Raw genomic sequence first — 115,343 nt, 5'->3', positions numbered from 1 at the left:
CCGTCGAGGCGCTGGAGATCGAAGACAAGGGCTCCGGGGTCGTTTCGACGAACGATGTCAACACTGCTACCACCATAGGCAATGAAGCCGTAGGGAATACTGTCGATGGCGGTTCGACTGCGATCGGCTACAAGGCCTCGGCAACCGGCCGTGACTCCACCGTTGTGGGAAATGAATCCGTGGCTGAGGGACTGGATTCCGTGGCCATCGGCTTCAAGGCATCTGCCTTGAGCACCGACAGTATTGCGATTGGAACCGCCACTTCATCTGCTCAACGGAGCATCGCCATCGGCAATCAATCCTCGGCAACGGCCGAAGATGCAATCGCCCTTGGCTATGCGGCAACGGCTGAGGGTGAAAACGCAATCGCCCTTGGCGACAGCTCGCAGGTCACTGGCGCCAATGGCATCGCTCTCGGGGTGTACTCGGAGGTATCCGGTGACCATGCAATTGCACTGGGTACCGGGTCTCATGCCGAAGGGGAAGGCAGCCTTGCCATCGGCCACTCCGCATCCAGCTCGGCCGAAAATGCCCTGGCCTTCGGCGCTGACTCGGAGGCATCCGGTGTGGGGTCGGTCGCCCTTGGTGCTGGTTCGATCAGCGCACGCGACAACACCGTCTCGGTGGGCAGCGATGTTCTCCAGCGCCAGATCACCAGCGTGGCGGCCGGTACCGAAAACTCTGATGCGGTCAATGTTTCGCAGCTTGAAGGTTCGCTGGGCGGCGCCATCGACGGCAATGGTGACTGGACCGGCATCACACTGGGCAGCCTCTATACCAATGTGAGCGATGCTCTGACCGCTCTGTACGAGAAAGGCAGTAAATACTTCCAGGTCAATTCGACCCTGCCTGGTGCGTCGGCTACCGGCACTGACTCCGTGGCGATCGGTCCCGACGCGGTCTCGTCGGGTGAGGGCGCCATTGCTGCCGGCTATGGCGCGCAGGCATCGGACTGGGGCGCGGTAGCAGTAGGTCAGCTCTCGACGGCAGAGAAGATGTTCTCGACTGCCGTAGGGCATGGTTCTACGGCTTCCGGGATGGGCAGTTCGGCGGTTGGCGCAGTCGCCAGGGCAACCAGCGATTCGGCGACCGCCATCGGTCTCTACTCTACGGCAAGCGGAGCCGAGAGCACTGCCATCGGCAGCGTTGCATATGCGACTGGAAGCAAGTCCACGGCGCTGGGCTCCTTATCCAATGCCAGCGGTGAATTCGCACTCGCTGTCGGCTACAAGGCCGCAGCATCGGCAGACGCCAGCTTGGCTATAGGCAGCCGTTCCATCGCGAGCGGGAAAAACAGCACTGCGTTTGGTAACAAGGCCGTGGCGAGTGCAGAGAACAGCATCGCGCTGGGGTACGGTTCCATCGCGGATGCGCAGGACACCGTGTCCGTGGGCAATGCCAATCTGAAACGCCGGATCACCAACGTCGCCAATGGTGTCGATGACAATGATGCAGTGAACATGAGCCAGTTGAAGGCTACCAATGTCGCCATCGATAACATAAATACCGGCGGCACCCGGTACTTCAAGGCCAATCCGCCTGTTCCAACCGCAGATGCCGTTGCTTCTGGTTCCGGTGCTGTGGCGGCTGGCGGCGATGCCGTGGCCAGTGGCGCCGATTCGGTAGCCATGGGCGATCACGCCCAGGCATCGGCCGCTGGGGCTGCGGCTGTCGGTGCCGGTTCGGTGGCGAGTGCGGCAGGCGCTTCCGCCTTTGGCAATGGCGCCCAGGCAACCGGCAGCAATTCGGTTGCATTGGGCGCGGGCTCGATTGCCGATGAGGACAATACCGTCTCGGTCGGCAGCGCGGGCAACGAACGGCGGATCACCAATGTCGCCGAAGGCCAGAGCGGTACCGATGCGGTCAACGTCGACCAGTTGAACGCCGCGACCGGTGGTGCCAACACCCGGATCGACCAGGTCCAGGGCGATGTAAACACCCAGGCGACGCACATCAACAATCTGCGCAACGGCACCGACGGCATGCATCAGGTGAACAACACCAGCGGGCACGCCAAGCCTGTGGCGAGCGGCAATGATGCTGTCGCCAGCGGGGCCGGCGCGACTGCCTCCGGCCACAACAGCGCGGCCATCGGTACCCGTGCCGCAGCCTCTGCCGAGAACTCGGTTGCAGTCGGTACCAATGCCAAGGCCGCGCACGCCAACAGCGTGGCGCTGGGCGCCAACTCGGCGACCGACCGGGCCAACAGCGTGGCGGTCGGCAGCGCGGGAGCGGAGCGGCAGATCACTCATGTGGCCGCCGGCACCAGCGCCACCGATGCGGTGAACCTCGGTCAGTTGCAGCGGGGCATGGCGGACACCACCCGCAGCGCCAACGCCTATACCGACATGCGCTACAACGACCTGAAGCATGATCTGAACGAACAGGACGAAACCCTCAGTGCCGGTATCGCCGGTGCGATGGCCCAGGCCGCTCTGCCGCAGGCGTACGTGCCGGGCGCGAGCATGACTACAGCGGGGCTCGGTCACTACCGTGGCCAGTCGGCGGTGGCAGTAGGTGTGTCGCACGTATCGGACGACGGCAAATGGGTCACCAAACTGCAAGGCAGCACCACCACCGAAGGCGACTCCGGGGTTTCGGTCGGTGTCGGTTATCAGTGGTAACTCTCGATTGAGCCTGGGCCCGGCGTAGCCCCGGGCCTTTCTGCAACCCGGCGGCCAGTTGCATGGCGGGGCGGTGTGACCGCTCCCTCATCTGCCGATGTTTTCGCCCTGATCGCCGAAGAGCTGCAACGCCGTCCCGGATTGACCATTCAGCAGTATCGCCAGCAAGCGCAGGAACCGTTCGTGTGCCTGGCGCCGATCTATCTGCAGCGTATCCGTGAACAACTGCCAGTGGCCGGTACAAAGTACGAACTGACCAGGCTCGACGGCGATGGGGTTGCGTTCCGCAGCGGCAGTGGGACTCGCTTCGAGTTCACCGCCGACGGCCTGACGCTACGGCAGGGCGGCATTTTCTGCTATGGCGAAGGCCAGCTCCTGGGGCAGGACCATTTCCTGCGCGGCAAGTACTTCCCCGATGCCGTGAGCGAGTTGATTCAGCCAATGCAGGGCGCGCACTGAGTCGACCTTCAGCCCTTTCCTTCATGAGCGGTGGATGGCCATGGGTCACTGATCTGTCATTTTGTGACCTTGTGGTCTTTATCTGACGATTTGGTGTTGGTTGTGGACGCGGGCGATCCTGGTGCTCATGAAATACGGTGATGAAGGCACCGAAAGTGCTCTCTTAGGAAAAGCCCTACAAAGCTATCAGGCGCAGCCTGATTTATCGTTTTTCTCGCAGTTTTGAGAATAGGACTACACAAACTCACTAGTTGTAGTTCTATGAACGTCGTCACATCCGCCCATCCCAGTACCCAAGGAACGGGGCGCGAATCCGAAATGGAATTGCTGGCCACAGCCATCCAGGCCGTGGTGCAAGTCCAGGAACTACCCACCCTTCCGAGCTTCTCCCAGCCTGATCGGGCGCTAGTGCCAGCCACTGGTTCACCGGGTCGTCATGCAATAGACGCGGTGTTCCTCCTCTCGGGCGGCCATGCGCAGTTCCGCCGTGAGAGCGAAGCGCGGCGCCTTGTTGCCAGGCGCGGCCTTCGTCCAACCGGCAACGCCCGGAACTAGCGCCAAGCACCCGCTGACCCGCCAAGACCGGCCAATCCCACTCAATACACCCAATTCGACAGGGCCATTCCAGCCCTGAATGGAGAAGTCATGAACAAAATTTATCGTCTGGTATGGAATGCCACCTTGAAAAGCTGGGTTGTAGGCTGCGAATACGCCTCCCCCCGGGGCAAAGGACAAGGTGTACGACGGTCGCTGATGCGCGTCATCGGCAATGGCGGTGCAGCATTCCTTGCCGTTGCGCTTGGTGCTGCAGGGCAGGCCCAGGCGGCAAGCGCGGAGGTCGATGCGCTGGGAGAGAGCATCGCTGCAGCCTTGGGTGGAGGCGCGACCTACGACGCGGCTTCCGGCAAGCTGGTATTGCCGGCCAACAGCGTCGGCGCCGTAAGTTTCGGTCCCCTCGCGAGTGTTGGCAGCAATGCGGACAGGGCTGTCGCGATTGGTAATGGCGCCAATGTCGGAAACAATTCCGCCGATAGTCTGGCCATCGGCACCAATGCATCCGTGACGGGTGGCCACACCAATGCGATCGCCATTGGCACCGGGGCGGTTACCAAGGGCTCCAGCAGTATCGTCATCGGCGAAGGGGCACTGCTCGACAACGCCGGAGCCGGTATCGTTATCGGGAAGGGCGCTCTCATAGACAACAACGGCGGCACGCCCAGTGCAAGGGGGGATGGCTCCATCGCGCTAGGCAATGGTTCCTATGTCTATGGCAACAATGCGATCAGCATCGGATCGTCGGCTTCCGTGAATCACAGTGGCGACATCGCCATCGGTGATACCGCCAAGGCCGCGGGCAATGGCGACACCGTCGCCATCGGTCGCCTGGCCAATGCCATGGGCGACTCATCATTGGCCATCGGTGGCGGCGCGAGCACGAGCGGAGCCAAGGGCCTGGCCGTCGGTAACGGTGCCTCGGCTGTGGCGAACTCGACGGCGATTGGTGGAAGCGCCAATGCAACCGGGAATAATAGTACTGCGCTCGGCAATATGGCGGCCGCGTCCAGCAATGCGACCGCTGCTGGCTACCAGGCGAATGCCACGGGCGACAAGTCGGTGGCGATCGGGTACTTGTCGAACGCCACTGAAACCAATGGCGTCGCGGTCGGCAACAAGGCGAATGCAAGTCAGAATGCCACCGCCATTGGGGTAAGTGCACAAGCTACCGCCTACGCCGCTGCCGCGTTCGGCAACAATGCCCAGGCCCAGGGTGAAAGGTCCGTTGCGCTCGGTGTCGATACCGTGGCCAGTGGCGATCGCGGTGTAGCTATCGGCTCTGGCGCCACGGCAACAGGCCAGTACGCACTGGCATTGGGCCGCGCTACCAATGCCAGCGCTGGCAACAGCGTCGCCTTGGGCAACGCGAGCACGACGACAGCGGATCTCACCCAGCCGGCATACAACCCGGGCAGCGCCACGTTGAAAGGCACGGCCTCGACCGCCAATGGTGAAGTTTCGATCGGACACTCGGGGGCGGAGCGCCGTCTGACCAACCTGGCAGCCGGATCGGCCGATACGGATGCGGTCAATGTCAGCCAGCTCAAGTCGGAAGATGCCAAGGTCAACCAACAGGGAGTCAAGACTGCTGCCGCACTGGGTGGAGGTGCCAGCTATAGCGCTACTACCGGGGCGATCAGCGCACCAAGCTATGCACTCGGGAATGCCAATATCCTGAACGGCACCACCGGCGCCGCGAGCGATATCGGCACGGCCTTCAGTAAGGTCGACGACGCCCTGGGCCACATCGATGGTCGCGTGACCAACGTCGAAGGCAGCATCACCACCATCGGTGACCAGGTGGGCAGCCTGAGCCAGGATGCGCTGCTGTGGAATGCCGCCGCTGGTGCTTTCAGCGCCAGCCACGGCGGTGTCGGTCCGCAGAAGATCACCAACGTAGCCGCCGGCGAGCTGAGCACAACCAGCACTGATGCGGTCAATGGAACGCAATTGCATGCGACCAACCAGAGCGTCACCAACCTCACCAACACGGTGAACAACATCAATAGCGGCGGCACCAAGTACGTGCACGTCAATTCGACTTCCGCGGACTCGTCAGCTACCGCGTCGCAGGCGATAGCGATTGGCGGCGAGGCGAAAGCGACGGCGGAACAATCCATCGCACTGGGTTACAAGTCCGAGGCCAGCGAGGTGGGCGCCGTTGTGTTTGGCAATTACGCCAAGGCCAATAGCTATCTCGCTACCACCATCGGCACCGCCGCCAGCGCGACTGATGACTATGCCTCCGCATTCGGCAGCTGGGCCGTGGCCAGCGGTTACGACTCGACGGCGTTGGGCAGCGGTGCCGAATCGCGCGCCGAGGCCAGCCTCGCGCTGGGCAATACCAGCGTGGCGTCGGCGGTCGACTCGGTCGCCCTCGGCTACGGCTCGGTGGCCGACCAGGCCCATACTGTGTCGGTAGGCACCGACAGCCAGCAGCGCCGCATCGTCAACATGGCAGCCGGCGTCGCTGGTACGGATGCGGTGAACGTCTCGCAACTCAAGGGCGTGACCGACGCGCTGGGCGGTGGAACCACGATCAACAGCGATGGCTCGATCACCGCGCCCACCTATGTCCTCAACAATGGCGGCGACACCTACAACAACGTGGGCGATGCACTCGCCAATATCGACGGTCGAGTGACCAATGTCGAAGGCAGCATCACCAACATCGGTGACCAGGTCACTGCCCTCGGCAACGACGCCCTGCTGTGGGATGCCACTGCCGGTGCGTTCAGCGCCAACCATGGCGGTGTCGGTCCGCAGAAGATCACCAACGTCGCCGCCGGCGAGTTGAGCGACACCAGCACCGACGCGGTCAACGGCAGCCAGTTGAAGGCGACCAACGACGCGGTGACCAATGTCGACAACCGGGTCAATACATTCGACGGCCGCATAACGAACGTCGAAGGGAGCGTAACCAACCTCGGCACGCAGGTAACCAACATCGATGGCCGGGTGACCACGCTGGACAACCGGGTCAACACGTTCGACAACCGCATTACCAATGTGGAGGGCAGCGTCACCACTATCGGCAACCAGGTCGACGCGCTCAGCAACGATGCGTTGCTGTGGGATAACAACCTCCAGGCCTTCAATGCCAGCCATGGCGGTGTGGGTCCGCAGAAGATCACCAATGTCGCGAAAGGCGAGGTGAGCGAAAACAGTACCGATGCGGTCAACGGTGCACAGTTGTTCGCCCTGGGGAACCAGGTCAGCGTCATCGACGGCCGGATCACCAACATCGAGGACAGCATCACCAACATCAACAACGGTGCAGGCATCAAGTACTTCCACGCCAACTCGAGCAAGCAGGATTCGACCGCCAGTGGAACGGATTCCGTGGCGGCCGGCCCGGCAGCGGTTGCCAGTGGCAACAACTCGGTAGCCATGGGCGATCAGGCCCAGGCCACTGGCGACAAGTCGACTGCGGTGGGCGCCGACGCCACCGCTTCCGGAACCGGGGCTTCGGCCTATGGCACCGGGGCGAAGGCGGAGGGCGCAAGTTCGGTGGCTATGGGCAATGGCGCCGAAGCAATGGGTGCGAAGAGCTCTGCAATCGGCAGCGGCTCCAAGGCAACGGCGGACGACTCCGTCGCTCTGGGCGCCGACTCCGTGGCTGATCGCGCCGGCAGCGTGTCGGTCGGGAGCGAAGGCCATGAGCGTCAGATCACCAACGTCAAGGCCGGTACGGAGGACACTGATGCGGTGAACGTCGCCCAGCTCAAGGAAGTGAGTGGCAGCGTGGCCAATATCGACAACCGTGTAGGTGACGTTGACAACCGCATCACCCAGGTCGAAGGGGATGTCACCAATATCCGCAACGGCGCCGATGGCATGTTCCAGGTCAACCAGACGAACCCGGTGGTCAAGCCCAAGGCATCCGGCGTGGACTCGGTAGCGGGTGGCTCCGGCGCCGAGGCGACCGGCAACAACAGCGTGGCCATCGGTACCAAGGCCAGGGCCACGGGTGAAAACTCGGTGGCCATGGGCAATGGTGCGACTGCTTCGGCGAAGGACTCCGCGGCCATTGGCGCCAACTCGGTGGCTGATCGCGATAACAGCGTGTCGGTCGGCAGCGCCGGCAACGAGCGGCAGATCACCCATGTGGCGGCTGGCACCAGCGACACCGATGCGGTCAACCTCGCTCAACTCAACAAGAGCGTGGGTGACGTGATCAACAATGCCAACCACTACACCGACCAGCGCTATGCCGAGTTGAAGAACGATCTGCACAAGCAGGACGACGTTCTCAGCGCCGGCATCGCCGGTGCCCTGGCCCAGGCCAGCCTGCCGCAACCGTACGTTCCGGGCGCGAGCATGGCCTCCGCCGGCGTGGGTAACTATCGCGGCCAGTCCGCGGTGGCGGTTGGCGTATCGCGGATCTCCGATAACGGCAAATGGGTGACCAAGCTGCAAGGCAGCACTGACACCCAGGGCGAGCTCGGCGTTTCCGTAGGCGTTGGCTATCAGTGGTAATCCGTTCCTGACGGGGCCCGGCGCAAGCCGGGCCTTTCATCCCGCCGGAATATTCGAGGCAATCATGTTGAAACTGAATCAATCCATCGGAATGGGTTTGCTGGCCTGTTCTTTCATCGTGCTGGCAGCGTGCGGCACCACCGTGAGCAAGGTCGATAGCCAGGGCGAAACCAATGAGCCGGTATTCCCGGCCGTGGAGCAGGCCAGTCGTCCCGAAGGGACTTATGTGAACCTGGAAAATCTGCAGAAGATCGCTTCTGGCGTGTCGAAGCGACAATTGATCGACCTGATCGGCGCACCGCACTTCTCGGAAGGATTGTTCGGTGTGCGTGAGTGGGACTACATCCTGAAATTCCGCGAGCCCGCTGGGCAGCCGGACAAGGTTTGCCAGTACAAGGTGCTGTTCGACGACCAGATGCTGGCCCGTTCGTTCTACTTCGAACCTGCCGATTGCATGGCTCCCGCGCCGGAAAAGGCACAGCATGCAGCCGCTCCCGCCAGGGTCGAAAACCTGACACTGGCGACCGATGCCACCTTTGCGTTCGGTAGCGCAGTGCTGCAGCCCGAGGGCAAGGCGAAGCTCAGTGAGTTTGCGGCTCATCTGGAATTGCAGGATGTCACGGGAATCGACATTGTCGGTTACACCGACCGCATCGGCCGGCCCGAGCAAAACATCCGGCTTTCGCTCAACCGAGCCAACGCGGTGCGCTCCTATCTGATCCAGTCGGGCGTTCCGGCGTCGATCATCTCGGTCGATGGCCGTGGGGCCGCTGACCCAGTGGTCGCTTGCCCGGGGCTGCAAAAAGCCGAGTTGGTCGATTGTCTCGCGCCCAATCGCCGGACGACCGTGACCATCCTTTCTCATTGAGACAACGAAGGCGGCGCGAGCACCGCGCCGCCTTCATGCCAATACTTCCGGTTCGGCAACTCGACCATTCGAGGGAAACCGGACCGGCGCGTCGATCCACTCCATGCTACTTCATGACTCGCAGCAGCCTTGATCGAGCCTGCAGGCATGAGTCACGAGCGGCGGTTCCTACCGCTTCGCGGAGATCCCACATGAATACGAAATCTCTCTTTGTTTCCGTGTTGCTTGGTATGACCGTTCTGGCTGGCTGCAACCAGGGACACGCGCCGGCCAGCGATGCCGCCACCGTCCAGCGCAACTGGCTGAGCATTCCGGCCTTGCCGATCATCGAGGATGCGGTGTTCTCGCTGTCGCCGAAGTTCAAGGGCCAGCGCAACCCGCAGGTCATGACGCAGGTATGCGGATTGGCACGAGGCGAGCTCACGCAGGAGCAGGTGAACACGTTCCTCGACCGGCAGAATGTCGATGCCGCCAAGCTGCCCAGGCAGGGGCATCCGTTGTCGCTGCTGGTGAGTGGCGACAAGTCGGCGCAAACCACCGCTTGCGCTGCGTACCTGGCGACCGCGGTTCTGTCGACGGTCGATATCGGTGAGTTCGCGCAAACCGTTGAAGCCCCCGCAACGGACAAGGCGGACAAGAAAGCAGCCGACAAGCCTGCACTGCAGCTCGATAGCGCGCGGTTGAATGCATCCCTGCCGATCAAGCTCGCCGAGGCGCGTGCCAATGCGGATGTCTTCGCGCTGATCGCCGCGGAGCTGCAGCGTCGCCCGGGATTGACGGCCCGCGAATATCGGGAAGAGGCTCGGCAGCTCTTCTCCAAACTGGCTCCGGCTTATCTGGAGCGTGTGAAGCTGCAATTGCCCAAAGATGCCAGCTACAAATTGGAGCGCATGAGCGCCGAGCACTTCACCTTCAGCAACTCCCACGGAGCCGTATTCGATTTCGGCGGCGAAGGTCTGACACTGCGCCAGAACAACGTCGTCTGGTACGGCCAGGGCAAATTGCTCGGGATGGATTACCCGCTGCAGGTGGCGTACTTCCCTGACACGGTCAACGAACTGCTGGCTCCTGCCGGGAAATGACCCCGGCCTTGATGGCTGAATGAGAAACGCCCGGCCGGATGGTCGGGCGTTTTTGCTCTGGCGGAAGGCTCAGGCCAGTTTCAGCCAGATTGGCGCGTGGTCGGAGGGTTTCTCCATCCCACGGATGTCATAGTCCACGCCGGCATCGACGATCCGCGGGCGGACACCTTCCGAGGCGAGGATCACGTCGATGCGCAGGCCGCGCTTGGGCTCATCCTCGAAGCCGCGGCTGCGATAGTCGAACCAGCTGAAACGGTCGTTCACCTCGGGATTGAGCAGGCGGAAGCTGTCCACCAGGCCCCAGCTCTTCAGGCGTTCCAGCCATTCGCGCTCCTCCGGCAGGAAGCTGCACTTGCCGGTCTTCAGCCAGCGCTTGCGGTTCTCCTCGCCGATGCCGATATCGCAGTCCTCGGGCGAAATATTGATATCGCCCATCACCACCAGCGGTTGGGAAGGCTGGAAACTGCTTTCCAGCAGCGTCTGCAGATCGGCGTAGAAACGCTGCTTGGCCGGGAATTTCACCGGATGGTCGCGGTTCTCGCCCTGCGGGAAATAGCCGTTCATCACGGTGATCGGCTGGCCCGCGGCATCGAGGAAGGTGCCCCAGATGAAGCGCCGCTGCGAGTCCTCGCCGTCGCCGGGGAAGCCGCGCTGCAGCTCGATGGGCTTCTCGCGGGAGAGCAGGGCGACGCCGTAATGGCCTTTCTGGCCGTGGTAATGGACGTGGTAACCCAGCGCCTCGACGTCTTCGCGGGGGAACTGGTCGTCGGCGACCTTGGTTTCCTGCAGGCCGATCACATCCGGCTGATGGCGCTCGATGATCGCCTGGAGTTGATGCGGTCTGGCACGCAAGCCATTGATATTGAAAGAAACGATTTTCATGCAAGGCATCCTTCGAAAAGCTTGATGCTAGCCCATGCCCGGCTTTCATGGCGACCCGCAGGACGCCTCATCGACTCCACCGGTACGCAACGATGGATGGCAGCCGCGGTCGCTGCTAGTGTTCGAGGCTGGTCACATAACCACAACAAGAGACGTGCCCATGCCTGAGACCATCGCCGAAGTTCGCATGCTGGACAGTTCCTACATCCGGGAAATCCGTTCGCTGCTGTACCACGCCTATCGCCACGAACCGACCTTCGCCTACCTGTTCGAAGCGGACCGCCCCGGCTTCGACCAGCGGGTCCGCGCCACGGTACGCGAACTCGTCAACCAGCATTTCGCCGAGGACCTGCCGGCAATCGGCCTGACCATCGACGACCGTCTGGTCGGCGTTGCCCTGGTTGCGCCACCGCAGCGTCGGCTGGACATCACTGAAAGCTGGGCCTGGCGCATGCGCATGCTGCTGACCACCGGTTTCCGCTGCACACGCCGCTACCTCGACTACCACGCGGCGGTACTCGGCTGCCTGCCGCCCGGCCCTTATCACCTGTTGCCGTTGCTGGGGGTGCATCCGGAGTTTCAGGGCAAGCATCTGGGGGAACAGTTGCTGAACGCCCTGCATGCCTGGTGCGAGGAAGACGGCGGTTCGAAGGGGCTGGTGCTGGATACGGGGAATACCCGCTACCTCGACTTCTACCAGCGGCACGGCTACGAGGAACTGGGCGAGATAGCCCTCGGGCCGATCCGCGAGCACGTGCTTTTCCACCCCAATCCAAAGCCGGAAAACCGGCTGGCTGGCTAGAAACCGGTAGGCCAGAACCCGCGTAGGTTGGTGCTGAACGCAGTGAAGCCCAACGCTGGCGATGTTGGGCTTCGCTTGCTCAGCGCCAACGGTGGGCATTGCAGCCCGTAGGAGCGGGCCATGCCCGCGATCCGTAGTCGGCCCCTGCGGACCTAGCTGGAATAAAGCACCACGGCCGCGCGAGCCTTGCTGCGGCCGAAGCAGCTCATCTGTTCGAACTCGGCATGACTCACGGGAATGTGCTGGCAGTCCAGCGGCTCGCGATATTTGCTGTGATCGACATCCGGGTCATGCAGATAGACGAAGTCCTCGTCGCAATCGGTGATCACTACCCAGTGTGGAATCTTGGTGCGGGTCAGCCGGTAGCTGCTGATCAATACCAGCGGCTGGCCGCCGACGCGCAACGTGCCGGCGATATCGAGCCGGTCGACCAGCAGTTGCTCGACACTGCTTTCGGCCAGCGCGGCGCTGAAATCCTCGTGGACCAGGCGCATCACGTCGCGCTTTTCCGCACTGCGTACGCCATCGAGGAACAGCGGTCCGTCCTCGGAGAGCTGCAGGCGCACGCGAAAGCCCCTGCGCCAGGCGGCCAGCGCCAACCCTTGCGGGCTGCAGCCGCCATGGCCGGCCGTCATATAGATGGTGGTGGCTTCGCGCCACAGGCGTAGTTCCTCGCGGCGTTCCAGCGCGCGTTGCGGCTCCAGCGCGCCCATGGCCATCAGCAGGCAGGCGGGGCCGCAGGTGAACTCGGTGGTTTGCCGATAGAACGGCACATGCCGCGGCAGGCGTTCGCTGACCTGGCGGATGCGCTTCTCGAAGCGCAGCGCTTCGCCGTGGTCCTCGTAATAGTCGGCCACCTTGGCGAACGGTCGATAGCCGTTGCGTTCGTACAGGGCGATTGCGCCGCGGCTGTCCGGACTCACTTCCAGGCGCATATAGGCGCAATCGTGAGCGAGGGCTTCGGTTTCGGCGGCCTCCAGCAGCTTCTGGCCAAGGCCGATGCCGCGCGCGCGTTCCTCCAGGGCGATCGAGTAGAGCCGTGCCAGCGAAGTGCCCTGATGAAACAGGACCAGCACATAACCCAGCAGAACTGCATCGGCTTCGGCGACGATCAGCGCGGACTTCCCGTGGCTGAGCAGCCATTGGAAGTTCCGCCGGGCGAGGCGGTCGTGCTCGAAACAACGGTTCTCCAGTTCGACCAGGGCGTCGAGGTCGTCGAGACTGGCGGCACGCAATTGAAGGTTCATGGCGGTCCGTTGATGGGTGCGAAAGGCGCTGCCTTCACATGCACTGGAGTGAGCCAGTGGGGCCACGACAGCAACTGCCCGAGCGTGGCCGAGGATCGAACGCAATGTCGGACGAGTATTGTCCCTGATCGGAGTAGGGGCAAGCTGGCTGCATTACCTATAGTCACCAGGGAATGGTGGCGGGATGCCATTTTTTATCGGCTGCAAACCCTTGATCTGAATCAAGCTTAAACGGTTCAGCAAGCACATTATTCGATGGACGGTACTGTCCGGTGTCAAAAAATTGCTACCGTTAACTGCAGGCGCGCCAAGCAGCTGTTTTTATAGTTATTTTTAATAAGGAGCGTCAAGGAATGAGCCATGCTCGACAATGTTGCGAATTTTCGCCGCCTGCTGGTAGTCGATCCCTGTGACGACTGCCGGAAGCTGCTGCCAGGACTACGCATAGCAGGTTGGGAAGTCGATAGCTGTGCTCTGGACTCTGCGTCCGATCGAAGTTGCGATGTCGGCATGCTGCGCCTGCATCACGGGCACCTGGAGCGTCCCGATCGGGTCAGGGAGCTGATCAGCCGCAGCGGCGCCGAATGGATCGCGGTGCTCAGCCAGGATGTGCTCAACACTCAGGATGTCGGTGATTTCGTCTGTGAGTGGTTCTTCGATTTCCATACCTTGCCTTTCGATGTCGCGCGGGTGCAGGTCACCCTCGGTCGTGCCTACGGCATGGCTCGTCTGCGTGATCGCCGCAGCCTCTATCGCGACGCGCAGCAGGACGAGCTGCTTGGCGAAAGCCGCGCGGTGCGGGAATTGCGCGGTTTGCTGGCGAAACTCGCACCCACCGAGTCGCCGATACTGATCCGTGGTGAAAGCGGCACCGGAAAGGAGCTGGTGGCGCGTACGCTGCACCGGCTGTCGCGCCGTGCCGGCAAGCCGTTCGTGGCGATCAACTGCGGAGCGATTCCCGAGCATCTCATCCAGTCCGAACTGTTCGGCCATGAGAAGGGCTCCTTCACCGGGGCGCACCAGCGCAAGATCGGCCGCTTCGAACAGGCCAACGGCGGCATGCTGTTCCTCGACGAGATCGGCGACCTGCCGCTGGAACTGCAGGCCAACCTGCTGCGCATCCTCCAGGAGAAACAGATCGAGCGGGTCGGCGGCAGCGAACCGATTCCCGTGGACGTGCGGGTGCTTGCCGCGACCCATGTCGACCTCGAGTCCGCCATTTCCTCGGGGCGTTTCCGCGAAGATCTCTACTACCGACTGAATGTCCTGCAGGTTTCGACTGCGCCGCTGCGCGAACGCGTCGGCGACCTGCCGGTGCTGGCGAACCATTTCGCCCATTTCTACAGCGTCGAGATCGGCCGGCGGGCACGCCGCTTCAGCCAGGATGCTCTGGCGGCGATGGCCGAACACGATTGGCCGGGCAACGTGCGCGAACTGGCCAACCGTGTGCGCCGCGGACTGGTGCTGGCGGAGGGCCGGGAGATCGAGGCGAGCGACCTGGGACTGGAGCGCGCCAAGGACAAGCCGGCGCAGCCGACTCTCGTTCCCCTGGAGGACTACAAGCTTGGCGCCGAACGCCAGGCCATGTGCGATGCGCTGGCCTTGTACGGCGACAACCTGAGCGTCGCGGCACGCATGCTCGGTATCTCCCGGCCAACGCTGTATCGTCTGCTGCACAAGCATCATCTGCGCTGAGCTTCTCTTCACATGCCGCGTGTTGGCCGCGGTATGACGGATTTCCCGCTCTCCGGGTGCCTCTTCCGTGCCCGCATCATCCGGCTTTAGCGACGTAGCATTGCGCCGTCGCCGGATGGGGCGGGACACGTAGTCTGAACGAAGGGATAACCGTCGCCTCTGCATGGGTGTCGCTTCGCTCAACCCATCCTGCTTTGCTGGCCGCACTTCTCCCGCCGGGGGAGAGGTGCGGCCATGCGCGGCTCAGAAGTAGTAGGGGAATTTGATGCTGAAGCTGAAGTCCGGGGCGTCCGGGGTGAGGCCGATGGAGAGGTTGGGCACCACGGTGAGTTTCGGGCTCAGCGCGTAGGTCAGGCCCCAGTTGAAGTAGCCGGCGTTGTAGTCGCTGCCGGTGATGCTCTGCCAGTCCTGGCCGTCGGGTTTTATCTTGCTCTTGCGGGCGATGAGGTCGGAGAAGGAGAACGACATGCTCATCCGCTCGTTGAGGGCGAAAGCCACGCCGGCGCCGATCTGGAACCAGTCGCCGAGATCGACCTTGCCGCCGAGCTTGGTGCCCTGCTGCGCGCTGATGTCGCTGAACGATTCCTCCAGGTTGTAGGTGTACGACAGGCTGCCGAACAGGACGGCCGGGTCGACGGTCTTGACCAGCGAGATGCCGGGCGTGATCGACCACACGCCATTGCCGGTGGGCAACTCCTCGGGAACGTTGAGATTGTCGTTGCCGGCCACGGGGACCAGCTTGATGCCGTACGGGTCCTTGCCGGTCGGCGCCTTGACCCGCAGGCTGAGCACGGCGTCCGGGCGTGTCTCGGTTTCGTTGAGGAACCGCCAGGCGACGCCGACGTTGACGTCTCCGATTTCCGGGTCGCGGGTAACTGTCTCGTCGGACGACTGCGACGTGGAGTTGCCGGCGCCGGCGGATTCGTAGGTGCTCTCGCGGTAGACCACCGGTACGTTGATATCGAACTGCCAGTTGTTCGCGTTGTAGCGACCGGTCAGGTCCAGGGTCCAGGTGTCGGCATTGATGTTGTCGACGCCGATATTGCCGAGAAAGATCGTATCCAGCGCCAGGAAGCCGTTGAGGATCAGCTGCCTCGAGTCGTAGTGGCTATAGGTGAGCCCGGTTTCGAAACTGAACCGGCCGGCGCCGAAGAAACCGCTGGCCTCGTCGTAGATGTTCTCCACGCTCTTCGGCGGCTCGGCGTCCTCCTGCAGGGACTGGCCGTAGGAGCTGGAAGTGCCGGGAGGCGTGGGTTTGCCGGTCGAAGTGACCAGGCGCTTGGGTTGCGGCGGGCCGGACGGCTGGTCCTCGACCTGGCGCACGCGCTGTTCGAGGACCATCAGCGCCTTCTGCTGGGTTTCGTAGCGTTGCTTCAGTTCGAGCAACTCGCGCTTGAGGGCCTCCACCTCGTCCGGCGTCGCCGCGGCGACGAAGGACGGAGGGAGGAGTGCGGCCACACAGATGGCCAGGCGTAGGGGAAGCGATCGATGCATGGCGAGACGTCCCATTCCCATTGTTATATTCGCAGTCGCCCGGGACTTATCCCGGGCTCACATACCCATGGCGCGCAATCCTCGTAGCTGCGCGATGTTCTGGTCCATGGCCGCCCCGCTGGCCGGTGCGTTGTCGCGCAGCACGACGCCGAGCTGGGTCAGGTTGCTGACCTGGTTGCCGGCGCCGATCAGGTTGGTCGCCTGGAACAGCCCCCCGGCCGCGAGTTTCTGTACGCTGCTGCCCTGGCCGTTGGCCTGGATGGCAAGCTGTACGCCGCCACCGGACGGGCTCACGGTGATGGTGCCGGCGCTGTTCGAACGGCTGACCGAATCGCCCAGCGGCTGGCCCGGATCGCTCGATGCGGGCGCCGTGCCGTTGCGGCTGATGTCGATGCTGACGTTATTGTAGGCGGTATTGTAGTCGCCGGCTGAGCGCACGCTCTGGGTCACGCCGCTGGTCTGGTTCAGCCCGGCGCCGCCACTGACGCTGCCAGTGCCGGCAGTCGGGGTCGGACCGTCGCCGGCCGCGTCGTAGGTAGTCACGTAGAACTGCGGCTTGATGGTGGTGTGCTGCATCTGCATCTGCACTTTGGCGCCGATGCTTTCTCCGGCGGAGTTCTTCCAGGTGCTACTCATGATGACGCCGAAGCTGACTATCCGCCCCGGCAGCACATAGCGGCCGCGCAATTGCGCCAGTTCCTGGTCCTTCAGTTCGATCGGCTTGAACAGGCTCTCCGCCTGGGCCGGAACGCCGACAGCCAGGCAGAGGGCGGTCAGCAGTGAGATGGTCTTCATGTTCGACTCCCTGGATTGTGTCCCTCCGGCCTAGAAGAAATCGCTCTGGATGAACCCGAACTCCATGAGTTCGGCGTCCTTCACCGGGTAGAAGGCGCTCCGGCGGTCCCTGGCCGTCAGTGGATCGGGGGGGGAGAGCAGGGCGTTGGCCTTGTCGTAGCCAGGCCCGATGATGGCGAAGATGATGCCGTTCCAGCCCTTGAGGAAATCCTCCTCGCGGTAACGCTTGTGTCCCAGCACCGGGTCGCCGATGTAGACGTAGCCGTTCTGCGTCCGTTGCAGCACGACGAAATGCTTGTAGCCGCGCACGTCCATCAGCACGATCACCGGGATGCTGACCTTGCGCAGCGAACTGGCGTTGACCCGGTAGCCGCGGGCACGCATGCCGATGCTTTCGACGTAGCGCTTCATGTCGAGCATGGAGAAACCCTTGACCCGCACCATGTCCGGATCGGCTTCCATGAGCATGCCCTTGATGACGAATTCCTCGTCGACATCCAGTTGGTAGCCCTGGCGCAGGATGGTCGCCAGCGAGGCGGCGCCGCAGCTGAAATCGGTTTTCTGTTCCACCAGGTTGGCGAAGCGCCGTTCGCGGATGCTTTCCACCTTCTTGAAGGCCATGGCCCCGCCCGGCAGGACGGCGAAGGGAAGCTGCGTGGCCTGGACCGCGACGGGCAGTGCGGCGAGCAGCAGAAGGGCGAGCGTACGCATGGTCGTGAGGCCCGTGTCGGCTCCTGGAAAGTAGGAGGCTCCGTTTCCGGAGCCTCCAGTTCGAGTTACAGGCAGGATTGGCAGGCAGCGATCGACAGCGAGTTCGCTTGCTGGTTGCCGACACCGGCTGCAACGTTGGCGCCGACGTTACCCGATGCGTTGTTCAGCGAACCGCTGACTGTTGCATCGTTGGTCACGACGTTGGTGAAGCCGGTCGGAACCAGTACCTGATAGGTAGCGGTGCCGCTCAGCTCGAAGGTGCCAGCTTCCTTGAAGTACAGCGGGTCCTTGTCGACTTTGTCCTTGCCGCGATGGCCGCGTTCTTTGTCGTCGATGACTACGCCCGAACCCCAACCCTTGTAGGTGCCTTCCGCCTCGAAGCGGGCGCGCAGGGTTTCCTTCTCGAAGGTTGCCACACCGAGGTTGCTGACGACGTTGCCGGTCGACTCCTGATTGACCGGGCCGCTGGCGATGGCATAACGACCGCCGGAGGAAGCGGCTGCCATCATGTTTTTCTGTTGGTTGAAGTCGCCGGCGGCAACGTTGACGCCCACGTTACCCGACGAATCGTTGGCCGAACCGTCCAGGGTGGCACTGTTGGTGGTGGAGATATTGACTGCGATGTTGTCGTGCTGGCTCTGATTGGCATCGGTGGACGCATAGGATCCGCCAAAGATCCATTCTGCATCGGAGCTGGCGATCGCGGCTTCGTTGTCCTGCTGGTTCATGTCGCCGGCAGCCACGTTCAACCCTGCGTTGCCTTCGGCGTCGTTGAGCGAGTCGCTGACATCTGCGGTGTTTTCGGTGCCCTGGTTGAGCACGAAGTTGTCGTAGTTGTCCTGCTGGTCATTCAGCGTGGCGGACGCAGTGGCGAAGAACCTTGGATCCTTGTGCGGGTCCTTCGGTTGTTGTTGATGATGGCCATTGTTGTGGTGGTGGTCATTTCCCCGCCGTTCATCCGCCTGTATAGCTACAGCCATGACCGCTGCTACGGCGAAAACCAGAGGCTTGATAGCCATTGATGGTTTCATGGTGTGTCTCCTTGCTTGCTAGCGTGTTTAGTGTTCCTGTTTGTTGGTTTGGGTCAGTCGACCCGGATGCTCAGGGTGTTGCCCATACGATTCCCCACCCCGGCACTCTGGTTCAGCTGGACCACGCCTCGGCTGCCGACGAATGCCTGGTCGCTGGTAACGACCTGCCGATTGCCTGTTGCGGAGCTCCCTGAACCGGAGTCTTGCGACAGCGTCACGTTCTGCTGCGAGAGCATGCTGTCGTCGATGCTTTGCACGACCGCGCCAATGCTGATGCGCATGACGTTGGCCTGCTGGTTGGCGGCCCCGGCAGACTGGTTCACGCCCAGTGCGCCGCTGCCATTGGTGAATGAACGGCCATCGATATTCACTGCAGCCGCCTGCCTCAGATCGGCAGAGGTCAGCACACGCTGGCGGACATCGGTACTCGCTTGTCCTGGTGCGCCGTTGGCGATGGCGCGGGCGTTGGCCTGTTGCTGCTGGTCGCCGGCGGCCTGGTTGAGGCTGAAGTTGCCGTTGTAGCTGGCGCCGGTGTTGTCGATGGTCGAGGTATTGATGCTGTCCGCGTGGGCCGCGCCGCAAAGAAGCAGGGCGAGCGGCAGAAGGCTGGCTTTCATCTCAACGGTCCCCTCCGGTCAGGATGCCCAGTGGCGCCAGTCCGCGCTGGATCGAGTTGTTGACCGTGTTGGCGATGCCTGAGCCAGCTCGTCCGGAGCTGCCTCCGCCGACGATGGTCTGCTGCAGGTTCTGGTTGTTGGTGTTGTTGTTCAGGCCGGGGATGTTGCCGCCGGGCAGCACATGGCGCTCGATGCCGGCGCCGCTGGTGATGCCGGCGAAGTCGTTGTCGGTGAGTTCGGTGCTGTTGGTCATCCTGATGACCATTTCCGACCGGTTCGGATTGACGGTGGTCGGATTCGGGTCGGGTACCATGACGGGGCTGGTGGCGACCCGTGGCTGGACCTGGCGATGCAGGACGATGGTGCCGTCGCCGGCCGCTTCGGCGGTCGAATAGAGTGGAGCACTGGCCACGCCGGCGAGGGCGATGCACAAGACGACAGTCCGTGAGTCGATGATCTCCATGATTCTCTGCTCCTGTGTTGCGGCACTGGGTCCTTTCCAGCGATACCGGGATAGAGCAGTTGTCGTGCCGGAATTGGTTTTTTCTTGTTAATCAGTCAGTTGGATTGGCTTCCTGCAATTCGTTGGTAAGTCCATGTACTCCGCCTGAAACAATCCTGGCAACTCGGTCAAATGGCTCGAAGCGGCATTGGCCGTGGTTCTGGGCAGGGCGGCCATCACCTGTATCACTGCTTTGACAGATTTCGACTATGTAACGGGGATTCCCCGAATTCCGTGGGCTGGAGCAGGGGGCAGGTGTTTCACCAGAGCAACACTCGGGGTGTAAATAGCGACATGATTGACCCGGGTGCCATTGCGTTGGCATCAGAATGCTGTCGCTTTGGGAGTAGTCCGGGCGGGAGAAAAATTTGGTTACACCTGCGCCGAGGGCCGGCCGATGCAGTAGGATTACCGGTCTTTGTCCCGCTTCGTGTGCCTTGGGGAAGGCGTGTCACGAAGGATGGGGCGTTCATTCGACTAGGCGGAACTGTCCGCGCGGGGGAGCTGTATGGAGTTGTGGAGTGCCTTCCAGGCATTCGTGCTGGGGGTGATAGAGGGACTTACCGAGTTTCTGCCGGTGTCCAGTACCGGGCACCAGATCATCGTCGCCGACTTGCTCGGCTTCGTCGGCGAACGCGCACAGGCGTTCAATATCATCATCCAGCTGGCTGCCATCCTGGCGGTGGTATGGGAGTTCCGCGGGAAGATCATCGAGATCGTGCGCGGCCTGCCCACCCAGCGGCCGGCGCAGCGTTTCACCGCCAACCTGCTGATCGCCTTCTTCCCGGCAGTGGTCCTTGGCGTGGCCTTCGCCGATGTGATCCACCACTACCTGTTCAACCCGATCACCGTGGCGGCTGCGCTGGTGGTGGGCGGTGTGGTGATGCTCTGGGCCGAGCGGCGCGAGCATGTGATCCGCGCCGAACATGTCGACGACATGACCTGGAAGGACGCCCTCAAGGTCGGCTGTGCGCAGTGCCTGGCGCTGGTTCCGGGCACCTCGCGCTCCGGTGCGACGATCATCGGCGGGCTGCTGTTCGGCCTGTCGCGCAAGGCGGCCACGGAGTTTTCCTTCTTCCTGGCGATGCCGACCATGGTCGGCGCGGCGGTGTACTCCGGCTACAAGTATCGCGAATTGTTCGAGCCCAGCGATTTGCCGGTGTTCGCCGTCGGCTTCGTCACTTCCTTCATCTTCGCCATGATCGCGGTGCGCGGGCTGCTCAAGTTCATCGCCAACCACAGCTACGCCGTCTTCGCCTGGTACCGCATCGCCTTCGGCGTGCTGATCCTGGCGACCTGGCAGTTCGGCCTGATCGACTGGAGCACGGCGCAGCATTGAGCGAGCGCAACGGAGTAGTCAGCCGCTGGGATGACGCCAAGGGCTTCGGCTTCATCCGCCCGCAATCCGGCGGCGAGGAAGTCTTCCTGCACATCTCGGCGTTTCGCGGTGATCGTCGGCCAGTGAGTGGCGATCAGGTCTGCTTCGTGCCGGGTACGGATCGCCAGGGTCGTCCGCGCGCCGAGCATGCGCGGCTGGCCGGGTTGGCGGTCGACTCCCCGGAAATTCGCCGCAAGCCGCAGGCGCCGGTGACGCGGGAAAAGGTCCGTGCCGGCCGCAAGCTGGCCGAGCAGCGCCCGCAACGGCATGTCGCCCGCGTGCTGCCGGTGCTGGCCGTCCTGCTGGCGCTGCCGCTGGCCGGCGCCGTGGTCTGGCTGGCGCAGGGGCGCGTCTGGTGGGTGCCGTTGCTCTATCCGCTGCTCAGCGTCGTCGCCTTCCTCGCCTACTGGCGCGACAAGAGCAGCGCCCGGCAGGGTGCCTGGCGCACGCCCGAGCAGACCCTGCACCTGCTCGAAGTGCTGGGCGGCTGGCCGGGCGCCTTGCTGGCCCAGCAGGTGTTCCGGCACAAGACGCGCAAGGCGTCTTACCAGATCGTGTTCTGGGCCATCGTCGTGCTGCACCAACTGTTCTGGGGCGACTGGCTCAGCGGCGGGCGGCTGCTGGCCATGCTCGGCATTCCCGCCTTCTCATAACGGGCGGTCGCTGCGGCCGAACTGCTCGGCGAGATAGTCGAGCAGCGCCCTGACCGCCGGCAGCACGCCGCGGCGATGCGGGTAGACCGCCTGCAGGAAGGCATCTGGCTGGTTCCATTCCGGCAGCACCTGTAGCAGCCGTCCATCGGCCAGTTCCGCTTCGCAGTAGTTCAGCGGCAGGGCCGTCACCCCGAGGCCGGCCAGCGCCACGTTCTTGCGCAGGTTGAAATCCTCCGCCGCCAGCCGCGCCTCCAGGGCTATCTCGCAGTGGGCGCCGTCCGGGCCGCAGAGGCTCAGGTGAACCTTGCGGTCGTTCCCGATGGCGCCGAGCATCGGCAGGCTGGCCAGCTCCGCCGGCTCTCTCAGCTGCACACCTCGCAGCAGCTCCGGCGTGGCCACCAGTATGGTCTTCGCCGGACGCAGGCGACGGCTGATCAGCGAAGGATCTTCGTCCCCGGGAGAACGCACGCGCAGCGCCACGTCGACGCCTTCGTTGACCAGGTCGACGCGGCGGTTGGTCAGCAGCAGCTCCAGGTTCACCTGTGGATAGCGGGCGAGGAATCCCGGCAGCATCTCGTTGAGCGAGGTTTCCGCCAGGGCTATCGGGCTGGACAGCTTGACCCTCCCGCGCGGTTCGGCGCTCAGTTGCGCGACCACCTCGTCGGCCATTTCCGCTTCCACCAGCATGGCCTGGCAGTGCCTGTAATAACGCTCGCCGATATCGGTAAGGGCCAGCTTGCGCGTGGTGCGCTGCAGCAGACGAGCGTTCAGGCGCGCCTCCAGCTCCGCCACCCGTCGCGACAGCCGCGACTTTGGCAGACCCAGCTCGCGCCCGGCTGCGGCGAACCCACCGGCTTCCACCACCTTGGCGAAGTAGTACAGGTCATTGAGATCCTGCATGGGATTGTCCTGCTGATGAGACGATGCATCGCATTTTTGCGGACTTATCGTCGATTGGCTACATCGGTAGCCTTGTCAGCAAGTCAGCAGTGACGACCAATTACCGGGAGACCAGCATGAAACTTCTGCACATCGATTCCAGCATCCTCGGCGACGCCTCCGCTTCGCGCCAACTCAGCCGCGAAGTCGTGGACGCCTGGCGCGCCGCCGAAGCGGGCCTGCAGGTGACCTACCGTGACCTGGCCGCCGACGCCATCAGCCACCTGTCCGCCGCCAGCCTGGTCGCCGCCGGCACCCCGGCCGAACTGCGCGACGCTGCGCAGAAGCACGAAGCGGCGCTGGGCGAAAACAGCATCGAGGAGTTCCTGGCTGCCGACGCCATCGTCATCGGCGCGCCGATGTACAACTTCACTATCCCCAGCCAGTTGAAGGCCTGGATCGACCGCATCGCCGTAGCCGGCAAGACCTTCCGCTACACCGAGAACGGCCCGGTCGGCCTGGCGGGCGGCAAGAAGGTGATCATCGTCTCCACCGCCGGCGGCCTGCACGCCGGTCAGCCCAGCGGCGCGGCCCACGAGGATTACCTGAAGCTGGTGCTTGGTTTCGTCGGCATCACCGACATCGAAGTAGTGCGTGCCGAAGGCCTGGCCTACGGTGAGGAGCCGCGTAAACAGGCGATCAGTGCCGCCCGGCAGCGCATCGCTGAAGAGTTCGTCGCTGCCTGATTGCGGTTGGTGCGAATGAAAAAACGCCGCCCCTGATGAAGGGGCGGCGTTTTTTGTTTTGGCTATGAGTTGCCTGGTTCCCTCACCCTAACCCTCTCCCAACGGGAGAGGGGACTGTCCGGGGGTATCGGTCGGCACGGCATGCATCCCAACGCCGTTGTACCCCCTCTCCCTCCGGGAGAGGGCAGGGGTGAGGGTTGCCTCAGGCAATCACCATTAGACGACCACACCCTGGCTGCGCAGGTAATCGTCGTAGCTGCCGCTGAAGTCGGTCACGCCGTTCTCGCTCAGCTCGATGATGCGGGTCGCCAGGGAGGAGACGAACTCGCGGTCGTGGCTGACGAAGATCAGCGTGCCCGGGTAGTTCTCCAGCGCCAGGTTGAGCGACTCGATGGATTCCATGTCCAGGTGGTTGGTCGGTTCGTCCATCACCAGTACGTTGGGCTTCTTCAGGATCAGGCGGCCGAACAGCATGCGGCCCTGTTCGCCACCGGAGATCACCTTCACCGACTTCTGGATCTCGTCGTTGGAGAACAGCATGCGGCCGAGGGTGCCGCGTACCAGTTGCTCGCCGCCCTGGGTCCACTGGGCCATCCAGTCGAACAGGTTCATGTCGTCGGCGAAATCGTCGGCATGGTCCTGGGCGAAGTAGCCGACGTCGGCGCTGTCGGTCCACTTCACCTCACCGCTGTCCACCGGCAGCTCACCGACCAGGGTGCGCAGCAGGGTGGTCTTGCCGATGCCGTTGGGACCGATGATGGCGATGCGTTCGCCGGCCTCGACCTGCAGGCTGAGGTTCTTGAACAGCGGGTTGCCGTCGTAACCCTTGCTGATGCGCTCGACGGTCACCGCCTGGCGGTGCAGCTTCTTGTACTGCTCGAAGCGGATGAACGGGCTGACGCGGCTGGACGGCTTGACCTCTTCCAGCTGGATCTTGTCGATCTGGCGGGCGCGGCTGGTGGCCTGCTTGGCCTTGGAGGCGTTGGCCGAGAAGCGGCTGACGAAGGTCTGCAGTTCGGCGATCTGTGCCTTCTTCTTGGCATTGTCGGAGAGCAGGCGCTCGCGGGCCTGGGTCGCCGCGGTCATGTACTCGTCGTAGTTGCCGGGGAACAGGCGCAGCTCGCCGTAGTCCAGGTCCGCCATGTGCGTGCAGACGCTGTTCAGGAAGTGGCGGTCGTGGGAAATGATGATCATGGTGCTGTTACGCGCCGTGAGGATGCTTTCCAGCCAGCGGATGGTGTTGATGTCCAGGTGGTTGGTCGGCTCGTCGAGGAGCAGCACGTCCGGATCGGAGAACAGCGCCTGGGCCAGCAGCACGCGCAGCTTCCAGCCGGGGGCGACGGAACTCATCGGGCCGAAATGCTGGTCCAGCGGAATGCCCAGACCGAGCAGCAGCTCACCGGCGCGGGATTCGGCGGTGTAGCCGTCGAATTCGGCGAACTGGACTTCCAGCTCGGCCACGGCCATGCCGTCGTCTTCGCTCATTTCCGGCAGGGAGTAGATGCGGTCGCGCTCGGCTTTCACGTTCCACAGCTCGGTGTGACCCATGATCACGGTGTCGATGACCGAGAAATCTTCATAGGCGAACTGGTCCTGGCGCAGCTTGCCCAGGCGCACGTTGTTTTCCAGCATCACCTGGCCGGAGCTTGGCTCGAGGTCGCCGCCGAGGATCTTCATGAAGGTCGACTTGCCGCAACCGTTGGCGCCGATCAGGCCGTAGCGGTTGCCGTTGCCGAACTTGACGGAGACGTTTTCGAACAGCGGCTTTGCGCCGAACTGCATGGTGATGTTTGCTGTGGAGATCAAGGGGTATACCTGGGTATGTCGGGTGGCGTATCGCCGGTGCGGCATGCAGCGCGGCGCAAAAAACGCGGGATGATACCACCTGGGCGACCGCTCCGCAGCCGATCCGGGATGATCGGAAGCGGCAGGCCATACTGCTAGCAATGATGTGCAGTGTTTTCCGGGGCGCGACCGACGACCGGTAGGGTGAAGTGAAGGAAGATGTTTACGGCTGTTGAAGATATTGAACGGCTGCTTCAGAATTTCCGGCCTGATATGTCGGGGGAGGCAGTATGAAAATTCTGGACGAGCACAATGACCTGAAGCACAACCTGGAGCAGGTGAGCGGAAAGAACATCACCATCGTCTCGGGTTTTGCCAGTGGCACCGAGCCTCTGATCGATACCCTGCTGGCCAGCGGCAACCGGGTCGACATGCTGGTCGGCACCGTCAATTCCTTCACTTCGCCGGACTTCATCGAGCACTGCCTGCGCCACGCGGATGCCGGGCTGACGCTGTCGGTGGATTTCCGCTACCAGGCCAGCGTCAACTGGAAGCTGGTCCTGATCGAGCCGGACGTGGTGATCGTCGGCTCCGCCAATTTCACCGATGTGGGCCTGGGTCTCAGCCGCGATACCTGCGTGCTGATCGAGGATGCCGGTCTGTACGCCGGCTATCTGGCCAAGGTCGCCGCGCTGAAGGCGACCGGGGGCGTGCTGCTCTGCAGCGAGTCGCAGCGATTCGACGATGAGCTGGATGCCTACCGCCAGGTGCACCTGCGCATGCAGGCCGGCCTGGCGCGTAGTTCGCAATACCTGGACGGCGAGAGCTGGCTGGCCGACGAGACCAACCAGAGCATTCCGCTGTTCATCTGGTACAGCGACCATTCGGAACAGTCGGAAGACGAGGCGCGTGCCCACCTGCGCTCCAGCAGCGACGGCGTGGCCTGGGACGACGTGCGCGAGTTCTTCACCTACGAGTGCGCCGAAGGCGCGCTGCCGTACGAGGAGGGCGACGTCGTGCTGACGGCGCGTTGCAATGGCTCGCACATCGGCTTCTACACCTTCGACCGCATCCTCTACCGCAACGGCACCTACTACATCTACGCCTACCGCAAGACGCGCTATGCGCAGCCGTTCAGGCTGGACGACGCCAGGGAGCGCCTGCGCGATGCGATTCCCCACTGGTATGAGGACTGCAAGACTGCAGTCACCCGTTCCGACATCGCACGGATGATCGAGTGATTGCCAGTGCGCAATGAAAAACGCTCCGGGGAATTTTCTCCTGCGTGGAACGTGAATTCGTAGGTTGGGCTGAGGCACGAAGCCCAACGATCCAGCCCGATGGTTGCTGATGTTGGGCTTCGCAGGCTCAGCACCAACCTACGCAACAAAAAACGCCCCGGGCATATGCCGCGGGGCGTTTTTGCTTTGGTCGCGAACCTTACAGCATTAGAAGATGCTGATCGGGTACTCGACGAAGGCGCGGACTTCGTTGCCGTCCGAGTTGTAGGCGCTGGCGTCGTTGGAGACGCGGACCCACGAGCTGCGCAGACGCAGGCTCAGGTTCTTGGCCGGGCCGTCCTGTACCACGTACTGCAGTTGGTTGAAGATTTCGCGCTCGGTGCCATCGCTGGTGTCGGCGGTGCGGATGTTGTCGCCGCGCACGTAGGCCACGCGGTAGCTCAGGCCCGGCATGCCGTAGGCGCCGAAGTCGATGGCGTAGCTGACCTGCCAGGAGCGCTCGTCCTCGGCGTTGAAGTCCGACCAGTAGGAGTTGGCCAGCCAGATGGTGCTGCCGCCGTCGCCCAGGGCGCCGGTCGGTACGCCGTCGACTTCCTGGTAGAAGCCGTAGTTGTAGCCGGTGTCGCCGGTGCTGCGCTGGTGGGCGAGGGTGAAGGAGTGGGCATCGATCGCGTAGGTCGCGGCCAGGCTCCAGATGGTGTTGTCGCGGTTGCCGCCGTAGAACTGATCGGCGAAGTCGCTATCCAGCTTGGTCTTGTAGCCGTTGAAGTCGAAGGTCAGCGACTCTTTCTCGGCCAGCGGCTGGACGTAGTTCAGGTTGAGGTACTGCTTCTTCGCCACGTCCTCGTTGTCGGAACCGTAGAGCGAGGCGCTGAAGTTGTCGGTGAACTTGTAGCTGCCGCCGAACACGTCGATGCGCTTCAGGTGGCCGCTGTCGGAGCTGGTGGCGCTCTTGCGGACTTCCTGGGTGAAGCGGCCGACGTTCAGCTCCAGGCCTTCGATCTCCTTGGAGGTGATCATGGTGCCGTTGAAGGTTTCCGGCAGCAGGCGGGAGTTGTCGTAGGTCAGCACCGGCAGGGCAGGCATCTGGTCGCCGACCTTGATCACGGTGTTGGAGATGCGCGCCTTGATGGCAGCGCCGCCACGGGACAGGTCGTCGGCAGCGTGGCCGCTGTCACCCTGCTTGAAGAAGTCGATGCCGGCGGCACCGCTGCGGCCCTGGCCGCCGTCCAGACGCACGGCGTACATGCCGAAGGCGTCGACGCCTACACCGACGGTGCCCGGGGTGAAGCCGGAAGTGAAGGTGGCGGTTGCCGCCTGGCCCCACTCTGACTTGTCTTCGGCGCCGTGCTTGAAGTCGCGGTACATGTAGCCATTGCGCAGGAACACGTCCAGGTGGCTGTCTTCAACGAAGCCCTTGGCGTTGGACTGGTCGTCGGCCATCGCCTGGTTGGCGGCGGCGAGGATGCCCAGAGCGAGCAGGCTGATCCGTTTGTTCAACATCTTGTTAGATCCTAATCATTGGTTCGAGCAGAGATGGCTGCGGAAAAAGCATTCCCTTCCCGCGTTTTGCAACGCAGGATTTTCGTCGCCACATGCTGCTAATTGGAGTTATTGGAATGATTCGGAGCCCGTGGCGGACCCCAGCGGGGCGGGATAATAGCAGAAGTGGGAATTTTTCCTTTATTTTCAGCGAGTAGCGGAAAACATCGCTGATATTGCGCGTCGGACGGCAGCTCATGCGGCCTGCGGGCGCTGCCGGAGTCCACTTTTTCTGGAGGATTTTTTCACGAAAGATTGACGCCGCCGCTCCTAGGCTGCCGTCGCTCACCGCCCCACCAGGGCGGATGGGCGACCCGACAGCCCTGGAAGAACCCGCGCAATGCTGAAGATCCGCCCAATCCGGCCCGAATACCTGACTCTGCTCGGCAGCGCATTCCTGCTGCTGGCCTACAACCTGCCCCTGTGGCGACATCTGCTGGAGGTGACCCCGCCGGGCTGGCGCGGGGTTGGGCTGGTGCTGGCATTCGCGGCGCTGCTGTTCGCCTGCTTCAACCTGATCCTCAGCCTGCTCGCCGTTCGCGGCGTGCTCAAGCCGGCGCTGAGCGTGCTGCTGCTGGTCAGCGCCGGCGTGGCCTATTTCATGAACCACTACGGCGTGCTGATCGATGTCGAGATGCTGCGCAATGTCGTGGAGACCGACCCCGCCGAAGTACGCGACCTGCTTTCGTTCAAGCTGGGGGCCTACCTCCTGCTGCTTGGCGTGCTGCCGGCATGGTTGCTCTGGCGTGTGCCGATAGCCTGGCGGAGCTGGCCGCGCGAGCTGCTTGGCAAGGGCTGCATGGCCCTGGCCTCGGTGGCGCTGATCGCCGCAGTGGCGCTGTGCAACTACCAGGGCCTGTCGTCGCTGCTGCGCAATCATCACGAACTGCGCATGCAGGTGGTGCCGAGCAACTATGTGGGCGCGGCGTTCGGCCTGCTGAAGGGCAGGGTGCAGGCCGGGCCGCAGCAGTTGCAGCCGGTCGCTACGGACGCCGTGCGCGCCTCCAGTGGGCAGGACCATCCGCGCAAGTCATTGACGGTGCTGGTGGTGGGCGAAAGCGCGCGGGCGGAGAACTTTTCCCTGAACGGCTATGGCCGCGATACCAACCCACGGCTGCAGGCGGAGCCGGGGCTGATCACCTTCAGCGACGTCCACTCCTGCGGCACGGAAACCGCGGTATCGGTGCCCTGCATGTTCTCAGACCTGACCCGTGCGCATTACAGCGACGGCAAGGCGAAGCATCAGGAAGGGCTGCTCGATGTACTGAAACGCGCCGGCTTCGCGGTGCTCTGGCGCGACAACCAGTCGGGCTGCAAGGGCACCTGCGACCGGGTGGACTTCGAGGAACTGACCCACTCGCGAGACCCGGCATTCTGTGCCAGCGGCGAATGCCACGACGAAGTCCTGCTCAAGGATCTGCAGACCTTCATCGACGGCATCGACCGCGACACAGTACTGGTCCTGCACCAGATGGGCAGCCACGGCCCGGCCTACTTCAAGCGCTACCCGCCGGCCTTCGAGAAATTCACCCCGGTGTGTCGCAGCAGCGACCTCAGCGCCTGCTCGCGGGAGAGCATCGTCAACGGCTACGACAATACGCTGCTGTATACCGACTACGTGCTGTCCAGCCTGATCGACCTGCTGCGCAAGAACGAGAGCCGACTGGATACCGCGATGATCTACCTGTCGGACCACGGCGAATCGCTGGGGGAATACAACCTGTTCCTGCATGGCACGCCGTACCTGCTGGCGCCTGACCAGCAGAAACACGTCGGCATGTTCGCCTGGTTCTCCGAGGGCTACCGGGAGTCTTTCGCCCTCGATGGCACCTGTCTGCGCCAGCGCAGCGGAGAGCCGCTGTCCCAGGACTACCTGTTCCACTCCATGCTCGGCCTGCTGGAGGTGCGCACGCGCACCTACGATCCCGGCCTGGACCTGTTCGCCGCCTGCCGGGAGTCCTCGGTGCGGCAGGCGCTGGCGTTCCAGTAGCGGTCAGCTGCGCAACTCCGGCAGGTCGCGATACAGCTCCAGCGCCTCCGGATTGGCCAGCGCGTCGGTGTTCTTCACCGGCCTGCCGTGCACCACGTTGCGCACCGCCAGCTCGACGATCTTGCCGCTGATGGTGCGCGGGATGTCGGCGACCGCGACGATCTTCGTCGGCACATGGCGCGGCGTGGTGTTGGCGCGGATGACCTGGCGGATGCGCTGCTGCAGTTCGTCGTCCAGCGTCACCCCGTCGCGCAGGCGCACGAACAGCACCACGCGCACGTCGCCCTGCCAGTCCTGGCCGATGGCGATGGACTCCAGCACTTCCTCGACCTTTTCCACCTGGCGATAGATTTCCGCGGTGCCGATGCGCACACCGCCCGGATTGAGCACCGCGTCCGAGCGGCCGTGGATGATCAGCCCGCCGTGGGCGGTTTCCTCGGCGTAGTCGCCGTGGGCCCAGACGCCAGGGAAGGTCTCGAAATAGGCGTGGCGGAATTTCTCGCCATCCGGATCGTTCCAGAAGCTCACCGGCATCGACGGGAAATGCCGGGTGCAGACCAACTCGCCCTTGTCGCCGCGCACAGGCGTGCCGGTGTCGTCCCATACCTCCACCGCCATGCCGAGCCCCTTGCACTGCAACTCGCCGCGCCACACCGGGGCGGTCGGGTTGCCGAGGACGAAGCAGGAGACGATGTCGGTGCCGCCGGAAATGGACGACAGGCAGAGGTCCGTCTTGAACTCGCGGTAGACGTAATCGAAGCTCTCGTGGGCCAGCGGCGAGCCGGTGGAGAGGATTGCCTTCAGGCGTTCCAGCCTGTGCGTGGCGCGCGGCTGCACGCCGGCCTTTTCCAGCCCGGCGATGTACTTGGCGCTGGTGCCGAACACACTGATGCCTTCGGCGTCGATCAGGTCGATCAGGCGTTTCGCTCCCGGGTGGAAGGGCGAGCCGTCATACAGCACCACGGTGGCGCCGATGGCCAGCCCGGAGACCAGCCAGTTCCACATCATCCAGCCGCAGGTGGTGTAGTAGAACAGCGTGTCTTCGGCGCCCAGGTCGGTGTGCAGGCCATGTTCCTTGAAGTGCTGCAGGAGCACGCCGCCGGTGCCGTGGACGATGCACTTGGGCACGCCGGTGGTGCCGGAGGAATAGAGGATGTACAGCGGATGGTCGAACGGCACCGCGACGAACTCCGGCGCGCCGCGGGGCTGGTAGAAGTCCCGCCACATGGTGACGTGGGCGGTGGTCAGATAGTCGCCGAGGCGGGCATCGGGATTGGCGTAGGGCACCACCAGCAGTTGCTGTAGCGAGGGCAGGCACTTGAGGATCTCGTTGAGCTTGCCGGTGAGGTCGAGGGTCTTGCCGGCGTAGCGGTAGCCGGCACAGGCGATCAGTACCTTGGGTTCGATCTGGCCGAAGCGGTCGATCACGCCCTGGGTGCCGAAGTCCGGCGAGCAGCTCGACCAGGTCGCCCCCAGGCTGGTGGCGGCGAGCATGCCGATCACCGTCTGCCAGGTGTTCGGCATGAACGCGGCGACGCGGTCGCCGAGGCCGACGCCGGCCGCGCGCAGGCTCTTCTGCAGGCCGGCGACATGTGCCGCCAGTTCGGCATAGCTGAGCACCTCGCGGCTGCCGTCCTCGCCGATGGCGACCAGCGCGGGATGCCGGTCGCGGCGGTGCAGCAGGTGTTCGGCGAAACTCAGGGTGGCGCCGGGGAACCAGCGCGCGTCCGGCATCGCCGGGCCTTCCTCCAGCACCGCACGCGGCGAGGTACGGAAATTGACGCCGAAGAAATCGACGATCGCCTGCCAGAATTCGGCGCGGCTGGCGATGCTCCAGGCGTGCAGGTCGGCGTAGTCGCGCAGTTGCAGTTCGTGGCGCTGGTTCACATGACGGCGGAAGGCATCCATCCGCGTGGCGGCGATGCGTTCGGGGCTGGGAGTCCAGAGCGGCTGGTTCATCGGCGTCTCCAACGGTACTGCCTATCTTTATAGTGCAATGCCGGTGGCTCGACAGCCCCTGTGCAGGGCGGGTGCAACCCGCCATTTCGCGTTCCCGGCGGGTTGCACCCGCCCTACGGAACTACGTGGCTGGGCCAGTGCGTAGGGTGGACAACGCGAAGCTTGTCCACCGCCCCGCCGCCCCGCGCTTGATGGTGGAAAAGGCTTCGCCGTTTTCCACCCTACGTTCTGCACGAGCGAACCGTAGGAGCGGGCCATGCCCGCGAATCGCGCGCATGGCGCGCTCCTACGAAGAACGCCGGGCAGCTTATTGCGCCACCCACCCCCCATCCATGTTCCACGCCACGCCACGCACCTGGGCGGCGGCATCGCCGCAGAGGAACACTGCCAGTTCGCCGAGCTGTTCCGGGGTGACGAATTCCAGCGATGGCTGCTTCTCCGCCAGCAGGTCGTGGCGCGCCTGCTCCGGCTCGGTGCCGGCGGCGATGCGTGCGTCGATCTGCTTCTGCACCAGCGGAGTCAGCACCCAGCCCGGACAGATGGCGTTGCAGGTGATCGGCGTGGTGGCGGTTTCCAGCGCCACGGTTTTGGTCAGGCCGAGCACGCCGTGCTTGGCCGCGACATAGGCGCTCTTCTGCGCCGAGGCGACCAGCCCGTGGGCCGAGGCGATATTGACGATGCGCCCCCAGCCTTTCCGGCGCATGCCCGGCAGCGCCAGGCGGATGGTGTGGAACACGGCGGACAGGTTGATGGCGATGATCGAGTCCCAGCGCTCCACCGGGAACTCCTCCACCGGCGCCACATGCTGGATGCCGGCGTTGTTGACGAGGATATCGACCCCGCCGAAGTCGCGCTCGGCGTAGGCGATCATTTCGGCGATCTGCTCCGGACTGGAAATGTCCGCCGGATGGTGGCCGACCTTGACGCCGCAGGCGGCGATACTGGCGACGGCGGCCTCGACCTCGCCGAAGCCGTTCAGCACCAGGTTGGCGCCGGCCTCGGCGAGCTTGCGCGCAATGCCCAGGCCGATGCCGCTGGTGGAGCCGGTGACCAGTGCGGTCTTGCCTTTGAGGTTCATGGAAATCTCCTGTGTATCAGAGGGTATTGCGTTGTTCGTGGCTGCCACGTAGGAGCGCGCCATGCGCGCGATTTTCTTTTTCGCGGGCATGGCCCGCTCCTACAGGGTGCGGCGGAGCAATCTGGTCAAACGATCCCTGTAGCGTAGAAGGTGCCGATCACCACGAAGACCGCCAGGGTCTTGATCACGGTGATGCCGAAGATGTCCTTGTAGGCCTCGCGGTGGGTCAGGCCGGTCACCGCCAGCAGGGTGATCACCGCGCCGTTGTGCGGCAGCGTGTCCATGCCGCCGCTGGCCATGGACGCCACGCGGTGCAGCACTTCCAGCGGGATGCCGGCGCTGTTGGCGGCGGCGATGAAGTCCTGGGCCATGGCCGCCAGGGCGATGCTCATGCCGCCGGAGGCCGAGCCGGTGATGCCGGCCAGCAGGGTGACGGTGACCGCCTCGTTGACCAGCGGGTTGGGAATGGCGCGCAGCGCGTCGGCCAGCACCAGGAAGCCCGGCAGCGAGGCGATCACCGCGCCGAAGCCGTATTCCGAAGCGGTGTTCATCGACGCCAGCAGCGCGCCGGAAACCGCCGTGCGGCTGCCCTCGGCCAGCTTGCTGCGGATGGCGCGGAAGCCGCACACCAGCACCAGCAGGATGCCCAGCAGCAGCGCCGCCTGCACTGCCCAGATGCCGGTCAGCTTGGCCACTTCGCTCTGCACCGGGGTGGCCATGCCGGCCAGCTGCAGGGTGTGGACCTTGCCGTAGAACTGCGGAATCCAGTGGGTGAACACCAGGTTGGAAACGCCCACCAGCACCAGCGGCGAGAGCGCCAGCAGCGGGTTGGGCAGGGCGATATCGGCGGCGGTTTCCGGCTCGTTGCGCAGGTTGCTGCCGTAGCCTTCGCCGGCGGCCTTGGCCTTGCGCAGTTGGCGATGCAGGAACAGCATGCCGGCGCAGAACACGAACAGCGTGCCGATCAGCCCCAGCCACGGCGCGGCCCAGGCGGTGGTGTTGAAGAAGGTGGTGGGGATGATGTTCTGGATCTGCGGCGTGCCGGGCAGGGCGTCCATGGTGAAGCTGAACGCGCCGAGGGCGATGGTCGCCGGAATCAGCCGCTTGGGAATGTCGCTCTGGCGGAACATCTCGGCGGCGAACGGATAGACCGCGAACACCACCACGAACAGCGACACGCCGCCGTAGGTGAGCAGGGCGCAGACCAGCACGATCACCAGCATCGCCTGGCTCGTGCCAAGCAGGCGGATGGCGGCGGCGACGATGGAGCGCGAGAAGCCGGACAGCTCGATCAGCTTGCCGAATACCGCGCCGAGCAGGAACACCGGGAAGTACAGCTTCACGAAGCCGACCATCTTCTCCATGAACACGCCGGTGAAGGCTGGCGCCACGGCGGAGGGATCGGTGAGCAGCACGGCGAGCAGCGCCGCGATGGGGGCGAAGAGGATGACGCTGTAGCCGCGGTAGGCGGCGAGCATCAGCAGGGCGAGTGCCGCGAGGGCGATGACCACACTCATTGGATGTCTCCAGGGCCGCGCGCTGCACCGGCGCGCACGGCATCGTTGTCGTTATGGGGCGGAATGGCGGAGATGTGGCGTTACCAGAGCGGCAGCACGTAGCTGAGGATCAGGCGGTTCTCGTCCAGGTCGCTGCCGAAATGACTGGAACGCACGGTGGCGTTGCGCCATTTCACGCCGACGTTCTTCAGCGGACCGCTCTGCACCACGTAGCCGATGTCGGTGTCGCGCTCCCATTCCTTGCCTTCCGGCTTGCCCGCGCCCAGGTCGATGTCGTCGCCGGACAGGTAGCGGGTCATGAAGGTCAGGCCCGGGATGCCAAGGGCGGCGAAGTCGTAGTCGTAGCGCGCCTGCCAGGACTTCTCATCCTTGTTGGCGAAATCGCCGATCTGCACGAAGTTGACCAGGAACGCGTCGGCGCCGCCGAGGTAAGCGTAGCCGGTGTCGCCGCTCATGGACTGGTAGCCGGCGCCGAAGCCATGGCCGCCCAGGGTGTAGGTGAACATGGCGCCGAACGCGCGGTTGTCGACGTTGCTGTGGCCGTCGTCGTCGGAACGGGCGAAGCGCAGGTCGCTCTTCAGCGACTGGCCCTCGGCGACGGGCAGCATGTGGACCAGGTTGACGATGTGCTGGTCGTAGAGCCCGTCGAGCTTCGCGTAGTTGTAGCCAGTGGTCAGCTGCGGGGTCCACTTGTAGCTGAGCCCGCCGAAATCGAAGCGGTCGGTGTTGGCGCTGGCGACGATGCCCTTGGCGCCGCCGGTGGTGACGGTCATGTCCTCGCTGTCGGAGGAGTCGCGCTGGCTGACCTGGCGCAGGCGGCCGGCGTCGATGGTCAGGCCGGCGAACTCGGCGGAGTTCAGGTGCGCGCCCTGGAAGGTCTGCGGCAGCAGGCGCGAGTCGTTGGCCAGCACGGTGGGCAGCTTGGGCAGCAGGGTGCCGACCTTCAGCACGCTGTTCGAGGCGCGCAGCTTGGCGGTCAGGCCCAGCTCGCTGTAGTCGTCGGCGGCACCGTTCACCTTCTCGCGATCACGCGGCAGCAGGCCGGAGCCGGCGCGGTCGGGGCTGGAGTCGAGCTTGACGCCGAGCATGCCGAGGGCGTCGACGCCGAAGCCGATGGGGCCTGCGGTGTAGCCGGATTCGTAGCGCAGCAGGAAGCCCTGGGCCCATTCCTCCTGCTTGGACTGGGCAGCGCCGTCCTGGCGGAAGTCGCGGTTGAAGTAGAAGTTGCGCAGTTCGAGGCTGGCCTTGCTGTCCGCGAGGAACTCGGCGGACGCCAGTGTCGGGAGGCTCAGGCTGGTGGCCAGGGTGGCCAGTGCGACGGCAGGGTTGAGCGAAGTTCTGCTCATGGATGGTCTCCTGAAGCAGCGCCGTGGCGAACCGGGTCGTGATGGCCGGTCGCATCGATGCTGCGGGGCATTGTTTTTATGTCGGCAGCGAATCCATCGCGCCTTGCCAGCCCTTTAGCGAGTTCTGTGCCAATAATTCAACTAATTGATTTTAAAGAAATTTTTATAGATTTGAGGGCGGTTGCCGGCAACCCTTGTCTCCGAATGGAGACTGGCGCGATAGATGGGCCGATGAAAACCCCGGAGAAAGGAGGGGTTATGCAAGTCTCCATATGGAGACTTATCTCTGTTTCAGGACGAAATGCCGAGCGCAGCCAGCTTCTTGTACAGCGTGGAGCGGCCGAGACCCAGGCGCCGTGCGGCCTCCACCACGTTGCCGGCATGCTCGGCGAGCACTCCGGCGATCAGTTCGCGCTCGAAGCGTTCGCGGGCGCCCTGGAAGTCTTCGCCGGGAGAGAGGGTGGTTGCCCGCTCCGCCGCTTCCGCCGGCAGCGGCTGCAGCACGCCGAAGGTGGCGCGCAGGGTGGCGGCGTCGAGCAGCGGCTGGTCGCTGAGCAGCACCGCGCGTTCCAGCAGGTTGCGCAGCTCGCGCACGTTGCCCGGCCAGGCGTGCTGGCGCAGCAGGGCGATGGCGCTGGCGTCCAGTTCGTGGCGGGCGTGGCCGCTTTCGCAGAGTTCTTCGAGGATCGCTTCGCACAGCGCGGGCAGGTCTTCCAGGCGTTCGCGCAGTGGAGGGATGTCGACCGGCAGGACGTTGATCCGGTAGTAGAGGTCGGCGCGGAAGCGGCCGTCGCGCACCGCCGCGTCGAGGTCGATGGAGGTGGCTGCGATCAGCCGGATGTCGCTGCGGATCACCTCGTTGGAGCCGACCGGTTCGTATTCCTTCTCCTGCAGCACGCGCAGCAGCTTGCTCTGCAGGTGCAGCGGCATGTCGCCGATCTCGTCGAGGAACAGCGTGCCGCCCTGGGCGATCTGCAGTTTGCCCGGACGTCCCTTGCGGTCGGCGCCGGTGTAGGCGCCCGGCGCGGTGCCGAAGAACTCCGCTTCCAGCAGGTTTTCCGGGATGGCCGCGGCGTTGATGCTGACGAAGGGTTTGTGCGCGCGCGGCGAAGCGCTGTGGATGGCGTGGGCGAGCAGTTCCTTGCCGGTGCCGGTCTCGCCGAGCAGCAGCACCGGCGCCTCGCTGGCGGCGCCACGGCGGGCGCGGCGCTTGACCTCCAGGCTGGCGGCGCTGGTGCCGATGAAGTGGCCGAAGCTGTACTTGGCCTGGCGCGCCTGCAACAGCGAGCGGGTCGAGGCCAGTTCGGCCTGCATGCGCTGGTAGCGGGTGATCAGCGGCGACAGCGAGCGCAGTTCGTCGAACAGGGCGAAACCGATACCGCCGATTACCTGTCCGGCGTCGTCGCGGATCGGCACGCGCATCACCACCAGCGGGTCCTTGGGCATGTCGAGGATGTCCAGCAGCATCGGCCGGCCGCTGCTCACCACCTCGCGCATCAGACTGCCGGGAATGACCTGCTCCACCGGCCGGCCGATGGCCTGCTCGGCACTCTCGAAACCGAAGCGCTGGGCGTAGCGCTGGTTGATCCAGACCACGCGGGCCTCGCGGTCGACGATCACCGTGCCTTCGCTGAACTGCTCGAAGATTTCGAAGAGCGAGCGGATCGCCAGTTGGCGAACGCTCTGGTAGTCCTTGAGGCTGTCGATATCGGTCATGGGCGGCCCGGGTGGGAGAAGGCGAAGGGCGCACTGTACCGGGATGTGGCGGATGGGTCAGCAGGGGCGGGGGCGGAGCAACTGTCTTAACTACGTGGCTGGGCCAGAGCTCGCGTAGGTTGGTGCTGAGCTTGCGAAGCCCAACGATGGCGATGTTGGGCTTCGCGTTGCTCAGCGCCAACCTACGGTGGGCATTGCAGCCCGTAGGAGCGGTTCGGTGACTCAGGCTTTCGCCAACCGCGCGCGGGCGACCCGCGAGCCGTTCGGCTTGTCGAGCACGGCGCAGATGCGCTGGCCGGCGGCGATCAGGGCGTCGAGGTCGATGCCGGTGTGGATGCCCAGGCCATTCAGCAGATACACCACGTCTTCCGTCGCGACGTTGCCGGTGGCGCCCTTGGCGTAGGGGCAGCCGCCAAGCCCGGCGACCGAGCTGTCGAACACGGCGATGCCTTCCAGCAGGCCGGCATAGATGTTGGAGACGGCCTGGCCGTAGGTGTCGTGGAAGTGCCCGGCGAGCTTGTCGCGCGGCACCTTGGTGCCGACCACTTCGAACATGTTGCGAGTCGCGCCGGCGGTGCCGACGCCGATGGTGTCGCCGAGGGACACTTCATAGCAGCCCATGGCGAACAGCTCGGCGGAAACGTCCGCGACCTGCTGCACGTCCACCTCGCCCTGGTACGGACAGCCGAGCACGCAGGAGACATAGCCGCGCACGCGAACATTGTGCTGGCGCGCCGCTTCCATGATCGGTACGAAGCGCTCCAGGCTCTCCTTGATCGAGCAGTTGATGTTCTTCTGCGAGAACGCCTCGGAGGCGGCGGCGAACACCGCGACTTCCTCGACCTTCGCTTCCAGCGCCGCCTCGAAGCCCTTCATGTTCGGCGCGAGGGCGGCGTAGGTGACACCGGCCTTGCGCTGGATGCCGGCGAAGACTTCCGCCGAACCGGCCATCTGCGGCACCCACTTGGGCGACACGAAGCTGCCGACCTCGATGTAGCCCAGGCCGGCGGCGGTCAGGTCATCGACCAGGCGTACCTTGTCGGCGACGCTGATCGGCTGTTTCTCGTTCTGCAGGCCATCGCGCGGGCCGACTTCGACCAGGCGGACTTTTTGCGGAATCGTCATGTTCTTCACCTTGTGTAGGGTGGATGGCGCCTTACCCATCCATCATTGTGCCAGTGCATCGGGGTAGCGACGTAGGTTGGGCTGAGCTTGCGAAGCCCAACGAGAATGGTGCAACGCCCGGCAGATGTTGGGCTTCGCTGCGCTCAGCGCCAACCTACGGGACCGTGCCATGCACAGGACTCCGTAGGATGGGTTGAGCGTAGCGATACCTATCGCAGCCGGCGTGTCATGCACCGAAGTTGCCACCGCCTTCGGCCTTTTCCTCCAGCTCGACCAGCACCGTACCTTCGCTGACCAGCTCACCCTCGCTGCAATACAGCGATTTCACCACGCCATCGTGCGGGGCGCGAATGCTGTGTTCCATCTTCATCGCTTCCAGCACCACCAGCGCGGTGCCGGCCTCAACGTGCTGGCCGGGCTCGACCAGGATGCGCACGATGCTGCCGTTCATGGGCGCGCCCAGGCCGCCGTGGTGGGCGTGGGCGGCTTCCGCTTCGGAGATCGGGTCGAAGCGCTGGATCGCCAGCATCTCGCCATTCCACTCCAGATACAGCGCATTACCCCGGCGCAGGGCCAGATGGCGATGGCGCTTGCCGTCGATGACGACTTCCAGCCACTCGCCATTCAGGCGGGCGAGCCGTGCGCCGCCGACATGGCGCATGCGCACCACATGCTGCTCGCCCTTGCAGGTCAGGTGCAGGTCGGTTTCCCCGGGCAGCACGTTGCGCCAGCCATTGCGCGCGGACCATGGCGAATGGGCGTCGTCCGCCCGCACATGACGGGTCACGCTCTGCACCCAGGCTTCTCCGGCCAGTTGCCAGAAGCTTTCCGGCAGGGCTGCGGGTGCAGGCAGCAGTTGGTCCTGATAGCGGCCGATGAAGCCGGTATCCAGCTCAGCCGCGGCGAAGGCCGGGTGCGCCAGAACGCGCTGGAGGAATGCCAGGTTGGTCTTCACGCCGCCGACGGCGGTATCCGCCAGCATCGACAGCAGGCGCGCGCGGGCTTCCTCGCGGGTTTCGCCCCAGGCGATCAGCTTGGCCAGCATCGGATCGTAGAACGGCGAAACTTCGTCGCCTTCGCGGATGCCGCTGTCCACCCGGCGACCGGCGCCCGCGGCGGGTTCGCGATACAGGTCGAGGCGACCGCTGGCGGGCAGGAAGCCGCCCTCCGGGTCTTCCGCGTAGAGGCGCACTTCGATGGCGTGGCCGTTCAGCGGCACCTGCGCCTGAGTGATCGGCAGGCGCTCGCCACGGGCGACGCGGATCTGCCAGGCGACCAGGTCGAGGCCGGTGATGGCTTCGGTGACCGGGTGTTCGACCTGCAGGCGGGTGTTCATTTCCATGAAGAAGAACTGCCCGCTGCCTTCGTCATAGAGGAATTCCACGGTGCCGGCGCCGACGTAGCCGATGGCCTGGGCGGCGCGCACGGCGGCTTCGCCCATGGCCTGACGCAGTTCCGCGTTGAGGCCGGGGGCGGGAGCTTCTTCGACGACTTTCTGGTGGCGGCGCTGGATCGAGCAGTCGCGTTCGTTGAGGTACAGGCAGTTGCCGTGCCTGTCGGCGAACACCTGGATTTCCACGTGGCGCGGCTTGGTCAGGTATTTCTCCACCAGCATGTGCGAGTCGCCGAAACCGGACTGCGCCTCGCGCTGCGCGGATTCCAGCGCCTCGGCCAGTTCGCTTTCGCGCTCGACCACCTTCATGCCCTTGCCTCCACCGCCGGCGGCGGCCTTCAGCAGCACCGGGTAGCCGATGCGCGCGGCTTCGCGCTGGAAGGTCGCGTAGTCCTGGTCGTCGCCGTGGTAGCCGGGCACCAGCGGCACGCCGGCTTCCTCCATCAGCGCCTTGGCCGCGGACTTGCTGCCCATCGCATCGATGGCGCTGGCCGGCGGGCCGAGGAAGATCAGCCCGGCCTCTTCGCAGGCACGGGCGAAGCCGGCGTTCTCCGAGAGGAAGCCGTAGCCGGGGTGGATGGCCTGCGCCCCGGCAGCCTTGGCAGCGGCCAGCACGGCATCGGCACGCAGGTAGCTTTCCGCCGGCTTTGCACCGCCGAGGTCGATGGCGATATCCGCCTCTTCCACATGACGGGCGTGGCGGTCGGTGGCGCTGTGCACGGCGACGGTGGTCAGGCCCAGCGCCTTGGCGGTGCGCATGACCCGGCAGGCGATTTCGCCGCGGTTGGCGACCAGCAGAGTGGTGATGGTCATTGGTTGTTCTCCTGCCAGGCCGGTTTGCGTTTCTCGAGGAAGGCATGCAGGCCTTCCTGGCCCTCTGGGCTGATGCGGATGCGGGCGATGGCGGCTTCGGTGTAGCGGCGCAGGTTCGGGGTCAGTTCGCCGGCGCCGATCTCGTGGAACAGCGCCTTGCACGCCACCAGTGCCTGCGGGCTGTTGTTCATCAGGTTGGCGACCCAGGCGTTGACCTGCTCATCCAGTTCGCCGGCCGGATAGCTTTCGGCGAGCAGGCCCAGTTCGCGGGCGCGGCTGCCGTTGAAGCGTTCGGCGGTCATGGAATAGCGGGTGGCGGCGCGCTGGCCGATGGCCTTGGTCACGAACGGACCGATGGTCGCCGGGATCAGGCCGATGCGCACTTCCGACAGGCAGAACAGTGCTTCGTCGGCGCCGATGGCCATGTCGCAGCAGGCGACCAGGCCGACCCCGCCGCCGAAGGCCGCGCCCTGCACCACGGCGAGGGTCGGTTTCTTCAGGTGGTAGAGGTTGTGCAGCAGTTCGGCGAGCTGCTGGGCGTCGGCGAGGTTGCCGTTGTAGTCGAGCTTCACCGATTCCTGCATCCACGCCAGGTCGGCGCCGCCGCAGAAGTTCCTGCCACGGCCGCGCAGGACCAGCAGGCGTACCTGCGGATCGTCGCTCACCACATCGAGGGCGCGGATCAGCTCGGCGATGGTGTCGGCGTTGAAGGCGTTGTTCTTTTCCGGGCGGTTCAGCCAGAGGGTGGCGACGCCGCGGTTGTCGATTTCGAGCTGGATGTTCTGGAAGTCTGTCATGTCGGCATGCCTTACATGCGGAAGACGCCGAAGCGGGTCGCTTCGATGGGCGCGTTGAGCGAGGCGGAGAGGGCGAGGGCGAGGACTTCGCGGGTCTGCGCCGGGTCTATCACGCCGTCGTCCCACAGCCGCGCGCTGGAGTAGTAGGGGTGGCCCTGGTGTTCGTACTGTTCGAGGATCGGCTTCTTGATCTTCGCTTCGTCTTCGGCAGACAGCGCATGACCGGCACGTTCGGCCTGCTCGCGCTTGACCTGGGCCAGCACGCCGGCGGCCTGTTCGCCGCCCATCACGCCGATCCGCGCGTTCGGCCACATCCACAGGAAGCGCGGATCGTAGGCGCGCCCGCACATGCCGTAGTTACCGGCGCCGAAGCTGCCGCCGATGATCACGGTGTACTTCGGCACCTGGGCACAGGCGACGGCGGTGACCAGCTTGGCGCCGTGCTTGGCGATGCCGCCGGCCTCGTACTTCTGGCCGACCATGAAGCCGGTGATGTTCTGCAGGAACAGCAGAGGGATGCCGCGCTGGCAGGCCAGTTCGATGAAGTGCGCGCCTTTCTGCGCGGCTTCGGCGAAGAGGATGCCGTTGTTCGCCAGGATCGCGATCGGATAGCCGTGGATATGAGCGAAGCCGCACACCAGGGTGGTGCCGAACAGCGCCTTGAACTCGTCGAATTCGCTGCCGTCGACCAGCCGGGCGATGATCTCGCGCACGTCGAACGGCTGCTTGCTGTCCACCGGGATCACCCCGTACAGCTCCTCGGCGGCGTACAGCGGCGCGCGCGGGGGCAGGGTGGTCAGCTTGCCCTGCTTGCTCCAGTTGAGGTTGGCGATGCAGCGGCGGGCGATCTCCAGTGCGTGCTCGTCGTCATCGGCATAGTGGTCGGCCACGCCGGAGACCTTGCAGTGCACGTCGGCGCCGCCCAGTTCCTCGGCGGTCACCACCTCGCCGGTGGCGGCCTTAACCAGCGGCGGGCCGGCGAGGAAGATGGTGGCCTGGTTGCGCACCATGATGGTCTCGTCGGACATGGCCGGCACGTAGGCGCCACCGGCAGTGCAGGAGCCCATTACCACGGCGATCTGCGGAATGCCCTGGGCGCTCAGGTTGGCCTGGTTGAAGAAGATCCGGCCGAAGTGCTCGCGGTCCGGAAACACTTCGTCCTGGCGCGGCAGGTTGGCGCCGCCGGAGTCCACCAGGTAGATGCACGGCAGGCGGTTCTGCTGGGCGATGGTCTGCGCGCGGATGTGCTTCTTCACGGTCAGCGGGTAATAGGTGCCGCCTTTCACCGTGGCGTCGTTGCCGACGATCATGCATTCCACGCCTTCTACGCGGCCGATGCCCACCACCACGCCAGCGGCGGCGACGTCCTCGCCATACACCTCATGGGCGGCGAGGGCGGAGAGTTCGAGGAACGGCGAGCCCGGGTCGAGCAGGCGGTTGATGCGCTCGCGCACCGGCAGCTTGCCGCGTGCGGTGTGCTTGGCGATGGCAGCGGCGCCGCCGCCTTCGTGGACGCGGCCGAGCACCGCGCGCAGGTCGTTCACCTGTTCGAGCATGGTCGCGGCGTTGGCGGCGAACTCGGGGGAGCGCGGGTTGATCTGGGTGTGAAGGATGGCCATGCGGGTGGCTCCTGGGATTCTTGTTGGTATCGGGCCTCTACGGCCCTGGTTCCCTCACCCTAGCCCTCTCCCGGAGGGAGAGGGGACTGGAAGGTGCAGGTTGATGCCATGGCGTCCGCCGGGAACTCCCTCTCCCCCTGGGAGAGGGCAGGGGTGAGGGGAAGGCGGCAGAGGGTCAGCGCGTCTCGTTGAACAGCTCGCGCCCGATCAGCATGCGGCGGATTTCGCTGGTGCCGGCGCCGATCTCGTACAGCTTGGCGTCGCGCAGCAGGCGGCCGGTGGGGAACTCGTTGATGTAGCCGTTGCCGCCCAGCAGCTGAATCGCATCCAGCGCCATCTGGGTGGCGCGCTCGGCGGTGTAGAGGATCACGCCGGCGGCGTCCTTGCGGGTGGTCTCGCCGCGGTCGCAGGCCTGGGCCACCGCGTACAGGTAGGCGCGGCTGGCGTTGAGCTGGGTGTACATGTCGGCGACCTTGCCCTGCACCAGCTGGAACTCGCCGATGCTCTGGCCGAACTGCTTGCGGTCGTGGATGTACGGAACGATCACGTCCATGCACGCCTGCATGATGCCGACCGGGCCGCCCGAGAGGACTACGCGCTCGTAGTCCAGGCCGCTCATCAGCACCTTCACGCCGCCGTTTTCCTTGCCGAGGATGTTCTCTTCCGGCACTTCGACGTTGTCGAAGAACAGTTCGCAGGTGTTCGAGCCGCGCATGCCCAGCTTGTCGAACTTGTTGCTGCGGCTGAAGCCTTTCCAGTCGCGCTCGACGATGAAGGCGGTGATGCCGTGCGGACCCTTGTCCAGGTCGGTCTTGGCGTAGATCACGTAGGTGTTGGCGTCCGGGCCGTTGGTGATCCAGGTCTTGCTGCCGTTCAGCACATAGCGGTCGCCTTTCTTCTCGGCACGCAGCTTCATGGAAACCACGTCGGAGCCGGCGTTCGGCTCGCTCATCGCCAGTGCGCCGATGTGCTCGCCGCTGACCAGCTTGGGCAGGTATTTCGCCTTCTGTTCGGCGTTGCCGTTGCGCTTGATCTGGTTGACGCAGAGGTTGGAGTGGGCGCCGTAGGAGAGGGCGACCGAAGCCGAGGCGCGGCTGATCTCTTCCATGGCGATCACGTGGGCCAGGTAGCCCAGCGCCGAGCCGCCGTATTCCTCTTCGACGGTGATGCCGAGCAGGCCCATGTCGCCGAACTTCTTCCACATGTCCATGGGGAAGGCGTTCTCGGAGTCGATCTGCGCGGCGCGCGGCGCCAGTTCGCTGGCGACGAAGCCACGCACCTGGTCGCGCAGCATGTCGATGGTTTCGCCGAGGCCGAAGTTGAGGGACGGATAGCTCATGGTTGCACCTTCTTTCTTGTATTCGGGGTGAGGGGGTCAGGAAGCGACGGTTGCTTTCTTGTCGGTTTCGGCCATGGCCGCCAGGCAGCGTTCTTCGGCCGTATCCAGTTCCAGCTGCATCTGCTGGATGTCCAGGAGTTGCTGATCGAGCTGCGCGCGGCGGGCGGAGATCTTCTCCATGAACGTTTCCAGCTGCTTGTGGTTGCCGCTGGGATCGTAGAGGTCGATCAGTTCCTTGCATTCGGCCAGCGAGAAACCGATGCGCTTGCCGCGCAGGATCAGCTTCAGCGCGACCAGGTCCTTCGGACTGTAGACGCGTTCCTGGCCGCGGCGCTCGGGGCTGAGCATGCCCTGTTCCTCGTAGAAGCGGATGGCGCGGGTGGTGACATCCAGCTCACGGGCCAGATCGGAAATGCTGTAGGTGATAGCCATTGGCTTGCTCGCTTGTTTACCTTTACGTTAACGTAAACCTGCGTCCGATCACTGTCAACTCACCACTCTCGAGATTTCGCTGCAGGAATTCAGAAGGGCTGGCGCAGGATTTGCCTGCCAGGCCGCGGTAAGCTTTCACTCATGGGGCATCCGCTGTACTGTCGGATGACCCGGGTGTAGACATCCCTCACCAGACTGCGAGCTCGACCGCTGGCGAACGGCGCGGAGCGCTCCGGAGCGATGCATGACCACCACTACAAGAACAATGAACGACGACCTCCTGCGTGACGCCCATCGGGCGCGCGAAAGACTGCAGAGTGATGGTGCGGTGCCCGCCGGTGTGCTGCGTGAGGAAATCGACGCCTCATGGCGGCGCAGCCGTGAACATGGCCTGGACTGCGACAGCGGCACCGAGCAGGTGCTGGACAGTCGCACCAAGCCGGAAATCCTCCTGGCCAACAACCGCCTGCTGCTGGATGCCGCCACCCCCGAGCTGGACTACCTGCATCAGCGCCAGGGCCAGGACGGCCTGATCATCCTCGCCAATGCCGACGCCACCATCCTGTCCGTGGAAGGTGCGCGCGAAGAGCTGAAGAGCCGCGGTCTTGCCGACATCACCCAGGGCGCCTGCTGGAGCGAGGCGGCGCGCGGCACCAATGCGCTGGGCACGGCGCTGGTGGAAGGGCGGCCGACGCAGATTGACTGCGGCGAGCACTATCTGGAACGCCTGAGCCGCTTCTCCTGCACCTCGGTGCCCATCGAAGGGCCGCAGGGCACGTTGCTCGGCGTGCTCGACATGACCCGCGAAGGCCCGCTCGCCGGCCCGCGCGAAAGCCTCTCGCTGCTCAGCCTGGCGGTGTGCCAGATCGAGGCGCGGCTGTTCACCGTCAGCCACCCCGGGCAGATCGTGCTGGCCTTCCATTACCGCCGGCAATTCCTCGACTCCGCCTGGCAGGGCCTGCTGGCGCTGAGCCTGGACGGCAAGGTGCTGGCGGTCAGCGGCCAGGCCTGCCAACTGCTCGGCATGCAGCGCGAGGCGCTGGTGGGCCGGCGCAGCGAGGAATTCCTCGGCATGCGCGGCGAACAACTGCTGGCGCGTCTGTCTCAGGGCGGCGTCGGCGCGATCCAGACGCCCAAGGGCGAGCTGTTCTACAAGACATTGCAGGCGCCGCTGCGCAGCCATTCGCTGTCCGTGCCGGCGCGCGTATCGGCCCGTCCGGCGCAGAACAGCCCGAGCCTGGAAGCCCTGGCTGGCGCCAACCCGCGCTATGCCCGCGCCCTGCGCATGGCCCGTCAGGGTCTGCTCAACGACCTGCCGGTATTGCTGCTCGGCGAGACCGGCAGCGGCAAGGAAGTGGTCGCCCGTGCCCTGCACCAGGCCAGCGCGCGCAGCGACAAGCCCTTCGTCGCGGTGAACTGCGCGGCGATCCCGGAAGGCCTGATCGAGTCCGAACTGTTCGGCTACCGTGAAGGCGCCTTCACCGGCTCGCGGCGCGGCGGCATGGTCGGCCGGCTGCAACAGGCCCATGGCGGCACGCTGTTCCTCGACGAGATCGGTGACATGCCGCTGGCCCTGCAGGCGCGCCTGCTGCGCGTATTGCAGGAGCGCAAGGTGGCGCCGCTGGGCGCGGGCGAAGAGCAGGACATCGACGTCGCGCTGATCTGCGCCACCCACCGCGACCTCAAGCGCCAGGTGGAGGAAAAGCACTTCCGCGAAGACCTCTACTATCGCGTCAACGGCATCAGTGTGCGCCTGCCGGCGTTGCGCGAACGTGACGATCTCGGCGCACTGGCCGTCAGCCTGCTGGAAAAACTGGGGGCGCGCGGCGTGAGCCTGAGCGACGAGTTCTCCGCCTTGCTGGCCGACTACCACTGGCCGGGCAACATCCGCCAGTTGGAGATGGTCCTGCGTACCGCGCTGGCGATGCGCGAGGAGGGCGAGGATGTGCTCGGTCTGGAACATCTGCCCGACAGCATGCTGGATGAACTGAGCGCCGGCGAACGGCCGCAGGGCGGCAGCATCCGCGAGAACGAGCTGGAGCTGATCCGCCAGTCGCTGGACCGCCACCAGGGCAACGTCTCGGCCGCCGCCGATGCGCTGGGCATCAGCCGCGCCACCCTGTATCGCAAGCTCAAACAACTGAGAAGCTGATGTTCTTCGTTCGACTGATCGAGAGTGACGACCCCAAGGCACTCAAGGACGCGTTGCACTGGTTGTACGGCTTCGTCCGCCCGCAGCGGCTGGCGATTCTCGGTCTGCTCGGCCTGTCGTTCTGCGCCTCGCTGCTGGTGCTGGCGCAGCCCTGGCTGACCAAGATGCTGATCGACGACGGCCTGCTCGCCCGCGACTTCCCGATGCTCGCGGGGGTCGCCGTGGCGATGATCCTGGTCGGGATTTTCGGCACGGCACTGTCCGGCCTCAACCGCTTCCTGCATACGCGGCTCTCCGGGCGCATCCTGTTCGCCCTGCGCGATGCGCTGTATCGCCACCTGCAGACGTTGTCGCCGACCTTCTTCGGCCGTCGGCGCATCGGCGACCTGATGTCGCGGCTGGATGGCGACGTCGCCGAGATCCAGCGTTTCGCCGTGGATTCCTTGTTTTCTGCCGTCTCCAGCGTGATCGGCCTGGTCGGCGCACTGGCGCTGCTGCTGACCCTGTCCTGGCAACTGTCGTTGCTGGTCGCGCTGCTGATCCCGCTCGATGTGCTCTGGCTGCGCTGGATGCGGCGCAAGGTCGAGCGCGAGGCGCGCAGCCTGCGCGAGCGTTCGGCGGACATGTCGTCGTTCTTCGTCGAAACCCTGCCGGCGATGAAGTTCATCCAGTCCGCCGGCCAGCAGGCCCGCGAATCGCGGCGTCTGGAAGGGCTCGGACAGGGCTACATGGGCCAGTTGCTGCGCCTGCAGCTCACCGAGTTCTTCACCCAGGCGGTGCCCGGCACGCTGATGTCGCTGTCGCGCGCCTGCGCCTTCCTGGTCGGCGGCTACTGGGTGATCCAGGGCAGTTGGCAGCTTGGCTCGCTGATCGCTTTCTCCACCTACCTCGGCATGGCCATCGGCCCGGTGCAGAGCCTGCTCGGCCTCTATGTGGCGCTGCAGCGGATGACCGTCAGCCTCGGCCGGGTGATGGAGCTGCGCAGCGAACAGCCAGGCGTACAGACGCCCGCGCAACCTCGGCCGATGCCGGCGATTGGCGAGCTGCGTTTCGAGAATCTCGGTTTCAGCCACGCCGGCCGCGCCCAGCCGATCCTGCGCGAGGTGAACGCACAGATTCCCGCCGGGGTGAAGCTGGCGCTGGGCGGTGCCTCCGGTGTCGGCAAGTCGACCCTGATCGACCTGCTGCAACGCTTCTACGATCCGGAGCAGGGCCGCATCCTGCTCGACGGCGTCGACCTGCGCGAACTGGACCTGTTCGAACTGCGCCGGCGCATCGCCGTGGTCAGCCAGGATATCGTGTTGTTCCGCGGCAGCCTGGCGGACAACCTTTCCTACAGCGCGCCCGACGCCAGCCGCGAGGAGATCGCCCGCGTTGCCGCACTGGCGCGTCTCGACAGCCTGATCGAATCCCTGCCCGAAGGACTCGACAGTCCGTTGGGCGAGCGCGGCCAGCAGCTTTCCGGCGGGCAGAAACAGCGCATCGCCATCGCCCGTGCTCTGCTGCAGGACCCGCTGATCCTGGTGCTCGACGAAGCCACCTCGCAGGTCGACGAGGCCACCGAGCGCGAGGTGATCGCCGCCATCGACCGGCTGTTCGCCGGACGCACGCGCATTCTCATCAGCCATCGTCCCTCGACCCTGGCCGAGGCCGATCTGCATTTCGAGCTGGAAGACGGCAATCTGCGTTCGCGCACCGTCGCGCAGGTGGTGAACGAACATGGGCAATGAACTGCATATCGGCATCGTCGACAGCGGCCATGCGCCGGAGCAGGCGGGGCTGGTGCTGGCCGGGCGGCGTTTCTTCCTGACCGACGACGGCGTGGGTGAAGGCGAGCTGGTCGCCGATGCGCTCCGGCATGGCAGTGCGGTATTGCAGGCCATCGCCTCGCGCGCGCCGGCTGTGCGCTTCAGCGTGGCCCAGGTGTTCGACGGGCGCGGCGTGACCAGCCCGCTGCAGATCGCCGCGGCGCTGCATTGGCTGCGCGAGCGCGGGGTGCGGCTGGTCAACCTCAGCCTCGGCGTGCGCCAGGACCGGCCGCTGCTGCGCGAGGCGGTGGCGGCGCTGGTAGCCGATGGCGTGCTGGTCTGCGCGTCCAGCCCGGCGCAGGGCGAGCCGGTGTTCCCGGCCAGCTATCCGGGTGTGATCCGGGTGACCGGCGATGCGCGCTGCGGGGCGGGGGAATGGTCATGGCTGGATACCCGGCAGGCGGATTTCGGTGCCGCCGTCAGCAGCGGCGGGCAGGCCGGCTCCAGTCTCGGTTGTGCGGCGCTCTGCGGACATCTGGCGGCGCTACTGGCCGAACATCCCGAGGCCGACAATGCATGGCTGCTGCAGCGGATGCGCGAAGGTGCTGCATATAAAGGAAGAGAATTCAGGGTGGCGCCGTGACTAGTTGTTTCCCTCACCCCAACCCTCTCCCGGAGGGAGAGGGAGCAGTTCGGAGTGTTTCGGTGGGCACGGCTTTTCACCCCGCGCCAGACAGTCCCCTCTCCCTCCGGGAGAGGGCTAGGGTGAGGGAACAGGCCCGCCGACATCCCAAGGAATCCGCCTGATGCCCCAAATCCTGATCCTCGGCGCCGGCCCCGCCGGAGCCGCCACCGCCCTCGGCCTGCGCCGTCTCGGCTATCCGGTAGCCGTCGTCAGCGAATGGCGCCGCTTCGCCGCCGTCGAAGGCATCTCCCCACGCGTGCTGGACGGCCTGCGTAATGCCGGCCTGGTCCACGCGCTGGCCCATGCCGCGCCGCCATCCCAGCGCCAGGTGACCTGGAACGGGAAACGGAGTGCGCAGAACGTCGAACTCATCCTCGACCGTCCGCGTTTCGACAGCGGCCTGCGCGAGGACCTGCAGGCCGCAGGTGTGGAGGTGATCGAAGGCCGGGTGTTGTCGGTGGAGTCGTCCGCCGAAGGGCATCGCGTGTGCCTCGATGGCGGCGCGGAGTTGCAGGCGGATTTCCTTGTCGAAGCCCGTGGCCGCCAGGCACCGTTGAATACCAAACAGGGCAAGGCCCTGCGCGGCCCGGAAACCCTCAGCCTGCTGAACCGCTGGCAGGGCGAACACGGTGCGGTGGCTAGCGCGGTGGAAAGCCTGGAAACCGGCTGGGCCTGGATGGCGCGGTTGGCCGATGGCCGCTGCTACTGGCAACTGACCCTCGACGTGGCGAGCACTGAACTGCCCGGCAAGGAGCAGTTGCTCGACTACTGCCGCGAGCGCCGCCAGGCTTCGCGGCTGGCCAGGGAGTTCTTCGGCGATGCGCCGGAGTCCGAACTGGAACTGCACGCCCGCAGCAGCACCGCCACCCTCTGCCTGGAGGCCTGCGGCAACAACTGGATTCGCGTCGGCGATGCGGCGATGGCGGTGGACCCGCTGTCCGGCAATGGCATCTTCCAGTCGCTGTCCTCCGCGTTGCAGGCGCCGGCGGTGATCAACACCCTGCTGCGCACCCCCGAGCGCGCGGAACTGGCGAAGCGTTTCCATCAGCAGCGGGTGGAACAACTGTTCCTGCGCTTCGCCCGCGTCGGCCGGGACTTCTACGCCGAGGAACGGCAATGGTCGGATCGCCCGTTCTGGCGAGCGCGGCGTAACTGGCCGGACGACCAGCCAAGCCACGCCGAGCCGGACTTCGCCGCCCTGCGCATCGAGCGCGCACCAGTGCTGCGCGACGGCCTGGTGGACGAAGCCGAAGTGGTGATCAGCCCCGACCAGCCCCTCGGTATCTGGCACCTGCAGGGCCTGGAACTGGCGCCCTGGCTGCGCCGCCTGCACAACGAACCCGTCGAACAGGTGCTGGCCGATCTTCCCGCCGAGCAGCGCCGGCTATTTCAGGGGTGGCTGCTGTCCCAGGGGTATCGCCCCTAGGGAATAGCCTGTTGCGCGGGCGCCCGCCGCTATCAAATCGTGCGGGAGAAGCGTTCGCTTTGACCGGCGCCCAGATAGGCATCAAAGGCCATCGCCACGCTGCGCATCATCAGGTGGCCCTGGGGCAATAGCAGCAGCGCGTCGTCCCGGATCTCCACCAGACCGTCGGCAGCGTGGTCTTCCAGCCGGGACAGCGAGTCGCGGAAGTATTCCTTGAAATGGATGCCGTGGCGCGCCTCGATAGCCCTGAAGTCGATACGCCCCTGGCACATCAGGGCACTGATCACGTCGCGGCGCAGCTTGTCGTCGGCATTCAGGCGATAGCCGCGATGCACCGGCAGCAGCCCCTGGTCGATACGTGCGTAGTACTGCGACAGCTCCTTGACGCTCTGGGCGTAGCTGTCGCTCACCTTGCCGATCGACGATACGCCCAGGCCGATCAGGTCGCAGTCGGCATGGGTGGAGTAGCCCTGGAAGTTGCGCTGCAGCGTGCCTTTCTCGCGGGCGCGGCTCAGTTCGTCATCGGGCAGGGCGAAGTGGTCCATGCCGATGTAGACGTAGCCCGCCGCCGTCAGGCGCTGGATGGTCAGTTCCAGCAGCTCCAGCTTGCGCTCGGGAGGCGGCATGTCCTCGCGGCGAATCAGGCGCTGGGCGCGCACCAGTTCCGGCAAGTGGGCGTAGCTGTAGGTGGCGATGCGATCGGGACGCAGGGCGATGATCTTGCTCAGGGTGGCATCGAAGCTGGCCACGGTCTGCAGCGGCAGGCCGTAGATCAGGTCCACCGATACCGACTTGAACCTGGCCTCGCGGGCTGCGGCGACCAGGTCGTAGATCTGCTCCTCGCTTTGCAGACGATTGACCGCTGCCTGTACCTGCGTGTCGAAATCCTGCACGCCGAAGCTGAGGCGGTTGAAGCCCTCGGCGCGCAGTTCGGCAATGCGTTCGCGGCTGATGGTGCGGGGGTCGACCTCGATGGAGAACTCGTGGTCGTCACTGTCGTCCAGATTGAAATGCTCGTGCAGGCAGGCCATCACCTCGTGGAGCTGTTCGCTGCTCAGGTAGGTCGGAGTACCGCCGCCCAGATGGAGCTGGGTCAGCCTGCGCGACGTGTCGAACAGCGCCGCCTGCATGGCGATTTCGCGCTTGAGGTAAGCCAGGTACTCGACGGCGCGGTGGGTCTTCTGGGTGATGATCTTGTTGCAGGCGCAGTAGTAGCAGAGGCTCTTGCAGAAAGGGATGTGGATGTAGACCGACAGCTGCTTGGCCGGCGCCTGGTTGCTCCGCTCGGCGGCTTGCCGGTAGTCATCCACGGCGAACGCCGGGTGGAACTGCGGCGCGGTCGGATACGAGGTGTAGCGCGGACCGGGTCGGTCGTATTTCTCGACAAGGGAACGGTCGAAGCTCAGCGACTGAGCCATCCTGATTTCCTCCTTCGGTGCCTGAGTGGGGAGAGCGATGGATTCTTGCCGGCAACTGCTATGAGGAGTAGGGCGGGGCCCATGATCTTGTGGCTGATCATGAAAATACCACAGTGGGCGCATGGGAAAAGTCGCTCAACGGGCTCCGCGAGCCTGCAGGCGACTGGAGGGCAACGCCAATGGGCGTGATACACTGCGCCGCTATATCAGCCTATCCAGCCAAGGGCCGTTCAAAGGTTCGCAGGCGCCGCGAAAAATCGTCCATATGTAGCGAAAATGCGGGTATAGAACCGGCAAGATAGCCGGTCGCGGCTGAATATCATCACGCGCTGGAACGGGGGAGCGCATGCGGCTGAAGTGCATCAAGCTGGCGGGATTCAAGTCCTTCGTCGATCCGACGACGGTGAGCTTCCCAAGCAACATGGCGGCGGTGGTCGGCCCCAACGGTTGCGGAAAATCCAACATCATCGACGCCGTTCGCTGGGTAATGGGCGAGAGTTCGGCGAAGAACCTTCGTGGTGAGTCGATGACCGACGTCATCTTCAACGGCTCGAACACCCGCAAGCCGGTGACCCAGGCGTCCATCGAGCTGATCTTCGACAACTCCGACAACACCCTGCTCGGCGAGTACGCCGCCTACGCGGAAATTTCCATCCGCCGTCGCGTCACCCGCGACGGGCAGAACACCTATTTCCTCAATGGCAGCAAATGCCGCCGCCGCGACATCACCGACATCTTCCTCGGCACCGGCCTGGGGCCGCGCAGCTACTCGATCATCGAGCAAGGGATGATCTCCAAGCTGATCGAGGCGAAACCCGAGGACCTGCGGAATTTCATCGAGGAAGCCGCCGGCATCTCCAAGTACAAGGAGCGCCGCCGCGAAACCGAGAACCGTATCCGCCGCACCCAGGAAAACCTGGCGCGCCTGAGCGACTTGCGCGAAGAGCTGGAACGGCAGCTGGAACGCCTGCACCGCCAGGCGCAATCGGCGGAGAAATACCAGGAATACAAAGCCGAAGAGCGGCAATTGCGCGCGCAACTCGGCGCCTTGCGCTGGCGCGACCTGAACGAGCAGGTCGGCCAGCGCGAACGGGTGATCGGCGACCAGGAAGTGGCCTTCGAGGCGCTGGTGGCCGAGCAGCGCAGCGCCGATGCCAGCATCGAGCGCCTGCGCGACGGCCATCACGAACTGTCCGAGCGCTTCAACCAGGTGCAGGGCCGCTTCTATTCGGTTGGCGGCGACATCGCCCGCGTCGAGCAGAGCATCCAGCACGGCCAACAACGTCTGCGTCAGTTGCAGGACGATCTGCGCGAGGCCGAGCGGGCGCGTCAGGAAACCGAATCGCACCTCGGCCACGACCGCACTCTGCTGGCGACCCTGGGCGAAGAGCTGGCCATGCTCGCGCCGGAGCAGGAAGTCAGCGCTGCGGCCGCCGAGGAAGCCAGCGCGGCGCAGGAAGAAGCCGAAACCGGCATGCATGACTGGCAGCAGCGCTGGGATGCCTTCAACCAGCAGAGCGCCGAACCGCGCCGCGAGGCGGAGGTGCAGCAGTCGCGCATCCAGCATCTGGAGCAGAGCCTGGAGCGGCAACTGGACCGCGAGCGCCGCCTGGGCGACGAACGCGGGCAACTGGCCGCCGATCCGGAAGATGCGGCGATCCTCGAACTCAACGAACAGTTGGCAGCGGCCGAGCTGGGCCTCGAAGAGTTGCAGATCGAAGAGCAGGAACTGGTCGAACGCCTGGAACAAGTGCGCCAGGCGCTGCAGGACAGCACCGCGCAGCAGCATCAGGCGCAGGGCGAGCTGCAGCGCCTGAACGGCCGCATCGCCTCGCTGGAAGCCTTGCAGCAGGCCGCGCTCGATCCGGGTGCCGGCGCCGCCGACTGGCTGCGCGATCAGCAACTGGCCGAACGCCCGCGTCTGGCCGAAGGATTGCGCGTGGAGCAGGGCTGGGAACTGGCGGTGGAAACCGTGCTCGGTGCCGATCTGCATGGCGTGCTGCTGGACGATTTCCAGGGGTTGGCCTTCGACACGCTGGAGAAGGGCGAGCTGCGCCTGCTCGATCTGGGTCGCAGCGTCGCCGCCGTGGCCGGCAGCCTGCTGGACAAGGTGCAGGCGGCGTTCGACCTGTCTCCGTGGCTGGCCAGGGTGCGTCCGGTGGAAACCCTGGAGCATGCCCTGGCTCGCCGTGGCGAGCTGGGCGAGGGCGAAAGCCTGGTCAGTCGCGATGGCTACTGGGTCGGCCGGCATTTCCTCCGCGTGCGCCGTGGCGACTCCGCCGACAGCGGCGTGCTCGCCCGTGGCCAGGAGCTGGAGCGCCTGCATGGCGAGCGCGAGGCGCTGGAAATGCGTCTGGGCGAGGTCGAGGAGCAACTGACCCGCCAGCGCGACGAGCAGCGTCAGTCCGAAGAGCGTCGCGAGCAACTGCGCCGGCGTATCCAGGACGAAAGCCGCCAGCAGGGCGAGCTGAAGGCGCGCTTGTCCGCCCAGCAGGCCAAGGTCGAACAGCTCGTCCTGCGTCGTCGCCGGCTGGATGAAGAGCTCGCTGAGCTGTCCGAGCAGCGCACGCTGGAGCAGGAACAGGTAGGCGAGGCGCGCCTGCAACTGCAGGAAGCGCTGGATGCGATGGCGGTCGATACCGAGCGTCGCGAAGGGCTGATGGCCGAGCGCGATGGCTTGCGCGAGCGCCTCGACCGGATGCGCCAGGAAGCCCGCCAGCACAAGGACCAGGCCCACCAGTTGGCCGTGCGCGTCGGTTCGCTGCGCGCCCAGCACGAATCCACCCGCCAGGCGCTGGAGCGTCTGGATACCCAGGCGGTGCGCCTGAACGAACGCTGCGAGCAGCTCAGCCTCAATCTGGAGGAGGGCGCCGCGCCGCTGGAAGAGCTGCGCATGCGCCTGGAAGAGCTGCTGGAGCGGCGCATGGGCGTCGAGGAAGAGCTGAAGCAGGCGCGCCTGGCCATGGAAGACGCCGACCGCGAGCTGCGCAATGCGGAAAAACGCCGGACCCAGGCCGAACAGCAGTCGCAGTTGTTGCGCGGCCAGTTGGAGCAGCAGCGCATGGAATGGCAGGCGCTGAGCGTGCGGCGCAAGTCGGTGCAGGAACAGCTCCATGAGGACGGCTACGACCTGCACACGGTGCTCGGCGGCCTGCCGGGCGATGCCGGCGAAAAGGTCTGGGAAGAGCGCCTGGAAGGCGTGGCCGCGCGCATCCAGCGCCTGGGGCCGATCAACCTGGCGGCGATCGACGAATATCAGCAGCAGTCCGAGCGCAAACGCTACCTGGATGCGCAGAACGACGACCTGGTGGAAGCGCTGGAAACCCTGGAAAACGTCATCCGCAAGATCGACAAGGAGACCCGCAACCGCTTCAAGGAAACCTTCGACCAGATCAATGCTGGCCTTCAGGCACTATTCCCCAAGGTTTTTGGCGGCGGTCACGCTTATTTGGAACTTACCGGCGAAGATCTACTCGATACCGGGGTGGCGATCATGGCGCGCCCGCCGGGCAAGAAGAACAGCACCATCCATCTGCTGTCCGGTGGCGAGAAGGCCCTGACCGCGCTGGCGCTGGTTTTCGCCATCTTCCAGCTCAATCCGGCGCCGTTCTGCATGCTCGATGAGGTCGATGCGCCGCTGGACGACGCCAACGTCGGACGTTATGCCCGGCTGGTGAAGGAGATGTCGGAGAAAGTGCAGTTCATTTATATCACCCACAACAAGATCGCCATGGAGATGGCCGATCAGCTGATGGGGGTGACCATGCACGAGCCAGGCTGTTCGCGTCTGGTTGCGGTGGATGTGGAAGAAGCTGTCGCGCTGGCCGAGGCGTGAGTCGGGGCCGCGCTGCTTAAATACATAACCTGTTGATTCAATAGGAGTTGTATTCGTGTTCGAGGCGAATCCGAATTGCTTGCAGAAAGTTGCAAAGACCTCTACAGACTGGAACGGGGTACGTGTAAAGTTACGTTCTGGCATGCTAGCTTAATGCCCACATTGTATTGCGTGGAAAACCTCAGCCTTTACATGAAGTTCATTCCACGGTTCAAGGGATAGGAAATCCTTTTCTTCATCATCATTTTCATCAGGGGCAACGGGATTAAATGGATATCGGGCTACGCGAATGGCTGATCGTCATTGGGCTTATCGTGATCGCCGGCATTCTGTTCGATGGCTGGCGGCGAATGCGGGGTGGGAAGGGCAAGTTGCGCTTCAAGCTGGACCGCCACTTTACCAACCAGCCGGATGGCGACGACGACAATCCGGAATTGCTCGGCCCGTCGCGAGTGGTCGCGCACCAGGAACCCTCGCTGGACGAGCATGAGCTGCCCAAGGTCAGCGCGCGCGAGATGCGCGGCAAAAGTCGTGGTGAGCCACGCCAGGGTGACCTGAACCTCGACGATCCGGCGCCGAACCTGCTCGGTCCGCTGGATGAGGAAGACTTCCCCGATCCCCTGGCCGAGGCGCCGAAAGAGAAGCCCAAGGCCAGGGAGCGCAAGAAGGATCGCCAGGCAGCAGCGGCGGCAGCGCCTGCTCCGGCCGTGGCGCCCGAGGAAGTGCTGATCATCAACGTGATTTCCCGCGAGGAAGGTGGCTTCAAGGGCCCGGCGCTGCTGCAGAACATTCTGGAAAGCGGCCTGCGCTACGGCGACATGAACATCTTCCACCGCCACGAGAGCATGGCCGGCAACGGCGAAGTGCTGTTCTCCATGGTCAACGCGGTGAGGCCGGGCACTTTCGACCTGGACAACATCGACAACTTCAGCACCCGTGCGGTGAGCTTCTTCCTCGGCCTGCCGGGCCCGCGCCATCCGAAACAGGCATTCGACGTGATGATCGCGGCGGCGCGCAAACTGGCGCAGGAGCTGAATGGCGAACTGAAGGACGAGCAGCGCAGCGTAATGACCGCCCAGACCATCGAGCACTACCGCCAGCGCATCATCGATTTCGAACGCCGTGCCCTGACCCAGAAACGCTAACCTCAAAGCCGGAAGCGTGATGCCGAAAGCCGGAAGCGACGCCCCAGTCCCTTCCGGCTTTCGATTTTTCAGCGCCCAGCCTTCCGAAACCCGCTTGCAGCCAGATGAATATGACCGACGCCCAGACCGCCGCAGAGCGAATCGCCCAGTTGCGCAGCGAACTCGACGCGCACAACTACCGCTACTACGTACTCGACGAACCGAGCGTTCCCGATGCCGAGTACGACCGCCTGTTCCGTGAGCTGCAGGCTCTCGAAGAAGCGCATCCCGAACTGGTTACCCCGGAGTCGCCCACCCAGCGGGTCGGCGGCAATGCCGCTTCGGCCTTTGGCGAGGTGCGCCACGAGGTGCCGATGCTCAGCCTGGGCAACGCCTTCGAGGAACAGGACCTGCTCGACTTCGACCGCCGCGTGCGAGAGGGACTGGCCGACCTGCTGCCGGCGGGCGATCTGTTCGGTGGCGGCGCCGAGGTGGAATACAGCTGCGAACCCAAGCTCGACGGCCTGGCGGTCAGCCTGCTCTATGAAAATGGCCGGCTGGTACGCGGCGCGACCCGCGGCGACGGCACCACCGGCGAGGACATCAGCGCCAACGTGCGTACCGTGCGCAACATCCCGTTGCGCCTGCAGGGCGAAGGCTGGCCGGAAGTGCTGGAGGTGCGCGGCGAGGTCTACATGTCACGCGCCGGTTTCGAGGCGCTCAACGCGCGCGCCGTGGAAACCGGCGGCAAGACCTTCGCCAACCCGCGCAATGCCGCCGCCGGCAGCCTGCGCCAGCTGGATGCGAAGATCACCGCCAGCCGTCCGCTGGAGTTCTGCGCCTATGGCGTTGGCCGGGTCGATGGCGAACTGCCGGACACCCAGATCGAGATGCTCGAAGCCCTGAAGCGGTGGGGTGTCCCGATCAGCCGTGAACTGAAGCTGGTCAAGGGCGCCGCCGAGTGTCGTGCCTATTACCAGGACATCGGCGAGCGCCGCGACAGCCTGGCGTACGAGATCGATGGCGTGGTGTTCAAGGTCAATCGCATCGAGTTCCAGCGCGAACTGGGCTTCCGCGCCCGCGAGCCGCGCTGGGCGATCGCTCACAAGTTCCCCGCCCGCGAGGAACTGACCGAACTGCTCGATGTGGAATTCCAGGTTGGCCGCACCGGTGCGGTAACCCCGGTTGCGCGTCTGAAGCCGGTGCAGGTGGCGGGCGTCACCGTATCCAATGCGACCCTGCACAATATGGATGAAGTGGCGCGCCTGGGCCTGATGATCGGCGATACGGTGATCATCCGCCGCGCCGGCGACGTGATTCCGCAGGTGATGCAGGTGGTGACCGAGCGCCGCCCGGCGGATGCGCGTCCGGTGCAGGTGCCGACGGTATGCCCGGTGTGCGGCTCGCAGGTCGAGCGCACCCAGTTGGTCAAGCGCGGCAAGGGCAAGGAATCGGTCAGCGAAGGCGCCATCTACCGCTGTGTCGGCCGCCTGTTCTGCCAGGCGCAGTTGAAGCAGTCGATCATCCACTTCGTCTCGCGCCGCGCCATGGATATCGACGGCCTCGGTGACAAGATCGTCGAACAGCTGGTGGACAAGGGGCTGGCGAAGTCGCCGGCCGATCTCTACACCCTGGCCTACGAGCAGGTGGTCGAGCTGGAGGGCTTCGCCGACCTTTCCACGCGCAACCTGCTGGCGTCCATCGCCGACAGCAGGCGCCCGAGCCTGGCGCGCTTCATCTATGCCCTGGGCATTCCCGACGTTGGCGAGGAAACCGCCAAGCTGCTGGCCCGCGCGCTGGGTTCGCTGGAGCGGATCATGAAGGCGCTGCCGGAAGTGCTGACCTACCTGCCGGACGTGGGGCAGGAGGTGGCCTACGAGATCCACAACTTCTTCGGCGATGAGCACAACTGCAAGGTGATCGCCGAGCTGCTCGAACGCGGTATCGAGTTGCAGGAGGAAGGCGATGTGGCAGCCGAGTTCGCTGCCTGCGCGACCCTGCCCGGCTTCATCGACAAGCTGAACATCCCCGGTATCGCCGCAACCGGCGCGAAGAAGCTGGCTGAAAGTGCCGGCGATCTGGAGGCGATCATCGCCCTCAGCCAGGACTGGCTGACCCTCGCTACGCTCAAGGGGCTGAATGAGAAGGCCCGGCAGTCGCTGCGCGACTTCTTCTCCGTGGCGGACCAGGCGCAGCGCGCCCGTGACGTGGAGGCCCAACTGCGTGAGTTCGGCATGCACTGGCAGAGCCAGCGCAAGGTCGTCGAAGGCCTGCCGCTGGCGGGGCAGACCTGGGTTCTGACCGGCACGCTGGAGGCGATGAGCCGCGACGTGGCCAAGGACAAGCTGGAAAGCCTGGGCGCCAAGGTGGCCGGTTCGGTTTCGGCGAAGACCCACTGCGTGGTAGCCGGTCCGGGAGCCGGTTCGAAGCTGGCCAAGGCGACCGAACTGGACGTCCGGGTAATGGATGAAGAAGGACTGCTGGCCCTGCTGGCCGAACATGGACTGGATGCCTGACGGCCTCCGGCGTTTGAATTCAAGCAACTCGAAAATGGAGTGACATCATGGCTTTGACCAAAGACCAACTGGTTCGCGATATCTCTGAATCCCTCGATCTGACCCAGGCCTCCGTGCGCGGCGTGTTCGAACAGCTGGCGCAGATCGCCCAGGACAGCCTGGAGAACGACGGCGAGCTGACCCTGCCGGGGATCGGCAAGCTGAAGGTCACCGAACGCGCCGCGCGCAGCGGTCGCAATCCGCAGACCGGCAAGACCATCCAGATCGCCGCGAAGAAGGTAGTGCGCTTCGTGCCGGCCAAGGCGCTGACCGACAGCCTGAACTGATCCCGGTCCGCCCGCCATTCATAGTGGCGGGCGGCCTGTCTGCGGAGGCAGTCGATGGACAAGTCGAGAAAGCAGCGCCTGCTGGGCGTGCTGGCGCTGGTGTTGCTGTTCGGGTTGTACGTGGCCTGGAACGAGCGCCCGCAGATTCTGCTGCACTACGAAGCCCAGGGCGGCGGTCCGGTGAGCTACAGCTTCATGGAGAACGGCGAGGAGAGCCGGGCGGGGCAGATCCAGCCCGGCGAGGTACTGCAGTTTCCGTTGCGCCTGTGGCGCGGTGACGGTTATCAGGTGGCCTTCAGGTTCCACCGGGGGGGCGAGAAGTATGCAAGCTTCAGCACCCGTCCTGGTTACGCCAAGCTCGATCTCTATCTCGGCCCGGGGCTGGAGGTTTCCACCCAGCCGTTACCCGGTGGGATGATTCAGGCGCAATAGCCTTACAGATAGGTCAGGTTGACCGTCAGCGCCTTCGGCATCTGGCTGCCGGCCTGTTTGCGCACCTGCAGCAATTGTTCGCCGTACGGCATTCGCGACACATCCTGCAGTTCTGCTACCGGGCGACCTTGCATGTCGGTGATCGATGCCCGTACCGGCGAGCCCGGCCGATGCGGGTCTGTCAGGCCGACCTGAAGCGGGACCGAGCATTCGCTGAGCTGGACCCGCGGCTGGCTGGCCGAGGTGCTGACGATCCCCGTGCTGCAGGGCGGCTCGACGATGGAGCCGCGAAAGGTGATGGTTCCGGCCATGTCCGCAGCGTTTGCACTGCCTACGAGAAGAAGCAGAGAACCAAGTATTTTGTTCTTGTTCATTGTTGGATTCCTATGCGTGTATGAAATTTCTGATAACTAAATGTCCTTAAATCAGCCAACTCCCTATAAGAAATGTAATACACACACAGCAGACGATTCTGATTTTTTGCGCGACAAGTCGACGCGTTCACACAAACATGTAAGTGTTTGAAGCCGTTGTAATTTGTGCGCAGGTCTGTACAATGGCGCGGCCCACCGTGCTGGTGGGCTTCGTTATGGTGGCCCCATCGGTCCCCCCGCAACGATTACCCGTTAACCTGGTCAGGTCCGGAAGGAAGCAGCCATAGCGGGGACATCGTGTGCCGGGGTGTGGCTGGTGGGGCCGCCTCCATTTTGGGGCCCTGGTTTTTTCGACGAGGGCCCGCCCCGTAGGATGGGTTGAGAGAAGCGATACCCATGGCCGCGCACCCTCAAGCGGCGTATCGCTTCACTCGGACCGTCCGTTTCGACCATCCAGTCCTAGCAGTTGTAGACACCCACGGCACAGCGCCGCGCGGTGCGTCGTGCCACGCCGGCTACGCTGACCGGGGTTAGCGGGCGGCCGACGACCGCCTCGGCGGGGGGGATGAGGTGGAAGCCGACAAGCCCGGGAACCGACAGCGTTTCGCCCAGTTGCTGGGCGCCGTAGCCGATGGCCGTTACCAGCAGAAAGCCGCCAAAGTACCGGAAGATGCTCATTTCTTGCCTCCAATCACGAAGTTCTTCGGCAACTCGTCGGATTCGGCGAGCTCTTTCAGGTCGACCTTCCTGGCGTTCGCCGGAGCGCTGAAGCTGTAGTCCTGGGCTGCGACCCCATCCCCGGATTTCCAGTCCCGGAAGGTGATGCTGTATTGCGGGCTGTGGGCGACCTGCTTGGAGGTGATGACGTAGCGGCAGGGGTAGGGGTGCTCGCCCTGGGCAATCCAGATCTGCCAGTCGACGTCCTTGGCGCGGAACGCCAGGTAGTCGCATTCGGTTCCGCCGATCACGCCGCTGCCCAGGTCCTTGACGTTGGTGACGTCGGCCATCAGTTCGCCGTAGACGTCCGTCAGCAGCAGGTCCGCAGCAGGCACGGGGCGGTTGTACTTGTCGCGCAGCTCGTTGACCAGGTGATCGACGCTGCCCGGTGTTTCCACCTGCACGTAGGCATTGGCGTTCTTGCCGAGCAGGGTCGCGGTCTTGCCGTCGAAGACCATTTCCATGTTGGCGAAGCCGCCGTGGCGCGTGGCGCGAATCTTGTCCGGGCGGGTCAGGCTGACGCTGCCGGAGTTGGCCAGGGCAAGTTTCTGGTTGTCGTTGGTGACGACTTCGAGGTCGGCGTCATAGCTGAAGGACAGGGCCTTCTGCGCAGCCAGGAAGTCGGACATCTTCTTCAGGAGATTCTTGGCATCTGCCTCGTCGGCCGATGAGGCCCCGGGAATTGCCGCGGCGATGACAACCGCCAGTGCCATCCCTGGTAGATGAAAAGCGGACGTTCTGCTCAGCTTGCGGGCGATCTTGTTCATTTGAAGGCACCCATGGGAACGATATAGGGAACATCTGCAAGCGACAGGTATAGACGAGAGGCCGCCCACCGACCGGCGGATGCGGACGAGCGGGCGCGCCGGGCGGTGGGAGTCAGCGGTAGTTTGCGAGTATCCGCTCGATCTCGCCGGAGTCCTTCAGGGTGGCGAGGGCGTCGAGGATGGACTCGGTAGGCAGGTCCGGGGCGTCCAGCACCTGGCAGGCGAGGGCGGTTTCCTCTACCACCTCGACGCCACGCAGGCGCTGGCTGTCCGGCAGGTCGTGATTGAACCAGTCCAGGGCGAACTGGTTGCTGATCGCGTAGCGATAACGGCCGGCCTGGAGCTTGCGCAGCACCAGTTCCTGGTTGCGGGCGTCGTCGCGGGCGAGCTGGCCGCTCTCCAGCAGCGGCTGCAGCCGTGGGTAGTGGTAGCCGAGGACGGTGCCGATGGTCTGTTTCGGCAACCGTTCGAGATCGCCCGGCATGGACGTCTTGCTGACCAGCAGGTCGCGCTGGACCAGCAGCGGCACGCTCCAGCGATATTCGGGGAATTGCCGATCGGTCCAGGCCGGAGCGACGTAGCAGCGCAGATCGATGCTGCGCTTGAGCTGTGCCTGGTCGACCCGGGCGCGTGGCAGGATGCGGAATTCGGGCTGCAGGCCGACCTTCTGCGCCGTGGCGGTGAACAGCTCGAAGAGAATGCCGCCGGTCAGCCGGCCATTTTCGATGCGCGCCAGCGGCATCGCCCAGCTGTCAACCACGGAAAAGCGCAACGTCCTCGGCTCGGCATTCGCCAGGGTGGCAAACAGCAGCAGGGCAACGGTGAGGATGCGCATCGCGGCTCCGGAGTCGGCAAGGTGGCGACACAATGCCTTCCCGTCGTGGATCTTGCCAAGCCGCAAAATGCGTACGGTGTTGCATCGGGTGCAATTTATGGTCCGCTTCGCTACGATTAGCCCCACTTCCGCCTACCCGATGCGATGGTTTTCAATGAGTTATCAGGTTCTTGCCCGTAAATGGCGTCCCCGCTCGTTCCGTGAAATGGTCGGCCAGACCCACGTGCTACGGGCCCTGATCAACGCTCTGGACAACCAGCGCCTGCACCACGCCTATCTGTTCACCGGCACCCGCGGCGTGGGCAAGACCACCATCGCGCGGATTCTCGCCAAGTGCCTGAACTGCGAGACCGGCGTCAGCTCCACGCCGTGCGGGCAGTGTTCGGTCTGCCGGGAGATCGACGAGGGCCGCTTCGTCGACCTGATCGAAGTCGACGCCGCCAGCCGCACCAAGGTCGAAGACACCCGCGAGCTGCTGGACAACGTGCAGTACTCGCCGACTCGTGGCCGCTACAAGGTCTACCTGATCGACGAAGTGCACATGCTCTCCACCCACAGCTTCAACGCCCTGTTGAAGACGCTGGAAGAGCCGCCGCCGCACGTGAAGTTCCTGCTCGCCACCACCGATCCGCAGAAGCTGCCGGTGACCATCCTCTCGCGCTGCCTGCAGTTCTCCCTGAAGAACATGCCGCCGGAACGGGTGGTCGAGCATCTCAGCCATGTGCTGAACGCCGAGAACGTGCCGTTCGAGGAAGACGCCCTGTGGCTGCTCGGCCGCGCCGCCGACGGTTCGATGCGCGACGCCATGAGCCTTACCGACCAGGCCATCGCCTTCGGCGAGGGCAAGGTGCTGGCCGCCGATGTGCGCGCCATGCTCGGCACGCTCGACCATGGCCAGGTGTATGGCGTTCTCCACGCCTTGCTGGAAGGCGATGCCCGCGCCTTGCTGGAAGCGGTGCGCCAGTTGGCCGAACAGGGGCCGGACTGGAGCGGCGTGCTCGCCGAGCTGCTCAATGTGCTGCATCGCGTGGCCATCGCCCAGGCGCTGCCGGATGCGGTGGACAACGGCCAGGGCGACCGCGACAAGGTGCTCGCGCTGGCTCGTGCGCTGCCGGCCGAGGATGTGCAGTTCTACTACCAGATGGGCCTGATCGGCCGTCGCGACCTGCCGCTGGCGCCGGACCCGCGCAGCGGCTTCGAGATGGTCCTGCTGCGCATGCTGGCGTTTCGCCCGGCCGACAGCGGCGGGACGCCGAGATCGCCACTAAAGGATCTGGGGATCAGCACGGCCACGGCTGATTCCTCCACCAGACCAGTGGCCGGCGCCAACACGGCGGCGCCGGTCATTGCGCCTTCCACGGCGAGCATCCCGGTCGTCACCACCGTACCGGCTGCAGTTGCGCCCGCGCCGGTGCAGCCCGAGCCTGTCGCGGCTCCGGCTCCGGCTCCGGCTCCGGTCGCAGAGGCTCCCGTGGTGGAAGTCGCACCTGCGGCGCCTGTGGCAGAGCCCGAGCAGCCGGTCGCGGCGCCCGTCGAAGAGATCGTCGACCTGCCGTGGGAAGAGCCCGCCGTCAGCAAGCCGGTCGCCGACGCGCCACCGGTCGAGCCGGTGGTCGAGCAGGCTGTCGCCGTCGACCTCGCCGAGGACGACGAATCCGACGACGAGCCGCCGCCGGCGGACGACTACTATGAAGTCGACATGGATTCCCTGGTCTATCTGGATGAGCAGGCGTCCCAGGCGCAGGCCGAGCCTGAGCCGGAACCTGCCGCCATGCCCGCGACCGGGCTGGCCGCCGAGTGGCTGGACCTGTTCCCGCGCCTGGGCCTGGCTGGCATGACCGCCAGCATCGCCGCCAACTGCACCCTGGTTGCGGTGCAGGACGACGTCTGGCACTTGCACCTGGACCCGGGCCAGAGCGCGCTGTTCAACGCCAACCAGCAGCGCCGCCTGAACGATGCGCTCAACCAGTACCACGGCCGCGAGCTCAAGGTCGAAGTGACGCTGCAGAAGCCCGAGCAGGAAACCCCTGCGCAGGCCGCCGCGCGCAAGCGCGCCGACCGCCAGCGCTCGGCCGAGGCGTCGATCGAGGCCGACCCGTACGTCCAGCAGATGAAGCAACAGTTCGCCGCGGTAGTCCGCGACGGTACTATCGAACCCGTAGAAGTGAAGGCCTGATCCGGCCTTCCCGACACTAGACAATCGAGGTGATGGAAATGATGAAAGGTGGCATGGCCGGTCTGATGAAGCAGGCCCAGCAGATGCAGGAAAAGATGCAGAAGATGCAGGAAGAGCTGGCCAACGCCGAAGTCACCGGCCAGTCCGGCGCCGGCCTGGTGAGCGTGGTCATGACCGGTCGTCATGACGTCAAGCGCGTCAGCCTGGACGACAGCCTGATGCAGGAAGACAAGGAAATCCTCGAAGACCTGATCGCCGCCGCGGTGAACGACGCCGTGCGCAAGATCGAGCAGAACAACCAGGAGAAGATGGCTGGCATGACTGCCGGCATGCAGCTCCCGCCTGGGTTTAAAATGCCTTTCTAGCTCGCACCACGCATGTAGGAGCGAGCTTGCTCGCGAACGGTGGCAACACCAAAAGCTTCGCGAGCAAGCTCGCTCCACAGGTAGGTCCCCTCGCCTCGGACTGTAGGGTGGAAAACGGCGAAGCCTTTTCCACCAGCGATACCCCGTCAAGGCTGATGGTGGACAAGCTTCGCGTTGTCCACCCTACGAAAAGCACCCTTGGTCGCAAGACAGTTGCTCCTGCATTCCTCTCATTTTCCTGGTTCCTTCCCATGAGCTTCAGCCCCCTCATTCGCCAACTGATCGACGCCCTGCGGATTCTTCCCGGTGTCGGGCAGAAGAGCGCCCAGCGCATGGCGCTGCAACTGCTGGAGCGTGACCGCAGCGGCGGCCTGCGCCTGGCCCAGGCGCTGACGCAGGCGATGGAGGGCGTCGGGCACTGCAAGCAGTGCCGGACCCTGAGCGAGGACGAGTTCTGCCCGCAGTGCGCCGACCCGCGCCGGGACGATTCGGTGCTCTGCGTGGTCGAGGGTCCGCTGGATGTGTTCGCGGTGGAGCAGACCGGCTACCGCGGCCGCTACTTCGTCCTGAAGGGGCACCTGTCGCCGCTGGATGGCCTCGGTCCGGAAGCCATCGGCATCCCCGAACTGGAGGCGCGTATCGAGAATGGCGCCTTCAGCGAGATCATCCTCGCCACCAACCCCACGGTGGAAGGCGAGGCGACCGCCCACTACATCGCCCAGCTGCTGGCCGGCAAGGGCCTTGTCCTGTCGCGTATCGCCCATGGCGTGCCGCTGGGCGGTGAGCTGGAGCTGGTGGACGGCGGCACCCTGGCCCACGCGCTCGCCGGGCGCCGTCCCATAGGTACCTGACCGCCAGCGGGCGGCCAGGCTTCAGCGCTTTCCCTATATTCAGGCAACGGCCGATCGCTGCTCGGCGAGCAGCCGTCGTTCGCTTTCCAGCGCCTGGGCCAGTGCCGTTTCGCCACTGCGCCGGGCGGCGGCGATCAGGGTCTGGTCTAGCAGGTCGCGCTGCGCATGGCTGCCGCCGAAACGGTGGGCATGGCTGCGAATCGGCCGCAGCAGGCGCACGCAGCGCGCATAGTCGCCGGCCTGGAAGGCCACCAGCGCGCGGGTTGCCGGTGTTCCGACCTCGCGGGTGAAGAGGGCGTTGTCGTCCTCGCGCCGTTCGGCGGCGATCTGTGCCGCCAGCAATTCTTCCAGCAGTTCCTCGCGGCCGGCGCAGGTGAACGCCAGGGCGGCGTGCAGATCGTTGAAGGCATAGTGGCTGCTGGTCGCCGACGGCGCCCAGCGCTCGGCCAGCGAATGCCAGCGGTCGCCGACATCCACCCCGCGCAGTTGCAGGCGCCAGAGCAGGGCGCAGGCGTCGAGCAGTTCCATGTGCAGGAGCGAGCCATGGCCGTCGATGGGGCCGTCGAAGAGTCGCAGCACCTCGTCGTAGTCGCCCAGTTCCAGGTGATACAGCGCCAGATGCCACCAGTTGTGCACGGCGAGGAAACTGTCGCGCTGCCATCCCGCGTTGTCGCGCATCCAGCGGATGCCTTCCTCGCGCCGCCCCTGCATCTCCATGACGTGCGCCACGGCATGTTGCGCCCAGCTGTCGCGGGGTTGCAGTTCCACCGCGGTGCGCCCCAATCGTTCGGCGTTGGCGTAGTCGCCGTTTTCCTCCAGGCCGAAGGCGTACATGCCGAGGACCGCGTGATAGCCGCTCCGGTCAGGCGTCCAGTGCAGCATCGCGCGGGCCAGGCGGTCGCGCAGCATGCGCGTATCGCCGGTGAAGAAGTCGATCTGCTGGCCGGCCTGCAGGGCCAGGGAGTCGTGGGGATAGGCGATGCTGAGGTCTTCCAGCGTGCGCCCGGCAGCGCGCCAGCGGCCCGCGCAGAGTTGCTCGATGGCGCGCAGGTGCAAGGTTTCGCGCTCGTTGCGCGGCAGGCTGCGGGCAGTGGTCGCGGCGTCGCGGGCGATGGCGACTGCCGGCGCCTCGGTGCTGAGCAGATGCAGCCAGGCGCGCAGGATGTGCCCCATGACCAGCTCGGGTGAAGCCGCCAGCGCGGCATCGGCGGTGGCGAGAGGATCGTCGGCCAGGCAGCGGAACTGGTGCAGGGCAAGTTCGATCAGTTCCAGTGATTGTGCGTTGCTTCCGGATATTTCCTGATTATTGGCGTCTTTCATGGAACACTCCGTCTATCGCAAAGCCGGGTTGAACCGGCGCGAGACCATGGTCGGGGCTGCGGGCGTGCTTGACTAAAGTCATCTCGGCAAGAAACCGGACATTCCCGCCAATGGCTAGCCCTGCATCTGTTCTCCATGTGGCGCTGCTCGTATTGCCGGACACCTCGGCATCGACCCTGTTCGGCATCTACGACCTGCTGCTCAGCGCCCGCCGCGACTGGCAGATGCTGATGAATCGCGTCGAGGTCGAGCCGCCCATCCAGCCGTCGATCGTCAGCCGCGATGGCCGCCCGCTGCAGATCGCCAACGATGTGACTGTGCATCCGCATGCCGGGCTGGCGGACGTTCAGGCAGTGGATGTGGTGGTGGTCAGCGACCTGATGCTGCCGCCCTGGTTGCCGCTGGATGACCGCTATGACGTGGAGGCCGCATGGCTGCGTGAGCGCTTCGCTGGCGGCGCCACGCTGGCCTCGGCCTGTTCCGGCGCCGTGCTGCTTGCGCGCACCGGATTGCTGGCCGGTCAGGAGGGCACTTCGCACTGGGGCTACTGCGAATGCCTGCAGGATTCCTATCCGGAAACCCAGTGGCGGCCGGAAAAGGCGCTGGTCGCCGCAGGGGTGGGGCAGCGCCTGGTGATGGCCGGCAGCGGCACCAGCTGGCATGCGCTGGCGCTGTACCTGATCGCCCGTTACGTCGGCGCCGAAGAGGCGATGCAGGTGGCGCGGCTCAATGTGCTCAACTGGGATTCGTCCAGTCCGCTGGCCTATGCCGCAATGTCGCGTTCCCTGCAGGCGAGCGATGCGCTGGTGGCGCGCACCCAGGAGTGGGCCGCCCAGCACTACGACAGCGAAGCGCCGGTGGCGGCGATGGTGCAGATGAGCGGGCTGGCCGAGCGCACCTTCCAGCGCCGGTTCGCCCAGGCCACCGGCATGACCCCGCTGGACTACATCCATACCCTGCGTCTGGAAGAGGCCAAGCAACTGCTGGAATCCGGCGACCTGCCGGTGGAAGCCATCGCCCTGGAGATCGGCTACCAGGACGCCAGCTTCTTCAGCCGGCTGTTCCGGCGCAAGGTCGGCCTGACCCCGGCGCAATACCGGCGCCGCTTCGGCAGCCTGTTGCGCCGGCTCGCCGGGGCAGCCGTGGACAGCTGATGGCCGTCAGATATGCAGCGCGTGCCCCAGCGCTTTCAGCGCCGCTTCCTGCACCGCCTCGCCGAGGGTCGGATGGGCATGGATGGTGCCGGCGATGTCTTCCAGGCAGGCGCCCATTTCCAGCGACTGGACGAATGCCGTGGACAGCTCAGACACCGCCTTGCCCACGGCCTGCCAGCCGAGGATCAGGTGGTTGTCGCGGCGTGCCACCACGCGGACGAAGCCGTCGCTGGATTCCAGCGTCATCGCCCGGCCATTGGCAGCGAACGGGAAGTTGCTGACGATGCAATCCACCCCGGCGGCCTTGGCCTGTTCCGGCGTCTGGCCGACCACCACCACTTCCGGATCGGTGAAGCACACCGCCGGGATCGCCGTGGGGGTGAAGGCGCGGCGCTTGCCGGCGATGATTTCCGCGACCATCTCTCCCTGGGCCATCGCCCGGTGCGCCAGCATGGGCTCGCCGGCGATGTCGCCGATGGCCCAGACGTTGCGCATCGAGGTGTGGCACTGCTCGTCGATCTTCACGGCGCGGCCGTTCATGTCCAGATGCAGGGTTTCCAGGTTCCAGCCGGCGGTGTTGGGGTTACGGCCGACGGCGACCAGCACCTGGTCGGTCTCGATCACCCGCTGTGCACCCTGGCCGTCGCGTACGCGCAGGCCGTGGCCGCCCGGTTCCAGGCCCATCACGCTGTGGCCGAGGTAGAGCTCGACGCCCAGCTTGCGCAGCGCGGCGGCGACGGGTTTGGTCAGCTCCTCGTCGTAGGTCGGCAGGATGCGCGGCTGCGCTTCCACCACCGTCACCTCGACGCCCAGCTTGCGGTAGGCGGTGCCCAGTTCCAGGCCGATGTAGCCGCCGCCGACCACCGCCAGCCGCTTGGGCAGTACCCTGGGCGCCAGCGCCTCGGTGGACGAGATGACGTTGCCGCCCAGCGGCAGGAAGGGCAGTTCCACCGACTTCGAGCCGGCGGCCAGCAGCATGTGTTCACAGTGGATCCGCTGAGTGCCGCCATCGGCGAGATCGACTTCCACGGTCTTTCCGTCGACGATCCTGGCCCAGCCCTGCACCACGGTGACGCCATGCTTCTTCAGCAGCGCGGCGACGCCGGTGGTCAGGCGGTCGACGATGCCGTCCTTCCATTCCACGGTGCGCTGGATGTCGATGCTCGGCGTCTGCACGCTGATGCCCAGCGCCGAGTTGCCGGCGAACTCGCGGGCCTTGAGGTATTCCTCGGCGGCGTGGATCAGTGCCTTGGAAGGGATGCAGCCGATGTTCAGGCAGGTGCCGCCGAGGGCGGCGCCCTCCACCAGCACGGTGCGGGTGCCGAGCTGGCCGGCGCGGATGGCGGCGACGTAGCCGCCGGGGCCGCCGCCGATGATCAGCAGCGTGGTTTCGGTTACTTGAGCCATCGACGCTTACTCCAGGAACAGGGTGGCGGGGTGTTCGAGCAGGGCGCGCACGGCCTGGATGAAGGCCGCCGCGTCCATGCCGTCGACCACCCGGTGATCGAAGGACGAGGACAGGTTCATCATCTTGCGCACGACGATCTGGCCATTGATCACCATCGGCCGTTCGACCATGCGGTTGACCCCGACGATGGCCACTTCCGGATGGTTGATCACCGGCGTGCTGACGATGCCGCCGAGGGCACCGAGGCTGCTCAGGGTGATGGTCGAGCCGGACAGTTCCTCGCGGCTGGCCTTGCCGCTGCGCGCGGCTTCCGCCAGGCGCGCCACTTCCGCGGAGTTGCTCCACAGGTCGCGGGATTCGGCGTTGCGCAGCACCGGCACCATCAGGCCGCTGTCGCTCTGGGTGGCGACGCCCAGGTGCACCGCGCCGTAGCGGGTGACCAGGTCGGCCTCGTCGTCGTAGCGGGCGTTGAGCTGCGGGAACTCGCGCAGCGCGACCACCATCGCGCGGGCGATGAAGGGCAGCAGGGTAAGCTTGCCGCGTGCCGCGCCGTACTTGGCGTTGAGGTGCTGGCGCAGGGCTTCGAGATCGGTGACGTCGATTTCCTCGACATAACTGAAGTGCGGAATGCGCCGCTTGGCCTCGGCCATCTTGCGCGCGATCTGCCGGCGCAGGCCGATCACCGGGATCTTCTGCTCGTCATGGCGCGCGGCGTAGCCGGAGGCGACGGTGGCGCCGCCGTGGGTCAGGTAGTGCTCCAGATCGTCCTGAAGGATGCGGCCGGCGGGGCCGCTCCCCTGCACGAACTGCAGCTCGACGCCGAGATCACGGGCGCGCTGGCGGATAGCCGGGGAAGCCAGCGGCTTTTCGCCCGGCGCGCGGCGTACCGCAGGCGTTGGCGCGGGGCGGGCTGCCGGGGCGATCGGTTTGTGCTCCACGCGCGGCTCGGTCCGGGCTGGCTGCGGGGCCGCTTCGGCCTTGGCTTCCGGCTTCGCTGGCGCTTCTTCCTGCACCTTCGGCTGCGCGGTTTCCTTCAGGTTGCCGGCGCCTTCCACTTCCAGGCGGATCAGCTCGCCGCCGACCGGCATCACCTGTCCCGGATGTCCGCCGAGGGCAAGGATGCGCCCGGCCACCGGCGAAGGGATTTCCACGGTGGCCTTGTCGGTCATGACCTCGGCCAGCACCTGGTCCTCGCTGACCTCATCGCCGATCTGCACATGCCATTCGACCAGTTCGACCTCGGCGATGCCTTCGCCGATATCCGGCATCTTGATGACGTGAATGCCCATTCAAACCTCCATGGCACGCTTGAAGGCGGCGCCGACCCGCGCCGGCCCGGGGAAGTAGTCCCATTCCTGGGCGTGCGGGTAGGGGGTGTCCCAGCCGGTCACGCGCGCGATGGGCGATTCGAGGTGGTGGAAGCAGTTCTCCTGGACCAGCGACATCAGCTCGGCGCCGTAGCCGCAGGTGCGGGTGGCCTCGTGGACGATGACGCAGCGGCCGGTCTTCTTCACCGAGGCGACGATGGTGTCCAGGTCCAGCGGCCAGAGACTGCGCAGGTCGATGATCTCGGCGTCGATGCCGGTCTCCTCGGCCGCGGTCTGTGCCACGTAGACGGTGGTGCCGTAGGTCAACACGGTGAGCTCGCTGCCTTCGCGGGCGATGACCGCCTTGTCCAGCGGCACGCTGTAATAGCCCTCCGGCACCTGGCTGGCCGGGTGCTTGGACCAGGGCGTCACCGGGCGGTCGTGGTGGCCGTCGAACGGGCCGTTATACAGGCGCTTGGGTTCCAGGAAGATCACCGGGTCGTCGTTCTCGATGCAGGCGATCAGCAGGCCCTTGGCGTCGTACGGGTTGGACGGCATCACCGTGCGCAGGCCGCAGACCTGGGTGAACATCGCTTCCGGGCTCTGGCTGTGCGTCTGACCGCCGTAGATGCCGCCGCCGCAGGGCATGCGCACCACCATCGGCACGACGAAATCGTTCACCGAGCGGTAGCGGATGCGCGCCGCCTCGGACACCAACTGGTCGGTGGCCGGGTAGACGTAGTCGGCGAACTGGATTTCCACCACCGGGCGCAGGCCGTAGGCGCACATGCCGACGGCGGCGCCGATGATGCCGCTTTCCGAGATCGGCGCGTCGAACACCCGCGAGGTGCCGTATTTCTTCTGCAGGCCTTCGGTGCAGCGGAACACGCCGCCGAAGTAGCCGACGTCCTGGCCGAATACCACGACGTTGTCGTCGCGTTCGAGCATCACGTCCATCGCCGAGCGCAGCGCCTGGATCATGGTCATGCTGGTTACTGCCTGGGCGTTTTCCGTTTGCGGGTTCATGGCATTCATACCCCGAGCTCCTGGCGCTGCCGGCGCAGGTGTTCCGGCAGGTCCTTGTAGACGTCGTCGAACATGCTGGCGGCGCTGAAGACGTGGCCGTCCACCAGCGAGCCGTGGCTTTCGGCTTCCTTCTGTGCGGCGATCACTTCCGCTTCCAGTTCCTTGTGCAGCGCTTCGTGCTGCTCGTCGGACCAGATGCCGAGGGCGACCATGTGCTGCTTCAGGCGGGCGATCGGGTCGCCGAGCGGGAAGTTGGTGTAGTCGTCGGCCGGGCGGTATTTCGACGGATCGTCCGAGGTCGAGTGCGGGCCGGCGCGGTAGGTGACCCACTCGATCAGGCTCGGGCCGAGGTTGCGCCGGGCGCGTTCGGCGGCCCATTGCGAGGCGGCGTAGACGGCGAGGAAGTCGTTGCCGTCGACCCGCAGCGAGGCGATGCCGCAGCCCACGCCACGGTTGGCGAAGGTGGTGCCTTCACCGCCGGCGATGGCCTGGAAGGTGGAGATCGCCCACTGGTTGTTGACCACGTTGAGGATCACCGGCGCGCGGTAGACGTGGGCGAAGGTGAGGGCGGTGTGGAAGTCCGCTTCGGCGGTGGCGCCGTCGCCGATCCAGGCCGAGGCGATCTTGGTATCGCCCTTGATCGCCGAGGCCATGCCCCAGCCGACCGCCTGGATGAACTGGGTGGCGAGGTTGCCGGAAATCGAGAAGAAGCCGTATTCGCGGCTGGAGTACATGATCGGCAGCTGGCGGCCCTTGAGCGGGTCGGCCTCGTTGGAGAGGAGCTGGCAGATCATGTCCTTCAGCGGGTAGTTCCGCGTGATCAGGATGCCCTGCTGGCGATAGGTCGGGAAGCACATGTCGCCGTCCTTCAGCGCCATGGTGTGCGCGGTGGCGATGGCTTCCTCGCCCAGGCACTGCATATAGAAGGACATCTTCTTCTGCCGCTGCGCGGTGGTCATGCGGGCGTCGAAGATGCGTGTCTTCAGCATCACGCGCAGGCCGCGCAGCAGTTGCTCGTCGCTCAGCTCCGGGTTCCACGGGCCGACGGCGTTGCCCTGGTCGTCCAGCACGCGCACCAGGCTGTAGGCCAGGTCGCTGGTTTCCGCTGGCTCGACGTCGATGGCCGGCTTGCGCACGCTGCCGGCGTCGGAAAGGTGCAGGTAGGAGAAATCGGTCTTGCAGCCCGGCCGCCCGGTGGGTTCCGGTACGTGCAGGCGCAAGGGTGCGTAGTCAGTCATGTTGCCTCCAGCCGCAAAGGCTCAAGGATTGATCGGGTAAGGGATCAGGAACGAACGAGCATCGCGGAGGGCGGACTGGGCGGGTGGAACCGGCCCGACTGGGGAGGTGCGGATGGGGCGCCGCAGGGGAGGTGTTTATGCGTGACATCACTCATGGTGAGGCCCTCGTCGTTTGTTCTTGTGAATTCAGTATATGCTTCGGCTGCTAGTTTTTTGCTCCAAATTGACTAGTTCGGATGCGCCTTATTAGTATCTTTGAACTACAAAATATCTGAATCGTAGAAATAGGCAGCCATGTCCGAACTTGACCGGATCGACCTGAAAATACTCCGCGCCCTGGCCGAGGACGGCCGCCTGAGCTGGCGCGACCTGGCCCAGAAGATAGGGCTGTCGCTGACCCCGACGCTGCGCCGGGTGCGTCGCCTGGAAGAGGAGCATTACATCCAGGGCTACTTCGCGCGGCTCGATGAGGAGCGCCTGTCCGGGGCGATGAGCGTTTTCGTCTCGGTCTCCTTAGAAAAGCAGACCGGCGACTACCTCGCCCGGTTCGAGGAACGAATCGTCCAGGCGCCGCAGGTGATGAGCTGCTTCCAGATGACCGGGGATGCGGATTACATGCTGCGGGTGGTGGTGAAGGACCTGGCGGCGTACCAGCAATTTCTCATCGGCACGCTGACGCAGATTCCGGGGGTGGCGGGGATCAAGTCGGCGTTTGCGTTGAAGTCGGTGATGCTGAGATCGGCGCCGCCGATATAGCGGCTGGGAAGGGCAGTGCTTTGTAGGATGGGTTGAGCGAAGCGATACCCATGTCTCCCGGCAGAACACTTCGCTCAACCTACGCACTGTAGGAGCCAGCTTGCTGGCGATCATGGTGTCAGCCGGCAACTCGGTGCCAGGTGAAGTTCCGGATCGCCAGCAAGCTGGCTCCTACAAAAAGCTTCGCAGGATGGATTGAGCGCAGTGGATGTTGGGCTTCACTGCGTTCAGCGCCAACCTACGAGGGCGCATCGTTGGGGGAGAAGCCGCCGGACGTCGGGCGGATCAGAACACCAGCTTGTAGCCGATGGTGAACAGCATCACCGACAGGCAGGGGCGCAGGACGCCGTCCGGGACGCGGCCGGAGAGGTGGCTGCCGAGGTAGATGCCGGGCAGCGAGCCCACCAGCAGGTAGCCCAGCAGGTGCCAGTCCATGTTGCCCATGCTGGCGTGGCCGAGGCCGGCGACCAGGGTCAGCGGCACCGCGTGGGCGATCTCCGTGCCGATCAGGCGCTTGGTGGCGAGGAACGGATAGAGCACGAACAGCGCCACGGTGCCCAGCGCGCCGGCGCCGATGGAGGTCAGCGCGACCATGCTGCCGAGCACCACGCCGGTGAGCACGGTCAGCGCATTCAGGCTGCGGCCGCTGAGGTGGTAGTGGTCGCCCGCATGTTTCTGGGCGAAGGCCATCAATTGCTTCTTGAACAGGATGGCCAGGGCGGTCAGCAGCAGGACGAAGCCCAGCGCGTGCTTGATGACCGCGTTGGTCGCCTGCATGTCGGAATCGATGCTCTTCAGGAACAGCAGGGTGAGCGCGGCGGCCGGCACGCTGCCAAGGGTCAGCCAGCCCGTGATCTTCCAGTCGATGTTGTCGTTCTTCTTGTGCACCAGCACGCCGCCGGACTTGGTGATGGCGGCATACAGCAGGTCGGTGCCGACCGCGGTCGCGGGGTTGATACCGAACCACAGCAGGATTGGCGTCATCAGGGAGCCGCCGCCAACGCCGGTCATGCCGACGATGAAGCCGACGACCAAGCCCGCAACGACAAAACCAGTCATGCCAAATTCCATTGTCTGTTCCTGTAGAGGGTACGCAACAAGCCAAAATTGGCCGGAAGCATAGCGATTTTCCTTATAACCCATTATATCGTTATGGTCTTAGGTTATAGCTGTTGCTCCAGAAACAGTGGTTCAACAGAGGGCAATCCTCTGAATAGCGGCATGGTTTTCAGCAATTGACTGGCGATCAGACGTCCGTTTCGCGGTAATGGAACTCCGGCGATCAATACAAGAGGCTTTTGTTGCGGATTACGCAGCAATCCCTTTCCGGAATCGCTCTGTGTATGGGAAGCGTCCTACACTAGATTGCAGGTGTGCCCGGGGCGCATGGCCCCGCGGCCCGTACACCGGAGATCCAATCATGAAACGCACCCTTCTGTGCCTGCTGGGCGCGCCGCTGATGTTCCATGCGGTGGCCTCCACTGCAGCCGAAACGCCGGTTGTCTATCAGTACGGCATGAAGCTCGATATCGACCGCGTCATCAGCATCGAACAGCCCAACGAGCGCTGCGAAGTGATCCCGGCGCGGATGACCTACGTCGACTCCAGGGGCGAGGTGCATGTCCTGGAGTATCTGCGCCAGACGTCGATGTGCAGCGATATCTGACGCAAAGAAAAAGGTTCTTCGCGGGTTATCGGGAAACCAGGTAGGGCGGGTGAAACCCGCCAGTCCGGAAGAATCTTGGCGGGTTGCACCCGCCCTACGAAGAGGCAGGGGCATGAATGAAAAAGGGGCCCCCGGATAGCCCGGGAGCCCCTGCAGCCGACGATTGTCAGAACGGCATTTGCGGTCCTTTCTTGCCATCGCCCTTGCGGAAGGTCGGCAGGGCTACGGACGGCGCGTAGGTCACGCCATCCCAGGTCGGCAGCGGCGTCGGCATGAGCTGGAACTGACCGGGATATTCGACGTCCCAGCGCAGCAGCATCGAGGTGTCCTCGTGCTGGGTGTTGTGGCAGTGCTCCATGTAGGTGCCGGCGAACTCGCGGAAGCGGATGGCGATCTCGACGTTCCTCAGCGTGTCGGAGTCAGCCAGGGCTCCTACGCGATAGACGTCCTTGCGCGCCCATTGCTCCCAGACCGGCGGGGCCTTGCCGCCACGACTGAGGATGATCCCTTCCTCGAAGTGCACGTGCACCGGGTGCTCCCATTCGTCCTCGCTGTTCTCGATCTTCCAGACCTCCAGGGTGCCATCGCCGCTGAAGCCGGCCTGGGTCGGGCCGTTGGCCAGTTGCGGGGCGGCGGATATGCGCCGCGGGTCCATGGAGAAGGCCAGGCTGTCGTCGACCTTGATGGTCCATGGCTGCTCGTCGGTGTTGTTGTTGCGACCGAAGACGAAGGTGCGATGGCGTGCCTGGGCCAGCTTCGCGCGGTCGGCCGGATCGTTGCGGTCGATGGTCAGCGGGATCATCTTCAGGCCCGCCGGCTTGGCCGGTTGACCATTGGCTGCCGGCTTGGCCGGCTCGTAGTCCGCCGGGTTCATCGCCAGGTCCTGGCCGCCGTAGGACTGCACGCGCAGTTGCAGGAACATGCCGACGCCCGGGTCGCCCTTGTCCCACTTGGCCTTGTCCGGCTTGTCGGCATCCTTGATGGTCGGCTTGTAGGCGCCGGATAGCACGTCTGCCAGCGCAACGGTGCGTTTGGCGCCGCGACCGGTATCGTGTTCCTGGAGGTTGATGAAGTAGATCTTGTCCCCAGGTTTGATGCCGTTCTTCGCGAAGTTGATGATGATGTCGTAGCGTTCGGCGATGCCCTGTACCGGCAGGATGCCGAAGTTGTCCTTCAGATCGCCGTTGGCGTTGAGATCCATACTGCCGTCGAACGGCACGGCGTGCTCCATGACGTTGCCGTCGTTGGCGATCATGTGGAACGGCACCCGTTCGTAGGACACCTTGGTGGTCGGGCCCTTCAGCTCGCCGCCGTTGCCCTGGACCTCGCGCACCACCGCCAGCTTGATGTAGCGCGATACCGAGCCGTTGAGCAGGCGGAAGCGGTAACTGCGTGCACGTACGTTCAGATACGGCTTGTACAGGAAGTTCACCAGCAACTGGTCGCCGAGGAAGCCGTCGGTGTTGAACGGGTTGAACCACAGCTGGCCGTTCTTATCCCACGCCTTGTCCTGGATCATCAGGTTGACGTCGTAGTCGCGGTTGCCCCAGGCGCGCACCGTGCCGCTGGGGAAGCGCAGGTTGGGGTCCTGGGCGTCCATCGGCGGGCCTTCGTAGCCACGGTCCAGCGCGCTGTAGTAGTTCATCATCGCGGCGTTGCCCTTGTAGACGTTCTGCGCGGTGAAATCGAGCATGTGGTCGTGATACCAGTGGGTGCTCATGGTTTCGCGCCAGTCGCCACGGATGTTGATCCGGCCATTCATGCACTGCTTGAGGCCCGGTTGCGCATCGTTGACGTACAGCGTTTCCCCCGGATCGCAGGGGAAGGCGGCGCGCGGGTCGGAGGCCGTGGTGTTGATGCTGTCGTAGCCGGCCAGTTGCAGCGGCCAGCGATAGTCGTAGTACTGCCCCGGGAAGAAGAAGGCGCCAGTGAAACCATCGCTTTCCGCCGGGGTATGGCCGTTGTGCTCGTGGGTGGTGATGGTGTGCAGGCCGAAGCCGGCGTTGGCGGCCGGATCGATCGGCAGGGCGTTGTAGTGACGCATGACGATCGGCTGGCCGTGACGAACCATCAGCAGTTTCGGCGGGAAGGTGCCGTCGAAGGTCCAGATGGTCTTGTGCGACTGGATCGGCATGTCCGGGTGGAAGCGCACGTTGATGCCCTTGGTCGTGCCCTGGATCTTGTAGGCCGGAACCTTGGTGCTGCCCTGGAAGTTGTAGGACTGGTAGTAGAGGCCGGCGGGGCCGAACTCGCCCTGGCCATAGCCGTGCCGCTGATAGCTGTCGCGCACGCCGCCGTTGACCCGCGCGCCGGCCTGCACGGTCTTGAACGCGCCTTGCGGATAGAACTCGTTGTAGCGCTGGTGCGCCCAGCCCTGTCCCGGCGGACGGCCTTCGGCGGGCGACTGCACCATGCGCTTGAGGAAGCTGCTGATCTGCGGCGACCACGGGTTGCGGTCGCGATCGTTGGAAAATTCGCTGGGCAGAGGGTAGAGCCCGGGGAATTTCAGGAAGGCGTCCAGCTCGGTGCCCACCGGCGAGCTGCGCACGACGACCGGATCGCGCTCGGGCGCCGTTCCAGGCTTCGGCGCTGGGAAGCCGCCCGGCGGTGGCGAGGGATTGGGGTCGAGCGGCACCGGACCGAATTCCTCGAACAACAGCAGCGTCTGGGTGAACGGCTGGGCGCCGAACAGCGGGCTCGGCCGGCCGTTGGTGGGGATGTTGAACGAGGTCTGCTGGGCTGGCGGCAGGACGTTGTTCGCCAGTGGTGTCTTGCGATTGCCCGGTACGCCGCCGGCCTGTTCGAACGAACCGCTGTTCGCCGGCGTCACGCCGTTCAGCTCATAGGCCCGGGGATCGCTCGGCGGGTCGTTATAGGCCGAGGGATCGTAGGAGGGCGGCTGGCCGAAATAGTCGAGGGACACGGCCGTCGCGGTGGCGACGCCTCCGCCCAGCAGGAGGAACGCGCCGAAGGCGACACTCGCCTCCTTGAAGCGTGACCGCTGCTCCTGGCCCGTGGAAGCGGATTCGGAATGTTCAGCCCTGGTTGAATCGTTACTGTCTTGTTGTTGCCTGCTCATGTGACATCTCCAATGCGTCCCCCACCACTACGGAAACTCCCCATCTGGAAAAGCCGGCCTGGCCTGAACCGCTCCATGCGCCGAGACACCCGCTCACGGCCACTGTCAGGCCGCTGAATCATCGTTAAATTGGCGATAACCGAGAAAAATCGGCTCGGGACTTGCAAGCGATTGAAAATAAAAGATTCGAACACCGATTTTGGGTCCCCTGGCACAATGCTGGGGTATCGCCGTTGTGTCGGATAATTGACTAATAGCACCTTGCTGGCAGTTTTCAATCGAGAAACGCCAAGAAATCGTTAAATTCCGATGACGGTCAATAGGTGTTTGCTATCCATTAACTGACTATCTATTTGCGTTTTCGATCGTCTGTCAGAAAAAGATCGGAATGCTCAGGGAAGAAAAGCCAATAAATTGACTTCCCCGAAATTGGGGGTACCGGGGGAGGGCGTGTGGAGAGGTGTGCGACGGGAGCGTGCAGGGCGCATGCCCAGGCGTCGGGGCGGAGTCCTCGGGGAGAGTGATCCCGCGCCGGAACGCCGGACCTCAGCGGATGCTGCCGGCCAGCTCGAAGATCGGGATGTACATCAGGATGACGATGACGCCGATGACCAGGCCGATGAAGGCCATCAGCAGCGGCTCGAACAGCCGCACGAACCATTCGATCCAGCGGCTGATCTCTTCGTCGTAGAAGTCGGCGGTGCGTTCCATCATCTTGCCGAGGTTGCCCGACTGTTCGCCGGCCCGCAGCATGCGCAGCGATACCGGGGTCGACAGGTGGTATTCCTCCAGCGCGCGGGACAGCGCATAGCCCTCGCGGATGCGCTCGGTGGCCAGATCCAGCCGGCCGCGTGACGCCGCGCCGAGCAGGTTGCGGACCATGCCCATGGCGGTGAGGATCGGGATGCCGCCCTGCAGCAGGATGCCCAGCGAGCGGTAGAAGCGCGCCAGTTCATAGGTCAGCAGGCGCTGGTGCACGGCGGGAATCCGTTCGATCTGCCGGCCGAGCAGGGCGCGGAAGCGCGGCTGGCGCCACAGCAGCACCAGCGCCACCACTGCGAACAGGCCGCCGCCAAGCATCTCGCCCTGGTGCGCGTGGAGGAACAGGCCGGTCTTCATCAGCACCTGTGACAGCCACGGCAGGTTCGAACCCAGCCCTTCGAACACCAGGCTGAAGCGCGGCACCACGTAGCCGAGCAGGAACAGCATCACGCCGCCGCCGACCAGCAGCAGCAACAGCGGGTAGACCGACGCGCTGACTATCTTCTGCCGCACTTCGTCCATGCGGTTGCGATAGGCCACGTAGCGGCCCAGGGCATCGCCCACCGCGCCGGTCTTCTCGCTGGACTGCACGAGGGCGACGTACAGTGCCGGGAAGATCGCCGGGAACTGGGTCAGCGCCTGGGAAAACGACTTGCCCTCGTAGAGCAGGCGCACCAGTTCTTCGAGAGTCTTGCGCGCCGCCGGCGAGGATTCCTTCTCCGCCAGGCTTTCCAGCGCGTCGATCAGCGGCAGGCCGGCGTTCAGCAGGGTGGTCAGTTCCTGGCTGAACAGCACCAGCGGGAACTGTTCCTTCTTGCGCAGGTTGGCCAGCGACCAGCGCTGCTCGTTGTGCAGGGCGAGCACGCGCATGCCCTGGTCTTCCGCCTGGCGCCTGGCATCGGCGGCATTGCTGGCGTCGACCACCAGCGACACCACTCCCGACTGCTTCCCGACCCCCTTGACGAGAAAGCGCATGCTCGGCCTCCGCTTACTGCTGCCAGCTGTTTACGTCAGCGTTCTCACCATCGCCGCCCGGCTGGCCATCCTTGCCCAGGGTGGTCAGGTCGTAGTCGCCGTTGTCCCCCGGCGCCTTGTAGAGATAATCGCGACCCCACGGGTCCTTCGGCACGCCTTTCTGCAGATAGGGGCCGGCCCACTTGGCCTCGTCGCCGGGTTTCACCACCAGCGCCTGCAGCCCCTGTTCGGTGGAAGGGTAGTGCCCCGCCTCCAGCCGATAGAGATCCAGCGCCTTGCCCAGGCTTTCCACCTGCGCGCGGGCGACCTTGACTTCGGAACGGCCGAGTTGGCTGAAGTACTTCGGCGCGACGATGCCGGCCAGCAGGCCGAGCACCACCAGCACCACCAGCAGTTCCAGCAGGGTGAACCCCCGCTGGCGGAAATGCGCGAACCGTGCGCGGTACTTCATGGTCGCCTCCAATGCTTTCTTGTCGATACCCAGAATCGAGCATAGCGCCTCCCTGCAAGAGCCGTGCACGAAGGCGTCCAGTGGCCTGGATGCCCGGCATAGGCTTTGCTGAAAACTGGAAGGCGGGGAATCGGCCCCATCGACGGGAAGAGGTGCCAAGGATGCGAATCGCAGTCGTCGCGCTGTTGCTCGCGGTGTTCGCCGGGGAGCGCGCAGAGGCCGATATCTACGTGTCGGAGGGGGCCGATGGCAGCCTGACCCTGTCGAACATCAAGCGACCGGGGCGCACCTATCTGAAGGTCGTGCGCGAGCCGGCGATCCGCCCTGCGCGCAAGGCGGTGCGTTTCGTCGATGGCCGGCGCGCCGAGGACCGGCCGTACGCCGACGTGGTCAGCGCGGCGGCCAGCGCCAACGACCTGCCCCCGGCGCTGCTGCATGCGGTGATCAGCACCGAGTCGCGCTACAACCCGGCGGCGCTGTCGCCCAAGGGCGCGGCGGGGCTGATGCAGCTGATGCCGGACACCGCGCGGGACATGGGCGTGAACGACGTCTGGGACCCGACGGCGAACATCCAGGGCGGCGCGCGCTACCTGAAGAGCCTGCTGCAGATGTTCGGCAACGACATTCCCCTCGCCGTCGCCGCCTACAACGCCGGTCCCACGGCGGTCAGCCGCAGCGGCCGGGCCATCCCGCCGTATGCCGAAACCCAGCGCTACGTGCCCAGCGTGCTCGAAGAATTCCGCCGCCTGCAGGGCCTCGCGCCCAACGCTCCGCTCTGATCGCCAACCAGGCCCGCCCGATTCCCGTGAAGTGGTGAAGCGCCCCTCTTGCGGGGAATTTCGCTGGGGAATTTTCCCCACCCACTCTGAAATGTTTCTAAATATTGCAGAAATGGCGGGCTCCGGGACATGGCATGCCTATTGCCGAGGCGCTTCTGTCGGGCCATTTGGCCGGGGAGACCGCCATGATCGAGCAACGTCGTCGGCAAAAGGGACTTTCTGCGTGGAGTAGTGCGGGGCTGCTGGCCATGTCGCTGTACCTGGCTGGCGGCGGAGCGCAGGCGGCGGTGCGCTGCGAGCGTAACCTGGTGGCCAATGTGGTGGCCCTCGACCAGCCGCTGATGTTCAACCGCCTCGGCGCGCAGAACGTCAACGGCATGATCTACGCCCTGCGCCGCGACGTGGTGGACGACCATGGCGTGCTGCTCACCCGCGGTGGCCTGGCCGAGCCCGGCAAGGTCAGCCTGCGTCCGGACAAGCGCCCGCGTCCGATCGTGCTGCGGGTGGCCGCCGGCGATTGCCTGACGGTGAACCTGCAGAACCTTCTCGCCTATCAGGCCAACCCGCACAGCGACCGGGGTGCGGGGAACGCTGCCGGGGAAGAGGACGGCGAGCAGGAGAACGAGGCGCTGGAACTGGAGGCCGATAACCAGGTATCCGACCGCCATGTCGGCTTCCTGGTCAATGGCATGCAGCCGGTCAGCTCCATCGGCGATATCGCTTCCAACGTCGGCCGCAACGGCAACTATCTGGTCGAGCCCGGCGCCAGCCGTAGCTACACGCTGTACGCCGAGCGCGAAGGGGCATTCGCCGTCGGCAGCCAGGGCGCCACCTTCGGCGGCGAAGGCAGCGCCGGGAATGCCGGCAATGGCCTGTTCGGCCAGGTGGTGGTCGAACCGAAGTACGGCCGCACCTACCGCAATACCGTGACTGAAGAGGAGATGCGCCTGGCGAGCATCGGGCGCACGCCGACCGGCCAGCCGGTGATCGACTACGAGGCGCGCTACCCGAGCCGCGAGCCGTGGATCACCGAAGGCAAGGCCGGCACGCCGATCCTCGCCATGGTCGACGGCAACGAGATCGTCGACAGCGACAGCGACGCCATCGTCATGGGGCCGAACAGCGACGGCAGCTTCCCGCCGTCCACCTATCCGCTGGAGAGCAAGGGCAAGCGCAACCCGGCATTGCCCAACCGGCTGGAAGCGTTCCGCGATTTCTCCGCGCTGTTCGAGGACGAAAGCGTCGTGACCCAGGCATTCCCGGCCTGGTGGTCCGACCCGGTGTTCGGCCACGTGCTGGAGTCGGGCCGCGACGCCTTCATGATCAACTACGGCAGCGGCGGCATCGGTGCGGAAATCGTCGCCAACCGCCTCGGCGTCGGGCCGATGCACGACTGCCTGGACTGCGCCTTCGAGGAATTCTTCCTGAATGCCAGCACGGTAGGGGACGCGGGCATGCAGGTGGACGTACCGGCCAACGTCGGCCTGGAAAACATCGGCCCCGGCCAGACGCCGCCGCCGGAAGCGCTCGGCATCAAGGCGAGCATGGCGCTCTATCCGGCCGAGCCATCCAACGTCAACCACAGCTACATCGGCGACTTCGTCAAGATCCGCAACACCCACCAGGGCAAGGAGCAGCACGTCTTCCACCTACACGCGCACCAGTGGCTGTTCAATCCCAACGACGACAACTCCGACTACATGGACGCCCAGGGTCTCGGCCCCGGCGCCTCCTACACCTACGAGATCGCCAACGGCGGTTCGGGCAACCGCAACCGCGTATCCGGCGACGCCATCTATCACTGCCACTTCTATCCGCACTTCGCCCAGGGCATGTGGACCATGTGGCGGGTGCACGATGTGTTCGAGCAGGGCACGCAGCTGGCGGTGTCGGCGCAGGGTGGCGATGGCTTCCACAGCGTGCCGTTCGCCTTGCGTAGCGGCCTGCCGGCTCCCGGCGCACGCGCGCTGCCGGATGGCGAGATCGTCGCCGGCACGCCGATCCCGGCCATCGTGCCGCTGCCGGGCAAGGCCATGGCGCCGATGCCGGGCAAGGTCAGCGTGGTGCCGAAGATCGGCAAGCGGCTCGATGGCAATGGCGAGGAAGTCGAAGGCGCCGTCGGCTCCGTCGCGCTGGTCGACCGCAGCCCGGAAAACTACGTCAATGGCACCTTGAAGAACCCCGGCTTCCCGTTCTGGATCGGCGGCATGGAAAGCTCCGTCGGCCAGCGTCCGCCGACCCCGCCGCTGGACATGCTCGATCCCTACAAGGCCAGGGTCCTGCACGACTCCGGCAATCAGCTGTGGGCCAACCTCGATCCGAACCAGGTGGCCGGCTGGGACGGCGGCCTGCCACGGCATGCCCTGGATGGCTTCGCCGCCGGGGGCGAGGCGGTGGTGCATACCACGCCGCTGGATTTCTCCAAGGAACTGACCCGCGCCAGGCCGATCTACTTCCCGGAGGAGGGGACCGATGTCGAGCAGGCGGCGATGATCTATCACTCCAGGCCCGACCACCCCAGCTACATGGTGCTGCCGGGCGGGCAGACCCGGCCGGCCGCGTTCCGCACCAATGGCGCCCCGCCGACCGCGGGGGCGCCGTACTTCGAGCCGTGCATGGACGACCGCGGCAAGCGCCTGACCAGTAGTGCCGGCGCCGGCCTGTTCAACAGTGGCGAGAGCCTGAACGCCATGACCTTCAGCGGTTCCTCGCCGTTCACCGCCGACCATCCGCGTGTCTACAAGGCCGCCGATATCCAGTTCGACGCGGTGTTCAACAAGGTCGGCTACCACTTCCCGCAGAGCCGCGCGCTCGCCCTGTGGGAGGACGTCTGGCCGACCATCACCAAGCAGAAGGCGCCGGAACCGCTGGTCATGCGGATCAACACCTTCGACTGCGTGATGTACCAGCAGACCAACCTGATCCCGGCCGTCTACGAAATGGACGACTACCAGATCCGCACCCCGACCGATGTGGTCGGCCAGCACATCCATCTGCCGAAGTGGGACATCGTTTCCGCCGACGGTTCCGGCAACGGCTGGAACTACGAGGACGGCATCCTCTCGCCGCAGACGGTGGTCGAGCGCATCCACGCCATCCGCGCCTACAACGGCTGCGCAGAGGGCGACTCCCGCGACGGCACGCCGGCATGTCCGCAGGCCAGGCAGCACCCGTTCTTCGGCCACTACGGGCGCGGCGACTGGCTGGGCGCGCGCACGGCGATGCAGCGCTGGTTCGCCGACCCGGTGGTGAATACCCGGGGCATCGACCGGGGCCTGGGCACCATCTTCACCCACGACCACTTCGGCCCCTCCACCCACCAGCAGATCGGCCTGTATGCCACCGTGCTGGCCGAACCGGCGGGCTCGACCTGGAACCAGGCGGAATCCGGCGAGCCGCTGTACACCCGGCATGATGGCGGGCCGACTTCGTGGGAGGCGCTGGTCAACACCACCGACCTGGATGGCGACGGCAAGAACGACAGCTATCGCGAGTTCTTTCTCGAATACAGCGACTTCCAGCATGCCTACGAGGCCGGCGTGTATGTCGGCGCGGGGCCGGACGGCGTGGCGAATCCGGCTGCCTATCCGGCCAGTGCCGACAGCTTCCGCTATGCGATCAACCCGCCGATGCGCGGCGGCTCCGGCAATCTGCTGGATGGCGGCACGGACCTTGCCGGCGGCGAGATGCCGGGCTGCCCGAGCCGTCCGTGCCCGCAGATCATCGACGGCGAGGACCCCGGCATGTTCTCCGTCAACTACCGCAACGAGCCGCTCGGCCTGCGCATCTACGATCCGCTGAAAACCGGCCCGGACGGCAAGCCCGGCATGCAGGCCGACGGCTATGCCGGCGACCTCGCCTTCGCCCTGCAGAGCCGCACCGACCGCAGGATCGATGCGCTGAACAAGCGCCCCAGCGAGATCGCCGCGGCGACCGGGCCCACCGGCGGCGTCACCCTGTTCCCGCCGCACATCAACAAGGGCGACATGCCCGGCGACCCGTTCACCCCGATGCTGCGTACCTACACCGGCGACAACGTGCGCCTGCGCGTCCACGCCGGCGGCTACGAGGAAACCCACAACATCACCCTGCACGGCGTGAAGTGGTTGCACTCCGGCAGCGGTTTCGGCAGCAGTCCGACCTCCGGCTGGCGCTCGGCGCAGATGATCGGCATCTCCGAACAGCTCGGCTTCAATGCACCGGTGGCGATGATGTCCAGTGCCACCGCCGACACCGCAGACTACCTGTACTCGATGGATGCTTCCTTTGAAGGCTACTGGTCGGGCATCTGGGGCGTGATGCGCAACTACACCAGCCAGCGCGCCGATCTGGCGGCCCTGCCGAACAACCCGAAGCCGGTGGCCGCGCGCAACACCACGGCCTTCGATGGCGTGTGCCCGCGCACCGGACCGAATCCGACCGGCATCGGCAGCCGGCCGACTCCGCAGCGCAATTTCGACGTGGTGGTGGCGCTGGCCAACGACATTCTCGGCAACCCGTACAACGTCGCCATCGGCGATCCGCCTAACGCCAGCCAGCATGTCGGCGGGCCGCTCAAGCCCGGCGGCGGCACGCTGGTCTACAACTCCCGTGCGACGAGCATTCCGCAGGTCACCGTGGTCGAGCCCGAGGACGGCACGGTCACGACCATTGGCGGCCACTCCGGCCCGCTGCACGACCCGACCGCGATCATGTACGTGCGCAAGGCCGACCTCGATCCCGCCACCGGCAAGCTGAAGCCGGGCGTGCCGGTCGAGCCGCTGGTGCTGCGGGTGAATGCCGGCGACTGCGTCAATGTCACCCTGGAGAACCGCCTGCCGGAAGTCATGCCGGACCTGGCGACCCGGGCGGTGACGCAGAACGCGATCAAGCGCGACCGCTTCGACCCGCACGGGTCCACCACCTTCGGCAACAACCTGATGCGGCCGTCCAGCCACGTCGGCCTGCACGCCCAGTTGCTGGCCTATGACATGAGCAGGTCGGACGGCTTCAACGTCGGCATCAACGGCGTGCAGACCGTGCCGCCACGGGCGGGCAACAGCGGCGCCTGGCCGACCCGCAGCTACCAGTACTACGCCGGTCACCTGGAGCGCGAGGGCAAGCCGATTACCCAGCTCGGCCGCGCCGTGGACAACATCAACGCCACACCGGTCGAGTTCGGCGGCCTCAACCTGACCTCGGCGGATGTCATCAAGCAAGCGCAGAAAGGCCTCGGCGGGGCGATGACGGTGCTGCCGGCGGGAGCGACCTGGACCGAGGATGCCTCCTCGCGGCTGTCCGCCACGGTGCAGCCGCCGGCGCCGGCAGCGGCTTATCGCGATTTCACCCTGGTGTTCCAGAAGGGCCTGAACCTGCGCTGGGCCGATGGCGCGCCGGTGGAGAACATCGGCGGGGAAGGCGCCGGCATTCCCGCCGACACCCAGGACAGCGGCGGCATGGCGATCAACTCCCGCAGCGAGCCCCTGTGGTTCCGCTTCGGCCTGGCGCCGGACACGCCGTTCAGCCATGCCGGCGGCTTCGGCCTGGCCGACGTCCCCAACGCCTACATGGCCTACAGCAACGAACTGGTGGGCAGCGACCCGGCGACGCCGGTGCTGCGGGTGAAGCCGGGGCAGCCGTTCCGCACGCACCTGCTGCTGCCGAGCGGCGGCAGCCGTGGCACCACCTTCCAGCTCGCCGGGCACGTATGGGCGTTCAACCCGTTCCTGGCGGAGAAGAGCGATGCCGATGGCTTCCCGCAATTCCCGCCGGGCGTCGGTTCGGTGCGCTTCGGCCTCAACCCGCTGGCGACCTATATCGGTGCCCAGGAAAACCTCCTGCCGGCCGGGCATTACAGCTTCATGTTCCCCAGCGCCGGCGGAGCCAATGCGGTGCCGGGGGACTATCTGTTCCGCGACTATGCCAGTTTCGGCAACCTGTCCGGTTTGTGGGGAATCTTGCGGGTGAGCAACGAGCCGGCGCCCTGATTCTTCGGCGCGGGCTCGTCTTGCAAAAGGGCGGGGGGAGAGTGCGGTGGGCCGCCGGGCAGTACGTCGCGGCGGCCCGCCGGCAGTCACTCGGAATTGGGGGCAAGCGTAAGGAAAAAGCCAGCAATGAAACGACGTGGCTGAGCCAGAACCCGCGTAGGTTGGTGCTGAGCGCAGCGAAGCCCAACATCCGGTGGGCATCGCGCCATGCTTGTTGGGCTTCGCAAGCTCAGCGCCAACCTACGGTGGGCATTGCAACCCGTGGGATCGAATAGGGGGCAAACGTAAGGAAAACGGCGATCCCCATAGTGGGGGAGTGAGCGATATCCCCCACCATCAGGGGCTGAAACAAAACTGTAACTTTTTGAACTGAAAGCATTTCAGGCCTATGGCACGGCTATTGCCGAACCCCGGTTGTTACAGCATTTTTCCGGGGAGGGAAGGCCATGCGTAACCGTCATCAACGATCTGCCAGGAACGATCTCCTGTGCCGGTGGAGCGGCAAAGGGATGATGGCCCTGGCGCTGCTGTTCGGCGCAGCCGAAAGCGACGAGGCGGAAGCGGCTGCCAGTTGCGCGCGGAATCTGGTGGCCAACGTGGTCGCACTCGACCAGCCACTGATGTTCAACCGCATGGGCGCGCAGAACGTCAACGGCATGTTGTACGCCCTGCGCCAGGACGTGGTGGACGACCGCGGCGTGCCGCTCAGCCGTGGCGGCGCCGCGGTGCCCGGCAAGGTCAGCCTGCGCCCGGACAAGCGTCCGCGTCCGCTGGTGCTGCGCGTGGCCGCCGGCGACTGCCTGACCGTCCACCTGGAGAACCTGCTGGCGTTCCAGGCCAACCCGAATGGCAGCCATCCCGAAGGCGGCGCCGAGGAAGAACATGAAGCGGGGCATGGCGTGATCGTCGAGGCCAACGACCAGGTCGCCGACCGCCATGTCGGCTTCCATGTCACCGGCATGCAGGCGGTCAACTCCATCGCCGACATCGCCGGCAACGTCGGCCGCAACGACAACTACCTGGCGCTGCCCGGCACCAGCCGTACCTACACCCTCTACGCCGAACGCGAAGGCGCATTCGCCGTCGGCAACCCGGGCACCAGCTTCGGCGGCGAAGGCAGTGCCGGCAACGTCGGCAACGGCCTGTTCGGCCAGGTCGTGGTGCTGCCCAAGGCCGGCCGTGCCTACCGCAATACCCTCACCGAAGAGGAAATGCGCCTGGCGACCACCGGCCGCACGCCGACCGGCCAGCCGGTGATCGACTACGAGGCGCGCTATCCGCAGGTCGAGCCGTGGCTCAGCGAAGGCAAGGCCGGACTGCCGATCATCAACATGGTCAACGGCAACGAGATCGTCGCCAGCGACAGCGACGCCGTGGTCATGGGGCCGAACCAGGACGGCAGCTTCCCGCCTTCCACCTATCCGCTGGAAAGCAAGGGCAAGCGCAACCCGGCGCTGCCCAACCGGCTGGAACCGTTCCGCGACTTCGCCGTGATGTTCCAGGACGAGGCGGTGGTCACCCAGGCATTCCCGGCCTACTACGCCGACCCGGTATTCGGTCATGTGCTGGAGCCGACCCGCGACTCCTTCCTGATCAACTTCGGCGCCAATGCCATCGGCGCGGAAATCATCGGCAACCGCCTTGGCGTCGGGCCGATGCACGACTGCCTGTCCTGCGCCTACGAGGAATTCTTCCTCAGCGCGCACACCGTCGGCGACGCCGGGATGCTGGTGGACGTGCCGGCCAACGTCGGCCTGGAAACCCTCGCGCCCGGCGTGGAGCCGCCGCCGGAAGCCGTCGGCATCAAGGCGAGCATGGCGCTGTATCCGGCCGAGCCGTCCAACGTCAACCACAGCTACATCGGCGACTTCGTCAAGATGCGCAACACCCACCAGGGTTACGAGCAGCACATCTTCCACCTGCACGCGCACCAGTGGCTGTTCAACCCCAACGACGACAACTCCGACTACATGGATGCCCAGGCCATCGGCCCGGGATCTTCCTACACCTACGAGATCGCCAACGGCGGTTCGGGCAACCGCAACCGCGTATCCGGCGACTCCATCTACCATTGCCATTTCTACCCGCACTTCGCCCAGGGCATGTGGAACATGTGGCGGGTGCATGACGTGTTCGAAGAGGGCACCAGACTGGCGGTTTCCGGCGACGGTGCGGACAGCTACCACAGCCAACCCTTCGCCCTGCGCAGCGGTCTGCCGGCAGCCGGTGCGCGCGCCTTGCCGGATGGCGAGATCATCGCCGGCACACCGATCCCGGCCATCGTCCCGCTGCCGGGCAAGGCCATGCCGCCGATGCCGGGCAAGGTGACCGTGGTGCCGAAGATGGGCGAAACCCAGGTTGCCGCCAATGACGACGGCGAGGATGGCGGCGACGATAGCGTCATAGGCGCCATCGGCTCCGTCGCTCTGGTCGACCGCAGCCCGGAAAACTACGTCAACGGCGTGCTGAAGAACCCCGGCTTCCCGTTCTGGATCGGCGGCATGGAAAGCAGCGTCGGCCAGCGTCCGCCGACCCCGCCGCTGGATATGCTCGATCCGTACAAGGCCAGGGAGCTGCGCGATTCCGGCAACCCGCTGTGGGCCAACCTCGACCCGAACCAGGTCGCCGGCTGGGATGGCGGCCTGCCACGGCACGCGCTGGATGGCGTGGCCGCCGGCGGCGAAGCGGTCGCCAGCATGACCAAGCTGGACTTCTCCAAGGTGATCACCCGCGCCCGGGCGATCTACATGCCGGAAGAGGGCACCGACGTCGAGCAGGCCGCCATGGCCTACCACGCCAAGGCCGAGCACCCCAGCTATGCGCTGTTGCCGGGATTGCAGACCCGCCCGGCCGCGTTCCGCACCAACGGCTCGCCGCCGGTGGCCGGTGCGCCATTCTACGAACCCTGCGTGGATGACCGGCAGAAACGCCTGACCGCATCGGCCGGCGCCGGGCTGTTCAACAGCGGCGAAAGCCCGGCGGCCATGTCCTTCACCGGCTCCTCGCCATACACCGCCGACCACCCGCGCATCTACAAGGGGGCGGCCATCCAGTTCGACGCGGTGTTCAACAAGGCCGGCTACCACTTCCCGCAGGCCCGCTCCTTTACCCTGTGGGAGGACGTCTGGCCGATCATCACCAAGCAGAAGGCGCCCGAGCCTCTGGTCATGCGGATCAACACCTTCGACTGCGTGCAGTACCAGCACACCAACCTGATCCCGTCCTTCTACGAGCTGGACGACTATCAGGTGCGTACACCGACCGACGTGGTCGGCCAGCACATCCACCTGCCGAAGTGGGACGTGGTTTCCGCCGACGGCGCGGCCAACGGCTGGAACTACGAGGACGGCATACTTTCCCCGGCCACCGTGGTCGAGCGCATCGAAGCCATCCGCCACTACAACCACTGCGAGGAGGGCGATGCCCGCGACGGCAACCAGGCCTGCCCGAAACCCACCAACCACCCGTTCTTCAGCCGCTACGGGCGTGCCGACTGGGTCGGTGCGCGCACGCAGATGCAGCGCTGGTTCGCCGATCCGGTGGTGAACACCCGCGGTATCGACCGTGGCCTGGGCAACATCTTCACCCACGACCACTTCGGCCCGTCCACCCACCAGCAGCTCGGGCTGTACGCCACCGTGCTGGCCGAGCCGGCCGGCTCGACCTGGGCGCATTCGGAAACCGGCGAGCCGTTCTATACCCGGCATGACGGCGGGCCGACCTCGTGGCAGGCGATCGTCAGCACCGGCGATATCGACGGCGACGGCAAGAACGACAGTTTCCGCGAGTTCTTCCTCGAATACAGCGACTTCCAGCATGCCTTCGAGGCCGGCGTGTACGTGGGCGCCGGGCCGGACGGCATACCGGATGGCGTGGCCTATCCGGTGAGCGCCGATACCTTCCGCTACACCATCAACCCGCCGGTGCGCGGCCAGCAGGGCACGCTGCTGGATGGCAACGTCGAGCTGAACACCAGCCAGTTGCCGTTCTGCCCGCTGCGGCCGTGTCCGCAGGCCATCTCGGTGGATGACCCCGGCATGTTCACCGTCAACTACCGCAACGAGCCGCTGGCCCTGCGTATCTACGATCCGCTGAAGACCGGCCCGGACGGCAAGACGGGCATGCAGGCCGACGGTTATGCCGGCGACCTCGCCTTCGCCCTGCAGAGCCGCACCGACCGCAGGATCGACGCGTTCAACCTGCGGCCGAGCGAAGTCGGCTCGGCGACCGGTCCGACCGGCGGCGTCACCCTGTTCCCGCCGCACATCAACAAGGGCGACGAGCCGGGCGATCCGTTCACCCCGATGCTGCGCACCTATACCGGCGACAACGTGCGGCTGCGGGTGAATGCCGGCGGCTACGAGGAGGAGCACAACGTCACCCTGCACGGCGTGAAGTGGCTGCACTCCGGCACCGGCTTCGGCAGCAGCTCCAACTCCGGCTGGCGTTCGGCGCAGATGGTCGGTATCTCCGAGCAGTTCGGCTTCGTCGCGCCGGTGTCGATGATGTCCAGCGCGGACGGCGATACCGCCGACCACCTGTACTCCATGGATGCCTCGCTGGAGGGCTACTGGAACGGCATCTGGGGCGTGATGCGCAACTACAGCACGGCGCGCAACGACCTGGTGGCGCTGCCGAACAACCCGAAACCGGTCACCGCGCGCAACACCACCGCCTTCGACGGTATCTGCCCGCGCACCAGCCCGAACCCGAACGGGATCGGCAGCCGTCCGACGCCCAAGCGTAACTTCGAGATCGTCGCCGCGCTGGCCAACGACATCCTGCCGAATCCGCTCGCCCTGACCATCGGCGATCCGCAGAACGCGACCATGCATGTCGGCGGTACGCTCAACCCGAACGGCGGCACCCTGGTCTACAACCCGCGCGCAGTGAGCATTCCGCAGGTGACCATCGTCGAGCCGGAGGAGGGCGAGGTGATCACCATCGGCGGGCAGTCCGGGCCGCTGCACGACCCGACCGCGATCCTGTACGTGCGCAAGGCCGACCTCGACCCGGCCACCGGCAAGCTGAAAGCGGGCGTGCCGATCGAGCCGCTGACCCTGCGGGTGAACGCCGGCGACTGCATCAACGTCACTCTGGAGAACCGCCTGCCGACGCTGATGCCGGACCTGCCGACCCTCGCCACCATGCATGGCGTGGTCAAGCGCAACCGCTTCGATTCCCACGGCGCGACCACCTTCGGCAACAACCTGATGCGTCCGTCCAGCCACGTCGGTCTGCATGCGCAGCTGCTGTCCTACGACGTGACCAAGTCCGATGGTGTCAACGTCGGCCGCAACTGGGTGCAGACGGTACCGCCGCGCGCCGGCAACAGCGGCGCCTGGCCGACCCGCAATTACCAGTACTACGCGGGTCACCTGGAGCGCGAAGGCCGGCCGGTCACCCAGCTCGGTCGCACGGTGGACAACATCAACGCCACCGCCATCGAGTTCGGCGGCCTCAACCTGACCCCGGCGGACATCATCAAGCAGCCGCAGAAAGGTTTGGCTGGCGCGATGACGGTCCATCCGCAAGGCGCCACCTGGACCGAGGACGCCTCGTCGCGCGCCAATGCCACGGTGACCCCGCTGGCGCCGGCCCCGGCGTACCGCGACTTCACCATGGTCTGGAACAAGGCGTTGAACATGCGCTGGGCCAACGGCGCGCCGGTGGAGAACATCGCTGCGGAGGGCGCGGGCCTGGCGACCGACCCGCAGGACAACTCCAACATGGCGATCAACTACAAGACCGAACCGCTGTGGTACCGCTTCGGCTTCGCCCCGGACTCGCCCTTCGTCAGCGCCCAGGGCTTCGGCCTGGCGGACATCGCCAACGCGCACATGGCGCACAGCAACGCGCTGGTGGGCGGCGATCCGGTGACGCCGGTGCTGCGGGTGAAACCCGGCCAGCCGTTCCGCATGCACCTGCTGATGGCGACCGGCGGCAGCCGGGGTTCGACCTTCCAGCTGGGCGGGCACCTGTGGCCGTTCAACCCGTTCCAGGCCGAGAAGTCCGATAGCGGCGGCTATCCGATGTACCCGACCGGAATCAGCTCGGTGCGCTTCGGCTACAACCCCATGGCGATGTACGTCGGCGCCCTGGAGAGCGTGCTGCCGGCCTCGCACTTCAGCCTGATGTTCCCCAGCGCCGGGGGCGCCAACGCGGTGCCGGGGGATTACCTGTTCCGCGACTATGCCGGGTTCGGCAACCTGTCCGGGCTGTGGGGCATCCTGCGGGTGAGCGACGAACCGGCCCAGTGAGTTCCATGGGGAGGGAGATGAAGAGTGCGGTGAACCGCCCGGCGCAAGGAACCGGCGGTTCACCGGCAGTCGCTCGGTGGCACGAACGGGATTCGCGGGCATGGCCCGCTCCTACGGGTGAGCATCCACCCTCGTAGGAGCGGGCCATGCCCGCGAACACCAGCAGCACAAAAGCTTCGCGAGCAGAGCTCGCTCCTACACCTTCCGATATCGGCGGCAAGACCGAGAGTAGGGCGGGTGAAACCCGCCACATGCAGGCCGCGGTATGTTGATCTGGCGGGTTTCACCCGCCCTACATTTCTCCCCATACCGGCCCCGCCCTGAAGTGGGGGAAAACCGGGTGTTTTCCCCCTTTCCATCTCAACAGCGCTCGCAACTATCTGAATCCAAAGGACTATGCGTGATGGCATAACGCTTGCTGCGGCTCCGGTGTTGCACCATTTTCCGGGGAGGGAAGGTCATGCATGGCACTCATCAGGGATCAGGCTGGGGCCGGGTTCGGGGCCGCTGGAGCGGTACCGGGCTGATGGCCCTGGCGTTGCTGTTCGGCGCGACAGAGAGCGAGGAGTCGGAGGCGGCCGCCAGTTGTGCGCGGAATCTGGTCGCCAACGTGGTCGCCCTCGACCAGCCGCTGATGTTCAACCGCCTCGGCGCGCAGAATGCCAACGGCATGATGTACGCCCTGCGCAGCGACGTGGTGGACGCCAATGGCGTGCCGCTGTCGATGGGCGGCGCGGCGGTTCCCGGCCAGGTCAGCCTGCGCCCGGACAAGCGTCCGCGTCCCCTGGTGCTGCGCGTCGCCGCCGGTGACTGCCTGACCGTCAACCTGCAGAACCTGCTGGCCTTCCAGGCCAACCCGAACAGCGGCCATCCGGAAGGCGGGTTCGAGGAAGAGGACGAAGAGAACGAGCTGGAGAACGAGCCGGGCCACGATCCGTTCAAGATCGATGACCAGGTCGCCGACCGGCATGTCGGTTTCCATATCAGCGGCATGCAGGCGGTCAACTCCATCGAGGACGTCGCCGGCAACGTCGGCCGCAACGGCAACTCCCTCGCGCTGCCCGGCACTACCCGCAGCTACACCGTCTATGCCGAACACGAAGGCGCATTCGCCGTCGGCAACCCGGCCACCAGCTTCGGTGGCGAGGGCGGTGCGGGCAACGTCGGCAACGGCCTGTACGCCCAGGTCGTGGTGCTGCCCAAGGCCGCACGCGCCTATCGCAATACCCTCACCGAAGAGGAAATGCGCCTCGCCACCACCGGCCGCACCTCGACCGGTCACCCGGTGATCGACTACGAGGCGCGCTATCCACAGGTCGAGCCGTGGATCACTGAAGGCAAGGCCGGCCTGCCGATCATCAACATGGTCAACGGCAACGAGATCATCGCCAGCAACAGCGATGCCATCGTCATGGGGCCGAAAGACGACGGCAGCTTCCCGCCGGAAACCTATCCGCTGGAAAAAATCGGCAAGCGCAACCCGGCGCTGCCCAACCGGCTGGAGCCGTTCCGCGACTTCTCGGTGATGTTCCAGGACGAAAGCGCGGTCACCCAGGCGTTCCCCGGCTACTGGGCCGACCCGGTGTTCGGCCATGTGCTGGAGTCGAGCCGCGATGCCTTCATGATCAACTACGGATCGAACGGCATCGGTTCGGAAATCCTCGGCAACCGCCTCGGCGTCGGGCCGATGCACGACTGCCTGTCCTGCGCCTTCGAGGAGTTCTTCCTCAGCGCGCACACCGTGGGCGATGCCGGGATGCTGGTGGATGTGCCGGCCAACGTCGGCCTGGAAAGTCTCCCGCCGGGGCAGGCTCCGCCGAAAGAAGCGACTGGCATCAAGGCGAGCATGGCGCTGTATCCGTCCGAGCCGTCCAACGTCAACCACAGCTACATCGGCGACTTCGTCAAGATCCGCAACACACACCAGGGACACGAACACCATGTGTTCCACCTTCATGCGCACCAGTGGCTGTTCAACCCCAACGACGACAATTCCGACTACATGGATGCCCAGGCGATAGGCCCGGGTGCGTCGTACACCTATGAGATCGCCAACGGCGGCTCGGGCAACCGCAACAAGGTGTCCGGCGATGCCATCTACCACTGCCACTTCTACCCGCACTTCGCCCAGGGCATGTGGAACATGTGGCGGGTCCACGACGTGTTCGAGGAAGGCACCAGGCTGGCGGTTTCCGGCGAAGGCGCGGACAGCTATCACAGCCAACCGTTTGCCCTGCGCAGCGGCCTGCCGGCTGCCGGCGCCCGCGCGCTGCCGGACGGCGAGATCATCGCCGGTACGCCGATCCCGGCCATCGTTCCGCTGCCGGGCAAGGCCATGGCGCCGATGCCGGGCAAGGTCACCGTGGTGCCGAAGATCGGCGAGCGCATGGTCGCTGGGCATGACGATGACGACGAGGAAGATGACGACGACTCCTCCCACGACGATCACGAAACCGTCATGGGTGCCATCGGCTCCGTCGCGCTGGTCGACCGCAGCCCGGAAAACTACGCCAATGGCGTGCTGAAGAACCCCGGCTTCCCGTTCTGGATCGGCGGCATGGAAAGCACTGTCGGTCAGCGCCCGCCGACCCCGCCGCTGGACATGCTCGACTACCAGAAGGCCAAGGATCTGCGCGATTCCGGCAACCCGCTGTGGTCGGGCATCGACCCGAACCAGGTCGCCGGCTGGGACGGCGGCCTGCCGCGCCACGCCCTGCAGGGGATGTCCGCCGGTGGCGAAGCCAACGTCACAACCACCGGGCTGGACTTCTCCAAGACCATCACCCGCGCCAAGGCCGTGTTCCTGCCGGAGGAAGGTACCGACGTGGAACAGGCCGCCATGGCCTTCCACTCCAAGCTGGAGCATCCCAGCTATGCCTTGCTGCCGGGACAGCAGCCGGTGTCGGCCGCATTCCGCACCAATGGCTCTCCGCCGGTAGCCGGCGCGCCGTTCTACGAACCCTGCGTGGATGACCGCGGCAAGCGCCTGACCACCGCCGCCGGCCCCGGCGTGTACAACAGCGGCGAAAGCCTGAACGCCATGTCGTTCATCGGCGGTTCGCAGTACACCGCCGACAACCCGCGCGTCTACAAGTCGGCCAACATCCAGTTCGATGCGGTGTTCAACAAGGTCGGCTACCACTATCCGCAGACCCGTTCCTTGGCGCTGTGGGAAGACGCCTGGGCGACCATCACCAAGCAGAAGGCGCCGGAGCCGCTGGTGCTGCGCCTGAACACCTTCGACTGCGCGATGTACCAGCAGGCCAACCTGATCCCGTCGCACTATGAAATGGACGACTACCAGGTGCGCACCCCGACCGACGTGATCGGCCAGCACATCCACCTGCCGAAGTGGGACATCGTCGCCGCCGACGGTTCGGCCAACGGCTGGAACTACGAGGACGGCGTGCTTTCCCCCGGCACCGTGGTGGAACGCATCGAAGCCATCCGCGACTACAACCAGTGCGAGATTGGCGACCCGCGCGAAGGCACTGCGGAGTGCCCGCACGCCAAGAGCCACCCGTTCTTCGGCCAGTACGGCCGGGCCGACTGGCTCGGCGCGCGGACAGCCATGCAGCGCTGGTTCGCCGACCCGGTGGTGAACTCCCGCGGCATCGACCGTGGCCTGGGCAACATCTTCACCCACGACCACTTCGGCCCGTCCACCCACCAGCAACTGGGGCTGTACGCCACCGTGCTGGCCGAGCCGGCCGGCGCGACCTGGACCCACTCGGAAACCGGCCAGCCGCTGTACACCCGGCATGACGGCGGTCCGACCTCGTGGCAGGCGATCATCAGCACCGGCGACCTCGACGGCGACGGCAAGAACGACAGCTTCCGCGAGTTCTTCCTGGAGTACAGCGACTTCGTGCATGCCTATGAAGCGGGCGTGTACGTCGGCGCCGGCCCGGACGGCATCCCGAACCCGTCGGCTTACCCGGCGACTTCCGATACCTTCCGCTACGCCCTGAACCCGCCGGTACGCGATGGCGAGGGCACCCTGATCGATGCCATCGTCGAGCTGCAGGGCGGGATCAAGCCCGGTTGCCCGAGCCGTCCGTGCCCGCAGGCTACCGACGTGGAATCGCCCGGCATCTTCGTCGTCAACTTCCGCAACGAGCCGCTCGGCCTGCGCATCTTCGATCCGCTGAAGACCGGTCCGGACGGCAAGGCGGGCATGCAGGCCACTGGCGATGCCGGCGACCTGGCCTTCGCCTTCCAGTCGCGCACCGACCGCAAGATCCCGGCGCTGAACCTGCGTCCGAGCGAAGTCGCCTCGGCGACCGGCCCGACCGGTGGCGTCACCCTGTTCCCGCCGCACATCAACAAGGGCGACGAGCCGGGCGATCCGTTCACCCCGATGCTGCGTACCTACACCGGCGACAACGTGCGCCTGCGGGTCAACGCCGGCGGCTACGAGGAGGAGCACAACGTCACCCTGCATGGCGTGAAGTGGGCGCACTCCGGCACCGGTTTCGGCGCCACCTCCAACTCCGGCTGGCGTTCCGCGCAGCTGGTCGGCATCTCCGAGCAGTTCGGCTTCGTCACCCCGGTGTCGATGCTGTCCAGCGCGGCGAGCGAAACCGCCGACTACCTGTACTCCATGGACGCCTCGCTGGATGGCTACTGGAACGGCATGTGGGGTGTGATGCGCAACTACACCGCGTCGCAACCCGACCTGGCGGCGCTGCCGAACAACCCGAAACCGGCCTTCGCGCGCAATACCACCGCGTTCGACGGTATCTGCCCGCGTACCACTCCCAACCCGAACGGTATCGGCACCCGTCCGACGCCCAAGCGCAACTACGAGATCGTCGCCGCGCTGGCCAACGACATCCTGCCCAATCCGCTGGCCCTGACCATCGGCGACCCGCTGAACGCCAACATGCATGTCGGCGGCCCGCTCAAGCCGAACGGCGGCACCCTGGTCTACAACCCGCGCGCGGTGAGCATTCCGCAGGTGACCGTGGTCGAGCCGGAGGAGGGCGAGGTGCTCACCATCGGCGGCCAGTCCGGGCCGTTGCATGATCCGACCGCGATCATGTACGTGCGCAAGGCCGACCTCGATCCGGCCACCGGCAGGCTGAAGGCGGGCGTACCGGTCGAGCCGCTGGTGCTGCGTGCCGCCGCCGGTGACTGCATCAACGTCACCCTGGAGAACCGCCTGCCGCTGGTGATGCCGGACCTGCCGACGCTGGCGTCCATGCATTCGGTGGTCAAGCGCGACCGCTTCAGCTCGCACGGCGCCACCACCTTCGGCAACAACCTGATGCGTCCGTCCAGCCACGTCGGCCTGCATGCGCAGTTGCTGGCCTACGACGTGACCAAGTCCGACGGCACCAACGTCGGCCGCAACGGCGTGCAGACCGTACCGCCGCGTGCCGGCAGCAGCGGCGCGTACCCGAGCAAGACCTACCAGTACTACGCGGGCCATCTGGAGCGCGAAGGCAAGCCGGTCACCCAGCTCGGCCGCACGGTGGACAACATCAGCGCGACCCCGATCGAGTTCGGCGGCCTCAACCTGACCCCGGCGGACATCATCAAGCAGCCGCAGAAAGGCCTGGCGGGTGCGATGGTGGTGCATCCGATCGGTTCCACCTGGACCGAGGACGCCAAGTCCCGCGCCAACGCCACGGTGACCCCGCTGGCGCCGGCCGTGCCGTATCGCGACTTCGCCATGGTCTGGAACAAGTCGCTGAACATGCGCTGGGCCAACGGCACCCCGGTGGAAAACATCGCGGCCGAAGGCGGCGGCATGATCAACGACGCCCAGGACAACTCGGGCATGGCCATCAACTACAAGTCCGAGCCGCTGTGGTATCGCTTCGGCTACGCCCCGGATGCGCCGTTCGGCCGCGCCCAGGGCTTCGGCCTCGGCGACATCGCCAACGCGCACATGGCGCACAGCAATGCACTGGTGGGCGGCGATCCGGTGACGCCGATCCTGCGGGTCAAACCCGGCCAGCCGTTCCGCACCCATGTGCTGATGGCCACCGGCAGCAACCGTGGTTCGGTGTTCCAGCTCGGCGGCCACGTCTGGGCGTTCAACCCGTTCCAACCCGAGAAGCTCGACCCGGGCAGCTACCCGATGCCGAGTTGGGGCGTGGCCTCGGTGCGCTTCGGCTGGAACCCGATGGCGATGTACATCGGTGCCCAGGAGGGCATCCTGCCGGCCTCGCACTTCAGCATGATGTTCCCCAGCGCGGGCGGCGCCAACGCGATCCCTGGCGATTATCTGTTCCGCGACTATGGTGGATTTGGCAACCTGGCCGGCCTGTGGGGCATCCTGCGGGTGACCGACGAGCCGGAGCAGCCGTAGCGATCGAGTGAGGGAATAGGTGCGGAAGGCCGCCGGAAACCCCGGCGGCCTTCCGGTAGTCGCGAGACGCTCGCAAGGGGCGGGCGATCATGGAGGGATACACCAGTGAACACCGTATTCAAGGGATCCTTTGCCGTACTTGCGCTGTGCATTGCCGTCGGCGGCCTGGCCATCCACTGGCAGAGCCGCGCTGCCGACGCCGGGAAGCCGGCGCCGGCAGCCGAACCCGCCGCCACTCCCGGAGAACAGAAACTGGTGCGCGACGGCGTATCCGTGGTGTTCGACGCCAAGCCGCTGAATGGCGGCCCGCTCACCGAAGGCGCGTTCGCCGACGTGCAGTTCCGCATCACCGACAGCAACTCCGGCCAGCCGTTGTCGGGCATCACCCCCGGCGCCTGGCTCGACCAGGCGAAGTCCGGCCTGTCGAAGGAAGACAGCGACAAGGAATGCCGCAGCCGGACCGCCCTCTACCTGAAGAACAGCATCGGCCTGCGCCCGGTGCTGGACCTGAACAGCTACTACCTGCTGGTGCTGAACAAGGACGCCAGCCTGACGGTGATCGACCCCACCGTGCTGGTCGGCGGCACCTCCAGCACCATGACCAGCATCCGCCTGAAGGGCGTGCCGATGGACTGGGCCGGCACCTCCGACAGCAAGCGGGTGTTCGTCAGCATGCCGGACATCAACCAGATCGCCGTCGTCGACACCGAGAAATTCCAGGTGGTGACCACCCTCGACGCCGGCCGCAACCCGGTACGCATGGTCCTGCAGCCGGACCAGCGCTACCTGTGGGTCGGCAACAACGCCAGCGAGGAGGGCAAGAGCGGGGTGACGGTGATCGACACCGAGAACCTCAAGGTCGTCGGCTTCCTGCAGAGCGGCGCCGGCCACCACGAGATCGCCTTCAGCGGCGACTCGCGCCGGGCCTTCGTCAGCAACCGCGACAGCGGCACCCTGAGCGTCTACGAGGTCGCCACCCGCAAGCTGCTGAAAACCGTGAAGACCGGCACGCACCCGCTTTCGGTGGCCTATTCCCCGCTGTCGGATGCGGTGTACGTGGCCGATGGCAATGACGGCAGCGTCAGCGTGATCGACGCCAAAAGCCTGGAACTGCGCAAGACCATCACGTCCAAAGCCGGACTGGGGCCGATGCGTTTCAGCCGCGATGGCCGCTTCGGCATCGTGCTGAACACCCTGGAAAACCGCGCCGAAGTGATCGACGCCGGCAGCGACGAGTTCATCCATAGCCTGGAGGTCGCCGCCGAGCCGTACCAGTTGGTGTTCACCCGTGGCTACGCGTTCATCCGCGGGCTGGCCTCGCCGAAGGTGAGCATGATCAACCTGTCGTCCCTCGGCAAAGGCAAGAAGCCGATCCAGCAGTCCTTCGAAGCCGGTTCGGCGGCACCGCGCGCGGCCGGCAACCTGCCGCTGGCGGACGGCCTGTCGGTGGGCCGCGACGACGAGTCGGTGTTCGTGGTCAACCCGGTGGACAACACCACCTACTACTACGCCGAAGGCATGAACGCGCCGATGTCCGGCTACCCCAACCGTGGCAACGCCCCGCGCGGCGCGCGGCTGATCGACCACAGCCTGAAGGAGATCCAGCCCGGCGTGTACAGCGCGCGGGTCAAGCTGCCGGCCGCCGGCCGCTTCGACGTGGCGTTCATCCTCAACCAGCCGCAGATCGTCCACTGCTTCGCCACCGACGTGAAGGTCGACCCCAGCCTCGAACAGCGCCTGGGCGCGGCGCGGATCAAGTTCATGCTCGACCGGCCGGTGGTGAAGGTGGGGACCGAGGTGCCGGTGCGCTTCCGGATTGTCCAGGGGCGGGGGGATATCCCCAAAACCGGGGTAACCGACCTACGCCTGCGCTACTTCATGGCGCCCTCGTCGCGCCCGCGGGAAGTGCCGGCGAAAGAGGTGGGCGACGGCGTCTACGAGGCTTCGCTGACGTTCGCCGAGACAGGGGCCTACTACTTGCATGTACGTTCGCAGTCACTCGGACTGGGGCCGAAGGAACAGACCTTCGCCAGCCTGCGTGTGGTGCCGGAGCAGTCGGTGGCAACCGGGCTGGTCCGTTGAGCGAACTCTTCAGAGACGAAGAATGCGAGTCAAGGAGAAGGCCATGAAGAAGTTTCCCGAGGGCATTGCAGTGTCCTTGCTGGGCTTGCTGGCGTTGAGTGGGAACGGATATGCCCACTCGGTCGGCGAGCATGCCGGGCACAAGGCGGCAGTGGCTGAAATGACAGGGATGAAGCATCAGGAAGCCAGCGAAGTGAAGTTCGCCGACGTGCCGCTGCTCGACCAGAAGGGCAGGGAGGTCCACCTCAAGCCGGACCTGGTCAGCGACCGGATCGTGGTCATGGGCTTCGTCTACACCAGCTGCAACACCGTCTGCCCGCTGGTGTCGTCGATCATGAGCAAGGTGCAGAAGGATCTCGGCAGCAGCGTCGGCAGCGACGTCAGCCTGGTGTCGATCAGCGTCGATCCGCAGCGCGACACACCGGCGCGCCTGCTCTCCTACTCGCAGCGCTACCAGCCGGGGCCGGGCTGGAGCTGGGTCACCGGCAGCCAGCCGGCCATCGAGGAAACCCTCCGGGGGCTCGGCACCTGGACGGCCGACTTCGAGAACCACCCGCCGCTGATCATGGTCGGCGACGGCAACAGCCAGCACTGGACGCGCTTCTACGGCTTCACCGATCCGTCGATGCTGGTCGCCAAGGTCAAGGAGCTGGAAGCCCTGCGCGGCCTCAAGGCGGCCGGCGTGACTGCCGTCAGCGGGGAGGGTCAATGATGAACTCGCCCCTGCAAACCCTGGCCATGGGTCTTTTCCTGCTCGCCGGTAGCGCCATCGCCCACGAAGGTCACAAGGAACACGACGGCAACGGCGACGCAGCGGACGGCAAACCCGCCAACCTGAGCGTTCCGCCCGGCCAGCCCGGCGCGGCGACCCGCGATTCGCAGACCTATTTCACCGACACCGTGCTGCTCGACCAGAACGGCAGGCAGCAGCGCTTCTACAGCGACGTGCTGAAGGACCGCGTGGTGCTGCTCAACGTGGTGTTCACCTCCTGCGGCGACGCCTGCCCGCTGATCACCCGCAAGCTCAAGGAAGTGCGTACCGCGCTGGGTGACTCGGCCAAGCAGATCCATTTCATCTCCCTGAGCATCGATCCGATTGCCGACACGCCGGAGAAACTCAAGGAGTTCGCCGCGAAGAACGGCGCGGACGACCCGAACTGGATCTTCCTCACCGGCGACAAGGCATCGGTGGACCTGGTGCTGGCGCGTCTCGGACAACTGGCACCCAGCCCGGAACAGCACTCGACGCTGATCATCGTCGGTGATGTGGCCAACAAGCGCTGGAGCAAGGTGCGTCCCGACTCGCCGCCGGCCGCCATCGCCCAACGCCTGCAGCTACTGTCCCTGCCCGTAGCCGGACGCTGACCATGCTGCGCCGCGTAGCGCTGCTGTTGGGCGCCTGGCTGGCCTGTGCCGGCCCTCTGGCGGCCATCGAGCTGAGTCCCGCGGAAGTCGCCGGCCAGCGGCTGTTCCAGGAAGGGCTGTCGGCCAGCGGGGACGACATCACCGCGCGGGTCGGTCCGGCCGGCATGCTCTTGTCGGCCAGCGCGGTGCCGTGCGCCGGTTGCCACGGCAACGACGGTCGCGGCCGCCCGGAAGGCGGTACGCAGCCGCCGGACATCACCTGGCAACGCCTGACCACGCCCTACGGCCAGACCCTGGCCAACGGGCGCTCCTATCCGGCCTATGACGCGGCCTCCTTCGGCCGCGCGGTGGACGAGGGCGTCGATCCGGGCGGCAACCCGCTCGATCCGGCGATGCCGCGCTTCGTGCTGTCCCAGGTCGACCGCAACAACCTGATCGCCTATCTCAAGCGCCTGGAGGAACTGCGCGACCCCGGCGTGGAGGCGAGCACCCTGCGCATCGGCACGCTGCTGCCTTCCGACGGGCCGCTGGCGGCGATGGCGCGGACGGTGAAGGGCGTGCTCGACGGCGGCATCGAGGCCATCAACGAGGCCGGCGGCATCCACGGCCGGCGCCTGCAGTTGCTGGTGGTCGATCCCGGCGCCGACCGCGAGAGCGCCGAGCAGGCCCTGCGCGGGTTGCTCGACGACGACCGGGTGTTCGCCCTGATCGCGCCGCTGGCGCCGGCGCTGGGCGACGGGCTCGCTCCCGTGCTGGAAGAGCGCAAGGTGCCGCTGCTTGGCGGGCTGTCGATGTTCGGCGGCCTCGCCGACAGCCCGATGATCTTCGAACCGCTGCCCGGCGTGCGCGAACAGCTGCTGGTGCTGGGCAACTTCGCCTCGGCCGACCTGATGCGCTACGGCGGCGATGCGCTGGTCGCCTATCCGCTGGGAAATCCGCAGGAAAGCCTGGCGAAGAACCTCGCCGGACGCCTGCGCGGCCAGGGCTGGAGCAATGTGCGGCTGCAGGGCTACCAGCCCGGCGAGCCGACCGACGAACTGGCGCAGGCAGCATCCGAGTCGGTGTTCTTCCTCGGCAACGGCACGGATTTCAGCGCGTTGGCCGAAAGCTTCCGCGCGGCTGGGCAGACGCCGTATCTGTTCGCCGCCTCCACCCAGGTCGCCAGCGCCCTCGGCCGGCTGCCGGAGCGCTTCAACGGGCACCTGTACCTGGCCTATCCGTTCCTGCCCGACGACTGGACCGCCGACGGCGCCGCCGCGCTGCAGACGATCCGCCAGCGCAGCGGCCTGGACAGCCGCTACGCTGTCATGCAGGTGGCCAGCTATTGCTCGCTGCTGCTGCTGAGCGAGGGGCTGAAGCGCGCGGGACGCGAGCTCAGCCGGGAAAAACTGGTGCGCGCCCTGGAGGGCCTGCAGGGCATCGATACCGGACTGACTCCGCAACTGGGCTTCGGCCCGGGGCAGCGGGTCGGCCTGGAAGGCGCGCATGTGGTGGAAGTCGACCTGGCGGAGCAGCGTTTCCGTCCGGTCGGGCCGTTGATGAAGCTGGACACTCCCTACTAGGGAGTTGGAGGCGGGGATGAAACAGGGACGTCTATTCACCGGGATTCTGTTGTCCTGCGTTGCGCTGTACGCCAATGGCGACGGCCCCGCCGTGGCGCGGGTGAATGGCGTGGAGATCGATTCGTTCCGCTTCGAGCGCTATTTCTCCGACTTCCTTACCTCCCAGGGGCGCAGCATCGGCGCCATCCGCAACCCCAAACTGTACAAGCGCCTGCGCCGGGAAGCGCTGGACGACCTGATCGACAAGGAGCTGCTCTGGCAGGCCGCCCAGCGCCAGGGCGTGGAGGTCAATGAGGACGCCGTGCAGGAACAGCTCGCCAGCCTGCGCGGGAAGTTCAAGACGCCCGAGGACTTCTCCCGACGCCTCGCCGAGGACGGATTCGACGAAGCGAGCTATACGGAATATCTGCGCCACGAATATGCCGCGCAGCGGATGTTCGTCGAGCTCAGCAAGCCGAGGGAGCCCGGCGACGCGGAAGTGCGCCAGCTCTACGAGGAGAATCGCGCGCAGCTGCAGCGTCCTGAACAGCTGCGGGCGCGGCACATCCTGCTGAAGATCGAACCCGGCCAGGACGAGGCCGCGGTGGAGAAACGCATCGCCGGGCTGCGCGAGAAGATTCGCGGCGGCGCCGATTTCGCCGAGCAGGCGCGGGAGCATTCGCAGGACTCCAGCGCTTCGGCGGGAGGCGAACTGGGCTGGTTCGCCCGCGGCGACATGCAGAAGCCGTTCGAGGAGGCTGCCTTCGCGCTGCAGCCGGGCGAACTGAGCGCGCCGGTGCGGACCGTGTACGGCTGGCACCTGATCGAACTGGAGGAGCGCAAGCCGGCCGAGCCTATCGCCGAGAGCGAGGGCCTGGAGCTGGCGCGCCGCTACCTGGTCGCACAGGCGCAGCGACAGGCCGGGACGGACGCGCTGAAGCGGCTGCGCGAGGAAGGCAAGGTCGAGCTGGCGCGGGGGCAATGACGGATTGGGTGAAATTCCCCGATTGCGGGGAATTCGGATTGGGGAATGACCGGTGGGTTTCCCTCGAAAGTGGGGAAAACCGGTCCTGGGGCTCGCGGATTTCTGGCTGAAACCGGCGGGATAGAGCAACGGGAGGCTGATCGGCCAATTGGTATGGGGAGTGCATGAGTCCGTGTGAGGCTGGTGCTCCCAGGCCGGGAAGCTGGATCTACCCAGAAAAGGAGTCCACCTTGAGGAACAAGATTCTGGTTATCGAGGATGAACAGATCCTTGCCCGGAACCTCGGGGCCTACCTCGAGGCGAAAGGCATGGAGGTTCAGATCGCCTTTGATGGCGGGAATGCCATACGCGCAGCCAGGGATTTCGCGGCGGCGGTGGTAGTGCTCGATTACCGTTTGCCCGACATGGAAGGGTTCGAAGTACTCGACGCCATCCGCAAGGAGAGGGAATGCCACTTCGTGCTGATGACCGGTCATCCGACCAACGAGGTTTGTGAACGTGCGGTGCAGCTGGGTATCGGCCACATCCTGTTCAAGCCGTTCCCCCTGGGAGAACTGGCTGGGGTCGTGGAGAAGCTGCTGGACAAACGGAACGACACACCGGATGCGGTAGAGGGAGAAGTACAGGCCGAGGGCTTCGTAGAGCGTCGCAAGCGAACAGCGGACAGTTTCCCCTTGCGCCTCTACGACGGCAGTTGGGTGCTCACGGATCGCCGGCGTTCGGAACCGGATGACGAGAGCGATGACGGGGATCGGCGGCCTGATGGGGAAAAGGGTCACAACTATAATAACTGAGGTATCCGGCGTGCTGGGCCAGGTTGTGGCACCGGATATCACCCCAGGGATAGCGGAGGGCTTCCATGGACAGAATTTCCCTAGCGGTAGGGCGGCTTGCGGTCGCCGCGGCGCCGAAGGAACCGGTGCCACGACTCCCCGCCACACTCCTGCGTAGCGCGCGCGAGCGCGCCGAAAGTCAGGGCGAACGTACGCTGGAAGCGCTGGAAGCGCTTTCCGGCATGGAGCCCCCGGCCTTCGTTTCCAGCCTTGGCGCCACCCTTCACTATCCGGTACTCGACAGCGAAACCCTGTTCGCCTGCGCCCCGGTGTTCGACCGAGTCACCCTGGCCCAGGCGCTCAAGCGCGAATTCGTCATGCTGCGGCTCGGCCAGGAACTGGTCGGGGTGTTCGCCGATCCCTTCGACGGCGCGCGTATCGCCTGGATCGACCAGTACCTGCGCGGCGCGCCGCTGTACCTGACCCATGCCGCCGACCTCAAGGCCTATCTGGCGCGGCACGAGGAAAGCTTCCACGCGGTGGACGCGCTGAATGCCGACGCGGCCGGCGCGGTAGAGATCGACCATTTCGAAACCCTGTCGCTGACCAGCATCAGCGAAGACTCCAGCGTGGTGGTCAAGCTGGTCAACTCGACGCTCTACGACGCGTTGAAGATGCACGCCAGCGACATCCACCTGGGCACCACCGGCAGCGGCCTGGTGATCAAGTACCGCATCGACGGCGTGCTCAACAGCATCAGCAAGGTCCAGGGCAGCGACCTCGCCGAGCAGGTGATCTCGCGGGTCAAGGTCATGGCCGAACTGGACATCAGCGAGAAGCGCGTGCCGCAGGACGGCCGCTTCAAGATCGGCATCAACGGCCGGCAGATCGATTTCCGCGTATCGATCATGCCGAGCATCTTCGGCGAGGACGCGGTACTGCGCGTGCTGGACAAGCAGGACCTGGCCGACCGTGTGCACGGCGTGCGCCTGGAAGCGCTCGGCTTCGAGGAAAAGGCCCTGCGCAACCTGCGCAGGCTGGCCGCCGAACCCTACGGCATGGTGCTGGTGACCGGTCCGACCGGCAGCGGCAAGACCACCACGCTCTACGCCATGATCACCGAGATCAACCACGGCGTGGACAAGATCATCACCATCGAAGACCCGGTGGAATACCAGCTCCCCGGCGTGCTGCAGATCCCGGTCAACGAGAAGAAGGGCCTGACCTTCGCCCGCGGCCTGCGCTCGATCCTGCGCCACGACCCGGACAAGATCATGGTCGGCGAGATCCGCGACCCGGAAACCGCGCAGATCGCCGTGCAGTCGGCGCTCACCGGCCACCTGGTGTTCACCACCATCCACGCCAACAACGTGTTCGACGTGATCGGCCGCTTCACCCAGATGGAGGTCGACCCGTACAGCTTCGTTTCCGCGCTCAACGCCGTGCTCGCCCAGCGCCTGATTCGCCTGGTCTGCACGACCTGCGCCACCCCTGTGAAGCCAACCGAGGAAGAACTGCGTGCCTCCGGACTGGACCCGGACGCGGTTGGCGACTATCACTTCGTACACGGCGCCGGTTGCGGGCGCTGCCGGGGGAGTGGATATCGCGGCCGGACGGCGATCGCCGAACTGCTGCAGCTTGATGACGAAATCCGCCAGATGATCATCGAACGCCAGCCCATATCGCGGATCAAGGAAGTTGCCTGCCGCCGCGGTCTGAAGCTGCTGCGCAGCTCCGCCCTGGAGCTGGTGCGCGATGGACGTACCACCTTGGAGGAAATCAACCGTGTCACTTTTGTCTCATGACCGATTTGTGGCAGTTCTTGGGGGTTCCGCGGTTGGTTTGTCTCGTCAGGGTGGTAACGGCAAGGGCCGTGACTGGCTAGGCAGCGTCAGTTTCATCGGCGAACGCTTCCCGTCCTGGCCGCTGGCCATCGACACCCTCGAACGCATGTTGCGCGAGCACGTACGCGGACGCGCCGAACTCTGCGTGCTGCTGTCCAGCCACTACTGCCGCTTCTGCCTGGTGCCCTGGAGCGAGCAGATCGTCGCGCCGTCCGAGCTGCAGGAGTACGCGCGCTTCTGCTTCGAGGAAGTCTACGGGCAGTCCGAAGAATCCTGGTCGCTGTGCATCTCGCCGGAAGCGGCGGGGCAGCCGCGCCTCGCCGCCGGCCTGCCGGAAGAGCTGCTGGGCGCCCTGCGGGCCCTGGCGACGAACCTCGGGGTGCGCCTGGGCAGCGTGCAGCCGTACCTGATGACGGCGTTCAACCGCTTCGCCAGGTCGATGCCGCAGAAGGATTACCTGTTCGTGGTCGCCGAGCCGGCGCGCAGTACGCTGCTGCTGTCCACCGACAACCGCTGGGGCGCCGTGCGTTCGCTGGGGGTCGCCGATTCCGACGAGGCGCTGGGCGAGCTGATCGCCCGCGAATGCGAGCTGCGCGCCGACGAGGAGGGCGCCGTGGCGCTGCCGGTGTATCTGCATGCGCCGGGACGAGTCGACGACACGCCGCAACTGGCCGACGTGGAGGTGCTATCGCTGGAGCTCCCGCACCCGGGTGTGCGGGATGTGCTGTACAGCATGGCCATGGCGGTGAACTGACATGCGCCAGATCGATCTGGATTTCCAACCGCGCCGGCAGGGCGGCCCGCTTGCCTGGGGGCTGCTGGCTGGCGCGCTGCTGCTGGGGGCGGCGGTGCTGGGGACGCACCACTGGATCGAGAAGCAGACCGCCGAGCGCCTCGCCCAGTTGCAGCAGGCCCAGGGCCAACTGGGAGTGAGCGATACGCGGCAATCGTCGTTGTCGCCGGCGGAACAACGCGAGCAGCAGGTCAACCTGGCGGAGATGCGGCGTATCTCGGCGCAGCTGCGGCGCCCCTGGGAACGCCTGTTCAACACCCTTGAAACCCTGCCGCGCAAGGATATCGCGCTGCTTTCGCTGACCCCGGATGCGCGCAAGGGGCAACTGCGGGTCACCGCCGAGGCGCGCAACCTGGAATCCATGCTGGCCTTCCACCGCGCCCTGGAGGAAAGCGGCGTGCTGGTCGACGTATCGCTGCAGAACCACGAAGTGATGGCGAAAGTGCCGGAGCGTCCGGTGCTCTTCAACCTGCTGGCCACCTGGGAGGTGGGCGATGCGAATCCCTAGGCTGATCGTTCACGAGCAGTTGCAGCGCCTGGGGTGGCCGGGAATGGCCGCCATCGGCGTGGCGGTGCTGGCGCTGGGTTATGCCGCGCTGGCGCTGGTCCCCGCCTGGCAGGAGCTGAGAAGCGCCGAGCAGCGCAGCCGCGAGGCCGGCGAATACCTGCAGCAGGTGGAAAGCGGCAGCGTCGCGCCGCCGGAAGTGCCGGGCAAGCAGCTCGACGACTTCCGCCGCAAGCTGCCGGCGCAACTGGACGCCACCACGGCGATCGACCGCATCTACGAACTGGCCGCGCAGGAACGCATCACCCTGGCGCGCGGCGAATATTCCCTCGGCACCGATCCGAAGACCCGTCTGGCGCGCTACCAGATCCTCCTGCCGGTGCGCGGCAGCTACCCGCAACTGCGGCGCTTCATGCACGCGCTGGTCAACGAGCTGCCGGCGGTGGTGCTCGAAGACGTGGACCTGCAACGCAAGCGGATTGCCGACACAGAGCTGACCGGGCGCATCCGCATGACCCTTTATCTGTCGAGGTCATGATGAACGCCCGTCGCCGTACCTTCTGGCTGGTCTTTCTCGGCGGGGCCGCCGCGCTCGCGCTGATCCCGGAATACTTCTTCCCCGACGAGGACGCCGCACCGACGGTGCAGGTGGCCGGTCGTACAGCGTCCGAAACAGCCCGCCCGGCTGCCGCCGGGCAGCCCGTCACTTCGGCCAATGCACCGGCTGCAGCGGCCCGGCAAAGTGCCACCAACCCGATGAAGGCCGACCTGTTCCCATCGCAGAACTGGCGGGTGGCGCCGCCACGGCCGAGTGCCGCGGAGATGGCCGCCGCCAAGGCACCGCCGCCGGTGGCGCCGCCTCCCATGGCGCCGCCGCTGCCGTTCCAGTTCATCGGCCGGCTCAGCGATGGCCAGCGTACCCGGGTGTTTCTGCAGAGTGGCGAGCGGGTCTACACGGTTCACCCCGGGGATGTCATCGACAACACCTACCGGGTCGATCGGATCACTTCGACGGAGCTGAAGTTCACTTATCTGCCGTTGCACCAATCCCAGTCACTGGCCGTAGGGAGTGCGCCATGATGCCGGTTACCCGATTTCGTCTAGCGAATTCCGCAGTGCTGGCGATGACTATCAGCGCGATGCTGTTGGCCGGCTGCGCGGTCAACAAGGAACGAGAGGCCGGGCTCGCGCTGATCGAGGCGAGGCAGTACGAGCAGGGCCTGACGGAACTGTCCAGGGCGGTCGAGGCCGATCCGCGCAACGCCGAGCTGCGGGTGGCGCTGACCACCTCCCGCGCACGTGCTGTCGAGGAGTTGCTGGGATCGGCGGACCTCGATTTCAGCCAGCGTGATTTCGCCTCGTCGGCGGTCGCTTACGAGCGGGTGCTGGGCATCGAACCGAACAACCGCCGTGCGCAGAACGCCCTGAACAAGCTGAAGCAGATGCGCAACATGAGCGACATGCTGCGCAACGGCGAAACCGACCTGCGCCGCGGCGACCTCACCGGCGCCCAGCGCGAGGTGAACGCCATTCTCGCGCTCGACCCCGGCCACCAGGGCGCCCTCGGCCTGCAGCAGAACATCGAGACGATCCGCCAGCGCACCAACACGCCGTATCCGCAACTGCGCTCGCGGATGGAAAGGCCGATCAACCTGGAATTCCGCGACGCCAACCTGAAGGTGATCTTCGAGGTGCTGTCGCAGGCGTCTGGCCTCAATTTCATCTTCGACAAGGACCTGCGCCCCGATCTCAAGGCGACCATCTTCGTGCGTCAGGTCCGCATCGAGGACGCCGTCGAACTGCTGCTGCAGCAGAACCAGCTGCGGCGCAAGGTGGTGAACGACAACACCGTGCTGATCTATCCCGACTCGCCGCAGAAGCAGAAGGATTATCAGGACCTGGCGATGCGCACGTTCTACCTGACCAACATGGATGCGAACACCGCGCTGAACCTGATCAAGACCATGCTCAAGACCCGCGACGTGTTCGTCGACGAGCGCCTGAATACCCTGACCATGCGCGATACCCCGGATGCCATCCGGCTGGCGGAGAAGCTGTTCTATTCGCAGGACCAGTCCAACCCGGAAGTGGTGATGGAAGTCGAGGTGATGGAGGTGAACAGCCAGCGCATCCGCGATCTCGGGCTGCAATGGCCGAACACCTTCACCGTGCTCAACGATGCCGGCGGCACGCCGACCACGCTGTCGCAGTTGAAGGGGCTGGACGACAGCAGCCGCATCGGCATCAACAGCAGCATCCAGGCGAAGATCCAGGACCAGGACACCGACGTGAATACCCTGGCCAGCCCGGTGATCCGCGTCAGCAACCGCGAGCAGGCGCGCATCCACATCGGCCAGCGGGTGCCGATCATCAGCGCCACCTCGGTGCCGTCGACCCAGGGGCCGGTGATCACCGAGAGCATCACCTACCTTGACGTCGGTCTGAAGCTGGAAGTGCAGCCGGTGGTGCACCTGAACAACGAAGTGGCGATCAAGGTCGCCCTCGAAGTGAGTAACGCCACGCCACTGGCGCCGACCCCGCAGGGCACCATCCCGGTCCAGGTGGATACCCGCAACGCGGTGACCACCCTGCGCCTGCACGACGGCGAAACCCAGATCCTCGCCGGCCTGATGCGCAACGACAAGCAGTACGCCGCCAACAAGATCCCCGGTCTCGGCGACATTCCCGGCCTGGGCCGGCTGTTCGGCAGCAACAAGGACACCTACACCAAGGCCGAACTGGTGCTGTCGATCACCCCGCGGATCATCCGCAACCTGCCGTACCAGAGCCCGTCGGACATGGAGTTCGACACCGGCACGGAAAGCGCCATGCAGGTTCGGCCGGTGGACATGTCGCTGGGGCAGCTCGACCAGTTGCCGCCAGCCACGCCGCCGGGGCAGGGCGAGCCCGCAACGGGGCAGCCGGCGATAGCGCAACCGGCACAGCCGATGCCCGCGCCGCTGTCCTCCGGGCAACCGGTGGCGGCCCAGCCGTCGGCCATCCAGCCGGTGCCGGTCGCCGCGGCGCCACAGGGTTCGGTGGTCGATTCGACCACCACCGTGATGATGAGGCAGTGAGTCATGCGCGCCCGGGGCTTCACGCTGATCGAAGTGGTGATCACGCTGGCCATCCTCGGGCTGCTCGCAAGCATCGCCGCACCGCTCACGGAAACCGTGATCCGGCGCGGCAAGGAACAGGAACTCAGGGACGCGCTGTACCAGATCCGCGATGCGCTGGACGCCTACAAGCGCGAGGCCGACGCGGGGCATATCGAGAAGTCGGTGGGCAGCAGCGGTTATCCGCCGAAGCTGCAGGTGCTGGTCGACGGCGTACGCGACCAGCGCAGTGCGAAGGGGGCGAAGATCTACTTCCTGCGGCGGCTGCCGCGCGATCCGTTCTCCGATCCCAAACTCAAGCCGGAGGAAAGCTGGGGGCTGCGCGCCTACGACAGTTCGGCGCAAGAGCCGCACGATGGGGAGGATGTCTTCGACGTCTACTCCCTGGCGCGCGGCAAGGGTTTGAACGGTATTCCGTACCGGGAGTGGTGACGTCATGCGAGCGAACAAGGGCTTTACGCTGATCGAGCTGCTGGTGGTCATGGCGATCATCGCCACCCTGATGACCATCGCCGTCCCGCGCTACTTCAACAGCCTGGAAACCTCCAAGGAAACCACCCTGCGCCAGAGTCTGTCGGTGATGCGCGAGGCCCTCGATCACTACTACGGCGACACAGGGAAGTACCCGGAGACGATCGACGAACTGGTGACCCAGCGCTACCTGCGCGCCCTGCCGGTGGACCCGATCACCGAACGCAACGATCTCTGGCTGGTGGTGCCGCCGCCGGACGGCGTGCCGGGCGGCGTGGCGGACGTGCACAGCGGCGCGAGCGGGAGGGCCAAGGATGGCAGCCTGTATGCGGACTGGTAGCCGCGGCCCCGCCAGCCAGGAGGGTTTCACCTATTTCGGCGTGCTGTTCATCGTCGTGGTGATGGGCCTGATGCTTGCCTCGGTCGGGGAGATCTGGGCAACCGCCGCCAAGCGCGAAAAGGAA

General features: G+C 65.4%; 82 protein-coding genes and 1 other RNA gene (2 of these 83 running past the window's edge). 47 read left to right on the top strand and 36 right to left on the bottom strand.

Annotated features, from left to right (window positions below):
• From JFY56_RS09670 to JFY56_RS09650, 5 genes are all read left to right on the top strand, one after another.
• Nucleotides 1-2,624, top strand: partial view of a YadA-like family protein gene (locus JFY56_RS09670; RefSeq protein WP_208313444.1) — the 3' portion only. It extends 178 nt beyond the left edge of the window; 2,624 of the gene's 2,802 nt are visible here — the last part of the coding sequence; the start codon falls outside the window, past its left edge; the stop codon is at nucleotides 2,622-2,624.
• A 75-nt stretch (nucleotides 2,625-2,699) separates the two neighbouring features.
• Nucleotides 2,700-3,083, top strand: a complete 384-nt coding sequence (locus JFY56_RS09665; protein ID WP_208313443.1) for a hypothetical protein — start codon at nucleotides 2,700-2,702, stop codon at nucleotides 3,081-3,083.
• 645 nt (nucleotides 3,084-3,728) lie between these two features.
• Entirely contained in the window at nucleotides 3,729-8,117 is a 4,389-nt protein-coding gene (locus tag JFY56_RS09660; protein ID WP_208313442.1) for a YadA-like family protein, read from the top strand.
• 64 nt (nucleotides 8,118-8,181) lie between these two features.
• Nucleotides 8,182-8,985, top strand: coding sequence for an OmpA family protein (locus tag JFY56_RS09655; RefSeq protein ID WP_208313441.1), 804 nt, complete (start codon nucleotides 8,182-8,184; stop codon nucleotides 8,983-8,985).
• A 191-nt stretch (nucleotides 8,986-9,176) separates the two neighbouring features.
• Complete coding sequence (locus JFY56_RS09650) at nucleotides 9,177-10,067, top strand: hypothetical protein (protein ID WP_208313440.1); 891 nt, start codon at nucleotides 9,177-9,179, stop codon at nucleotides 10,065-10,067.
• A 69-nt stretch (nucleotides 10,068-10,136) separates the two neighbouring features.
• Here JFY56_RS09650 and xthA read toward each other — a convergent pair whose 3' ends face one another.
• Nucleotides 10,137-10,949 (bottom strand): exodeoxyribonuclease III, encoded by an 813-nt coding sequence (gene xthA, locus JFY56_RS09645; RefSeq protein ID WP_208313439.1) that lies wholly within the window; start codon nucleotides 10,947-10,949, stop codon nucleotides 10,137-10,139.
• Between the two features lie 160 nt (nucleotides 10,950-11,109).
• Between xthA and JFY56_RS09640 the strand changes: the two genes are divergently transcribed.
• Nucleotides 11,110-11,751, top strand: a complete 642-nt coding sequence (locus JFY56_RS09640; protein WP_208313438.1) for a GNAT family N-acetyltransferase — start codon at nucleotides 11,110-11,112, stop codon at nucleotides 11,749-11,751.
• Between the two features lie 152 nt (nucleotides 11,752-11,903).
• On the opposite strand, the gene JFY56_RS09635 is transcribed toward JFY56_RS09640, so the two are convergent.
• Nucleotides 11,904-12,998, bottom strand: coding sequence for a GNAT family N-acetyltransferase/peptidase C39 family protein (locus JFY56_RS09635; protein WP_208313437.1), 1,095 nt, complete (start codon nucleotides 12,996-12,998; stop codon nucleotides 11,904-11,906).
• A gap of 360 nt (nucleotides 12,999-13,358) precedes the next feature.
• Between JFY56_RS09635 and JFY56_RS09630 the strand changes: the two genes are divergently transcribed.
• A complete protein-coding gene (locus JFY56_RS09630; protein WP_208313436.1) occupies nucleotides 13,359-14,693 on the top strand; it encodes a sigma-54 dependent transcriptional regulator in 1,335 nt (444 codons plus the stop codon).
• A gap of 243 nt (nucleotides 14,694-14,936) precedes the next feature.
• Here JFY56_RS09630 and JFY56_RS09625 read toward each other — a convergent pair whose 3' ends face one another.
• From JFY56_RS09625 to JFY56_RS09600, 6 genes are all read right to left on the bottom strand, one after another.
• A complete protein-coding gene (locus JFY56_RS09625) occupies nucleotides 14,937-16,187 on the bottom strand; it encodes a hypothetical protein (protein WP_208313435.1) in 1,251 nt (416 codons plus the stop codon).
• Between the two features lie 57 nt (nucleotides 16,188-16,244).
• Entirely contained in the window at nucleotides 16,245-16,982 is a 738-nt protein-coding gene (locus JFY56_RS09620) for a hypothetical protein (protein WP_208313434.1), read from the bottom strand.
• A gap of 30 nt (nucleotides 16,983-17,012) precedes the next feature.
• Nucleotides 17,013-17,693 (bottom strand): C39 family peptidase, encoded by a 681-nt coding sequence (locus JFY56_RS09615; protein WP_208313433.1) that lies wholly within the window; start codon nucleotides 17,691-17,693, stop codon nucleotides 17,013-17,015.
• 65 nt (nucleotides 17,694-17,758) lie between these two features.
• On the bottom strand, nucleotides 17,759-18,724 hold the full coding sequence (locus JFY56_RS09610) for a heme utilization protein (protein ID WP_208313432.1): 966 nt from the start codon (nucleotides 18,722-18,724) through the stop codon (nucleotides 17,759-17,761).
• A gap of 53 nt (nucleotides 18,725-18,777) precedes the next feature.
• Nucleotides 18,778-19,341: an adhesin gene (locus tag JFY56_RS09605; RefSeq protein WP_208313431.1), complete on the bottom strand. Its 564-nt coding sequence runs from the start codon at nucleotides 19,339-19,341 to the stop codon at nucleotides 18,778-18,780.
• Nucleotide 19,342: 1 nt separating this feature from the next.
• Nucleotides 19,343-19,804 (bottom strand): hypothetical protein, encoded by a 462-nt coding sequence (locus tag JFY56_RS09600; RefSeq protein ID WP_208313430.1) that lies wholly within the window; start codon nucleotides 19,802-19,804, stop codon nucleotides 19,343-19,345.
• A 547-nt stretch (nucleotides 19,805-20,351) separates the two neighbouring features.
• Here JFY56_RS09600 and JFY56_RS09595 point away from each other — a divergent pair.
• Complete coding sequence (locus JFY56_RS09595; protein ID WP_208313429.1) at nucleotides 20,352-21,182, top strand: undecaprenyl-diphosphate phosphatase; 831 nt, start codon at nucleotides 20,352-20,354, stop codon at nucleotides 21,180-21,182.
• Nucleotides 21,179-21,874 (top strand): DUF1294 domain-containing protein, encoded by a 696-nt coding sequence (locus JFY56_RS09590; protein ID WP_208313428.1) that lies wholly within the window; start codon nucleotides 21,179-21,181, stop codon nucleotides 21,872-21,874. The genes JFY56_RS09595 and JFY56_RS09590 overlap by 4 nt, the downstream gene beginning before the upstream one ends.
• Here JFY56_RS09590 and JFY56_RS09585 read toward each other — a convergent pair.
• Nucleotides 21,869-22,774 (bottom strand): LysR substrate-binding domain-containing protein, encoded by a 906-nt coding sequence (locus tag JFY56_RS09585; protein WP_208313427.1) that lies wholly within the window; start codon nucleotides 22,772-22,774, stop codon nucleotides 21,869-21,871. The two genes, JFY56_RS09590 and JFY56_RS09585, sit on opposite strands and share 6 nt — an antisense overlap.
• Before the next feature lie 116 nt (nucleotides 22,775-22,890).
• On the opposite strand from JFY56_RS09585, the gene JFY56_RS09580 reads away from it, so the two are divergent.
• Nucleotides 22,891-23,499, top strand: coding sequence for an FMN-dependent NADH-azoreductase (locus JFY56_RS09580; RefSeq protein ID WP_208313426.1), 609 nt, complete (start codon nucleotides 22,891-22,893; stop codon nucleotides 23,497-23,499).
• A 216-nt stretch (nucleotides 23,500-23,715) separates the two neighbouring features.
• Here the strand turns inward: JFY56_RS09580 and JFY56_RS09575 are convergent, their stop codons facing one another.
• On the bottom strand, nucleotides 23,716-25,305 hold the full coding sequence (locus JFY56_RS09575; protein WP_208313425.1) for an ABC-F family ATPase: 1,590 nt from the start codon (nucleotides 25,303-25,305) through the stop codon (nucleotides 23,716-23,718).
• A 269-nt stretch (nucleotides 25,306-25,574) separates the two neighbouring features.
• On the opposite strand from JFY56_RS09575, the gene JFY56_RS09570 reads away from it, so the two are divergent.
• On the top strand, nucleotides 25,575-26,525 hold the full coding sequence (locus JFY56_RS09570) for a phospholipase D-like domain-containing protein (protein ID WP_208313424.1): 951 nt from the start codon (nucleotides 25,575-25,577) through the stop codon (nucleotides 26,523-26,525).
• Nucleotides 26,526-26,732: 207 nt separating this feature from the next.
• Here JFY56_RS09570 and JFY56_RS09565 read toward each other — a convergent pair whose 3' ends face one another.
• Nucleotides 26,733-28,028, bottom strand: coding sequence for an OprD family porin (locus JFY56_RS09565; RefSeq protein ID WP_208313423.1), 1,296 nt, complete (start codon nucleotides 28,026-28,028; stop codon nucleotides 26,733-26,735).
• 379 nt (nucleotides 28,029-28,407) lie between these two features.
• On the opposite strand from JFY56_RS09565, the gene JFY56_RS09560 reads away from it, so the two are divergent.
• Complete coding sequence (locus tag JFY56_RS09560) at nucleotides 28,408-30,057, top strand: phosphoethanolamine transferase (protein ID WP_208313422.1); 1,650 nt, start codon at nucleotides 28,408-28,410, stop codon at nucleotides 30,055-30,057.
• A 3-nt stretch (nucleotides 30,058-30,060) separates the two neighbouring features.
• On the opposite strand, the gene JFY56_RS09555 is transcribed toward JFY56_RS09560, so the two are convergent.
• From JFY56_RS09555 to JFY56_RS09505, 11 genes are all read right to left on the bottom strand, one after another.
• A complete protein-coding gene (locus JFY56_RS09555; protein ID WP_208313421.1) occupies nucleotides 30,061-32,016 on the bottom strand; it encodes an acetoacetate--CoA ligase in 1,956 nt (651 codons plus the stop codon).
• 307 nt (nucleotides 32,017-32,323) lie between these two features.
• Nucleotides 32,324-33,094 carry a 3-hydroxybutyrate dehydrogenase gene (bdhA, locus tag JFY56_RS09550; RefSeq protein WP_208313420.1) on the bottom strand — a complete coding sequence of 257 codons (771 nt, stop codon included), beginning with the start codon at nucleotides 33,092-33,094 and terminating at the stop codon, nucleotides 32,324-32,326.
• A gap of 125 nt (nucleotides 33,095-33,219) precedes the next feature.
• Nucleotides 33,220-34,611, bottom strand: a complete 1,392-nt coding sequence (locus tag JFY56_RS09545; RefSeq protein ID WP_208313419.1) for a GntP family permease — start codon at nucleotides 34,609-34,611, stop codon at nucleotides 33,220-33,222.
• An 80-nt stretch (nucleotides 34,612-34,691) separates the two neighbouring features.
• Nucleotides 34,692-35,957, bottom strand: a complete 1,266-nt coding sequence (locus JFY56_RS09540) for an OprD family porin (protein ID WP_208313418.1) — start codon at nucleotides 35,955-35,957, stop codon at nucleotides 34,692-34,694.
• A gap of 291 nt (nucleotides 35,958-36,248) precedes the next feature.
• Nucleotides 36,249-37,673 carry a sigma-54 interaction domain-containing protein gene (locus JFY56_RS09535; RefSeq protein ID WP_208313417.1) on the bottom strand — a complete coding sequence of 475 codons (1,425 nt, stop codon included), beginning with the start codon at nucleotides 37,671-37,673 and terminating at the stop codon, nucleotides 36,249-36,251.
• Nucleotides 37,674-37,895: 222 nt separating this feature from the next.
• The gene (locus JFY56_RS09530) at nucleotides 37,896-38,798 is read right to left on the bottom strand and encodes a hydroxymethylglutaryl-CoA lyase (protein WP_208313416.1); all 903 of its coding nucleotides are present in this window, start codon (nucleotides 38,796-38,798) and stop codon (nucleotides 37,896-37,898) included.
• 226 nt (nucleotides 38,799-39,024) lie between these two features.
• Nucleotides 39,025-41,004: an acetyl/propionyl/methylcrotonyl-CoA carboxylase subunit alpha gene (locus JFY56_RS09525; protein WP_208313415.1), complete on the bottom strand. Its 1,980-nt coding sequence runs from the start codon at nucleotides 41,002-41,004 to the stop codon at nucleotides 39,025-39,027.
• The gene (locus JFY56_RS09520; RefSeq protein WP_208313414.1) at nucleotides 41,001-41,801 is read right to left on the bottom strand and encodes a gamma-carboxygeranoyl-CoA hydratase; all 801 of its coding nucleotides are present in this window, start codon (nucleotides 41,799-41,801) and stop codon (nucleotides 41,001-41,003) included. The genes JFY56_RS09525 and JFY56_RS09520 overlap by 4 nt, the downstream gene beginning before the upstream one ends.
• An 11-nt stretch (nucleotides 41,802-41,812) precedes the next feature.
• Nucleotides 41,813-43,420, bottom strand: a complete 1,608-nt coding sequence (locus tag JFY56_RS09515; protein WP_208313413.1) for a carboxyl transferase domain-containing protein — start codon at nucleotides 43,418-43,420, stop codon at nucleotides 41,813-41,815.
• A gap of 175 nt (nucleotides 43,421-43,595) precedes the next feature.
• The gene (locus tag JFY56_RS09510; protein ID WP_208313412.1) at nucleotides 43,596-44,759 is read right to left on the bottom strand and encodes an isovaleryl-CoA dehydrogenase; all 1,164 of its coding nucleotides are present in this window, start codon (nucleotides 44,757-44,759) and stop codon (nucleotides 43,596-43,598) included.
• A 36-nt stretch (nucleotides 44,760-44,795) separates the two neighbouring features.
• A complete protein-coding gene (locus JFY56_RS09505; RefSeq protein WP_208313411.1) occupies nucleotides 44,796-45,191 on the bottom strand; it encodes a MerR family transcriptional regulator in 396 nt (131 codons plus the stop codon).
• A 265-nt stretch (nucleotides 45,192-45,456) separates the two neighbouring features.
• Between JFY56_RS09505 and JFY56_RS09500 the strand changes: the two genes are divergently transcribed.
• The 4 genes from JFY56_RS09500 (at nucleotide 45,457) to qhpG (ending at nucleotide 51,202) form a co-directional block, all read left to right on the top strand.
• Complete coding sequence (locus JFY56_RS09500; protein ID WP_236032521.1) at nucleotides 45,457-47,343, top strand: sigma-54-dependent Fis family transcriptional regulator; 1,887 nt, start codon at nucleotides 45,457-45,459, stop codon at nucleotides 47,341-47,343.
• Nucleotides 47,343-49,073, top strand: coding sequence for an ABC transporter ATP-binding protein (locus JFY56_RS09495; protein ID WP_208313409.1), 1,731 nt, complete (start codon nucleotides 47,343-47,345; stop codon nucleotides 49,071-49,073). Before JFY56_RS09500 ends, JFY56_RS09495 begins: the two co-directional genes overlap by 1 nt.
• Nucleotides 49,063-49,734, top strand: a complete 672-nt coding sequence (gene qhpE / locus JFY56_RS09490; RefSeq protein ID WP_208313408.1) for a subtilisin-like serine protease QhpE — start codon at nucleotides 49,063-49,065, stop codon at nucleotides 49,732-49,734. The genes JFY56_RS09495 and qhpE overlap by 11 nt, the downstream gene beginning before the upstream one ends.
• A gap of 163 nt (nucleotides 49,735-49,897) precedes the next feature.
• The gene (gene qhpG, locus JFY56_RS09485) at nucleotides 49,898-51,202 is read left to right on the top strand and encodes a flavin-dependent monooxygenase QhpG (RefSeq protein ID WP_208313407.1); all 1,305 of its coding nucleotides are present in this window, start codon (nucleotides 49,898-49,900) and stop codon (nucleotides 51,200-51,202) included.
• 32 nt (nucleotides 51,203-51,234) lie between these two features.
• Here the strand turns inward: qhpG and hemN are convergent, their stop codons facing one another.
• Nucleotides 51,235-52,620: an oxygen-independent coproporphyrinogen III oxidase gene (gene hemN, locus JFY56_RS09480; RefSeq protein ID WP_208313406.1), complete on the bottom strand. Its 1,386-nt coding sequence runs from the start codon at nucleotides 52,618-52,620 to the stop codon at nucleotides 51,235-51,237.
• A 346-nt stretch (nucleotides 52,621-52,966) separates the two neighbouring features.
• Here hemN and smc point away from each other — a divergent pair, with 346 nt between their 5' ends.
• The 5 genes from smc (at nucleotide 52,967) to JFY56_RS09455 (ending at nucleotide 60,853) form a co-directional block, all read left to right on the top strand.
• A complete protein-coding gene (gene smc, locus JFY56_RS09475) occupies nucleotides 52,967-56,455 on the top strand; it encodes a chromosome segregation protein SMC (protein WP_208313405.1) in 3,489 nt (1,162 codons plus the stop codon).
• 269 nt (nucleotides 56,456-56,724) lie between these two features.
• A complete protein-coding gene (gene zipA, locus JFY56_RS09470; protein WP_208313404.1) occupies nucleotides 56,725-57,600 on the top strand; it encodes a cell division protein ZipA in 876 nt (291 codons plus the stop codon).
• A 110-nt stretch (nucleotides 57,601-57,710) separates the two neighbouring features.
• Nucleotides 57,711-60,095 carry an NAD-dependent DNA ligase LigA gene (gene ligA / locus JFY56_RS09465; protein WP_208313745.1) on the top strand — a complete coding sequence of 795 codons (2,385 nt, stop codon included), beginning with the start codon at nucleotides 57,711-57,713 and terminating at the stop codon, nucleotides 60,093-60,095.
• A gap of 47 nt (nucleotides 60,096-60,142) precedes the next feature.
• Nucleotides 60,143-60,421: an HU family DNA-binding protein gene (locus JFY56_RS09460; RefSeq protein ID WP_208313403.1), complete on the top strand. Its 279-nt coding sequence runs from the start codon at nucleotides 60,143-60,145 to the stop codon at nucleotides 60,419-60,421.
• 54 nt (nucleotides 60,422-60,475) lie between these two features.
• Complete coding sequence (locus tag JFY56_RS09455; RefSeq protein ID WP_208313402.1) at nucleotides 60,476-60,853, top strand: hypothetical protein; 378 nt, start codon at nucleotides 60,476-60,478, stop codon at nucleotides 60,851-60,853.
• A 2-nt stretch (nucleotides 60,854-60,855) separates the two neighbouring features.
• On the opposite strand, the gene JFY56_RS09450 is transcribed toward JFY56_RS09455, so the two are convergent.
• A complete protein-coding gene (locus tag JFY56_RS09450; RefSeq protein ID WP_208313401.1) occupies nucleotides 60,856-61,227 on the bottom strand; it encodes a hypothetical protein in 372 nt (123 codons plus the stop codon).
• Between the two features lie 225 nt (nucleotides 61,228-61,452).
• Between JFY56_RS09450 and ffs the strand changes: the two genes are divergently transcribed.
• Nucleotides 61,453-61,549: signal recognition particle sRNA small type (gene ffs / locus JFY56_RS09445), an RNA gene on the top strand.
• Nucleotides 61,550-61,686: 137 nt separating this feature from the next.
• On the opposite strand, the gene JFY56_RS09440 is transcribed toward ffs, so the two are convergent.
• The 3 genes from JFY56_RS09440 to JFY56_RS09430 all read right to left on the bottom strand — a co-directional run bounded on the left by JFY56_RS09440 (nucleotide 61,687) and on the right by JFY56_RS09430 (nucleotide 63,546).
• A complete protein-coding gene (locus tag JFY56_RS09440; RefSeq protein WP_208313400.1) occupies nucleotides 61,687-61,905 on the bottom strand; it encodes a hypothetical protein in 219 nt (72 codons plus the stop codon).
• The gene (locus JFY56_RS09435; RefSeq protein ID WP_268968858.1) at nucleotides 61,902-62,657 is read right to left on the bottom strand and encodes a DUF2092 domain-containing protein; all 756 of its coding nucleotides are present in this window, start codon (nucleotides 62,655-62,657) and stop codon (nucleotides 61,902-61,904) included. The genes JFY56_RS09440 and JFY56_RS09435 overlap by 4 nt, the downstream gene beginning before the upstream one ends.
• Nucleotides 62,658-62,823: 166 nt before the next feature.
• Entirely contained in the window at nucleotides 62,824-63,546 is a 723-nt protein-coding gene (locus JFY56_RS09430; RefSeq protein WP_208313398.1) for a substrate-binding periplasmic protein, read from the bottom strand.
• A gap of 154 nt (nucleotides 63,547-63,700) precedes the next feature.
• Here JFY56_RS09430 and dnaX point away from each other — a divergent pair, with 154 nt between their 5' ends.
• From dnaX to recR, 3 genes are all read left to right on the top strand, one after another.
• Nucleotides 63,701-65,722, top strand: coding sequence for a DNA polymerase III subunit gamma/tau (gene dnaX, locus JFY56_RS09425; protein WP_208313397.1), 2,022 nt, complete (start codon nucleotides 63,701-63,703; stop codon nucleotides 65,720-65,722).
• 38 nt (nucleotides 65,723-65,760) lie between these two features.
• Entirely contained in the window at nucleotides 65,761-66,087 is a 327-nt protein-coding gene (locus tag JFY56_RS09420) for a YbaB/EbfC family nucleoid-associated protein (RefSeq protein ID WP_009619439.1), read from the top strand.
• 251 nt (nucleotides 66,088-66,338) lie between these two features.
• Entirely contained in the window at nucleotides 66,339-66,938 is a 600-nt protein-coding gene (gene recR, locus JFY56_RS09415; protein ID WP_208313396.1) for a recombination mediator RecR, read from the top strand.
• Between the two features lie 39 nt (nucleotides 66,939-66,977).
• On the opposite strand, the gene JFY56_RS09410 is transcribed toward recR, so the two are convergent.
• Nucleotides 66,978-68,258, bottom strand: coding sequence for a tetratricopeptide repeat protein (locus JFY56_RS09410; protein WP_208313395.1), 1,281 nt, complete (start codon nucleotides 68,256-68,258; stop codon nucleotides 66,978-66,980).
• Between the two features lie 110 nt (nucleotides 68,259-68,368).
• Here JFY56_RS09410 and JFY56_RS09405 point away from each other — a divergent pair, with 110 nt between their 5' ends.
• Entirely contained in the window at nucleotides 68,369-69,412 is a 1,044-nt protein-coding gene (locus tag JFY56_RS09405) for a GlxA family transcriptional regulator (RefSeq protein ID WP_208313394.1), read from the top strand.
• Nucleotides 69,413-69,418: 6 nt separating this feature from the next.
• On the opposite strand, the gene lpdA is transcribed toward JFY56_RS09405, so the two are convergent.
• Genes lpdA through JFY56_RS09385 form a run of 4 tightly spaced genes read right to left on the bottom strand, consistent with a single transcriptional unit; the run spans nucleotide 69,419 to nucleotide 74,391 of the window.
• On the bottom strand, nucleotides 69,419-70,819 hold the full coding sequence (gene lpdA, locus JFY56_RS09400; protein ID WP_208313393.1) for a dihydrolipoyl dehydrogenase: 1,401 nt from the start codon (nucleotides 70,817-70,819) through the stop codon (nucleotides 69,419-69,421).
• Nucleotides 70,820-70,825: 6 nt separating this feature from the next.
• Nucleotides 70,826-72,109 (bottom strand): dihydrolipoamide acetyltransferase family protein, encoded by a 1,284-nt coding sequence (locus tag JFY56_RS09395; protein WP_208313392.1) that lies wholly within the window; start codon nucleotides 72,107-72,109, stop codon nucleotides 70,826-70,828.
• Nucleotides 72,110-73,162 carry an alpha-ketoacid dehydrogenase subunit beta gene (locus JFY56_RS09390; protein WP_208313391.1) on the bottom strand — a complete coding sequence of 351 codons (1,053 nt, stop codon included), beginning with the start codon at nucleotides 73,160-73,162 and terminating at the stop codon, nucleotides 72,110-72,112.
• Nucleotides 73,159-74,391 (bottom strand): 3-methyl-2-oxobutanoate dehydrogenase (2-methylpropanoyl-transferring) subunit alpha, encoded by a 1,233-nt coding sequence (locus tag JFY56_RS09385; RefSeq protein ID WP_208313390.1) that lies wholly within the window; start codon nucleotides 74,389-74,391, stop codon nucleotides 73,159-73,161. The genes JFY56_RS09390 and JFY56_RS09385 overlap by 4 nt, the downstream gene beginning before the upstream one ends.
• Before the next feature lie 294 nt (nucleotides 74,392-74,685).
• Between JFY56_RS09385 and JFY56_RS09380 the strand changes: the two genes are divergently transcribed.
• Entirely contained in the window at nucleotides 74,686-75,147 is a 462-nt protein-coding gene (locus tag JFY56_RS09380; RefSeq protein WP_208313389.1) for an Lrp/AsnC family transcriptional regulator, read from the top strand.
• A gap of 285 nt (nucleotides 75,148-75,432) precedes the next feature.
• Here JFY56_RS09380 and JFY56_RS09375 read toward each other — a convergent pair whose 3' ends face one another.
• Complete coding sequence (locus JFY56_RS09375; protein WP_208313388.1) at nucleotides 75,433-76,218, bottom strand: sulfite exporter TauE/SafE family protein; 786 nt, start codon at nucleotides 76,216-76,218, stop codon at nucleotides 75,433-75,435.
• A gap of 349 nt (nucleotides 76,219-76,567) precedes the next feature.
• On the opposite strand from JFY56_RS09375, the gene JFY56_RS09370 reads away from it, so the two are divergent.
• On the top strand, nucleotides 76,568-76,813 hold the full coding sequence (locus tag JFY56_RS09370) for a DUF2790 domain-containing protein (protein WP_208313387.1): 246 nt from the start codon (nucleotides 76,568-76,570) through the stop codon (nucleotides 76,811-76,813).
• A 166-nt stretch (nucleotides 76,814-76,979) separates the two neighbouring features.
• Here the strand turns inward: JFY56_RS09370 and JFY56_RS09365 are convergent, their stop codons facing one another.
• The 3 genes from JFY56_RS09365 to gspG all read right to left on the bottom strand — a co-directional run bounded on the left by JFY56_RS09365 (nucleotide 76,980) and on the right by gspG (nucleotide 82,080).
• Entirely contained in the window at nucleotides 76,980-79,769 is a 2,790-nt protein-coding gene (locus JFY56_RS09365; protein ID WP_236032536.1) for a multicopper oxidase domain-containing protein, read from the bottom strand.
• Between the two features lie 669 nt (nucleotides 79,770-80,438).
• Nucleotides 80,439-81,629 carry a type II secretion system F family protein gene (locus JFY56_RS09360; protein ID WP_208313385.1) on the bottom strand — a complete coding sequence of 397 codons (1,191 nt, stop codon included), beginning with the start codon at nucleotides 81,627-81,629 and terminating at the stop codon, nucleotides 80,439-80,441.
• A 13-nt stretch (nucleotides 81,630-81,642) separates the two neighbouring features.
• Complete coding sequence (gene gspG, locus JFY56_RS09355; protein WP_208313384.1) at nucleotides 81,643-82,080, bottom strand: type II secretion system major pseudopilin GspG; 438 nt, start codon at nucleotides 82,078-82,080, stop codon at nucleotides 81,643-81,645.
• 161 nt (nucleotides 82,081-82,241) lie between these two features.
• Between gspG and JFY56_RS09350 the strand changes: the two genes are divergently transcribed.
• From JFY56_RS09350 to JFY56_RS09260, 19 genes are all read left to right on the top strand, one after another.
• Nucleotides 82,242-82,859: a lytic transglycosylase domain-containing protein gene (locus tag JFY56_RS09350; protein WP_208313383.1), complete on the top strand. Its 618-nt coding sequence runs from the start codon at nucleotides 82,242-82,244 to the stop codon at nucleotides 82,857-82,859.
• Nucleotides 82,860-83,107: 248 nt separating this feature from the next.
• On the top strand, nucleotides 83,108-88,825 hold the full coding sequence (gene mnxG, locus JFY56_RS09345; protein WP_208313744.1) for a manganese-oxidizing multicopper oxidase MnxG: 5,718 nt from the start codon (nucleotides 83,108-83,110) through the stop codon (nucleotides 88,823-88,825).
• A gap of 509 nt (nucleotides 88,826-89,334) precedes the next feature.
• Complete coding sequence (mnxG, locus tag JFY56_RS09340) at nucleotides 89,335-95,085, top strand: manganese-oxidizing multicopper oxidase MnxG (protein WP_208313382.1); 5,751 nt, start codon at nucleotides 89,335-89,337, stop codon at nucleotides 95,083-95,085.
• 526 nt (nucleotides 95,086-95,611) lie between these two features.
• The gene (mnxG, locus tag JFY56_RS09335) at nucleotides 95,612-101,404 is read left to right on the top strand and encodes a manganese-oxidizing multicopper oxidase MnxG (protein ID WP_208313743.1); all 5,793 of its coding nucleotides are present in this window, start codon (nucleotides 95,612-95,614) and stop codon (nucleotides 101,402-101,404) included.
• A 105-nt stretch (nucleotides 101,405-101,509) separates the two neighbouring features.
• Nucleotides 101,510-103,486, top strand: coding sequence for a cytochrome D1 domain-containing protein (locus JFY56_RS09330; protein WP_328824846.1), 1,977 nt, complete (start codon nucleotides 101,510-101,512; stop codon nucleotides 103,484-103,486).
• Nucleotides 103,487-103,529: 43 nt separating this feature from the next.
• The gene (locus JFY56_RS09325; protein ID WP_236032519.1) at nucleotides 103,530-104,198 is read left to right on the top strand and encodes an SCO family protein; all 669 of its coding nucleotides are present in this window, start codon (nucleotides 103,530-103,532) and stop codon (nucleotides 104,196-104,198) included.
• Complete coding sequence (locus tag JFY56_RS09320) at nucleotides 104,198-104,851, top strand: SCO family protein (RefSeq protein ID WP_236032518.1); 654 nt, start codon at nucleotides 104,198-104,200, stop codon at nucleotides 104,849-104,851. The genes JFY56_RS09325 and JFY56_RS09320 overlap by 1 nt, the downstream gene beginning before the upstream one ends.
• A 2-nt stretch (nucleotides 104,852-104,853) precedes the next feature.
• The gene (locus JFY56_RS09315) at nucleotides 104,854-106,413 is read left to right on the top strand and encodes a cytochrome c/ABC transporter substrate-binding protein (RefSeq protein ID WP_208313378.1); all 1,560 of its coding nucleotides are present in this window, start codon (nucleotides 104,854-104,856) and stop codon (nucleotides 106,411-106,413) included.
• A gap of 16 nt (nucleotides 106,414-106,429) precedes the next feature.
• Entirely contained in the window at nucleotides 106,430-107,377 is a 948-nt protein-coding gene (locus tag JFY56_RS09310) for a peptidylprolyl isomerase (protein WP_208313376.1), read from the top strand.
• A 230-nt stretch (nucleotides 107,378-107,607) separates the two neighbouring features.
• Nucleotides 107,608-108,171 (top strand): response regulator, encoded by a 564-nt coding sequence (locus JFY56_RS09305; protein WP_208313374.1) that lies wholly within the window; start codon nucleotides 107,608-107,610, stop codon nucleotides 108,169-108,171.
• Between the two features lie 65 nt (nucleotides 108,172-108,236).
• Nucleotides 108,237-109,955, top strand: coding sequence for a GspE/PulE family protein (locus JFY56_RS09300; RefSeq protein ID WP_208313372.1), 1,719 nt, complete (start codon nucleotides 108,237-108,239; stop codon nucleotides 109,953-109,955).
• Nucleotides 109,936-110,748 carry a hypothetical protein gene (locus JFY56_RS09295; RefSeq protein WP_208313371.1) on the top strand — a complete coding sequence of 271 codons (813 nt, stop codon included), beginning with the start codon at nucleotides 109,936-109,938 and terminating at the stop codon, nucleotides 110,746-110,748. The genes JFY56_RS09300 and JFY56_RS09295 overlap by 20 nt, the downstream gene beginning before the upstream one ends.
• A 1-nt stretch (nucleotide 110,749) precedes the next feature.
• Nucleotides 110,750-111,295: a pilus assembly protein gene (locus JFY56_RS09290; RefSeq protein ID WP_208313369.1), complete on the top strand. Its 546-nt coding sequence runs from the start codon at nucleotides 110,750-110,752 to the stop codon at nucleotides 111,293-111,295.
• Nucleotides 111,282-111,830: a GspMb/PilO family protein gene (locus JFY56_RS09285; RefSeq protein WP_208313366.1), complete on the top strand. Its 549-nt coding sequence runs from the start codon at nucleotides 111,282-111,284 to the stop codon at nucleotides 111,828-111,830. Before JFY56_RS09290 ends, JFY56_RS09285 begins: the two co-directional genes overlap by 14 nt.
• Nucleotides 111,830-112,372: a hypothetical protein gene (locus tag JFY56_RS09280; RefSeq protein WP_208313364.1), complete on the top strand. Its 543-nt coding sequence runs from the start codon at nucleotides 111,830-111,832 to the stop codon at nucleotides 112,370-112,372. The genes JFY56_RS09285 and JFY56_RS09280 overlap by 1 nt, the downstream gene beginning before the upstream one ends.
• A 44-nt stretch (nucleotides 112,373-112,416) precedes the next feature.
• Nucleotides 112,417-114,369, top strand: a complete 1,953-nt coding sequence (locus tag JFY56_RS09275; protein WP_208313363.1) for a secretin N-terminal domain-containing protein — start codon at nucleotides 112,417-112,419, stop codon at nucleotides 114,367-114,369.
• 3 nt (nucleotides 114,370-114,372) lie between these two features.
• Nucleotides 114,373-114,840 carry a type II secretion system protein gene (locus tag JFY56_RS09270; protein ID WP_208313361.1) on the top strand — a complete coding sequence of 156 codons (468 nt, stop codon included), beginning with the start codon at nucleotides 114,373-114,375 and terminating at the stop codon, nucleotides 114,838-114,840.
• Between the two features lie 4 nt (nucleotides 114,841-114,844).
• The gene (locus JFY56_RS09265; protein ID WP_208313358.1) at nucleotides 114,845-115,219 is read left to right on the top strand and encodes a type II secretion system protein; all 375 of its coding nucleotides are present in this window, start codon (nucleotides 114,845-114,847) and stop codon (nucleotides 115,217-115,219) included.
• A protein-coding gene (locus tag JFY56_RS09260; protein ID WP_208313356.1) for a type II secretion system GspH family protein crosses the window boundary here: on the top strand, nucleotides 115,194-115,343 show its 5' end (the start). It continues 468 nt past the right edge of the window; only the first 150 of its 618 coding nucleotides appear in the window; its start codon is at nucleotides 115,194-115,196; its stop codon lies off the right edge, out of view. Before JFY56_RS09265 ends, JFY56_RS09260 begins: the two co-directional genes overlap by 26 nt.

This window comes from Pseudomonas schmalbachii, assembly GCF_017589465.1.
In the GTDB taxonomy this organism is placed as follows: Bacteria; Pseudomonadota; Gammaproteobacteria; order Pseudomonadales; family Pseudomonadaceae; genus Pseudomonas; species Pseudomonas schmalbachii.
The sequence above is the reverse complement of the archived record's forward strand: the minus strand, read 5'-3'. Positions and strand labels throughout refer to the sequence as shown.

What these genes read in the sequence shown, in the direction of transcription:
- JFY56_RS09390 (WP_208313391.1), bottom strand. Translation starts at nt 73,162, where the DNA reads ATGAATGCCATGAACCCGCAAACGGAAAACGCCCAGGCAGTAACCAGC.
- JFY56_RS09540 (WP_208313418.1), bottom strand. Translation starts at nt 35,957, where the DNA reads ATGAGCAGAACTTCGCTCAACCCTGCCGTCGCACTGGCCACCCTGGCC.
- JFY56_RS09640 (WP_208313438.1), top strand. Translation starts at nt 11,110, where the DNA reads ATGCCTGAGACCATCGCCGAAGTTCGCATGCTGGACAGTTCCTACATC.
- JFY56_RS09360 (WP_208313385.1), bottom strand. Translation starts at nt 81,629, where the DNA reads ATGCGCTTTCTCGTCAAGGGGGTCGGGAAGCAGTCGGGAGTGGTGTCG.
- mnxG (WP_208313382.1), top strand. Translation starts at nt 89,335, where the DNA reads ATGATGGCCCTGGCGCTGCTGTTCGGCGCAGCCGAAAGCGACGAGGCG.
- lpdA (WP_208313393.1), bottom strand. Translation starts at nt 70,819, where the DNA reads ATGGCTCAAGTAACCGAAACCACGCTGCTGATCATCGGCGGCGGCCCC.
- JFY56_RS09545 (WP_208313419.1), bottom strand. Translation starts at nt 34,611, where the DNA reads ATGAGTGTGGTCATCGCCCTCGCGGCACTCGCCCTGCTGATGCTCGCC.
- JFY56_RS09265 (WP_208313358.1), top strand. Translation starts at nt 114,845, where the DNA reads ATGCGAGCGAACAAGGGCTTTACGCTGATCGAGCTGCTGGTGGTCATG.
- JFY56_RS09405 (WP_208313394.1), top strand. Translation starts at nt 68,369, where the DNA reads ATGGCTAGCCCTGCATCTGTTCTCCATGTGGCGCTGCTCGTATTGCCG.
- qhpE (WP_208313408.1), top strand. Translation starts at nt 49,063, where the DNA reads ATGGGCAATGAACTGCATATCGGCATCGTCGACAGCGGCCATGCGCCG.
- JFY56_RS09270 (WP_208313361.1), top strand. Translation starts at nt 114,373, where the DNA reads ATGCGCGCCCGGGGCTTCACGCTGATCGAAGTGGTGATCACGCTGGCC.
- JFY56_RS09320 (WP_236032518.1), top strand. Translation starts at nt 104,198, where the DNA reads ATGAACTCGCCCCTGCAAACCCTGGCCATGGGTCTTTTCCTGCTCGCC.
- JFY56_RS09625 (WP_208313435.1), bottom strand. Translation starts at nt 16,187, where the DNA reads ATGCATCGATCGCTTCCCCTACGCCTGGCCATCTGTGTGGCCGCACTC.
- JFY56_RS09385 (WP_208313390.1), bottom strand. Translation starts at nt 74,391, where the DNA reads ATGACTGACTACGCACCCTTGCGCCTGCACGTACCGGAACCCACCGGG.
- mnxG (WP_208313744.1), top strand. Translation starts at nt 83,108, where the DNA reads ATGTCGCTGTACCTGGCTGGCGGCGGAGCGCAGGCGGCGGTGCGCTGC.
- JFY56_RS09410 (WP_208313395.1), bottom strand. Translation starts at nt 68,258, where the DNA reads ATGAAAGACGCCAATAATCAGGAAATATCCGGAAGCAACGCACAATCA.
- recR (WP_208313396.1), top strand. Translation starts at nt 66,339, where the DNA reads ATGAGCTTCAGCCCCCTCATTCGCCAACTGATCGACGCCCTGCGGATT.
- JFY56_RS09455 (WP_208313402.1), top strand. Translation starts at nt 60,476, where the DNA reads ATGGACAAGTCGAGAAAGCAGCGCCTGCTGGGCGTGCTGGCGCTGGTG.
- JFY56_RS09585 (WP_208313427.1), bottom strand. Translation starts at nt 22,774, where the DNA reads ATGCAGGATCTCAATGACCTGTACTACTTCGCCAAGGTGGTGGAAGCC.
- hemN (WP_208313406.1), bottom strand. Translation starts at nt 52,620, where the DNA reads ATGGCTCAGTCGCTGAGCTTCGACCGTTCCCTTGTCGAGAAATACGAC.
- JFY56_RS09560 (WP_208313422.1), top strand. Translation starts at nt 28,408, where the DNA reads ATGCTGAAGATCCGCCCAATCCGGCCCGAATACCTGACTCTGCTCGGC.
- JFY56_RS09505 (WP_208313411.1), bottom strand. Translation starts at nt 45,191, where the DNA reads ATGGCTATCACCTACAGCATTTCCGATCTGGCCCGTGAGCTGGATGTC.
- xthA (WP_208313439.1), bottom strand. Translation starts at nt 10,949, where the DNA reads ATGAAAATCGTTTCTTTCAATATCAATGGCTTGCGTGCCAGACCGCAT.
- JFY56_RS09375 (WP_208313388.1), bottom strand. Translation starts at nt 76,218, where the DNA reads ATGGAATTTGGCATGACTGGTTTTGTCGTTGCGGGCTTGGTCGTCGGC.
- JFY56_RS09395 (WP_208313392.1), bottom strand. Translation starts at nt 72,109, where the DNA reads ATGGGCATTCACGTCATCAAGATGCCGGATATCGGCGAAGGCATCGCC.
- JFY56_RS09515 (WP_208313413.1), bottom strand. Translation starts at nt 43,420, where the DNA reads ATGGCCATCCTTCACACCCAGATCAACCCGCGCTCCCCCGAGTTCGCC.
- JFY56_RS09440 (WP_208313400.1), bottom strand. Translation starts at nt 61,905, where the DNA reads ATGAGCATCTTCCGGTACTTTGGCGGCTTTCTGCTGGTAACGGCCATC.
- JFY56_RS09460 (WP_208313403.1), top strand. Translation starts at nt 60,143, where the DNA reads ATGGCTTTGACCAAAGACCAACTGGTTCGCGATATCTCTGAATCCCTC.
- JFY56_RS09530 (WP_208313416.1), bottom strand. Translation starts at nt 38,798, where the DNA reads ATGACGATTCCGCAAAAAGTCCGCCTGGTCGAAGTCGGCCCGCGCGAT.
- JFY56_RS09420 (WP_009619439.1), top strand. Translation starts at nt 65,761, where the DNA reads ATGATGAAAGGTGGCATGGCCGGTCTGATGAAGCAGGCCCAGCAGATG.
- bdhA (WP_208313420.1), bottom strand. Translation starts at nt 33,094, where the DNA reads ATGAACCTCAAAGGCAAGACCGCACTGGTCACCGGCTCCACCAGCGGC.
- JFY56_RS09285 (WP_208313366.1), top strand. Translation starts at nt 111,282, where the DNA reads ATGCGAATCCCTAGGCTGATCGTTCACGAGCAGTTGCAGCGCCTGGGG.
- zipA (WP_208313404.1), top strand. Translation starts at nt 56,725, where the DNA reads ATGGATATCGGGCTACGCGAATGGCTGATCGTCATTGGGCTTATCGTG.
- JFY56_RS09655 (WP_208313441.1), top strand. Translation starts at nt 8,182, where the DNA reads ATGTTGAAACTGAATCAATCCATCGGAATGGGTTTGCTGGCCTGTTCT.
- JFY56_RS09290 (WP_208313369.1), top strand. Translation starts at nt 110,750, where the DNA reads ATGCGCCAGATCGATCTGGATTTCCAACCGCGCCGGCAGGGCGGCCCG.
- JFY56_RS09535 (WP_208313417.1), bottom strand. Translation starts at nt 37,673, where the DNA reads ATGACCGATATCGACAGCCTCAAGGACTACCAGAGCGTTCGCCAACTG.
- JFY56_RS09280 (WP_208313364.1), top strand. Translation starts at nt 111,830, where the DNA reads ATGAACGCCCGTCGCCGTACCTTCTGGCTGGTCTTTCTCGGCGGGGCC.
- qhpG (WP_208313407.1), top strand. Translation starts at nt 49,898, where the DNA reads ATGCCCCAAATCCTGATCCTCGGCGCCGGCCCCGCCGGAGCCGCCACC.
- JFY56_RS09525 (WP_208313415.1), bottom strand. Translation starts at nt 41,004, where the DNA reads ATGACCATCACCACTCTGCTGGTCGCCAACCGCGGCGAAATCGCCTGC.
- JFY56_RS09605 (WP_208313431.1), bottom strand. Translation starts at nt 19,341, where the DNA reads ATGAAAGCCAGCCTTCTGCCGCTCGCCCTGCTTCTTTGCGGCGCGGCC.
- dnaX (WP_208313397.1), top strand. Translation starts at nt 63,701, where the DNA reads ATGAGTTATCAGGTTCTTGCCCGTAAATGGCGTCCCCGCTCGTTCCGT.
- JFY56_RS09555 (WP_208313421.1), bottom strand. Translation starts at nt 32,016, where the DNA reads ATGAACCAGCCGCTCTGGACTCCCAGCCCCGAACGCATCGCCGCCACG.
- JFY56_RS09275 (WP_208313363.1), top strand. Translation starts at nt 112,417, where the DNA reads ATGACTATCAGCGCGATGCTGTTGGCCGGCTGCGCGGTCAACAAGGAA.
- JFY56_RS09600 (WP_208313430.1), bottom strand. Translation starts at nt 19,804, where the DNA reads ATGGAGATCATCGACTCACGGACTGTCGTCTTGTGCATCGCCCTCGCC.
- JFY56_RS09520 (WP_208313414.1), bottom strand. Translation starts at nt 41,801, where the DNA reads ATGACAGACTTCCAGAACATCCAGCTCGAAATCGACAACCGCGGCGTC.
- JFY56_RS09380 (WP_208313389.1), top strand. Translation starts at nt 74,686, where the DNA reads ATGTCCGAACTTGACCGGATCGACCTGAAAATACTCCGCGCCCTGGCC.
- JFY56_RS09570 (WP_208313424.1), top strand. Translation starts at nt 25,575, where the DNA reads ATGAAAATTCTGGACGAGCACAATGACCTGAAGCACAACCTGGAGCAG.
- JFY56_RS09315 (WP_208313378.1), top strand. Translation starts at nt 104,854, where the DNA reads ATGCTGCGCCGCGTAGCGCTGCTGTTGGGCGCCTGGCTGGCCTGTGCC.
- ligA (WP_208313745.1), top strand. Translation starts at nt 57,711, where the DNA reads ATGACCGACGCCCAGACCGCCGCAGAGCGAATCGCCCAGTTGCGCAGC.
- smc (WP_208313405.1), top strand. Translation starts at nt 52,967, where the DNA reads ATGCGGCTGAAGTGCATCAAGCTGGCGGGATTCAAGTCCTTCGTCGAT.
- JFY56_RS09565 (WP_208313423.1), bottom strand. Translation starts at nt 28,028, where the DNA reads ATGTTGAACAAACGGATCAGCCTGCTCGCTCTGGGCATCCTCGCCGCC.
- JFY56_RS09435 (WP_268968858.1), bottom strand. Translation starts at nt 62,657, where the DNA reads ATGGCACTGGCGGTTGTCATCGCCGCGGCAATTCCCGGGGCCTCATCG.
- JFY56_RS09510 (WP_208313412.1), bottom strand. Translation starts at nt 44,759, where the DNA reads ATGAGCTATCCGTCCCTCAACTTCGGCCTCGGCGAAACCATCGACATG.
- JFY56_RS09370 (WP_208313387.1), top strand. Translation starts at nt 76,568, where the DNA reads ATGAAACGCACCCTTCTGTGCCTGCTGGGCGCGCCGCTGATGTTCCAT.
- JFY56_RS09635 (WP_208313437.1), bottom strand. Translation starts at nt 12,998, where the DNA reads ATGAACCTTCAATTGCGTGCCGCCAGTCTCGACGACCTCGACGCCCTG.
- JFY56_RS09595 (WP_208313429.1), top strand. Translation starts at nt 20,352, where the DNA reads ATGGAGTTGTGGAGTGCCTTCCAGGCATTCGTGCTGGGGGTGATAGAG.
- JFY56_RS09615 (WP_208313433.1), bottom strand. Translation starts at nt 17,693, where the DNA reads ATGCGTACGCTCGCCCTTCTGCTGCTCGCCGCACTGCCCGTCGCGGTC.
- JFY56_RS09310 (WP_208313376.1), top strand. Translation starts at nt 106,430, where the DNA reads ATGAAACAGGGACGTCTATTCACCGGGATTCTGTTGTCCTGCGTTGCG.
- gspG (WP_208313384.1), bottom strand. Translation starts at nt 82,080, where the DNA reads ATGAAGTACCGCGCACGGTTCGCGCATTTCCGCCAGCGGGGGTTCACC.
- JFY56_RS09350 (WP_208313383.1), top strand. Translation starts at nt 82,242, where the DNA reads ATGCGAATCGCAGTCGTCGCGCTGTTGCTCGCGGTGTTCGCCGGGGAG.
- mnxG (WP_208313743.1), top strand. Translation starts at nt 95,612, where the DNA reads ATGGCCCTGGCGTTGCTGTTCGGCGCGACAGAGAGCGAGGAGTCGGAG.
- JFY56_RS09500 (WP_236032521.1), top strand. Translation starts at nt 45,457, where the DNA reads ATGAACGACGACCTCCTGCGTGACGCCCATCGGGCGCGCGAAAGACTG.
- JFY56_RS09495 (WP_208313409.1), top strand. Translation starts at nt 47,343, where the DNA reads ATGTTCTTCGTTCGACTGATCGAGAGTGACGACCCCAAGGCACTCAAG.
- JFY56_RS09430 (WP_208313398.1), bottom strand. Translation starts at nt 63,546, where the DNA reads ATGCGCATCCTCACCGTTGCCCTGCTGCTGTTTGCCACCCTGGCGAAT.
- JFY56_RS09650 (WP_208313440.1), top strand. Translation starts at nt 9,177, where the DNA reads ATGAATACGAAATCTCTCTTTGTTTCCGTGTTGCTTGGTATGACCGTT.
- JFY56_RS09660 (WP_208313442.1), top strand. Translation starts at nt 3,729, where the DNA reads ATGAACAAAATTTATCGTCTGGTATGGAATGCCACCTTGAAAAGCTGG.
- JFY56_RS09450 (WP_208313401.1), bottom strand. Translation starts at nt 61,227, where the DNA reads ATGAACAAGAACAAAATACTTGGTTCTCTGCTTCTTCTCGTAGGCAGT.
- JFY56_RS09325 (WP_236032519.1), top strand. Translation starts at nt 103,530, where the DNA reads ATGAAGAAGTTTCCCGAGGGCATTGCAGTGTCCTTGCTGGGCTTGCTG.
- JFY56_RS09610 (WP_208313432.1), bottom strand. Translation starts at nt 18,724, where the DNA reads ATGAAACCATCAATGGCTATCAAGCCTCTGGTTTTCGCCGTAGCAGCG.
- JFY56_RS09630 (WP_208313436.1), top strand. Translation starts at nt 13,359, where the DNA reads ATGCTCGACAATGTTGCGAATTTTCGCCGCCTGCTGGTAGTCGATCCC.
- JFY56_RS09580 (WP_208313426.1), top strand. Translation starts at nt 22,891, where the DNA reads ATGAAACTTCTGCACATCGATTCCAGCATCCTCGGCGACGCCTCCGCT.
- JFY56_RS09620 (WP_208313434.1), bottom strand. Translation starts at nt 16,982, where the DNA reads ATGAAGACCATCTCACTGCTGACCGCCCTCTGCCTGGCTGTCGGCGTT.
- JFY56_RS09300 (WP_208313372.1), top strand. Translation starts at nt 108,237, where the DNA reads ATGGACAGAATTTCCCTAGCGGTAGGGCGGCTTGCGGTCGCCGCGGCG.